The sequence below is a fragment of the Pseudoalteromonas sp. NZS100_1 genome, assembly GCF_015864285.1.
Classification (GTDB): Bacteria; Pseudomonadota; Gammaproteobacteria; order Enterobacterales; family Alteromonadaceae; genus Pseudoalteromonas; species Pseudoalteromonas arctica.
Genome location: NZ_JADYXN010000020.1, coordinates 1 through 89595, shown reverse-complemented (window position 1 = coordinate 89595; position 89595 = coordinate 1). Strand labels below are relative to the sequence as shown.

Here is an 89595-nt window from a genome sequence, read left to right as displayed (position 1 = left end):
GCCGAATAATTACCGAAATAACTATTCTGTTGGTCACTCAGTTTTCAATTGAGACTCTAATTTGTTTGCCTCGCTACCTAAGTAGGTTGGCTGTTAGAACTCAATCTGTACGAGTGCCCACACAGATGATTGCTTTATATTGTTAAAGAACGTTTTGAGTCGCTTTAGCGTCTCAAGGGATGCGAATAATACACCCTTTATTTTTCGAGTCAACACTTAGTTTTAAACTTTCTTTCGACAATTTAAAACCGAAGTTTTATTTAACTCTCTGAGTAGTTCGTGCCTCGCTATGCTTCGGCGTTTCCCGTCTCAGTGGGGTCGCATTATAGGGAGATCCGAAAACAGATCAACCCTTTTTTGAAGAAAACTTGAAATAAAGTGCTGTTCGCTGAGTATTTGAGCTAAACGCTCAAAAACACAACTAAACCACCTGTATCAAGAAGTTTATAGGGCTATTTAAAATCAAAATTATGATAACTAGCTATCAGTAGAGACGTATTTGGATCAACAATCCTGAAAAAGCCAACCAATAAGTTAAGAGTCGTGTTGCTAAAATCATTTGAAATAGTCAAAAGCTGAGATTTGAATTCATTGGGCTATGTTTTATTTAAGAAGTGAGTTTACTTAGGCCGCAATGATTAGCTTTACTATGAGGTTCTTAGTACCGGTATATAGATTAAGAGAGCGAACGCTATATCTTCTGATAAGCTCTAATAAATAAAAACTTAATCAGGGATTGCTTAATGGTAGTTAAATTCGAAGTGCTATCATTAATAACTGTAAATCACTATATAATGAAAATGATCTTTAACTAGAACCTGATAGGCTATTTTCAATCAATGGTAAGTAAAGAGTCACTAGGTAGCTATTAAAATAGCTGTCAAAACAACCTATCGATTCAGAATCTATGAGTCGATACACATAATAGAAGGTAATTACTCGTTCATATAGTTTGACAAATTTTAGGCAAGAAAAAGCCGAGCATAAGCTCGGCTTTTAGGTTTCTTTAAGACTTACTCTGCAGACTGTGCGTCTTCTTGAACTGCTTCGCTAGTCGCTGGGCGACCAACTAGTTCAATATAAGCCATTGGTGCATTATCACCAGTACGGAAGCCACACTTAAGAATACGAGTGTAACCACCTGGACGATCCGCGTTACGTGGACCGATTTCACTGAATAATTTACCAACAACTTCATTATCACGCGTGCGAGCAAACGCTAAACGGCGATTTGCTACACTGTCAGTCTTAGCCAGTGTGATTAAAGGTTCAATTACACGACGTAACTCTTTCGCTTTAGGCAAAGTAGTTTTGATGATTTCATGTTTCACCAAAGAACCTGCCATATTGCTAAACATCGCTTTACGATGGCTACTGTTACGGTTTAATTGACGACCACTCTTACGATGGCGCATGACCCTATCCTTCTAACTAAACTAATATAGTGATTTAGATTATTCAGCTAAACTTGCAGGTGGCCAATTTTCTAGGCGCATGCCTAGAGAAAGTCCACGTGAAGCTAGCACGTCTTTAATTTCAGTTAGAGACTTCTTACCTAAATTAGGCGTTTTAAGAAGCTCAACTTCAGTGCGCTGAACTAAATCACCGATATATTGAATTTGCTCGGCTTTCAAACAATTTGCTGAGCGTACTGTTAATTCAAGGTCATCAACTGGACGAAGTAGAATAGGATCGAATTCTGGCTTCTCTTCTTTCTCTTCTGGCTCAGTTACATCACGTAAATCTACGAATGCATCTAATTGCTCAGCTAAGATAGTAGACGCACGGCGGATCGCTTCTTCTGGATCTAAAGTGCCGTTTGTTTCCATATCAATGATTAACTTGTCTAAATCTGTACGTTGCTCAACTCGAGCTGATTCAACCGAGTACGCAATACGTTCAACTGGGCTAAATGATGCATCAAGCAACAATCTACCAATTGGACGCTCATCGTCATCAGAGGATAAACGACTAGATGCCGGCACATAACCACGACCACGTTCAACACGAATACGCATGCTGATCTCGCTGTTATTTGTAGTTAAATTACAAATAACGTGATCTGGATTAGCAATTGTTACATCGCCATCGTGCTGAATATCAGCCGCAGTAACAGGGCCTACACCAGATTTAGTCAGGGTCAGAAAAACTTCATCTTTGCCTTCTAACGTTACTGCTAAACCTTTAAGGTTTAATAGTATTTCAATGATGTCTTCTTGAACGCCTTCTTTCGCGCTGTACTCATGTAATACACCGTCGATTTCAACTTCAGTTACTGCACATCCAGGCATAGATGAAAGTAATATACGGCGTAAAGCATTACCCAGAGTATGGCCAAAGCCACGCTCTAATGGTTCTAAAACTATTTTAGAACGCGTTGGGTTGATAGCGTCGATGTCGACTAACCTTGGTTTTAGAAATTCTGTAACAGAACCCTGCATTTTATCCTCTCTTAACTCTTAACTTTACTTAGAGTAAAGTTCGACGATTAGTTGTTCATTAATGTCCGCAGACAGGTCTGAACGCTCAGGTAGACGCTTAAAGCTGCCTTCCAATTTCTTACCGTCAACTTCAACCCAAGTCGGCTTTTCACGTTGCTCAGCCAACTCTAGAGCAGCGATGATACGTGCTTGTGTCTTAGACTTCTCACGGATTACAACAGTATCTTCTGGAGTAATTACGTATGAAGGAATGTTCACAACACGACCATTAACTAAAATCGCTTTATGGCTTACTAACTGACGTGCTTCTGCACGTGTGCTAGCAAAACCCATGCGATATACAACATTGTCTAAACGTTGCTCTAAAAGCTGTAACAAGTTTTCACCTGTATTACCTTTAAGGCGAGCAGCTTCTTTGTAGTAGTTACGGAATTGCTTTTCTAATACACCGTATATACGACGTACTTTTTGCTTTTCACGTAATTGTAAACCGTAATCAGATAAACGACCTTTACGGGCGCCGTGCTGACCAGGTGCAGTCTCAAGTTTACACTTAGAGTCGATAGCTCTTACGCCGCTCTTAAGGAACAGGTCAGTACCTTCACGACGACTCAGCTTGAGCTTAGGGCCCAAATATCTTGCCATGTTATTTCTCCTAACCTATTGTTAAACGCGACGTTTCTTCGGTGGACGACAACCATTATGTGGTATAGGCGTCACGTCAGTAATGTTGGTAATACGGTAACCAGCAGCATTCAAAGCACGTACAGCAGATTCACGACCTGGACCTGGACCTTTGATGAAAACTTCTAGATTTTTTAAACCGTATTCTTGAGCAGCAGTACCTGCACGCTCTGCAGCAACCTGAGCAGCAAATGGTGTAGATTTACGTGAACCACGGAAACCTGAACCACCGGCAGTAGCCCATGATAGTGCATTACCTTGACGGTCGGTAATCGTTACAATAGTGTTGTTGAAAGACGCATGAACATGAGCCATACCATCAGCAACTTGTTTTTTAACCTTTTTACGACGAATTGGTGTCTTAGCCATAATACTATCCCCTTATCGCTTAATAGGCTTACGTGGACCCTTACGGGTGCGCGCGTTAGTCTTAGTTCTTTGACCACGTAGTGGTAAAGAGCGACGGTGACGTAGGCCACGATAACAACCAAGGTCCATAAGGCGCTTGATATTTAAAGTAACTTCACGACGAAGATCACCTTCAACAGTGTACTTGCCAACTGCATCACGCAGTACGTCAAGAATTTCGTCTGAAAGTTCACCGATTTTTGTGGTTTCGGCGATACCAGTCGCTACTAAGATAGCCTTAGAGCGAGTCTTACCTATGCCATAAATAGCTGTTAAACCAATAACTGCATGTTTATGATCAGGGACGTTAATGCCAGCAATACGGGCCACTAACACATCTCCTATATTCGAATTTGGTAATCATCTGTTTGAAAAGCCCGTAAGGATACTCAAACGAAGACCAAATTACTACTAAAAACACAGGCCGAGAAAACTCAGCCTGCACGCTGTTTACTTAGCCTTGCCTTTGCTTATGCTTAGGCTCACTGCAAATTACGCGTACTACACCAGCACGTTTAATAACTTTACAGTTACGGCATATTTTCTTAACGGAAGCACGTACTTTCATTGCTCAACTCCGTAAACTGACCTTATCGACCGTAGCCTTTAAGGTTCGCTTTTTTCAGCACAGAATCATACTGATGAGACATCAGGTGAGTCTGTACTTGTGCCATAAAGTCCATGATTACTACAACGATAATCAAAACTGATGTACCGCCGAAGTAGAATGGCGTTTGCCACGCCATCGTCATGAATTCAGGCACCAGACAGATAAAGGTTATATACAAAGCACCTGCCAATGTCAGGCGTGTCATCACTTTATCAATGTATTTAGATGTCTGCTCACCTGGACGAATACCTGGGATAAATGCGCCAGATTTCTTAAGGTTATCTGCTGTTTCACGAGGGTTAAAAACCAACGCTGTATAGAAAAAGCAGAAGAAGATAATAGCTGCTGCTAGTACAAGTGAGTACAACGGTTGACCTGGGGTCAACGTAGTAGCTACAGCTTGTAATACATCAGCAACTGGACCTTCACCTTGGCCGAACCAGCTAGCAATTGTACCAGGGAACAGAATTATACTACTAGCGAAGATTGGTGGAATAACACCCGCCATATTTACTTTTAGTGGTAAATGCGTGCTTTGAGCAGCAAATACTTGACGACCTTGTTGGCGTTTAGCGTAGTTAACAACAATACGACGTTGTCCACGTTCAAAAAACACTACAAGATAAGTAACAGCGAATACAATTACCGCAACCATCAGTAGTACAAAAACATTCAAATCACCTTGGCGCGCCATTTCGACTGTCGAACCAATAGCAGACGGCAAGTTAGCTACAATACCAACAAATATTAGAACAGAGATACCGTTACCGATACCGCGTTCTGTAATTTGTTCACCCAACCACATAAGGAACATAGTACCAGTCACTAAACTCACCACTGCGGTGAAATAGAAACCCATACCAGGGTTAACAACTAACCCCTCCATCATGCCCGGTAAGCTAGAAGCAATACCGATTGATTGAATAGTAGCTAGCACAAGCGTGCCATAGCGTGTGTACTGGCTAATTTTTTTACGCCCTTGCTCACCTTCTTTCTTAAGCTCTATAAACGGAGGATACATATGCGTTAATAGTTGCGTAATAATCGAAGCCGAGATATACGGCATAATACCCAGTGCTAACACTGAAGCTCGCTCAAGAGCACCACCACTGAACATGTTGAACATTTCAACAATGGTGCCCTTTTGTTGCTCGAAGAAATCGGCAAGTACAGCGGCGTCAATCCCAGGGATCGGCACAAATGAACCTAGACGGTAAATTATGATAGCACCCAATACGAAGAGTAATCGGCGCTTCAATTCCGAAAGTCCACCTTGTGCACTTTTTGTATCTTGACCTGGTTTAGCCATTAGTACTTCCTTAGTCTTCTACCTTGCCTCCGGCAGCTTCAATAGCTTCGCGAGCACCTTTAGAGGCTTTAAGGCCTTTAACGGTAACAGCGCGTGAAACTTCGCCAGATTTAACAACTTTAACGAAAAGAACGTTCTTTTTAACTAGACCAGCTGCTTGTAACGCGCTTAGGTCTACCACATCGCCTTCAACTTTAGCGATTTCAAAAAGGTTTATTTCTGCAGATACTAAAGATTTGCGAGAAGTAAAACCAAATTTAGGTAGACGACGTTGCATAGGCATTTGACCGCCTTCAAAACCAACGCGTACTTTGCCGCCAGAACGTGATTTTTGACCTTTGTGACCACGACCACCAGTCTTACCTAGACCAGAACCGATACCACGACCAACACGTTTTGGAGCAGTTTTTGAACCTGCAGCAGGTGAAAGTGTATTCAAATGCATCGAATTAACCCTCTACCTTAACCATGTAAGAAACCTTGTTTATCATACCACGTACACATGCTGTGTCTTCTAACTCAACAGTGTGGTTGATACGACGTAAACCAAGACCGCGTAATGTAGCTTTATGTTTCGGTAAACGACCGATAGAGCTTTTTACTTGTGTTACTTTTACAGTTTGATTTGCCATGGTTACCCCAGTATTTCGTCTACGCGAAGGCCACGTTTTGCAGCGATTGACTGTGGAGAATTCATATTCTCAAGAGCCGAAATCGTTGCACGTACCACGTTGATTGGGTTAGTAGAACCGTAACATTTAGAAAGTACGTTCTGCACACCAGTCACTTCAAGTACTGCACGCATAGCACCACCTGCAATGATACCAGTACCTTCAGATGCTGGTTTCATGAACACTAGTGAGCCAGCATGACGTCCCTTAACAGGATGCTGTAATGTGTTGCCATTTAGGTCTACGTTGATCATGTTACGACGTGCTTTTTCCATTGCTTTTTGAATAGCAGCTGGAACTTCACGTGCTTTACCATAACCGAAACCTACTTTACCTGCGCCATCACCAACTACAGTTAGTGCAGTAAAGCTAAAGATACGACCACCTTTAACTACTTTAGACACACGGTTCACCGCGATTAGCTTTTCAGCTAGATCAGGCTGTTGTTGCTTTGCTTCTACGTTAGCCATAGTCTACTCCTAGAATTGCAAACCGGCTTCACGCGCAGCATCAGCTAGCGCCTTCACACGGCCGTGATATTTAAAGCCACTGCGATCAAAAGCAATCTTTTCGATGCCTTTGTCAGCCGCACGTTCAGCAACCGCTTTGCCAACTGCTTGCGCAGCTTCAACGTTACCGGTGCCTTTAACTGTTTCGCTAATAGCCTTTTCAACAGTAGAAGCAGCAGCCAGTACATTACCCTCAGCATTTACAACTTGAGCGTAGATGTGACGTGGCGTGCGGTGGATAACAAGACGCGTTGTGCCTTGTTCAATATAATTTCTACGAGTGCGTTTAGCACGACGTAGACGAGCTGTTTTTTTATCCATCGTCTTACCTTACTTCTTCTTAGCCTCTTTACGGCGTACATTCTCATCTGAATAACGAACACCCTTGCCTTTATAAGGCTCAGGTTTACGGTATGCACGAATGTTAGCAGCTGTTTGACCAACTAACTGCTTATCTACGCCCTTAACTAGAACTTCTGTTTGGCTTGGAGTTTCAATCGTAATTCCTTCAGGAACTGCGAAATTAACTGGGTGTGAGAAGCCAAGAGTTAAATCTAATGTTTTACCCTTAGCTGCAGCACGGTAACCCACGCCTACTAACTGAAGTTTCTTCTCGTAACCTTCATGCGTACCAACAACCATGTTGTTGATTAGAGCGCGAGCAGTACCTGCTTGAGCCCATGCATTAGCTACGCCATCACGAGGTAAAGTAGTAATAACGTTGTCATTAACTTGTACTTCAACAGCGTTGTTGATAGTACGAGTAAGTTCACCGTTTTTGCCTTTAACTGTGATTTCCTGGCCTTTTAATGTAACTTCTACACCGGCAGGAACAGTAATTGGTGCCTTTGCTATGCGAGACATAGTTCCCCTCCGATTAAGCTACAAAACCAATGATTTCACCACCAACACCAGCACTACGTGCTGTGCGGTCTGTCATTAGGCCTTTAGAAGTTGATACGATAGCGATACCAAGACCACCCATTACCTTAGGTAATTGGTCACGTTTCTTATAGATACGTAGACCAGGGCGACTTACACGCTGGATATTTTCAATTACAGCTTTGCCTTCGAAGTACTTCAATTCGATAGAAAGCTCAGGTTTAGTTTCACCGTTAACGGCGAAATCTACGATATAACCTTCGTCTTTTAGTACTTTAGCTAATGCTACTTTCAGCTTTGAAGTTGGCATCGTTACAGATACTTTCTTCGCTGATTGACCGTTACGAATTCGTGTGAACAAATCCGCGATAGGATCTTGCAAGCTCATAGTCTTACTCCCATGATTCTATTACCAGCTAGCCTTTTTAAGGCCAGGAATTTCACCGCGCATAGCTGCTTCGCGAACTTTAATACGGCTCATGCCGAATTTGCGAAGGAAACCATGTGGGCGGCCCGTAATGTTACAACGATTACGTTGACGTGCAGGGCTAGAATCACGAGGTAAAGCTTGTAGCTTAAGTACCGCGTCCCAACGATCATCTTCAGATGTATTAACATCACTGATGATAGCTTTTAGTGCCGCGCGCTTTTCAGCGAACTGAGCAACTAGTTTTGTGCGCTTTGCTTCGCGCGCTTTCATAGAATTCTTTGCCATAACCCTACCCTTATTTCTTAAATGGGAAGTTAAACGCTTCTAACAACGCACGGCCTTCCTCATCAGATTTCGCAGAAGTAGTGATAGTAATATCCATACCGCGTACACGGTCTACTTTATCGTAATCGATTTCTGGGAAGATGATTTGTTCACGTACGCCCATGCTGTAGTTGCCACGTCCATCAAAAGACTTAGCACTTACGCCACGGAAGTCACGAATACGTGGGATAGCGATTGATACCAAACGCTCAAAAAAGTCCCACATACGCTCGCCGCGTAGGGTTACTTTACAACCAATCGGGTAACCTTCACGCACTTTGAAGCCAGCAACAGATTTGCGTGCTTTAGTGATTAGAGGTTTCTGACCAGAGATTGCTGCTAGATCCGCTACTGCGTTATCTAAAATCTTCTTGTCAGCTAGGGCTTCGCCCACGCCCATATTCAATGTGATCTTTTCGATCTGAGGGACTTGCATGACAGAGCTGAAACCAAACTTCTCTTGAAGTTCAGCAACTACTTTGTCTTTATATACTTCATGCAGTTTCGCCATCATTCTACTCCAACTATTAGATAGTTTTACCAGTAGATTTAAAGATACGTAATTTCTTACCATCTTCAATCTTGAAACCTACACGATCAGCTTTACTCGTTTCCGAGTTGAAGATCGCAACGTTTGATGCATCCATAGATGCTTCTTTCTCAACAATGCCGCCAGCTTGGTTCAATTGTGGAACCGGCTTTTGGTGTTTCTTGATCAAGTTTATGCCTTCGACAAAGATTCGACCAGATTCAGTAACAACTGAAAGCACTTTTCCGCGCTTACCTTTGTCTTTACCTGCTAGTACGATTACTTCGTCATCACGACGTATTTTTGCTGCCATGATTGGCTCCTTACAGTACTTCTGGGGCTAGTGAAACGATTTTCATGAACTTATCATTACGAAGTTCGCGAGTCACAGGGCCGAAAATACGTGTACCAATTGGCTGCAAGTTATCATTTAAGATAACAGCCGCGTTGCTGTCAAAACGGATCAGAGAACCATCTGGACGGCGAACACCTTTTCTGGTACGCACAACTACCGCGTTTTTAACATCACCTTTCTTCACTTTACCGCGAGGAATAGCTTCTTTTACAGAAACTTTAATGATGTCGCCAATCGCTGCGTAGCGACGGTGTGAACCACCAAGGACTTTTATACACTGCACTTTGCGAGCGCCGCTGTTATCAGCAACTTCCAGCTGAGTTTGCATTTGGATCATGTTAATGACCTCCGGTGTAGTAATTACAACGTGTCTAAAATTCGTTTAAAAATCAGACATTTCGATTAAATCCCAATCAAAAAACAAACGAGTTGTCTCTTAAGGGCGGGCAATTGTACCAGCATTGAGGGGGTAGCGATAGGTTATTTTTTAATTAATTTGGAGTGTATGGTTATTAAAGTTGAGTAATTACGGCTATGTAGCTATTTTACAGATGGTTACAAAACAAACAAGGCACTATATAAGTGCCTTGTTTACGTTAGCTGTAGTTGATTAACCAAATAAACCTTTTAATTTATCTTTAATCTTATCTTTTGCTTTGTCTTTGGCTTTTTCTTTAGCCTCATCGACTTTCTGCTTAGCTTCATCTTTGAGCGCATTGCCTATATCAAGCTTTATACCAACATCATGGAAAGGCCCTTTTATACGTAATGGTATTTTAAAGCCACTACTGTCATCAGTAGTTCCCTGTCCTTCGATTGATCCAACTATGCCCGTAACCAAACGGTAGTTAACCATTGTTTGCGGTAAATCGACGTCCCCTTCACCAGATATTCTAATAAGTGGGCTAATAAGTGATAAATCAGTATTTTTGCCAACACCATTAGTAAAGTTGAAGCTTCCCGTTAGTGCAGAGAAATCCGTTTGCTCAGATTCTTCAAACCCTGTATCTAACCCTTCAGATGCTGCACCAAAGTTTCCTGAAATAAGTTCCTTACCTTTACGTACCATCTCAGCTATATTCGCGCCTTTCACTGCTCCATCCGCAAACTCAAATCCAAGCTTTCCGTTAAGCGCACCAATAAACGACTTTTGACTTTGGCCAGTTGTGTTTAGGTTCCAATTTAAAGACCCCTTACCCATTAGCTTGTCAAAACCTGCCGCATCAGTTAATAAAGGCTGTGCATCTATACCAGCTAAGTCAAAGTTAGTTGATATTTTATAAGGTACTTGTTGTGCGTTTACTTTGATAACGCCTTTACCTGACCCTTCATAAGCAGAAAAGCTATCTAGGCTTAGTTTTGCAATGCTATTTTTTAAAGCAACAGTAAATTGATTTGCGCCCAACTTAATATCGTTAGCTTTTAATCCACTTGAACGAATAACTACATTCGCATCTAGTGAATTTAACGCACTTAGATCAATTTTAGTGTCATCCCATACTATTGGCTCTGCAGGTTTATCATCTTGCTCTACTGGCTCTTCTTGTTTAGCTACTGCTTTAGGTAGGTACGGGTTTAAATCAAGCATACCTAAATCAATATCAGCATTTACAGCTAAACGCTTACCTAGGTTAAGCTCGCTCTTACCTTTTATTTCCAATGCGTCTAACGTCGCAACTAAATCTTCTAAATTAAATTTCTCACCTGCTAGGTGCATTTTACCGTTTACACTAAATGCGTTAAAAGCATTTTCTTTAGCGCTTAACTCTACACCTTGCCATTTCGCAATGTTTTTAACTGACTCACCATTTAATGCTAACTGACCTTTAATATCTTGTCCTTGCCCAGCGATGCTCCCTTCGAACGTTAGATCAACTAAACGAGAATCTAAGGTTTGTTTAACATTAAAAGTGGTGCCTTCAATTGCTTTAGCCGGAGTATCTAGTTTTATATCAAGCTCAAAACGTTCTTGCATATAAGTAATACCGCCTTTTACTTCTAATGTTTTACGAAGTGAAGGAAGTAAAATAGCGAGCTCTAGATCACTAATTTGTTGTTTAGCACCTGTTTGGCCATCTAGGTAAGTAAATGTACCGCCATAAATAGCAACCTCACCTAATTCAATATCAAAGTTATCTGGAAGCTTTATCGCTTCACCTGATTGGCTTTGCTCTTTAGGTTGCTCTGCAACTGCATCAAACAACTGCCAATTAGCTTTACCATTTTTGTCGGTTTCTAATAGAATATTTGGTTCGTTTATAACAAACTTATCTAATTTAAACTCACCACCAAATAATGAAAACCAAGGTATGTGTACAACAAGCTGTTTCATACTCGCCATATCGGCGCGCGAACCTGATTCCATGTTTGCAAAATGCACGTCGTTAAGTTCTAACTTTAATGCAGGGAATACGCTAAGTGTTTTATCACCTTTAATAGTAAGAGTACGCCCAGTTGTTTGTTCTACCTGCTGCGACACTTTATTAAAAATAGTATCAGTAGGGATTAAAAACGGTGCGGCGGCAATGAGTGCTATACATAGTAAAAGTATTACACCTACAATTTTAAGTAAGGTTTTCATGATCGTCCTTTCAAACGTGCAAATAATGTTCTTATCATAGCGAGTGTTAGCCTTAAAATCATTGTAGTTATGATAAAAAAGCACTTTATTGAATTTTACAGTCTCTGTATGAATCGCTCCTGAAACATTTTAATACCTCTAGGTTGCATTGAAGACTCTATAAATAAAGACTTAAATACCGCTGATACAATTATTTATTAAGTACGTGGTCTTCGCTTTATTATGCTGTTCTAGTTTTTGACACTTTTGCTTCTGATATACCACTCTTAATAATAGCTACATTTAATATGGCTATTATATTTTAGGCTCATGGGCTTTCGTTTATTAGGCAATAGCAGAATTTAAGAACAAAATACGCGAAACCAAATAGCAACATTTTTGTAAATTTGCCAGATTGTCGCAATAAGAGCTCGCTGATACGATTAACTTTTCGAGCAAAACAATAAGTACAGTAGAAATATTACGGCTTACGCCGTCGTTCATAGTTGCCCTAAAAACAACTCAACATTTTAGTTGAGAGTCTCTTTGTACTAAATGAAAATGATTAATACATGTTAAAGCGTTAGTCTCATTTTATTAGCAAAAATACCGATTTAGTCATTTCAATTACAACGGATGAAGGACAGCGCTGTTGTTATTAGCGTAATTGCGCTAAAATAGACCAGCAAAAAAATATATATCTAAACCGGAGATTCTACAAGGCATGAAAAAACTGCTAATTTCACCGTCAAAAATGACGCTAGGCGAACAAGAAAACCAAATCTATCAGAACATTCTGAAGCAATCTTCGGAGTTAAGCCTTAACCTTATGGCCGTGAAAGTAGAAAACCACCCTGATGATTTTTTACCTTGGTGTTACGAATTGCTAAATGCTAGCAGAGATCGTATGAACTACGATTTACTAGAGCCACAGCAATTGCCTGTACTTAAAAAGCTACACGACCAGCTTATTTCAGCTATCAGCTTTTTACAGGTTAAAACTTTACGTATTGCTCCTTGGCCTGTTGTAAGTGTATTTGTAGAACAACACAAAGACGTTATTGCACTTGATGAACAGCTTCGTTTAGTAGACTACATTAAAAGCATTCGTGAACAGTCTCTTAAAGATATGATCCCTGAAGATTTACTTGCGTTTAGCGGTAAGCACATGGCATCACTTGATCCAAGCACATACAACTTTGACGTTGAATGGTTTGCATCTACAAAGAGTGCAAAGAGCTTCCATCAAATGCTTGGTGATTTACCAGGTGCTTTTGACGACGCACTAGTAAATATTCCGCTTGAAGGTGATATTACTCAATATGAGTATCAACAATTTGTTGCTGCTTATTCAAAAATATTCACCGACAACAACGAAAAACCAACACTTGCGCCTGCAACTCGTTTGCTTGCAATGCGTCGCCCTGATTTATTTACTCCGATTACAAATAATCGATTAGATGCTTTATGTGGTGCCCTTGGTGTTTCTAAACTTAAAAATAGTGATTTTGAGCGTTACTGGCAAGATATCGTAAAAGGTATTCAAGCTATGTCATGGTACAAAATGGCTAAACCGAGTAATGAGTTAGAAGAACAATTAGTTGCTATTAAAGCGCTAATCCCATGTTTCTTTCACTATGCTGATGCTAAAACACCAGATAACTCTAACTACATTAAACTGCTAAGCAAGCCTAAGCGTACTACAACTACAACAGGTAAAACTCAACGTAGAGGTAAAGAGTCTGCAGAAATTTTAGTAGACCGCGCACTTGCCGCTGACGATATCCCTGAACATATTCGCAGTAAACGTGATTCAATTGTAAGTGAAGTTCAAAAAGGTCGCAGTGTAAACGAAACAATTAGCCTTATGCGCACTATTTTTGGCTAAAAAACCTTTCCTAGCTGTACTTTAATAGTACAGCTAGGTTAGTTTATGCATCAGCAGCGTGCGACAGAAAATCAAAAAACTTCCTTCCAAAAACATCATTTCATCATAAGCAATTGTTTTAATAGCATTAGTTTTACTTAAAAATAATTAAAACGAGACTGGCACATACAGTGCTATTACCTTCCCAGTTAAATAATAAAAATGCACCCAGTTAAAAGGTCAAAGCAATACATAATAAAACCTTGGTATGCAAAAGTCATATAGCGGGAATGAAACATGCTAAAACTACAAAAAACAATACTCTTCGGTGCACTGGCGTTTGCAGGCATAACATCAACAACGACATTTACAGAGGTAACTGCAAATGCAGCAGCAACCTCCAACCACTTATGGCGTGTCAAGAGCAAACAGGAGGCGACGCTGCTATTTCGGGTGGAATTGATTACGCTAACGAGTCCGGCTTTTATGCAGGTACTTGGGCTTCAAATGCATCGTGGGCAGATGAAATGACCTATGAGCTTGACCTATATGCAGGCTTTAGTGGCGCAATCAATGAAAGCGTTAGCTATGATGTTGGTTATATTTACTATGCCTACCCTGATGCTGCTTCAGAAGCTGACGCAGATTTCTCTGAGGTTTACGGGATTATCAGTGTAGAAGGTTTCACTTTTGGTGCTTCGGTATTAGCAACTTCAGCTGCTAGTGGTGATGGTTCCGACTTTGGTGATTCACTTTATTTAACAACAGACTATGGATTCGCTATTGGTAGTAATGGAACTGAAATAGCGCTGCATTTGGGGCATTACTCAGGCGGCTTTATTGGTGATGACAACATCATCGATTACGGCGTTTCAATCTCTAAGGATGGCTTTACTTTTGGCTTATCTGATAATGATATCGATGGCTCAGATTTAAAAGCTTACGTTGTCGACTCTGCAGACTTTAGCCTATAAAAAAATGTGTTACTTGCTGCAACACTAAGGGCCGCAAGGCCCTTTCTCATATTTAAACCACCTAGAAAATAGTTATTTACAAAAAAACAATAAGGTAACATTAAAGTTCGAAATCACGATTAAGGATTATTATGAATTTATCAAAAAAAATTACAGTTATTTTAGCGTTTTTTTAATCACAATGAGTACATTTACCTATGCAACAATGACATGCCGTTGCACCTCAGGTAGCATGACGGTTGTTCATGGTGAGGGTGGTACAGTTAGCTATTCGTGCTCTGGTGGTGGTCAAGTTTCTTGTATGATACGGTTGGAATAAGCATCATTTAGAAAGGCGTATGCCTTTCTCTTCTAAGGATAGTAAAATGAAATACATATTTTTAATTGCACTTGTTTTTGTCGCCATTCTTGGTATTGGTATTTTAAACACTGGGCAGCCTTCAGATCCTCCGCTAACCCACATACAACCAACTGATGAAGCCATTCTTAGTAATGAAAAAGCTAAGCCTCCAATTGAGCCAAACACCCTATTAAGTAAAGCCTCTGAACCATCTGTCAAACAGCACAAAGTTGTAGAGCAAAAAGTGGCAGCGATATCTAAATTGCCTATTTCAAGCCCTAACGCTTTCTCTGAAGAATTTGTTTCAACTGAGGGTGGAAAAGAATTTGTTTCAACAAAAGCATTGGACGACGTATTTAAAAATGATACTTCAATATTACTGCAGCGTATGTCTAATATTGAATACTCTGAAATAGCACAAATACGTAAAGATAAGCTAAACGATTTTATTCTAAATGAATTAAAAGACGTCACTATTTTACAGCAAGATCTAGAGTGTGCAGGGAAGGTTTGCGCACTAGAACTTACTTATACACAAAGTAGTAATCAAGCATCTATTGAGGCTCTTTCAAGTTTTTCTAAAAACTATTCTTTTCAGCAATTTACTGAAACCGAAAGTGGTGATAAAAAATTAAAAGCATTATATATTGAAACTGAAGACCCTAGCCTATTAACTCTTTTAAATAACTAATTCACGCTGACAAGTATAATACTTAAAGCTATTTTCAGTCCTATATTAGAGTCTAGTTTTCCTGCTATAAAGCAGTAAAACTAGACTCCATAAGTATATTAAGTCACGAATAACCGGCATCAATCACTGCCCACTTTTAAAAATACCAAAGAATAGCTCACGTCCACTATTTTATGGTATCAAGCTGGGTTCATTTGTTTTATAACAATCTCTGCAGCTTTAAGGCTAAATAATATTTAAGTATGCGCCGTTTGCCATGCTGAGTGAATTCTCATTACAGAGCAAGCGATTAGCTTTTTACAGGCTAAAGCTTTACGTATTGCTCCTTGGCCTGTTGTAAGTGTATTTGTAGAACAACACAAAGACGTTATTGCACTTGATGAACAACTTCGTTTAGTCGACTACATTAAAAGCATTCGTGAGCAATCTCTTAAAGATATGATCCCTGAAGACTTACTTGCGTTTAGCGGTAAGCACATGGCATCACTTGATCCAAGCACATACAACTTTGACGTTGAATGGTTTGCATCTACAAAGAGTGCAAAGAGCTTCCATCAGATGCTTGGAGATTTACCAGGTGCTTTTGACGACGCACTAGCAAATATTCCACTTGAAGGTGATATAACTCAATATGAGTATCAACAATTTGTTGCTGCTTATTCAAAAATATTCACCGACAACAACGAAAAACCAACACTTGCGCCTGCAACTCGTTTGCTTGCAATGCGTCGTCCTGATTTATTTACTCCGATTACAAATAATCGATTAGATGCTTTATGTGGTGCCCTTGGTGTTTCTAAACTTAAAAATAGTGATTTTGAGCGTTACTGGCAAGATATCGTAAAAGGTATTCAAGCTATGTCATGGTACAAAATGGCTAAACCGAGTAATGAGTTAGAAGAACAATTAGTTGCTATTAAAGCGCTAATCCCATGTTTCTTTCACTATGCTGATGCTAAAACACCAGATAACTCTAACTACATTAAACTGCTAAGCAAGCCTAAACGTACTACAACTACAACAGGTAAAACTCAGCGTAGAGGTAAAGAGTCTGCAGAAATTTTAGTAGACCGTGCCCTTGCTGCTGACGATATTCCTGAACATATTCGCAGTAAACGCGATTCAATTGTGAGTGAAGTTCAAAAAGGTCGCAGTGTAAACGAAACAATTAGCCTTATGCGTACTATATTCGGTTAAACCTTCTAATTTAGCCGTACTTTCATGGTGCGGCTGGGTTAATTTATGCACCACCAACGTGCGCAACATCTTCCTTCATGTTATACCCCTTCCCTATTCATAAAATGCAAGCTCATGTTTTTTAATATATAAAAATAATTTTTAGTAAAAATAATGAAGCTGGCACATACAGTGCAATTATCCCGTTAGTTAAACAATAAAAAGCCGTCAGCCTAAAGGTTCCGATTACATAATAAAAACCTTGGCGAGCAAAAATCATATAACGGGAAATGGACATGCTAAAACTAAAAAAAACCATCGCTATAAGTGCTATAGCATTAATGGGCGCAACATCTTTAACGTCAACAGCCGTACATGCTGAAGTAACTGCTAATGCAGCGGCAACATCAAACTACTTATGGCGTGGTCAAGAGCAAACTGGGGGCGATGCAGCTATTTCAGGCGGTATTGATTATGCCAATGAATCGGGCTTTTATGCAGGTACTTGGGCTTCAAATGCATCGTGGGCAGATGAAATGACCTATGAGCTTGACTTATATGCAGGCTTTGGTGGCGATATTAACGAAAGTGTTAGCTACGATGTTGGTTATATTTATTACGCTTACCCAGACGCAGCTTCTGAAGCAGACGCAGATTTCTCTGAAATTTACGGTAGCATCAGTGTTGAAGGCTTTACCTTTGGTGCTTCTGTATTAGCAACATCAGCTGCAAGTGGTGATGGTACAGACTTTGGTGATTCACTTTACCTGACAGCTGACTACGGTTTTGCTGTTGGCAGTAACGGCACTGAAATGGCACTTCACTTAGGCCATTACTCTGGTGATTTTATTGGCGATGATAATATCTTAGATTACGGTGTATCAATTTCGAAAGACGGTTTTACTTTTGGTTTGTCTGATACAGATATGGATGATTCAGATATTAAAGCTTACGTTGCTTATTCTGTAGACTTTAATTTATAAGAAAGAATGTGTTACTTGCTGCAACACGAAGGGCCTTTTGGCCCTTTTCTCGTTTTATAGCTGTTTTGCCTTAAATGGTACCTTATTACATTGTACTTCTACTGTTTTAGGGTACCAAGCTGGGCCGATTTGATTCACAACCACCTCAGCTAAACCATTAGTAAACGATTTATACGTATGAGCGCTTTGCCATTCACCTTGTGGGCAATGTGTTGTTAAATCTAACGGCTCTGATCCCTCGTACAACGCAAGTGCAAAATTATGATGCCACTGTGAGCTTTTTAGCGTTTTATTGCTTACTTTGCTTTGTGCTCCGTTATCAAAGTAAATATTTGTACATCCCGTTAAAATAATCAGTGTGCAACCGGCTGCAAGTAGCTTGATACTCATAATGTTTCCCCTATTACTTGCTCTTGGCACCACACTTTAATGGTATGGGGCGAGTATATTCCAAGCGTAATTAAACTCAGCGCTCCATCACTAAACGTTTGTTGTGACTGCATTTGAATAACCGGTGTATTTGAACATATTTGTTTTACGTCTACGCGTTGCTCGCCTACCAATCCCCAAAAGTAAAATGAGCGACTATCTTCGTAATTAGCTTGGCTCGTTATTTTTGCTGTTGCCTGTGGCTGAATGGTTACCGCAGAACAAGCACTCAGGCTTAATGCTATCGCCCCTATAATTAATGGTTTCATACTCTTTCTTATAAACTAAATACCAGTAAGGTAACTTTATAAGAGAACATAAAATATTAGCGTAAAAAGCTGTGGGGAATATGTAGAAACGCTATGAAGTTTTATACAGTTTATTACACATAAAGGCCGCATAAATGCGGCCTTTAAATTAGTCAGTTTAAGTGGTTAGTAGATAGACCTTAAAATTTAGCTAGGTTATTTTTACTGTCCTTGTCGACTAGCTTAATGTAAGGATCAACCCCCGCAAATAGTGGCTTTTCTTTTACTTTAAGCTCAATAGTATTAGTACCTGATACTATTTGGTGCTTTTGAGAGTAAATAACAAAATCTTCAGCTAGTAGGTTTTCAGGGTCATCGCTAAACAATGCAATATCAATTAGCTCATCGAGCGGCTGTTCAGTTTCTTCACCTTGGCCATCCGCACGCTGTTTAACGGCTTCTACGCTAAGTGTTACAGTATAAAATCCTTCGCTATCAACGCTATCTGTAACTGACACATCTTTCATCTCAAGCTCATATAAGGTGATATATTTAAACTGATCGTCAATAAAACTTTGCTCTGCTTGTGTTGCGTCTTGTTTTAAATAGCTAAGTAAATCAAGTGTTGTTGGGTATGGTGTTGATTGGTACTGAAACTCATTTAAAAATGCTTTGAGTGCATCATTTAACCGTTTTTCACCTAAACGATCATAAATCGCCATCATTACCACAGATCCTTTATTGTAATGAAGATATTGTTGAGACTGCGTTTTATATAGTGGCATTTCTTCAAAGGCTTCCCCTGTACGCCCTATTAAGTACCTATCAAGCTCATATTTTAAAAACTTACGTAGCTTCTCTGCGCCAAAGCGTTTTTCAAGCACCATAAGCGCACTGTATTGTGAAAGCGTTTCTGACATAACTGCGCTCCCCTCAACATTTGCTCCCGACACTTGATGCCCCCACCACTGGTGCGCTACTTCATGTGCGGTAACATAGTAAGGGTAGTCAACTTTACTCTCATCTCTTAAGTCTGTAATAAACCCCATGCTTTCTGAGTAAGGGACTGTATTGGCAAAACTTTGTGCAAACGAGCGATACTTAGGAAATTCAATTATACGTAGCTGCTTATGCTGATACGGCCCAAATGCTTGTGTAAAGTAATCTATCGAGTCTTGTACCGACTCAATCATGCGGTCAACATTCCATGCATGATTTTTGTGGTAATACACCTCAATATTTACCCCATTATGCTCAACCTTTTTACTTTCAAGTTCAGCCGAAAGCACCGCATAAAAGTTTAAAATAGGCGCATCCATTTCATAAACAAAAGTGCGGCGCCCGTCTTTTACACTTTCACTTTGTAAATACCCTGGGGTAATAGCAAATTGCGACTCGTCGGTTGTTACCGTTGCCTTAAAGTTAATAAACCCATTAGCTGCACCAAAATCACTTTGAGTATAGTACTGACTGTCTTCTAGCTTATGGGCACGTTCAAGTTCTGGTAAATCATGCTTACGGCGTTCAAATTTATCAGCTACCTGTAAACCACGGCTATAACCAAAGCTAGGAAGGAGTTCCAAGTTATTAATAAAAGTGCCATTGGCAACTAATTGTGTATCAGAGTCTTTATCAGTAAAGGCTGTATGATCACGAGTAACCGACAGTTGCCCTTCTCTTATTTCGTTTGGCATAAGCGGCTGCTCAAACTCAAACCATGCTGAATAAAGCGCTGGTAATTTTTCAACTATCTTACCGCCTGCCATAGCTACATCCCAACTTTTAGCGTGTTGAGGTGAGCTTATTAACACTCGCGTAATTGGCTCGTTAGAGGTATTAGTAAATTTAATTTTTGCCACAGCACTTAAAGCACGCTTTTTTGGATAAATATCAACAGTTAAGTCAACATCGGTCACCATAGGTACTGCTAAGTCTTTGTATTGTGCAAACTGCTGTTCATAACTTATTTGCTTGTCTTGAAACTCATCGCTCGTAGTAAACTCATTCAAAACTCGCGTGTTGTTATAAATATTGTAGCCTGCACCAACAAACACTAGTGCACTAATAACCGCAATCGCTTGCCCTTTTAACGACATATTATAACGAAGCATAGACAGGCGTGTGCGCAGCGTTTGTGAAGGACCACGGTGCCATAACGCAAACCCAACAATCGCTAAAACAAGACTTAACGCGCCCCAATATAATGTGTACCAATGCGCAGCTTGTAAGAAATGTCCATAACCATTTATATCAGAATACGGTACGCTACTGCTTTGCGAAAAATGATACATATGATGCTCAAACCCATAAGAACCCATTACTTTTTGCGCTATGTAATACAAAATAAACAAACCCATTCCTACATATTTATTCGGGCTAATAATCTGTAAAAAGAAGGCGAGTACTGTCAGCATAATCAACGGTAAAATCGATAAATAAACAATCCTAAATAAATACTGTCCTAGCTCTAAATTAAATTGACCTTTAAATAACTGAACTGTAATTGTGAGTATCATTCCCACGAGGAACAACCCAGAAACAGCGGCGATTAAAGCCAGTATTTTTGACACCCAAAAAACACTGTTATGTACAGGAAAGCTGTCAACAATATCGCCCATGCCACTTTGTCGCTCTCGCCACACAAGCTCAGCACTATAAAAAGCGATAATAACAAACAAAAATAAACCAGAAATACCGCTAATAATATTGACCATATTCTGAGTTAAAGGCCAGTTAGTAGTGCCATAAGCACCAATAGGCGCAAACAGAGGGATCATAAGCGTTACAATGCTTACACCCGCTAAAATCATAAAAGGAGCACTAAATATAACTTGTTTAAGTTCGAATATACTGCGTATTATTAGCTGAGATTTAGTACTAATCCCCGCTGATTTATAATTTTTAGCACTATTGATAAGTGCAGCTTGTTTATTTTGTACAAAAGCAGAGACTTTAAATTGCTTCTTCTGTTTTTTAGTTACTATGCGGTTGCTTAGCTTTCCAAGGCCAAAAAACATTGCAACACTGATTGCCACCCACAATATACGGTTAACTAAAAGGTCACCTGTGAGCGTTAGCACTTCTGTGTTTTTATCATTTACAGTCCAATAACGTGTTAAATCAATTAACGAACCTGAACCAAATGGGTCGGCGTAAACAACAATATTTCTAAATGCTAAATCATCAAAGTAAACGCCGGCAATTTGATAGGCTATAAAAATCACAACAGCTGCTACATACACCGACATCATGGTTTTAAAATAGACCGCTACACTATTAAAAATAGCCGAAAGCACAAGTAAACTTGGCACTGCTAAATAAAGATAAGGCGCAGCGTAGTACATTAGCTTATTAGGACCAATCAATTCGCCATCGAGCCAGCCAACTAATAAACCAAATTGCGACCCTAAAAACACACCCAATGGCACGCTTAAAAACACAATAAGTACAACTAAGTAAGAACCAAAAAAACGCCCTGCTTGATAAGGCACAGGATTAACAGGCTTACTAAATACCAGCTCATCCATTTTGCTTTCACTGTTGCGAATAGCAGAGCTGGCAACAAAGTTAACCACTAAAAACATAGCGAGTGTACAAAATGTAACGGTTAAAAGCATAATCGAGAACGGCGAGTTCATATGAACATTCGCCCCACCTAGCGGAAACTTACTACTGGAGCTTATAAAAAACGCCATAAAAAAGAAGATTAATGAGGTCACATAAAACGAAGGTTGGCGCATAAAATAGCGCAGCTCAAACGCAAGCATATTAAAAAACATAACGCCTCCTTATGCTACTTCGCTGTTACGATGATTAAGCAGTGTAGAAAAATACACATCTTCTAAATTTGCATTACTTGCTTCAAACCCTTGTGGAGCCTGCTCTGCTATTACATGTAAAATTGTTTTCCCTGCAAATAAGCGCTTAGAAATAACCGGTAATTGCGGCTCAAGTTCTTGCGCTTCTTCTTGGCTCATGGCTTTGCGCCAAATTTGTCCTTGGAGCTTATCGGTAAGCGCTATTGGGTTACCTTCCAGTAAAATCTTACCGCCAGCCAACACCGCCATATTTGGGCAAAGCTCTGCAACATCTTCAACAATATGGGTCGATAATATAACTACTTTTTGCTCGCCTAAGCTTACTAATAAGTTATGGAAACGATTACGCTCTTCAGGATCTAGCCCCGCTGTTGGCTCATCAACGATTAGTAAATCAGGGTCGCCTAGTAAGGCTTGTGCAATACCAAAACGCTGGCGCATACCGCCCGAAAAGCCACTTACCGCTTTTGAGCGATGTTGATATAAATTAGTGTGCGCAAGTAACCCTTCAACCGACTCTTTACGCTCCGCTTTATTATGAATACCCTTTAAAACAGCCATATGGTCCAGTAAGTCGTAAGCACTAACACGCGGGTACACACCAAAATCTTGTGGTAAGTAACCTAAGCGTTGGCGCAGTGCCTGTGGGTCTTTAAATACATCAATGCCATCAAAAGTAATTGAACCTGAATCAGCCGACTGTAGTGTTGCAATGGTACGCATAAGCGATGATTTACCTGCGCCATTTGGCCCAAGCAATCCAAACATCCCTTTACCGATAGATAAATCAACACCTTGTAGTGCATGTACGCCGTTATCGTAGGTTTTAGATAACCCAGTTATTGATAGCATTTTTACTTCCTTGAATATGAGTAATTATTTTTATGATGTTTTATACCACAAGAAAAACAGGAACATAAGTTACTTACTGGTTAAATTTGTAACAACAAATAAACATAATTTAAACTCATAACACTTGCCTACGCTTTATTCACTCGGTATAAAAACCACATATACTTTTTATAAGAAGCGAAAAGCCATGCAAGATCACCAAAGTCAGCCATTAAACGACTTTATAGAATACCCACACGACGAAATGCTAAATCGCGCTAACGAGTTTTTAATCACTAGCCAACGTCGCCATAGCATTCGCAGCTTTAGCGATCGCCCAGTACCAAAAAATATTATTGAAGCATGTATAAAAGCAGCAGGTACAGCACCCAGTGGAGCGAATCATCAGCCTTGGCATTTTGTTGCTATAAATAGTAGCGATGTAAAAAAGCAAATAAGAGAAGCCGCCGAAAAGCTAGAACGTTCTTTTTATGAAGGGCGAGCAGGTGAAGAATGGTTAGATGCGCTAAAACCGTTAGGTACCGACGCCAATAAACCTTATTTAGAGCATGCACCTTGGCTTATAGCTGTATTTAGTCAAAAAAAGGGCGGCGTAAGCACTGATGATAAAAATACGAATTATTATGTGCATGAGTCTGTTGGCTTAGCTACCGGCTTTTTAATTCAAGCTTTGCACCGTTCAGGTTTGGCAACCCTTACTCATACTCCAAAACCAATGAGCTTTTTAACCGACATATGTGGCCGAGATAGGGATAACGAGCGCCCGTATATGTTACTTATTGCAGGCTACCCAAGTGAAGATGCCACAATACCGGCTCATGCACTGGATAAAAAATCTATCGATGAAATAGCTACGTTTATTTGAGATGATCTTTAACCGCAAACTTATCGCTTGGGTTAAACCTTGCGATAATATGCTGTTATGTATTTGTAGTTTCGTCTAAGCATAGTGGCTGTTTTCGTACGAAATCTATTTAAGTACAAATGCTGCAAAAAATTAATAGCACAAAAACAATACAATAGAGCTGAGGTTATTCTAACCTGCTTTCGCTGCGCTACTCACGCCACTAAAAATCGTTAGTCTTTACAAAATAAGTTATATAGCGTGCCAAGTAATTGCACTGCGTTATCGTCAATTATACGATAATAAATAGTTTGGCTTTCACGGCGAGTGGCAACAACATTCGCTTTTCGTAGTGCAGCTAAATGCTGAGAAAGTGCCGATTGTGCTAAAGGTACGGCTTCATTTAGTTGCGATACACTCATTTCTTTATCTTGCAAAGAGCATAAAATCATTAAGCGATTTTTATTCGCTAAAATTTTTAATAACTGCTCTGCCTGCGCCACATTCCCAGCCATTGCAATAAAGTCGATATTCATAGCATGCTCTTATTATAAAAAGTGATTGGAGTATAAATATATGCATTGTTAATGTCTAACATTAGAATTTACTAATATAGAAAAAACGAATATAGTAAATAAAACACTAAATAAAATTGAATAGCTCATTTTTTAATTGCGGGACTCATAATTGCCGTATTTGTATAGCTGCAATATTTTGATCCTAGATGAATATGGCTTACTGTTTTTATTACACTAAACTCAATTCAATCTGCTATTAGTTGTTTGTATTTGATGATCACACAATTACGCAAACGTAACCTTAAGGAATAAAAAAGCATGCTTACATCAATCCCTGATTTACTTAAAATTATCACACCTAACCAGCGCCGTATTGACGCAGCACAAGCAAAGCTCGAGCTTGAACAAAATAAAGGCTTACTTATTGATGTGCGCGAACCAGCAGAACACGCAACAAATGCAGCTGTTGGAGCAATAAATATTCCGCGCGGGTTACTCGAAATGAAGTTGATGGAAATAGAAAAAGATGCAACACGCCCAATTTACTTACACTGTGCCAGTGGTGCACGTGCAACCCTTGGTGCAGAAGCGCTAACACGTGTTGGTTATGAAAACGTTAGTGTTATTACCTGTGATGCAAGCCAAATATGTAGCGTGTTTTAAGCATCTACTTAAGTGCTTGCAGTTATGCACCTAACAAAGGTAGGTGTTTAACGCTGTGATAAGTCAGTGCTAATTTAATACACGCTTTAAGTGGGTACTCTGGTAATGGCTTTTCACTATTTAACACTATTGCTCTATTTCCTTCAAAAGTGAGATTATGAGAATATAATTCTCTAAATGTAATTACGAGCTTTGATTGGCAATGAAAAAACAAATAACATGATGATCCTTTAAAGCCAATGCGAATGGGGCTGCCATTTATTGTGCTATAGCTTGGCTCTCCCCACTTTATTGACTCCTCCACAGCTCCCAAGTTTTGCTCTTGTGCTACGGTATAAATTAGCTCCCGTAATTTTATAAGCGTACTTTTAGTTATCTGAGGATAATTATTAAATATATTTTCAATATCCGTAGTCACAAAAACATCCTTATAAGCAAGATATTGGCTGTATTTAAAAATAAGTTACTTTTGCTGCCTTTCATCAAGTAAAACAAGTAGCATCTGCTCAATATTTTTAACACTATAAGTAAGTGCTCTCAGTAGCTCTTTCTCACTTTGTTCTGTCGCCTGCTGCGAAGTTTTACCTTGATTAGCCAATACATCTTTTTGCTCAAGTATCGCTTCTCTAAACTCACTCGCATTAACTACACCAAGCAAAGACACTAAAGCCCCATTTCCTGACTGCCCTGCCGTTTCAAAGCTTAAACGATATAACCCAAACAGTCGCATTAACGGCCCTTGGCTTAATCCAACATCAGTTATTTTTTCAAGCGGAATAGATTTTTCTTCTTTAAATAATATGCCACGTTTAACTACCAATTTTTGTGGTAATAAGTCAGCCGACATAGCTGCGAGTATTCGCCCGCCCACCAGCCATACGATAAGTAAAATGATAGGTATAAGCGGTATAGTAACAAGAGCCAACATTGCAAATAGCGAGGTAGTAACCATCCAATATTGTTTTACCTTGTAATCGAATGAAGCACTTTTTAAAATATGTTTTGTCATTGTTTTAATCCTTTATCTATATAACTACAAATACACTCTGTAAACTTCAATAATCTCTACTCAATCTTACAAACTAATAACGACTTTTATAGCAAGGGCAATAAACACAACACCCAGTATTTTATCAAGCCATGGGTTTTGCTTAGTAAAACCAAAGCGATTTTTTGAAACCTCAGTAAGTACTGCAACTAGCAAATACCAACCTGTATCAATTATAAACACGGTTAAGCACATAATAATGCCAATGCTTAAAGTGAGATTTTGCGGGTCTATAAACTGCGAAAACAACGCTAAAAAGAAAATGGCTAATTTAGGGTTTAAAAATGCAATGGCGAATCCATCTTGCAGCGCTTTAGTTGCACTTACCTCGCTTTTTTGTACTTGCAGTTCGTCATTATTGGGTTTTGCTAATAGTATTTTTAAACCTAAATAGGCTAAATATCCAGCACCCAAATATACAAGCACTTGGTATACCGTTGGAAATTGAGCCATCAATGTCCCCAAACCAAGTAACGAAGCGGCCGCATAAAGCCCAACACCCACGCCATGGCTAAGTGCAGCAAGCATACCGTTTTTCATTCCGCCACTCATTGTATGCTTTAGTACAACTGCAAGGCTTGGGCCTGGCGACATTGCACCCATCATGCATACAAGTACTAAACTAAACCATGCTGCTAATGTCATTTTTGTCCTTATAGTTCATCGTTTTCTATTAATAATATATAGGCCGTTATTTGGCCTTATTACTTTCCAACCTTCTTGATTTTAGCGGTATATGCTCTCATTTAAATCATTTACATCAATGTCGTTACTAAAAACCACGCTTTTTAAATTCTACTATTTTTTGCATTGTTTGTTATCCACTTTATAAGCTGTATTCAAAATCGTAATAGTGAATGCCCTGCTCAACACGTATTTTCATGCTGCCAGTTAATCCTTCTAGCTCATTAGTGCCTGAGTCGGGGATTACATTTAAAATTAGGCTGTCTTGGCCTTTATCCATAGTGCCAAAATGCTGCAATACAAAACTGCCTTTTTTGCCGTCAAGCTCACCTATCACTTGCTCTATGGCAACATAACCGGCACTACCTTGCGTAGGGGTCATAGCGCTTAGCATTTCGCCTTGGCTGGTAGCATTAAGCGCACCAGTAAAAGTTTTATCAATCGACATGCGTCCTAAGTTAATGCCTTGCTGACCTTTGGTATAACCTTCAATAGGCGCTAAAGCCACTGTAAATTCACCGCTTATTATTTTTGTTGTCATAGCTATTCCTTATTGATGATATTTAATACTATTGATTTTTAATCCGATGATGCCATATCTATACCTTAACCTTTAAAAAGAATCCACTATGTCAAAAAACACATCTACATCCGAAAAAGCCGCCTTTAGCAGCTTATTACCTGTTTTTACTTTTATTAAACCGTATAAATGGATGGTAGTCGCCGCGCTAGCTGCGTTATTAGTTACTGCGGGTGTTAACTTGTCACTGGGCCAAGGTGTTAAATTTGTTATTGATCATGGATTTATTGCAGGCTCCAAAGAGCAATTACAACAAGCTGTACTTGTACTCATTGGTTTAATCAGCTTATTAGCAGTAGGCACTTTTAGCCGTTTTTATTTAATGTCGTGGATTGGTGAACGAGTAAGTAACGATATTCGAAAAGCCGTGTTTAATCGTATTGTTACGCTACACCCTAGCTACTTTGAAGAAAACCGCAGTGGCGAGCTTATGTCGCGTTTAACCACCGACACCACATTACTGCAATCAATTATTGGTTCATCCTTTTCTATGGCGCTGCGCAGTGTACTTATGTTGATTGGTGGACTTGCTATGTTGTTGTTTACTAATTTAAAACTCACTTTAGTGGTTGTAGCCTGTGTACCACTGGTACTTATTCCTATGATGATATTTGGTCGCAAGGTACGTAAACTAGCAAGCTCTAGCCAAGATGCCATTGCCGACATAAGTACCTATGCCGGAGAAATCATACAAAATATTAAAGTAGTGCAAAGCTATAGCCATGAAGAACAAGAGCAGCATGCCTTTGCACTTGAGACCGAAAAAGCCTTTAACGTAGCTAAAAAACGCATTAAACAGCGTTCGTTTTTAATAGCCGTAGTGATTTTTTTAACCTTTAGTGCCATTAGCGCTATGTTATGGGTAGGTGGCAGTGACGTACTTGCAGGTACCATGACCGGCGGCGAGCTAGGCGCATTTGTGTTTTACGCTATTATGGTTGCAATGTCGGTGGCAACCGTTGCTGAAGTATATGGCGAGCTACAACGCGCAGCAGGCGCGGCGGCAAGATTACTTGAGTTACTTGCTGTTAAAAGTGAAATAGAAAACCCGCTAAACCCACAAGATAGTAATTTACTGCAAGAAAGTAGCAGCCCTGCTATTACGCTTGAAAATATAAGCTTTAACTATCCCTCTCGCCCAGACGTAAGCGCACTTAATAAAATAAACCTAAATATAAATCAAGGCCAAACGGTGGCTATTGTTGGCCCTTCTGGCGCAGGTAAAACAACGTTATTTGAATTACTACAACGCTTCTACGATCCAGCTAGCGGAGCCATTAAATTTAAAGATGTAAACATTAAAGATTTATCGCTTAATACTCTGCGCAATAAAATGGGCATGGTAGCGCAAAATCCTATTTTATTTAGCTCCGATGTAATGCATAACATTCGTTATGGCAACCCAAGTGCAACCGACGAGCAAGTATATGCCGCAGCAAAGTATGCGCATGCCGATGAATTTATCAAACAGTTACCGCAAGGTTATAACAGCTTTTTAGGTGAGCAGGGTGTGAGGTTATCGGGTGGGCAGAAGCAGCGTATTGTGCTTGCACGTGCCATATTAAAAGACCCTGAAATACTTCTTCTTGATGAAGCCACCAGCGCGCTGGATGCGCAAAGCGAACACCATGTACAAGCTGCACTTGAGCATTTAATGCAAAACAGAACAACATTAATTATTGCCCATAGGCTGGCAACGGTTAAACATGCCGATGTAATTGTAGTGATGGAAAATGGGGAGGTTATAGCAACGGGTACTCACCAAGAGTTGTTAGTAAGTAACCCGCTGTATCAAAAACTGTGTGAATTACAGTTTAATAAAGACTAATTATTCTTCGGTATTTGGCACTATCTGAATTTCTACGCGACGGTTTTGAGCACGGCCATTTGCACTATCATTAGTTGCAATTGGGCGTGTTTCGCCATAGCCCATAGTGCTAACACGTGTAGCCATAATTTGTTGGTTCACTAAGTAGTTTTTAACGCTTTGAGCGCGTTCACGCGATAGGTTCATGTTGAAGCTATCTTTACCCGTACTGTCAGTATGCCCTTGCACACTAAGGTAGGTTTTTTCGTACTTGTTCATTACTTTAGCAATCGCATCTAACGTATCGTTAAAGCCTGATGAAATATAAGACTGAGCAGTCGCAAACGTAATGTTTGATGGCATTACTAAACGTAAGTTGTCACCTTCACGCACTACTTCAACACCTGAACCCGCTAACTCATCACGAAATGCTTCTTCTTGCTTATCCATGTAGTCGCCAACAGCAGCGCCCGCCAGTGCACCAATAGCTGCACCAATAAAAATACGTTTATCTTTATGATTACCCGTAGCCTTACCTAATACACCTCCGGCTGCGGCGCCTATAGCGGCTCCTTTACCTGTGTTATTCATTTCACAACCAGAAAGTAATACAGCTACTACGGTTACGCTTAAAAGTGATTTAGTTAAAGTCATGGTGATACCCTATTCATTAAGAATTTAGCAAGAGTATGCAAATACATGTATGAACAAACTATGAAGAGAGTGTTAAAAGCAACGCATCTTGCTTGATTGTTAAACAGACCTCAAACTAATGTGTCATTTTAATAAAAATGTCATACTACGCTGTGACAATTTAATGAATTTTACAAAGGATATTGGCGCAATGTTAATTGCTATTTTTAGACAGTTTTTTTTACTAGGGTGTATGAGCTTTGGCGGCCCTGCTGCGCATTTAGGTTATTTTAAACGCCACTTTGTAGACTCGTTAAATTGGTTAACTAACACGCGTTACGCACAACTTATTAGTTTAAGCCAAGCGCTGCCGGGGCCTGGCTCTAGCCAAGTTAGTTTTGCTATTGGTGTTGAGCGTGCTGGAGTACTGGGTGGTATAGCTGCTTTTGTAGGTTTTACTCTGCCTTCGTTTTTAATAATGGTGCTGCTTGCGGTGAGTGCTCATCAGTTTGACGCTGTTTACTTTGCCATTATTGCAGGCTTAAAGTTATTTGCCGTTGTTATAGTTGCTGATGCAACACTTAGTATGGCTAAAAGCTTTTGTACAAGTGCTGCGCTTAAGTTACTTGCTGTAATGAGTACACTTGCTTTGGTGTTATTTCCAATGATGGGAACTCAAATCGCTATTTTAATAACCGCTGCAACAATAGGTGCTATATGGCCTTTATTAAAACTGGGTACAGCCACAGAAAATGTTAGCAGTACAAAAAGTAATATTAATTGGATTGCACTGGGGTTATTTGCGCTCTTACTTGGTGTGAGCTTTATTCCACTAGGACATGAGTTTGCTTTGTTTGCCCCTTTTTACCAGGCAGGTGCAATGGTGTTTGGCGGCGGACACGTAGTACTGCCGGTACTTCAAGCTGGCGTACCAGCATTGAGTGATGATCAGTTTTTAAGTGCTTACGCGAGTGCACAAGCAGTGCCTGGGCCTATGTTTACTATTGCTACTTACTTAGGCGCACAACTTACTACAGAACAACCTTTAGTGGGTGCTCTTATAGCTACACTGCTTATATTTATGCCTGGTTTTTTACTTATACTCGCATTCCAAAAGAGCTGGATTAACTTGGCAAGTAAGCCACGTTTTGCAAGCTCAATAGCGGCGCTTAATGCCGCGGTAGTAGGTTTTTTAGCGGCTGCACTGTATTCGCCAATTTGGACATCAGCGGTGCATAACCTTTGGCAAGTTGCGTTAGTAATAATTACATTTGCATGGCTGCGATTTAAAAAGCCACCTATTTGGTGGCTCTTAGCTTTATTTATTGCTGTGGGTCTTTTACAGCACTATTTGCCATCACTCTAAATGTTGGCTTATCTGTTTGTTGCTCGTTAGGTGGGCTTAATTGCCCACTTACACTTTGATACGCTCTAAGCCCAAACACGGGTAATACCGCAAGTAAATGGTCCATTATTTCGGCTTGTAAATGCTCGTACGAAATCCAGCGTTTGTCTTCACTAAAGCAATAAAACTCAATAGGTAAACCATGGTTTAGTGGTTGTAGCTCTCGTACCATTAACGTAAGCGACGTATTAATTTTACTGTGCTGTTTTAAATAGCCTTCAGCATAGCGACGAAATAACCCTAAATTAGAAACCTGAGCAGGTAATGTCGTCACTCGAATATAGTCGTGCAGCGGAATAGCCGCATCAATTTGTTTTCTAAACTCATCACCCACTAAACAAATACTGTGCATATCAATATTGAGTGAGCGTTTAATACGTCTACCGCCCGACTCTTGCATGCCGCGCCAGTTTTTAAATGAACCCGCTACCAGCATATAAGTTGGAATAGTTGTTATGGTGTTATCCCAGTTACGTACCTTTACAGTGTTTAAACCCAAATCAATTACTTCGCCATCGGCGCCGTAATTTTCTACTTGAATCCAATCACCATAGGTTACTAGGCGATTTGCTGCTATTTGAATACTGGCTACAAAGCCTAAAATAGTGTCTTTAAATACTAATAACGTAACGGCAGCAATAGCACCAAAGCCAGAGAGAATATAAGTAGGTGACTTCTCAAGAAAAATGCTCACAATTAAAATTGCACACACAATAAAGGTTATTAGCTTAACAACCTGAATTAAGCCCTGAATAGGGACTTCGCGTGCAAACTCTAACTGGTTATAAATAGTACCCGCAATGCTCACAATACTACTAAAAATAAAACCCGCATAAATAATAAGCAAAGCTTGTCCTATTGTTTTTAGTATTTCTCCTGCAATTTCATTAACTGGGTATACGCTATCAAACGTAGCTAAAAACAATACGCAGCACAGCATTCCGGCAATACGTTTATTTAGCTTATTAAGCATAGGAGAAAGCGCACCAATTCGCTCAGGAGAAAGCCTCGTCACTATTTTTTGAATGCCAGGTAACATTAATCTACGAGTAAATAAGTAAACAATTAATAAAGAAAATATCCCTATTGAGACTGCGGTAATTGAGCTAAGAAAATCCGCGTCGGGTACTTTTTCAAACCAAGGAGCAATTAATTCCTGAAGATGGGTGTTGGTCATAGTGTTTCAATTTCCTTACTGATTTGTGGTTCAGGTAAATCTTGTTGAGCATAAATGTCGGCAAGCTGCTGATCTTTAGCAACCCATAGCTCATTCACATAATGTTGAAAATTAACTTTAAATACGTCATCGCTTTGATAGCTGCCCTGCATATTGTCATTAATGGGCGTTACGTCTATTGAAACATAAATAGAATCTAGCTCACCTTTTAGCAAGTTACGACAAACGTGATCTGTCTTACCGCTGTATACTAAACTTGTATTAAGCATGGCATCAAATTGATCGGCTAATACTTCAAGCGCAAAAGCAATGCCACCCGCTTTGGGCTTTAATAAATGCTTAAAAGGACTTTGTTGCAGATTATGTTTGGCTGGCGTATAGCGTGTACCTTCAACAAAATTAATGATGGTAGTAGGATGATGACGAAAATTACGACAGCTACGCTTCGTGCGCTCTACATCCAACCCTTTCAACTTTGGATTTTTAGCAAGCTGCGCTTTGCTTACCCGTTTCATAAACGGCATACCCATAGCCCACGCACCAGTGCCAATAAAAGGCATGTACTTTAACCCGTCTTTTAAAAAGAACTTAGGGGCAGGCAATGCATGTAATGAGCTAAGTACAGTTATATCTAACCAACTCGCGTGGTTACAAATAAGTAAATACCAACTTTTTGAGTTTAAGTCGCCACTTATATCAACCACAATGTTAGGGCAACCTAACCAAAGCCCTAAACGGTTGCCGTTACACCAACCTCGGTAAGCGCTGTGTAATATAGAGTTAACCACAGGCAAAGGCAGTAATAACTTAATAAGGCCCAGTACAAATACTAGCGAGCCAAAAAGTATCATGTTAGAAAACAATACGCAGCCTACAATTAAGCCGTTAAGCCAATTTGGTAACCACTTTTTTAGCATAACTGTAAGCTCATATTTTTACCTTTTACTTATGGGTTTTTTCGAGCGATTGTAGTGTTTGCTCTTTGTTTTCCCATAAGCGGTTTAACTCGCTTTGAAAGCGAACTCTAAATTCAGAATCACCGGTGTAGTCACCAATAAGCTCTTCGCTTACCGGCCTTACTTCCACGTGTACGTTGATATTTTTTACCTTACCACCAGCAAAATCCATAAAAGTAGGAATACCATCTGGGTACTGAATGGTAACGTTAACCACTTTAGTAATTTGCTCGCCCATTGCTTGCATTACAAAAGCAATACCGCCCGCTTTTGGTTTTAATAAATGTGGGAACGGGCTATTTTGGCGCTCATGCTTTTGCGTAGTAAAACGAGTGCCTTCTACAAAGTTAACCACACTTACTGGCATCTCTTTAAATTTTTCGCAGGCTTTACGTGTGGTTTCTAAATCTTTGCCACGCAGCTTTGGATTCTTTTTTAATTGGCTTTTACTCGTGCGAGTCATAAACGGAAAATCAAGCGCCCACCAACATAAACCTAAAATAGGCACGTAAATAAGCTCTTTTTTCAAAAAGAAGTTTAAAAATGGAATTTTACGATTAAACACGCGCTGTAATACTAAAATATCGACCCAGCTTTGGTGATTTGCAATTACTAGGTACCAATCTTTTAGTTTAAGGTCTTCAAGGCCAGTTACATTAAGTTTAGTTGGCGTAAATAACGCTTGATTTAAGCTATTAAAGGTAACCCAAATAGTTGCAAATTGCTTAGCTGCCCAGCTCATAAGCTTTTGTAGAGGCTTAATAGGGATAAGCTTTATAAGCCCACAAACAAAAATAGGCACAAACCAAAAAAGTGTGTTTATTGTGTAAAAAATAATACTAAATACACTGCGAATAACTGACATTACTTCCATTCCTTTAAACATTGCGCAGCCACTAATACTGCGCTTTCAGTTGCTTACAAATTAATCTTCAAAATAGGTATAGCCTTCAAGGCCTGCATTAAGCTCAGCTAAATAACCTTCTTTACACTGCGTCGATACATCAAGTTTATTAACTTGGTACGCAAAGTTGTCAGCTAAAATGGCGCTATCATAGTCAACAAACTTTAATACATCCTTAACGCTATCACCTTTTATAGCATTGGTTAACACGTAGCCGTCGTCGTTAAGCTCTACGTGCACCGAATCAGTGTCACCAAATAGGTTATGTAAATCACCTAAAATCTCTTGATACGCGCCTACCATAAACATAGCAATGTGGTATTGCTCGCCATGCTTATATTCTGGTATTGGTAGGCTGGTTTCGATACCAGCGCCTTCAACGTATTCGCGAATTTGCCCGTCAGAATCGCAGGTAATATCTTGAATAATCGCGCGCTGAGTCAGTGGCTGAGTTAAGTTTTCGATTGGCATAACAGGAAACAACTGCTGAATACCCCATACATCAGGCAACGACTGAAATAATGAAAAGTTAACAAAGAGTTTATCAGCAAGCTTTTCGTTTAAATCGTCGAGCACTTCACGGTGCGCGCGCGCGTTATTACTAAGCGATGCACGTACACGATGTAAAATAGTAAAGTAAAGCTGCTCTATTTTCGCCCACTCTAGCATGCTTACTAAGCCATGCACGTACTGATCGTGCGCTTCGCTAAATAAGTGCATAGCGTCGTGATAAATCTCTAATGCCATACGCGGGTTTAAACGCTGTAAACACTGCCACATTTCATCAAGCACTAATGCGCTATTTTCAAGCGGTGGCTCTGGATTTAAATGATTAGGCGCTTTTTCTACGTCAATTACATCGGTAATTAATACCGCATGGTGAGCAGTTAAAGCACGCCCCGACTCGGTGATAATGGCCGGATGCGTAAGGTTATGCTGATCGCACACTTCTGCAAATGCATTCACTACGTTACGCGCATACTCTTCTACGGTGTAATTCATTGAACACGCACTACGCGAGCCAGAGCCCTCGTAATCAACGCCTAAGCCGCCGCCCACATCAACTGTATTTAACGGTACGTTTAATTGTGTAAGCTCAGCAAAGTGGCGTGCACATTCACGTAAAGCACGGTGAATATCACGAATGTTGGCAATTTGAGAACCAATATGAAAATGCACCATTTGCATTAAGTGCAGCTTATTATGCTTTTTAAGCACTTCAACAGCACTTAGTACTTGGCCTGCCGTTAAACCAAACTTGCCTTTTTCGCCGCCCGTGTTTTGCCACTTGCCTTTGCCTACTGAGTTTAGGCGAATGCGAATACCAATAGCCGGTTCAATGCCTAGGTTGTCTATTTCTTCAAGTAGTGTGGTCAGTTCTGAAAGCTTTTCTACCACAATTTTTACGCTGTGGCCCATTGCTTGACCAATACACGCTAGGCGTAAAAACTCACTGTCTTTATAGCCGTTACACACTATTGTGATTGGCTCTTTTGCTACACCCAAAATAGCCATAAGTTCTGGCTTTGAGCCTGCTTCTAGGCCAACAAGCCCGCTTGGATGCGCTAATAGTTTACTTACTACAGAACGTTGCTGATTTACTTTAATTGGGTAAACACAGGTGTATTTTCCGTTATATTCGCGATTTGCTCGCGCCTGCGTAAACGCGTTAGTAAGTGTGTCTACACGATTTTTTAAAATATCAGTAAAGCGTACTAAAACCGGCAACGTTAAACCTTGTTGCTTAAACTGCTCAGTTAATTGCGTTAAAGAAATGGCCGGTTTTGTTTGGTCGCCATCTGGGTAAGCCACCAGTTCGCCTTGTGCGTTAATATCAAAATAACCATCACTCCAATGAGCAACGTTATAAGTGGCGCGTGCTGTTTCTAAACCCCAGGTCATGGCAACTCTTCTTTAGTCAATTAGGTATAAAGGCGCATTTTAATACGTCACTATCCACTAGGCTAACAAAAATTGAACTTTCACTCACTCCTAACTAACTTTATTCGTCAAATCAGTTAAAATGTCATTGAGCAAAACGCCAAGCACTGGCAGAATTGCCCCTTTTTCATACTCAACCTAAAAAGTGTAATAGTAACTATGGCAAATTTAGATCAAAGTAAGTGGTTTACTGAAATTAGCGACCGCGATGGCAGCGCATTTTCATTACGTATTAATAAAAAGTTAGATGAAAAACAGTCTCCTTTTCAAAAGGTAGAAATGTTTGAAACCACAGACTTTGGTAATTTAATGATCATCGACGGGTGTACTATGGTAACAACCCGCGAAAACTTCTTTTATCATGAGATGATCAGCCACCCTGCACTTTTAGCGCATCCAAACCCTAAAAACGTCGTTATTATTGGCGGCGGCGACTGCGGTACTTTACGCGAAGTATTAAAACACCCAGGCGTAGAAACTGTAACGCAAATAGATATCGACGAAGTAGTAACGCAAATGTCGTTAAAATACTTCCCAGAGCTTTGTGAATCTAATAACGACGCCCGTGCAACTGTTATGTTTGACGACGGTATTAAATACATGCGCGAAGCCGCTGGCGAATCTATCGACGTAGTGATTGTTGATGGCACAGATCCGGTAGGTCCAGGTGAGGGTTTATTTAACCATGCGTTTTACACAAGTTGTTTAGATGCACTGCGCCCAGGTGGTATTTTAGTACAACAAAGTGAATCACCACTTATGCACATGCCACTATTAGTTGAAATGCGCGAAGCAATGTTAAGCGTAGGCTTTAACGATTTACAAACATTACCATTTCCACAACCAATTTACCCAAGCGGTTTATGGTCAGTAACACTTGCACGTAAATCACAAGCATTTGACGGTTTTAGAGAAGATGCAGCTGCAAATATTGCACAGCACAGCGAGTACTATAACAACGGTATTCACCATGGTGCACTCGCTACACCTAACTACATGAAACGCGCATTCGATAAAAAATAATCTATACCAATTTTATTAAACTAAAAAGGGAGCATTTAAATGCTCCCTTTTTTATACTTTTAAAAACGCCATTGCGCATTTAGCATTATTTGCTGCTGCGAGATTCGTTCATTAAATCCAATTGGCTCTCTATTTTTTGCAACACTTTTAAGTGCAGAACCTTCAACCCCTATTTGTAGTTTATTAGTGAGCTGGTAGCGCCATGTTGCGGTTAAGCCTTCCCCATTACTTGCATTAGGGTCAAACGCGGTTGTGTCGTTGTCAGTAACTTTAAAATAATCATAACGTACTGAAACTCGATGTTTGCCTTCTTTATGGCTCAGCATTAAATAATGACTATAAAAAGCATTATCAATTAATGCGTTACTGCCCATTTCAGTTTTACCATTAAGTACCTGTGCTATTAAACGTGTTTTACTATTAAACTTATAAAGCCAAGCAGCGCTTGTAAAGCGAGTATCCCAAGCATACTGCCCTGTACTAATATTGAGTGTGGTTGGGTCACCGTTATTGTTGTAATAATAAATTCGAAATTGTGATTTTTTTAAGTAATCCCAATGTACGCCAGCGTAATAGCCAAAACGCCCGTCTACCTCTTCAAACGGCAAAACCTGATTAGCCTGCCAACGTAATTCGTATGCATTTAATGCCGCTATAGGCGCAAATTTAATACTTTCGTTAAATGTAGTTTGTCTATCGTGTAATGCAAAACCACGCCACGCAAGTAAAGTCCCTGCGGGGTCGTTGCCTTTAAATGTCGCACCTACAAAGCTAAAGTTATGCCTGCTGTTAAAACGTTTTGCTGGGCGCTTAATAGTTACCTCTGCGCCAACAGTGCGTACTTCCTCGCCTATCCAGCTATTAATAGCTGAGTTTGTATAGTTATAAGGAGAAGTCCACCCTATATCAGGATTTTCAAGCGACATAAGTGGGTAAAAACCCCCCACGCGCATGTGCCATTTATAGTTGCTGTTAGATAGCGGCTGATACTTTATATAAGCCTGCGTAAAACCAAGGCCAACGTCAGGATCTTGATTCGCATTTAACACCCCATGAGCCGACCAACTAGATGCTAAATCAACATTAAAATCTAAAATACCTTGGGATAAAATAAGTTCGTCGCTTTTAGTATCGTGCCGATATAGCCCAAGACCGCCCTCTTGGAAGCTACGTATATCGTCCCCCTGCACGGCTCTAATTTGTATCAAGCCTTTTACTTGTGCATACAATGCATTACTAAAACATAAAGCACCGGCTACAAATGCCAGCCTTATTAAGCGATTAATAGTCATCAAATTCATCCGTAGCAAAATCAATTTGCTCCGCAATTTCCTGCTTTACTTTATAAGTGATAGGGTTAGTAGCCACAGTAATAGTTTGAGATTCAACCTTACTAATATCACTAAACCCAGAATGCCAAACACTTAACGTGTATTCGCCTGAATTGGCATTTAAATCAACATTCCCGCTTTCATCAGTGATTGCAAAAATAGTGCTATCTACCACTACAATATAACCTAACATCCAATCATGAATATTACAGCCAAGCTCAACAACACCCGTTTGATCAAAAGTAATGGGCGCTTTTGGATGCTCCTTATATAGCTTTAATTCAAATGTTTTAGCTTTAGAAAATGAATAAACATGATGCATGATTGAGTCCGCATTCGGAAACTCTACCTTTGCATTTTGTGGGACAACTAAAATACGCGGCTTAAATTCTCGATTTTGCTGGGTCATCGCATAAGGTGCTTCTGGAGGAATAACGCTAGAGGGGCCTCCTGCAGTTAGCCATACAACAGCATTAGGTAATGGGTCATTATTAGCATTTTTAATTGTAATATTTGCTGCAAAAACTCCAGTACTAACACTTAGTAAAAATACATAAAGTAAGCTTTTTATCATTTTCTTGTCGCTATTATCAATTTGTTTACATTATAGACCGATTAAGCCACCAAATTCTTTCTATTTTTTAAAACATTGAATACGTATGTAAGCAGTCGTATTAATCATCAACAGTCATTATCCTTAGATGTCACCACCGACTCATCTAAGGACATACCATGAGAATACCAGCACTTGTGCTTTTAGCCTTTGCTAGTAATAGCTACGGACAAACCGTAGAGCTAAAATCGCCAGACACACAAATAACAGTAAGCATCTCTGACGAAAACAACACGCCAAGCTACGCTATAAAATTTAAAAACAAAGCGGTTATAAACAAATCTTTACTGGGGTTTGAATTTAAAACACAAGCAGCTTTTAGCGACGGCTTTAAAATTAAAAGCATTGAACAACAAAGCGTTAACTCGCAGTGGCAACAACCCTGGGGCGAACGCCAAAACGTTATTGACGAATATAACGAAGTAGCCGTTACCTTTACAAAAAACGAGCCAAATAAAGGTACCTACACTATTCGATTTAAAGCATTTGATAGTGGCGTAGGTTTTAGATACGAAGTGCCACAACAAGCAGGTTTTGAGCACACTGAAATAACCAAAGAGTTGACTGAATTTGCAATAAACAATAGTCAAGATGCTACCGCCTGGTGGATACCTGCTCGAGGCTGGAACCGCTACGAATATGTTTACAACACTACTCCACTTAACGAAGCTCCACTAGCTCACACACCATTTACGTTTAAAACAAGTGACGGTACTCATATTAGTATTCATGAAGCCGCACTTGTTGATTACGCAGGCATGGTGCTTAATCAACGCCGCTCTGGTACGTTCACTGCCGATTTAACACCGTGGTCAGATGGTGTTGCAGTTAAAAAACAAGGTGCTTTTAAAACACCATGGCGCACCATTCAAATAGCCGACAGCGCTGTTGGCTTAGTTAATTCAGATATAATACTAAACCTAAACGAGCCTAATAAACTCGGTGACGTGTCGTGGGCTAAGCCTGGCAAATACGTGGGTATTTGGTGGGGTATGCATATAAACACGCAAACTTGGGGTAGCGGTAAAAAACACGGCGCCACTACGCAAACCACAAAATACTATATGGATTTTGCAGCGCAGTATGGTTTTGATGGCGTACTCGTTGAAGGCTGGAATATTGGTTGGGATGGCGATTGGTATTTTAATGGCGATGTATTTAACTTTACCAAACCGTACGACGACTTTGATATAGCAGCACTGACTCAATACGGCAAAGAAAAAGGCGTACAGCTCATTGGCCACCATGAAACATCAGGCAATGTAAGCAACTACCGTGACCAAATGGAAGATGCTTTTGCCCTTTACGAAAAATCAAACGTAAGCCAAGTAAAAACAGGTTATGTAGCCGATGGCGGAAATATAAAACGTATAGACAAAAACGGTATTGCTCGCCACGAATGGCATGACGGCCAGTTTATGGTTAACGAATACCTTTATAACGTAAAACTTGCGGCTAAGCATAAAATTAGCATTAATACTCACGAGCCAATTAAAGATACAGGCCTGCGCCGTACTTATCCAAACTGGATTGCGCGCGAAGGCGCACGCGGACAAGAGTATAATGCATGGGGTTCACCACCTAACCCACCAGAGCATGTACCAATGCTTGCTTTTACCCGCATGCTTGCAGGACCAATGGACTTTACGCCAGGTATTTTTGATATGAGCTTTAATGGTTTAGGAGGCGATACAAACCGCCCACAAACCACACTCGCCAAACAACTCGCACTTTATGTTGTTTTGTATAGCCCAATTCAAATGGCTGCCGACTTACCTAAAAACTATTTGGCTAAGCCCGATGCGTTTCAATTCATTCAAGACGTACCAACAGATTGGCAGCAAAGTATTGCTATTGATGGTGAAGTAGGCGACTTTATTGTATTCGCTCGTAAAGAACGTAAAAGCACTAAATACTCAGGAAATGATTGGTACCTAGGTGCTGTTACTGACGAAAAAGCCAGAACTGTTGAGGTAAAACTCGACTTTTTAGAGCAAGGCAAAAAGTTTGAAGCACAAATTTATAAAGATGGTAAAAGCGCAGAGTGGAAAAACAATCCGTACGATCTAGCTATCGAAAAACGTGTTGTAACTGCAAGCGATAAACTAATGCTTAAATTAGCCACTAGTGGCGGTACAGCTATTCGTTTTAAAGCACTTTAATATAATGGGCCCCCTGAATTTACTATGCAGGGGTTGATACCTTTATTGGCAAGTATACTTGTGCACTTAAACCGCCTTCTGGGCGGTTTTCTAGCTTTACTTTACCGTCGTGCATATCAACAATGCGTTTAATAATAGCAAGGCCTAGGCCACTGCCTTCACTTCCTCGTGCAGCATCGCCTTGTTTAAAAGGCTCAAAAACAGACTCTAATTCGTTTTCAGGAATGCCGGGGCCACTATCGTTTACAGCGATAACTACATATTTTTTGTTTGAATTAAAGTAGCTAAGTACTTCAATATCGCCCTCAGAATAACGCAGCGCATTACCAATCATGTTGGTAATTACACGTTTAATAGCCACAGAGCTTAACGGTATATTGCCTATATTTGGATTACTTTTAAACGTAATAGTACGTTGATGCTGAAGCTCAGAATTGACAACCTCGGCAACTAAAGCATTGATATCTTCGCAACTTAGTTCTTCACGTTTATGGTGGCGTAGATACTCAATAAACTGATCAATAATCCCGTTCATGTCTTCTATATCGTAAATAATACCTTCACGGAGATAGTCGTCTTCATCAACCATCATTTCGGTGGCTAAACGGATACGCGTAAGCGGCGTACGTAAATCATGAGATACACCGGCCATTAGTAAACGGCGGTCGTTTTCAAGTGCAGCAATTCCGCGCGACATTTGGTTAAACGCGCGCGTTACTTCTATTACTTCTGTTGAGCCTTGTTCTTCTAACTTGGTAGAAAAGTCGCCTTTACCCACTTTCACTGCAGCCTGTTGCAGTGCTTTTAATGGTCTATTAAGGTGCCTTGCAAACAACCACCCACCCAGCACACTTAAAAAGCCAATACTTGATAAGTAAAAAGTTAAAAACTCTAAGTTGTTCTCTTTAAAGCCTTTAAGCGGTACTTTTACCCAATAACCAGGCGCTTGCGGTGCTTCAACCCAATAAATCAACGGATCAGTTTGGCTAATACGTACACGAGAATAACCACCAAGTTGCTCAGTCATGCTGCGCGATAGCATAGAATATTCGCGGCTTTGCCCAAGCCCTTGACGCATCGCTTCTCGCTGAGTCATGACTTCAATGCCGGTAATTTCAAAAAACTTTGCAGATACTTCGTCGTTTATTTCAACGCCATCTTCCCAGTCAATAAATACTGTTTTAATTTGCTTAGCAAGCATCAAGTTAACTTGCTCAATGGTTGGTTTTACAACATAAAAACTAACCGTAACATAAGACACTATTTGATTTATGAGCAGCAGAGCCGCCACTAAAAAAACAGTTTGTCCAAAAGCACTGCGCGGAAACATGCCCATAAATATTACTTTTCACCGTCGGGAACAAACACATACCCCAAACCCCAAACGGTTTGAATATATCGTGGATTGGCAGCATCTACTTCGATCATGCGGCGAAGTCTCGACACTTGCACATCAATGCTTCGCTCAAGCGCACTGTAATCGCGGCCACGCGCTAAGTTCATTAGCTTATCGCGACTAAGTGGCTCACGTGGATGCGAAACAAGCGCTTTAAGCACTGCAAACTCACCACTGGTAAGCGATATTGTTTTATCCCCTTCACTCATTTCGCGCGTTGCCAAATTAAGCGTAAATTTACCAAAAGCGATTAAGTTTTCTTCAGCAGCAGGTGCGCCTGGTACTTCTTTTGCTCGGCGACGTAAAATGGCTTTTATGCGAGCAAGTAGCTCTCGTGGATTAAATGGTTTTGGAATGTAATCGTCAGCGCCAAGTTCAAGGCCAATAATGCGATCTACTTCGTCGCCCTTTGCAGTAAGCATAACAATAGGAATTTCATTTTCTTTTTGGCGTAGACGGCGGCAAATAGATAAGCCATCCTCGCCTGGGAGCATTAAATCGAGAACCATTAAGTGAAAGTTTTCTCGCTCTAGGAGTCTATCCATTTGCTCCGAGTTTCCTGCGGTTCTAACAATAAAGCCTTGCTCTACTAAATAACGTTCAAGCAAACTGCGTAAGCGCATATCGTCATCAACAACTAATACTTTTGTGGTTTCGTGTCCCATAATCTCTTTCTTATTTTTATATCCAATTACTAGTTAATATAAATGAAAAACTTAATAATCAAAAACTAATTACTTGCTTAGATTGTTACTGAACATTTCAAAGCTTACTTACTCGTACTTTATTACATTTTACGCTCGACAAGTTTTGGCAAATTTAATAACGTGCACACCATTAGAGTTAATAAAGAATTCACCATGAAAACAAATTTAGTTACCCGTGAAGGTTACTTACAATTACAACAAGAACACGACCAACTATGGAACGTTAAACGCCCAGAAGTAACAAAAATAGTTAGTTGGGCAGCCAGCCTCGGAGATCGCTCTGAGAACGCAGACTATCAATACAACAAGCGTTTGCTACGCCAAATTGACCGTCGTGTACGCTATTTACGCAAACGCATACCTGATTTAAAAATCATCGACTACTCTCCCGTTCAAGATGGAAAAGTGTTTTTTGGTGCATGGGTCGAAATTGAAAACGAAGAAGGTGAAACTAAAAAATTCAGAATTGTCGGACCTGATGAAATTTACGACCGAAAAGACTACATATCGATAGACTCACCTATGGCGCGGGCGCTGATTAAAAAACAAGTAGATGAAGATTTTGAGGTACCTACTCCTCAGGGTAAAAAACAGTGGTATGTAAACAGTATCGATTACCAAAAAAAGAAATAAAAAGTTTTGATTCAGATCATGTTAACTTTTGATTGTGTAAATTAAACCAATAAGCTATAACTGAATTATTCAAGTTGATTTGTTTAATTTGAAAGCAGTTAATTAAGGTCGTGGTTATGTCAAACATAGTACAGCGCATATTAAATAATGCCGTATTGTTTGCACTTTTAATGAGTGTAAGTTTGACGCTGCATGCCAGTAACACTGAAGTAAACCTTGATAACGCTAAACTATCTAATCACTTTATTGCTTGTGACATTCCTGACCAAGCAAACCTCGATTTTGACGTAGACTCTCACGTTAATACTATTACCTTTAGGTCGCCTCAACCACTTCCTAATGTCGTAGATTCTTTTTATAAGAGCACCAACCTAAACAGACCTTTTAGCACTGCGTACCAACGCGGACCACCTAGCTATTTAATTTAATTCATTATTTTACAACTTAATTAAATTTTATAACTACTAAGGTGACTACTATGTCTAACTTTAAAGAATTACGTACTCAAAATGTTTCTCACGGCGTTATTGCAAGCACATTTGCAGATGACCAACCTTTGATTGATTTATCATCTCCAGCACTAAAAATGGTAAATAACTTTACTCAAAAAACGCCCATTCGCGCAGAGCATACAACAACGATTACAGATGCACTTAAACAAGTTAGTGCACAACAATCTGATTTTGTTTTAGTAACCGACGAGAACCAAAAATTGATTGGTCTTGTTTCTAGCGCCGATTTACAAAGCTCTAAAATTACTATTATTGCAGAGCGTTTAAATACCCCACGAAGTGAAGTAAGCTTGCGCGATATTATGACGCCAATTAGCCGACTTACAGGTGTAAGCATGCAAAGTTTAAGCTATGCATGTATTGGTGATGCGCTGCAAACAATGGAGCATCAAGGTGTAATGTTTTTATTAGTAACAACAGCAAGTAGCGAAATTTGTGGTTTAATTTCAGCTCGCCAAATAGCTAAAACATTACATATTCCACTACATATTAGCCCTATTGCTCACTCTTTCAGTGAAGTATTAGAAAACATTGAGCATCCTCACTAGGGCGCTCTTTTAGTTGAATTGATTTACTCCCCTCCCAACCATCTTAAAGCAAGTGAAATAGCTTGCTTTAAGAGCTTTTTATTACTACCTCCTGTGATATTATTCAAGCAATTAACGGCGCCAGTAACACGCTTCTGGTCTTATTTTATTGTATAAAAAGGTTTTTGCATGAGCGATATCTCTGCACGTTTAGCCGGTGAGTTAAACGCACAGCAGCAACAGGTTGTTGCAGCTACAAAATTACTTGATGAAGGCGCAACTGTTCCTTTTATTGCCCGCTACAGAAAAGAAGTTACCGGCGGCCTAGACGACACCCAATTACGCCTTTTAGAGCAGCGTTTATCGTATTTACGTGAACTAGAAGAGCGCCGTAGTTTTATTTTATCGACCATCGAATCGCAAAATAAATTAACGCCAGAGCTAAGTGCCGATATAACTAATGCACAAAGTAAAACTGAACTTGAAGATTTATACCTACCTTACAAAGCTAAGCGCCGTACTAAAGGCCAAATAGCAATTGAAGCAGGTTTAGAGCCACTTGCAGATGCACTATTTAAAGATGCTAACCTTGACCCAGAGCAACAAGCAGATCAATTTGTAAGTGCTGAAAAAGGCTTTGCAGATACAAAAGCTGTACTCGAAGGCGCTAAATTTATCTTGATGGAGCGCTTTGCTGAAGACGCAAAATTACTTGCTAAATTTAGAAGTCACATAAGCCAAAACGGCGCAATTGAAAGCACTGTAATTAAAGGCCAAGAGCAAGCGGGTGCAAAATACCGTGACTACTTTGAGCATCAAGAACTTCTCAAAAAAGTACCTTCTCACCGCGCGCTTGCTATGCTTAGAGCCCGAAATGAAGGTGTACTTCAGTTAAATGTTAATCCAGAGCCTAGCGCTGAAAATTCAGCGCAACTATGTGCCAACATGATTGCTGACCATTACCGTTTAGATATTAAATATAAAGCGGCAAGTCCTTGGTTATTAAACGTTGTGCAATGGGCGTGGAAAATTAAGTTAGGATTACACCTAGAGAATGAATTTTTTGCAGCAATGCGCGAAAAAGCAGAAGCTGGTGCAATCGACGTATTTGCTAAAAACTTAAAAGATTTATTAATGGCAGCACCTGCAGGCCCCCGTACTACTTTAGGTCTTGATCCAGGCCTTCGTACTGGCTGTAAGATTGCCGTTGTTGATAGCACAGGTAAATTACTAGCTACACAAACTATTTTCCCTCATGCACCACAAAATCATTGGGATAAATCAGTGCGTACGTTAGAGCAACTTTGTCGTCAGCATAAAGTTGAGCTAATTGCGATTGGTAACGGTACTGCATCACGCGAATCAGATAAGTTGGTTGCTGAGCTTATGAAAGCAAACAGCGAACTTAAGCTTAGTAAAATTATGGTTAGCGAAGCGGGTGCATCGGTTTACTCAGCTTCTGAATTTGCAGCTAATGAATTCCCAGATTTAGATGTTTCTATACGAGGGGCTGTCTCTATTGCGCGCCGCCTTCAAGATCCTCTTGCTGAACTTGTTAAAATTGAGCCAAAATCAATTGGTGTTGGCCAATACCAACACGATGTATCGCAAAGCCAATTAGGCCAAAGCCTTATTTCAGTAGTTGAAGACTGTGTAAACTCAGTAGGCGTAGATTTAAACATGGCATCGGTACCGCTACTTACACGCGTATCTGGTTTAAACAAAACATTAGCGCAAAATATCGTTAATTATCGCGATGCTAACGGCACATTTACTAAACGTAGTGAGCTTAAAAAGGTTGAGCGTTTAGGGCCAAAAGCATTTGAACAAGCGGCTGGTTTTTTACGTATTAACAATGGTAGCGATCCTCTAGATAACTCATCAGTTCACCCTGAAGCTTATCCTGTTGTTAAACGTATTTGTGAACGCAATAGCGTCGATGTCAGTAACCTAATTGGTAACAGCGACTTTTTAACTAAACTTGCTGCTAACGATTACACTGACGAAAAGTTTGGCTTACCAACCGTTACCGACATTATTACTGAGCTTGATAAACCAGGTCGAGATCCTCGCCCTGAATTTAAAACAGCTGAGTTTAAAGCCGGTGTTGAAAAAATTAGTGACCTAAAACCAGGTATGATTTTAGAAGGCGTGGTTTCAAACGTTGCTAATTTTGGTGCGTTTGTTGATGTAGGTGTACACCAAGATGGCTTAGTGCATATTTCAGCAATCACGAATAAATTTATATCAGATCCGCGTGAAGTTGTTAAAGCTGGTGATATTGTAAAGGTTAAAGTTGTTGAAGTAGACGCTGCACGTAAACGTATAAGCTTTACTATGCGCTTAGATGACGACATTGACACAAGTAATAAGTCAGCAGCGCCAGCTACGCAAAAACCACAAGCACGTGCTAATAATTCGCAACTTCGCGCTGCAAAGCCTAAACGTGACAACGGTAATGCGTTAATGGGTAATGCATTTGCCGATGCGTTCGCTAATGCTAAAGTGAAAAAATAATAGTTGTACAGCTAAGCTAAAACGAAAAAAACCGCGTAAGCGGTTTTTTTGTGGTTATGTTTTGCTAAATTATTAACTTAACGCTGAAAAACTACTTTGGCTCGCTGGCGATGTAGCCATTTGATAAAAGTTAGCAATACGCCCCGCCCGTGCCTCAACATCGGCATCACGTGTTTGCTCATCACTTTTAGCTGTTTTTGTATCGTTGCTTTCATCGCTAGAGAATGAAGCTTCAAGCTTACTTTTTGCGTCTTCGTCGTCTTCTTTTTCAGGTTGTGCAAGCTCAGCCTGAGCCGCTGCTAGCTTTTGCGTAGCATCTGCAGCAATAGAGCGATCAGCTCCCGAAGGCTCTGCAGGCGCTAATGCGGCAGCGCGTACCGTTTGCATTTTGTCTATAGTCGCTTGCGGATCACCCGGAACTTCAGATACATCTATTTGTACTTCTCCGCCAACTGCGTAGTTAGTACCATCTGGGCCACGTTGATACTCATAGCTTGGCGAGCCAGCATGTTGCCCACCTACAGAAGCGTGCGCTTGCTCGTGTATTCGTACTTCAGTATCTCGTGCTTTTAGCTCTGTAATTTGTTGTTGTTCTTGTTCTAATTGCAGCTCTTCTTGCTCAGATTCTTTTTTCTCAATTGCTTCACTTTCTTCCTCAGAGCCCTCAGGGTTTTCTGAGTTTCCATCGCGCTGCTGAACTGACTTTTCGTCTGCTATTTTTCCCGTTGCGTTATACGTCGCACCATCGCTACTGCCTGGTAATTTTGCTTTTTCAGAATCACTTTGCGCTTTGGTTTCTGTATTGCTTGCGCTACTAGATGCGGGAGCAGGAATAACTTCGCGTAGTTGGTTGTCACGCCGTGCAGTTTCCGTATAAACATTTGCAGTGTTTATATTGATAGACGGAAATGGCGTGACAATATTCATAATACTAAACTTTAATATCGATTAACGTGCCAAGTACATCATCGGCCGTTTGAATTGATTGCGTATTTGCCTTGGCATTAAACTCTTCAACTTTTAAGTTAACAAGCGCTTCATCAACACGAGCTGGCTGTGCTACAGGTGCAGTAATAGCTTCTTCAGGGCGTGCTGCTGTAAGCTGACGTTGCTGCGCTAATTGTGCGTCATCTTGCTGTTCTATACTGGCACGGTTAATCTCAGCACTGGCCTTTTCAATACCTTGGCTAGCTCGATTAAACCCTTCTACACCACTATTAAATACAGATCCGATTGGCATATTAAAACCTCCACCAAATAAACATTGTTTAATTATCGCTCAGGTTCTGATCAAAATAAAGCTTTAAACAGCGCTATTATTAGCTCTATTTTAAAGCATTGATTTAACGACAGATAAAAACTCACTTTTATGAGAAATAAATGGCGCGTGCGACGCTTTATCTAGCACCTCGTATTCAAACTCAGTATTTAGTACTGACATTTCACTAATTGCTTTATAAGGCACTAAGGCATCAAGTCGGCCAAATACTCCTTTGATAGGTACTGGGCAATGAGCAAATAAATCACGTAAATCGTCGTTTTGTAAAATATCTAAACCAGCACTCAGGGCGTCGCTTTGTGGTGCGCTGTACTGATTTAGTAATTGTTTAAGCAGCTTTATATCATCACGCGCCGACTCGCTACCCATCGCTTGAATAGCTAAAAAGCGCTCTATTGTTTTTTCTCGATGATTAACTAACTGCTCTTTAAACTGCGCCAATACATTCGCTTTTATTCCGGGCCAATTATCTGCCTCCGCAAAGAAAGGAGTCGATGCAATTAAAATAACTTTTGATACTTTTTCAGGCCAATGCTTAGCAATATAAAGTGCAAACAATCCACCTAACGACCACCCCATTAAAATGCTCTTCGGCTTTAATTGCTTACTTAAAGTTTCTGCTGCATCATGCAAAGTATAAGGGCTTGGGCAAACATGGCTATTACCAAACCCAGGTAGGTCAAGGCTACGTACACTTCCTGAATATAAAAACTCAAGTTCTGGCTGTACTAACTGCCATACGCCCTGATTCATTCCCCAACCATGTAATAACACTAACTCATTTTGCATATTTGCCTAACCTTTACCAAACTTAGGCTCATCATAACGTTTAAAAAGGCGATTGCAATGCAAGGAGCGAGTCAGTGAAGCAAGCCATTTTAAATTGGTTATTTCCCTCTTATTGCGTGCAATGTCAAAATACGATTACGACCTCTTTAGGGCTTTGTGATTATTGCCTTGAAGATTTACCATTGTTTGATTTTAGTAAGCATAAGAATTTACTGCATCGACCCGATATTGTTGAGATGTTTCCTAATTGCGAGTTTGATAAATTATTTGCCTGTGCTTTTTATCAACCTCCCTTTGAACATTGGCTTAAAAGGCTAAAATTTAATAATCAAATTCATTATAAAAAGGCATTGCAGCAAGTTATACAAAAACAATTAACGCAGTTTTTTGAGCAAAGCCCTACTTTGCCAGATACCTTTATTATTTTACCTCTTCATAAAAGCCGATTCATTACTCGCGGGTTTAATCAGGTAAGCCAAGTTTGGCAACCATGTTTAGCTAATTACGCATCAGTGAGTAACGTACTTATTCGCAATAAAAAAACACAAGCTCAGTCGGAGCTATCTAAAGCAAAGCGTATTAAAAACTTAAAAAATGCCTTTATTTGTACAGAGGATATGGGCGGTAAAACAGTCGCTATTGTTGATGATGTGATGACGACAGGGGCAACATTAAACGCAGCTACTAGTGCACTAAAACAAGCAGGCGCTAAACAAGTGTGGGCTTTTACAACTTGCTTAACGCCTATTTAATTATTAAAAAGTATTATACCAATCCGCAATAATACTTAATCATTTTACGGGGCTAAACGTGTCGCTACCTGAGTTAAAAAATTCTCATTTACGACTGCATGGATGCAGAAGGTAGAGCAATGCAGGAGCAATTGCCGAGAACAACTAAATAGCGAATTTTTTGCCTAGCTATCAACACGTTTTTCCATCCTCAAAATAGATCACTTAATTTAAGCGAATTAGTATTATTCGCCATTTGCACGAAACGTATGGCCAAAAAATAAAGCGTTGCTTAGTAGTCGACTAGTCCCATACCAGTAACCTCTAAATACAGGGTCATCGGTCATGCCTATTACTGTACCTCGTCCGTATGAGTGAGCAATTAAGCCTGCGCCGCCAGCAACTTGCTCAACATTAACGGCATCGGTAAAGCCTGCCAATAATGGATTTTTAGTGTAGGTAAGTACATTTACGAACGGAGCATCGGAAGCTTCTAGCAACCAAGTACTGTTTTTGAATACGGGCAATGTATTACGCTTAAGTGAAAATGTAAGCGGATGAGTTAAATCTACATTAGTATTAAAAATAGCACCTGCAATGCGTTGACGTCCTGCTAAATGATCTTTATCGCCATAACTTAAATCTGTCGTTTTAAATGCACTTGCTACATCTTGTCGTGATAGATAGCTTGCTTTGAGTAATTGCTGATCAGCTAAAAATTTAGCGCCGCCTTTGTGACCCCAAATAACGCCGCCTTTTCTTACCCAGCTTTTAATAGCCACTTTGTCGGCATCAGATAAGCTATTGTAATTGCCATGAGCAAGCACAATATGACTGTAGTCACTTAACTCGAGTGAACTAAAGCGATTCATTTCAACAATTGTTGGTGCAACACCTACAAAGCGATCTAGGTAATACCACACTTCGCCGACTTCGTACTGGCTTGCGCCTTGCCCGCCAATAAGCAGTGCTTTTGGAGCACTAACAACCGCCATTGATCGCGACCCTAAATCGGCTCCTTTGCTTGTTAAACCTGATGTAATAGGTTTGATTGCAATACCAAACTCATTTTGTGCTTTATTTAGCAAGGTAATCCAATCTGTATTTGTTTGTAGTCCAGCCGGTATAATAATACTTCCAGGTTTAAAATTAATTTCTCCTGATGTTGATTTAGCCGTTAATGCTTTTAGCGCTACACGTGCTTTTATACCTTGCTGTAATAAGCTATTTAACATTTTAGGTGCTAAATAATCATCCCACGAAAAACCAAATGCGTAACCTTCGGTGAGTGAAGAAAATGATGGGGTTGCTACTTTTTCCCATGCTTTATCAGCAACCTTTAATCCCCAACTACTTTTAACTTTAGAAAATGGCAAATTAAACGCATGCGCTAATGTCCAGCCAGATACATCGTAAAAAGTATTATCGGCAAAGTTTTTTTGCTCACTAAAAATCGCTTTTACCAAACGATATTGTGGTTGTGCTAATGGTACAAAATAGCTATGTGTACTGAAATTCTTACCATCTGCTTTTAATGATTTAGTAAGTGGGTAAGCGTTAATTTGATGCTGCTTTAACAATTCTAAAAAGTGCATAATACGGGTGTTGTCGCTTGCACCTTCAACAACATAACCTTCAAAGCTTTCATCGCTGGCTAAATCAGTAGCTTGATTGTAAAACTTAGCCTGGTAATCAAGTAATGCTTGGCGGTTATCAACTGCTGCCTTAAAGGTAGATAAACTCGTTAACAGTTGATTTTTAATAGTGAAAGGAAAGCTCAAAGGTCCATTTATGGTGTCTTGAATATGTCCGCGAGAACTTGCTTGTTCAAATAAAATGCCTATGCCGCCATTTACATCTGGGTAAGTTGAGCCTTTTCCATAGTAAAAATCGTCAAAGCTTTCTTCTGTAAAATAAAGTGCATTGTTTTCATCTAAGGTTTTTGCATGATAGTTGGCAATTGTCTTTGTTAAGGTAACATTTTCATCAGGTGTTATAGGGTGCTTACGACTTGGAATACCTGGTTGAAAAAAGTAACTGCTGTTTGGACCCATCTCATGAAAGTCAGTTAAAATATTTGGTTTCCACTGATGAAATTTGGCAATACGCGCACGCGATTCAGGATGCTGTAGTAATAACCAGTCACGATTTAAATCAAACCAGTAATGATTGGTACGACTACTTGGCCAGTTTTCAACATGTTCACGGGTTTTAGGGTCACTTGATAAGTTCATGCCTCGATTACTGTTGGCCCAATTAGCAAAACGCGCTAAGCCATCTGGGTTAAGTGAAGGATCGAGTAAAATAACCGTGTTATTTAATAGCTCATCTATTTCAGTACCTTGTGCAGCAGCTAAGTAATATGCCACCAGCAAAGATGAGTTACTACCTGATGACTCATTACCATGAACACTGTACCCCATCCATACAACGGCAGGATCGTCTTGTGCTTTACTACTGTTATTACTTAAGCGTGCTAAGTGAGCTTGGCGTGTCTGCTCTATGCTTGATAACTTATCAGCAGCAGTAATTGTTAGCATTACTAACGGGCGTTGTTCATGCGTGCGGCCAATCACCTCAAAATTTATACGGTCGCTTTTATCAGCAAGTATTTCCATATAACGTACGAGCTGATCGTGTCTCACGTGCCACTCTCCTACTTCGTAACCGAGTACTTGCTCAGGAGTAGGAATTGAAGGGTCAAATTTTACATCTTGTTCAAAATAATACGAAAGTGGCTTAGCTACACTTGAAAAGCTAAGCAACACCACCATTAATGTTAATACCAAACGCATATAAATCACTCAAAAAATGTTCGTTGTTTGCACGCTACCATTGCTTAAAATAGATGCCAACTTTTTACGCTCAACACTAGCCGCAACACGATGAGCGGAGTATGATACGCAGTATCCGAGTAATTTAGTCAAGTATAGATGGTTTTATGATTTCTATTTCCGAAACAGCGCAAGCGCATTTTGCTAAACTATTAGCAGATCAATCACAACAAACCAATATTCGTGTGTTTGTTGTAAACCCTGGTTCATCACAAGCGGAATGTGGTGTGTCTTATTGTCCAGAAGACGCTGTAGAAGCGAGCGATATTCGCCTAAACTTTAACGGTTTTGATGCCGTTGTAGATGCAGAAAGTGCTCCATTTTTAGAAGAAGCTGAAATCGATTTTGTTACCGACAAAATGGGTACTCAGTTAACGCTAAAAGCACCAAATGCAAAGGCGCGTAAAATAGGTAACGATGCATCGTTAAACGAACGTGTACAGCACATGCTAGAAACCGAAGTAAATCCACAACTTGCTAACCACGGTGGCCAAGTAAGCCTTGTTGAAATTACAGCTGCAGGTATTGCTATACTTCAGTTTGGTGGTGGTTGTAACGGTTGTTCTATGATCGATGTAACGCTAAAAGAAGGCATTGAAAAAGAAATGATAGCTAAGTTTGAAGAAATCACCGGTGTTGCTGATATAACAGAGCACGAAGCGGGCGATCACTCTTACTATTAGGCCTTCTAAATGCTAAAGCAGCTTATTTATCGCTTAGGGAGCAACCCTAAGCTGAGCTTAAAGCGCTTTTTTCGCGGCTTAGCACTGTTTGTGCTAGCCGTGATATTCATATCTATTGGGTATTACACTCACTACAGCTTACAAATAATTGGCGTTATAATTTTACTCCCCGCATTATTTTTTGCCGGTTGGGGCTACTGCGGTATTTTTGCTAATCGTTTTTCACAAGTTTTAAAAGATATGGGCCCTAAACACCACGACCCCGATCTCTGGAAATAAACCATTTATTTATACCAACCTCCATATATATTTGGGCAATTTATCGAATTAAATCACTCTATAACGTTGTTAAAAATTTTTTATTTAGAACAACTAGATACAAAAATTTTTGCCTAGTTCTAGCGCAATTTCCTTATCGTTAAATAGACCCCATATATAAGCAGATTAGTATTAGTTTAATCCAGTAGCTGATTATTTATTTTTAAGTGGTGATATTTAATTATTAATGTAACCCCGCGCATTAACATAAAACAGCTCATAGCCAGCCATAACCCGTTATTTTGCAAGTCTATAAACACCCAAAACACACCAAAAAAGCCAACTCCAGCTGAAAGTATCATACTGTTACGCATGTTCTTTGCTCGCGTAAGCCCTACAAAAACACCATCAAACAAAAAGCAACTCATGGCCAAAATAGGCAACACTATTAGCCATGGTAAATAGTGTGTTGCCTCTTGAATAACCTCTGGCACATTGGTTAAAAGCTTGATTATACCGCTGCCGAATAATGCAAAAAAAGCGCTATATAAGACGCCAAAAAGCATGCCCCAAAATACACTTATTTTAACCCAAAGCTCTATATTTTTAACGCTTCCTTGGCCTTTAGCTTGCCCTACTTTTGCCTCAGACGCGTAAGCAACGCCATCAAGAGCAAAACTCACCAACATTAGAAAGTTAAGTAAAACAGCATTAGCAGCTAATGTGGTTTCGCCTATACGCGCTGCGTAAAACGTCATAAAACTAAAGCATAATTGCAGTATTAAAGAGCGAATAAATATATCTCTATTCAAACTCAATAATTCAGCCATTTTGCTAATACTCAACCAATTCGGTACATTTAGATTAATGTCTTGTTTTTTAGCTAGTTTAACCACTAAAAACAGTGCAAATACTAAAGCCGTATAATCAGCAATAAGTGAAGCCCACGCAGCGCCTGCAACTGCCCAATCTAAATAAACAACAAAATAAATATCGAGTACTATATTAACGATATTAGTGACGAGTAATAAATAAAATGGGCCTCGACCATAATGCACACCAAGCATCCAACCCAGTAACACTAAATTACACAATGCTGCTGGAGCACTAAAAATACGAATGCTAAAATACTGATACGCTTGGATAAGTACATCGCTATTGGCGGCGGAGAGGTAAGCAATAGCGTGCTTTATTAATGGGGATAACACAATTAATAGCACAGCCACTGCGCTTGCAAGCAATAAGCTTCGTTTAAGTAAAGCGGCAAGTTGGGTTAAATCGTTTTTTCCATATGCTTGTGCCACGAGCCCCGTGGTACTCATTCTTAAAAAACCAGCAAGCCAAAATAAAATAGATATAACTGCAGAGCCAAGGGCAATACCCGCTAAGTAATGAGCGCTTCCTAAGTGCCCAATTACAGCGGTATCAACAATTCCTAACAACGGCACTGTGATATTTGATAGTATCATCGGACCCGCTAACAACAGCAAGCTTTTATGGTGTGCCTTATTATGTATAAGAAATTGTTTCATTTAGTATTATTTATCCTCATTAGTGTATCTGTGCGGGCTCAAGCAGCCGTTATTTTACAGTATCATCATGTTAGTGAAACCCTACCCGCTGTAACGAGCGTTAGCGCCAATACATTCACTAAACATTTGAGCTATTTAAAAGAGCACAACTTTAACGTTATTCCTCTTAATGAGTTAATAAGCGCACTTCAGCAAGGTGAAACCTTACCTGATAAAACTGTCGCCATCACCTTTGATGATGGTTATAACAATAACTATGAACAAGCCGCGCCTATTTTAGAAAAGTTTGGCTACCCGTACACTATCTTTGTAAATCCTAAATTAATAGACGAGAGCATGAGCTACGTAATGGGGTGGGATAAGCTCAAAGAATTATCTAAAAAAGGGGCATTAATAGCCAATCATAGCGGACAACATGATTACTTACACCTTAAGCTTGAAAACGAAACCGATGCACAATGGCAATCACGTATTAAGCAAGATATTATTAGCTCTCAAAAGCGTATAAAAGAAGAAATAGGCCACGACTATAAATACTTAGCATACCCGTATGGTGAGTTTAATAACGAGCTGCAAGCACTTGTGACAGAGCTTGGTTTTGTGGGTATTGGTCAGCACTCCGGCGCTGTAAATAAAGACTCTAATTTTAGCCGCTTACCGCGTTTTCCTGCATCAGGCTTTTACAGCAAACTAGAAACTCTTATTACTAAGCTTAACTCACGCGCATTTAATATCACCAATTTAACTTATCAAGATAGCGTTACACAACAAAATCCACCCACGCTCACAATTGAATTTAAAATGGGTGACTTTCATAAAAGCCAATTTGCCTGTTACGTATCAAGCGTAGGCCAAGCAGATTTAAAATGGGTAAATAAAAATACAGTCGAAATAACCTCACCAAAGGTGCTTAATAAAGGGCGATCTCGTTTTAATTGTACGGCCCCTTCTATTTCTAGCCCTGGTGATTATTTTTGGTTTTCGCAGCCTTGGGTAATTGAAGCGCCTAAACCTTAACTGCCTGATGTAATAGTCGCTGGGTTATTTTATCCAGCGCAACTATCTCGTCCGTTGCATTTAACTCAGCGGCAGCCTTAGGCATACCCCATACCACCGATGAGTACTCATCTTGAGCCAAGGTATACGCACCGTTTTGTTTTAGTGCAAGTAATCCTTTTGCGCCATCACTCCCCATCCCTGTTAGTATGGCTGCAACTACGTTTTTAGCTCCTGTCTCAACTAATGAGTTAAACAGCACATCTACCGCAGGTTTATGTCTGTTAACCGGCTCGCCATCATCAAGCTGGCAATACAAGCTAACACCTCGCTTTTTAATACTTAAATGAAAACCACCTGGTGCTATATAAGCCCAGCCAGTGCTAAGCTTATCGCCATGTTCAGCCTCTTTCACATTTATCGTGCATGTACGATTCATTCGCTCAGCAAATGAGGCGCTAAACACAGGAGGAATATGCTGAGTAATTACAATGGGCGGGCAATTTTGTGGCATTTTAATAAGTACTTCTTTGATAGCCTCAGTACCACCCGTTGAAGCACCTATCGCAATTACTTTATTAAGTAAAAATTGAGAATGGGTATTAATAGGCTCATTTGTGACGACCGTTTTTTTATAGCTTCTTACTCTTGCTCCAGCAGCTATTCGCACCTTTTGTTGAACAAGTGATGCATATTGGCTCAATTGCTCTCTTACGTTATTAGTAGGCTTAGCTATAAAATCAACAGCCCCTAATTCGAGTGCCTCGAGTGTAATAGGAGAGCCTTTTTGGGTCAGTGTTGAAATCATCACTACTGGCATTGGTCTTAATCGCATTAAGTTTTTTAAAAAACTAATGCCATCCATTTTTGGCATTTCTACGTCGAGCGTTAATACATCAGGATTTAACTTTTTTATCATTTCGCGAGCTTCGTAGGGATCCTCAGCGCTCCCCACTACCGTAATATCTTTAGCTTGCTGTAATATTTCAGTGAGTAAACGCCTAATTAAGGGGGAGTCGTCAATTATTAATACTTTAATCATGCATACTCCTAAAACAGCTCTATATCAGTTACTACTTCTTGCTTTTTAAGGTTTTGTAAGTAACGGACTTCGCGTTTTTCAATCGTATTATTATGTAGGTTTTTAAGTTTTTTCATATGAACTTTACCGGTGTTCGGATGAAAAAATATTTTTCGTGGCCATGGTCCACCCATATCGTGGGCAACTAGATTTAATGCCTCTTCTTTAATATACGCCGCTGCAAAACTAATATTACCCAGCCCTATATCAGTCATCGCACTAATAATTTTACCCCCACCAAAAAGTTTTACTTTTAGGTTACGGCGAGATGCACCATTTTTTAAAACTTCGTTTATAAGATACTCCATAGCCCAATTGCCATACCGACAACTTAAACTATGCGCATTCTTAAGTTCTACTCCCTTTTGAATTGGTAACATAAAGTGATTCATGCCCCCAATCCCTAGTACTTCATCGTAAACACAAGCCGCAATACACGAACCCAGAACTGTAGAGATCAGCTCATTATTTTTAGAAACATAAAACTCACCCGGAAGCACTTTAGCAACAACGCTACCTCGGCCCGAGTCCCAATATCGTTTAATATGTTCAAAGTTAGGTAATACCGGCCTAAACTCTGCGTGCATTTTGTCCCTTTTGGTACATAGTTTTCCCTAAATTTTTAAATTGCGTATGCTCTTTTCCCATACTTTCTGAGTGACCTAAAAACAAATAACCTTGTTCATTTAATATATTGGCGTAACGCTTAAAAAGCTGATCTTTTGTTTCTTTATCAAAGTAAATAACAACATTACGACATAAAATAAGATCAAATGATCCTTTCATTGGCCAATCTTGCAATAAGTTTAAACGCTTGAATGAAATAGACTCTTTTAGCCTATCTTTAACTTTATAGTTTTCACCGTCTTTACTTTTTAAAAACCAACGCTTAAGTTGCACGTCATCTAAGCCGTTAACATTCGCTGCGGTGTAAATACCCTTTTGTGCTTTTGCCAATACATTAGAATCTAAATCGGTTGCTAGTATTTTTACATCCCAATTGCTCGGAAATGCATTATTTAAAGTCATCGCCAAACTGTAGGGCTCTTCTCCTGTTGAGCAACCTGCAGACCAGATTCTTACTCGCTTACTATTTTTATTTGCCTTTAAGAGAGCAGGTACAAGCTCAGATTCTATAAATTCAAAGTGGTGTATTTCACGAAAAAAAGACGTTAAGTTAGTTGTTATTGCATTAATAAAGGCATCAAACTCCTGATCTTTATGGCTATTTAAATACTCTAAATAGGCTTTAAAGTCAGTTAGTTTTCGCTCTCTAATACGTCTTGCTAAGCGTGAATAAACCATCTCTCGCTTATGCTCACCTAATACAATTCCACATGCGCTATAAACTAAACTGGCAATTTCTTTAAAGTCGCGGTCGGTACACAAAAACTCTTTCATTGTTCGCTCTCAATTTAGCCTGCCAAATAATACCTCGCTGTGATTATGTATTCAGCGAGGTATATAAGAAGATTGGTTGTTAAAATTCTTCCCATTCATCAGCAGAGTCTACAAAGTTATCGCCTTTGGGTTTATTACTTACAAAACTGCTTTGCGACTTATGAGATAATTTAGGTGTGCGCATAGTCGGCGAAATCATCGCCATCTCTTGCTGACCTATTGAGAAAAAGTTGAGTAGTTGGCGCATCTCATTAGCTTGCTCAGCCATAGACTCGCCAGCGGCAGAGGCTTGCTCTACTAAGGCGGCATTTTGTTGCGTCATTTCGTCCATCTGTGAGATGGCGGTATTAACTTGTTCAATACCCGCACTTTGTTCCTCAGATGCCTCTGTAATATCAGAAATCATTTGCGTCACTCTTTGTACCGATACAACAATCTCTTTAAGTGTAGCGCCCGACTCATTAACTAATTGAGAGCCATCAGCTACTTTGCCTACACTATCTCTTATTAACTCTTTAATTTCTTTCGCTGCGCCTGCAGAGCGCTGTGCTAAATTACGAACTTCACCTGCAACAACCGCAAAGCCTCGACCTTGTTCACCAGCCCTTGCAGCCTCTACTGCAGCATTAAGCGCTAATAAGTTAGTTTGAAATGCTATTTCGTCAATGACACCAATAATATCTGCAATTTTCTTGCTCGACTCATTAATTGCCGACATGCTCGTAACTGCTCTATTTACAACCTCACCACCTTGAATCGCCTTTTCGCATGTTTCTTCTGCTAAATCGTTTGCCACTTTTGCGTTATCAGCATTTTGGCGAACGGTGCTAGTCATCTCTTCCATGCTCGACGCTGTTTCTTCAAGTGACGAGGCTTGCTCTTCTGTACGTTGGCTTAAATCAGCATTACCTTGAGAGATTTCCTCTGCACCACTGGCTACAAGCGTTGCCGATGAATTAATGCGATTAATCACTTCCGTTAACTTATCTGCCGTAGCATTAGCATCGCGTTTGAGTTTATCAAATGAGCCTTTATATTCTTTTTCAACTCGTTTTGATAAATCACCATTTGCCATCGCATCGAGCATACTGCCCGTGTCAGCAACTGCATCATCAACTATTTTAACTAATCTATTTAGCCCTTGAGCCAAACGTAAAAAGAATCCTTCCTTGCCTTCTTCCGCGACTCTTGTATCTAATTCGCCATTACCTGCAGCGCTAATAAGTTCGGCTATTTCTTTTTCAAGCGCAACCTCATTGGTCCTATCTTCCCACTCAACAATGGTGCCTAAATGCTTTCCATCTTGGCTAATCCAAGGTGAAGCAATCAAGGTGAAAGTGACACCCGCTAAAAGTAATTCGGCTTTATGAGGCTTATCGAGATTTTTTAATAAATCGCGCTGATGATTAGGGTGCTTATGAAAATCATCAACACAGGTGCCAATTAAATTATCAACAGAAAAGCTTGGTAATACAGTTTGTAATTCTTTTTCGCGGACTTTTAGCATTTGCTGAACACGATCGTTCACGAATACTATATTAAGGTCTTCATCAGCAATCATTACGTTCGCTTGGCAAACTTTAAGCGCATTTGCTAAATCGGCTGCTTTGCGAGATGCTTTTTCAAGCTCTTTTTGTTCAGTAATATCAGATGCGTATTTAATCACTTTAAACGGCTTGCCGTTCATATCATAAATTGGGTTATAAGATGCTTGAATCCAAACCTCCTGACCCTGCTTCCCTATTCTTAAATATTCCCCTGAATCAAATTCACCACGACCTAGTTTGGCCCAAAATTCTTTATATTCGATACTATTTGCATGTTCGGGTTCAATAAAAAGCCTATGGTGCTGACCTTTAATCTCGCTAAGTTGATAACCAAGTGCATTTAAAAAGTTATCATTGGCATCAATAATAGTGCCATCTAAATTAAACTCGATAACCGCTTGAGATTTACTTATAGCACTAATTTGCCCTGAGGCTTCTGCTGCTATTAACTTTTGCTCGGTCACGTCGGTGGCAAATTTAACTACTTTTAATACTTGCCCTTGCTCATCAACAATTGGGTTATAAGTTGCTTGGATCCATACCTCAGCTCCACCTTTTGCATTACGCTTAAACTCATCTGAGATAAACTCGCCATTACGCAGGCGTTGCCAAAAGTTCTTATAATCGTTGCCCTGAGCCTCATCAGAGTCAACAAACATAGAGTGATGCTGGCCTTGAACCTCTTCAAGGCGATAGCCCATCGCGTTTAGAAAATTCATATTTGCAGTAATTATTTTTCCGTTAGGTTCAAACTCAATCACCGCTAATGATTTATTCAATGCGTCTACAATTAAATCATTACTTGATTTTGACTGCTTTGGATTACTAAACCATCCCATGCTCATCACCACCTTTAAGTTTATTATTCATTTAGTTTCTATTTGCTAAATATTCATTGTTTTTTGCAGGTCAATTAGCGCTACCATTTTTTCACCAACATTCACCAACCCAGCTACATATTCACAATTATTCGACTCAGATAAACTAGGAACAGCTTTCGCATCTTGCTCCGCAATACTGTAAACATCAGAAACGGCATCAACAGCAACACCTATAATTTTACTACCTAGTTCAAATTCTATTTTAACAACGATAACCACCGTTAATGGCCCATAGTCGACACTTGGTAATCCAAAGCGCAACCGTAAATCAATAATTGGCACTATTGTTCCACGTAAATTAATAACGCCTTTTACAAATTCAGGCGCATTGGGCAGTACTGTAATTTCTTCCCAACTGCGAATTTCTTGTACTGTTAAAATATCAACGCCGTATTCTTCATCAGCCATAATAAAAGTTAAAAACTGTTTTACACCTTGCCGTTGCTGAAGGTTTAATTGATTACTTAACTGGCTTTGCTCTGAGCTCATAACGCCTCCAAAGTGGCTTGCGTTTCAATCGTTAATTCTTGGCTACCTGGTTTTTTTAAACCTGAGAGCTTTATTAAGCCGCTAATGTCCACAATCAGCGATACACGCCCATCGCCTAAAATAGTGGCTCCCGATACGCCATCAACTTTATGATAGTTAGCCTCTAAACTTTTAATAACAACCTGTTGTTGAGACAGTAAATCATCAACTAATAAACCCACCTTTTGGTTATCTGTTTCTACAACAACAAGCAGCGTTTTATCGAGTGATTCAATGGCATTTTTATGATTAAAAATATCGTAGAGCCTTAAAATAGGAATGTATTCGTCCCGAAGCCTCAATACATCAAGGTTTTTACCCACTCGACTCACTTTAGCAATATCAATTTGCAGAGATTCCACAATAGAAATGAGCGGGATAATATAAGTATGCTGAGCCACCTTAACTAATTGCCCATCTAAAATAGCGAGAGTAAGTGGTAATCTAATAGTAAACGTAGAACCAACACCGGGCGCTGAGGTTACCTCTACTGAGCCATTTAATGATTGAATATTTCGCTTAACTACATCCATCCCAACTCCACGACCAGATAAGTCACTTACCTCATCCACTGTCGAAAAGCCGGGCATAAAAATAAGCTCATTTATTTCATCGTCACTGAGATGGTTATCAGCTGAGATTAATTCGTTAGCGATGGCTTTTTCTTTTATTTTTTTTGTATTTAACCCCTGCCCATCATCCATTATTTCAATAACAATGTTTCCACCCTGATGAAACGCATTTAAGGTTACTGTGCCAACGGGATCTTTACCTGCCGCCAGTCTTTGCTCAACAGTCTCTAATCCATGATCAAGTGAGTTCCTCACTAAATGCACCATAGGATCGGATATTTTTTCCATTACTGTTTTATCAAGCTCGGTTTGCTCTCCAATCAACTTTAGCTCAACTTGCTTATTTAGTTTTTGCGCTATATCTCGCACTAATCGAGGAAAACGACTAAATACAAAGTTTATTGGCAGCATACGAATGCGCATCACATTTTCTTGTAAATCACGCGTATTATGGGCAAGTTGCGCTAGACCTTCTTGTAGTAAAGTGATTGTGGCTGGTGTGATTTCTTGTTCGCTAAGCTGATTGAGCATCGCTTGTGTAATAACAAGTTCACCTACCATATTTATTAACGAATCAACTTTATCAATACCAACTCGAATGGAGGTAGACTCTGGTGTACTTGCAGGTTTTTTATCTTTATTAGCAGCGGGTTGCTTTGGCTTACTAGGTAGCTCAGCTACTTTTATTAAATCGGATGTTTCAAGCTCAACAGCTTTAGATATCTCACCTTGATTAGGTTGTATTTGCTCATCATTGCCAAATAAGCCTCCGCATAATTCAATTTTTATGTCGGCATCGTCTTCTACCCATTCAAATACTTCTTTTATGGCTTTTTCATCATGGCTAGTATCTAAAAAAAAGCGCCAATGTAAAAAGCATTCATCACTACTTAAATCGGTGATTTCTGGAACTTCATCGTAAAATACTGTGGTTTCTAACTCACCTAGCTCTTCAAGCTCACTGATCATATACAGTGGCTCGTTTCCTGTTTTAAATAAATGATGATGGGGTTTAAAGTCTATTTGATAGGTGTTACTACTTGTTTGCTCTTCACAGCTTTGAGGTTTATTCTCTTGTGTTTCGTTTTTCATTCCAAGTACATGTTCAAATTGTACTTTTAACAAATCTGCCTCAGTTAAATCTGGCTCTTGCTCACCTTGAAGTGCAGCAAGTAAAGCGCGCAAGCAATCCACAGCTTTGAGTAATAAATTGACATGCTCGGTACTAAGCTCTCGTTCACCTTGGCGAATTTGATCCAGTAGTGTTTCAAGTACATGAGTAAAGTCAGCAACGGAGCTAAAGCCAAAAGTGCCACTGCCTCCTTTTATTGAGTGAGCAGCTCTAAAAATAGTGTTGATAGTTTCTAAATCTTCCTCACCTGGCACTAAGTTTAATAGCTCAGCCTCCATGGTATCTAGGCCTTCAAAACTCTCTTCAAAGAAAACTTCAAAAAATTGACTTAAATCTATACTCACACTGCGCTCCTTAGCGAATAACTTTTTTAATTACCGCTAGTAGCTGATCGGGATTAAATGGTTTTACAATCCAACCTGTTGCACCAGCAGCTTTACCCTCTATCTTTTTTTCTAAGCCCGACTCTGTAGTAAGCATCAGTAGTGGTGTAAATTTATAACTAGGTAAAGTACGCAGCTCTCGTATTAATGTAATTCCATCCATTATTGGCATGTTTACATCTGAGATCACGGCATCAAAGTCTTGTTGCTTGGCAATAGCGAGAGCTTCACTGCCATCCTTAGCTTCGGTTACATCAAACCCGGCAGTTTTTAATGTAAAGCTCACCATTTGACGCATCGATGCTGAATCATCAACCGCTAAAATTCTTTTCATATATACCCCTAACTTTTACTTTCGGTTGTTAAGTATTGGCTTAAGCCAAGTTTATTAATTGTATGCGTTAAGGCCTCGCTACTGCCTATCCATATTATTTTGTGCTGTATAGTAAGTAGGTGTTTTTGTAAGGCGCATAAAAGTTGAATTGAGGCAGTATCAGCAGAAATCACATCGTTAATATCAAGACAGATATCATCGTTGCTATTGAGTTCGTGTAGTAAGTCTTGATGTAGTGTTTCAACTTGCGTAATAGCAAGTTCGCTCGGAAGTTTTAGCATTTAGTAAGTGCATTCCCTGTCAATTCAATTCATAACAAAAGCTTAGCCCTAGTTATTAAAATTGCCATAAAATGCTTAATTAAATTTAACCTGTCGTTAAAATACAAAAAAAGGAGCCTAAAGCTCCTTTAAAATTGGTAAAAAGTAAAAAACTAGTTTTTATAGTAATCAGCTATTTTTTTAAACTCTTGCGTTAAAGTCGTCGCATTAATTAATGGCACACTACCTTGTTTAAATTCTGGTTTAAAAATAGCTCTAACGGCTCCATTTTGATCAACCATAGCGACCGAGGCACTATGATCAACAGCATATTCTGATTCACTACTATCGCTAATGGCGTAAATTAAACCAAGCTCTCGAACAACAGGAAAAAGGTGTTTATGTTCCCCTGATACAGCTAAAAAGTCTGGGTTAAAGTAATCTATATATTGCTTTCGTTTAGCTGGTGTATCGCGTTTTGGATCAACCGATAAAAACCAAATTTGCAGCGGATAATCTGCTTGTAAGTTTTTATAAACAGCATTTAACTTAGCAAGTGTTAATGGACAAATATCTGGACAGCTTGTATAGCCTAAAAATACTAAATTCCACTGTCCTACAAATTGTTGCTTAGTCACTAATTCACCGCGCTGATCGTTTAGCGTAAAATCAGACAGTGGCTTTGCATTTTCGTAAACTAATGCATCGACATCTGGCGGACTATTTTCGTTTGAACATGCCGATAAAAACAAAACTAAAACAACGATTAATCCAAGCCATAACTGCTTCATAAAGGGAGCCATTTATCTATAAATAAGATTACGAAGAGTACCATTAAATGAATAATCGAAAAACGAAATAAGTCCATTGCAGTCTCATCATTTCCAGCAATTTTTAATTTGACGGCTTTATATATAAACACTGCATTTAATACACATGCACCTATCAAATAGATTAATCCAGACATACCAATTAAATAAGGCAATACGCAAACTACAGCGAGTAAAACAGAGTAAGCAACGACGCACGTTTTACAAAAGTCGATTCCATGGGTTACTGGTAACATAGGGATTTTAGCGCGTTCGTAATCACTTTTTCGTGCTATAGCCAGCGCCCAAAAGTGTGGCGGAGTCCAGGTAAATATTATCATTACAAGTAACCAAGGGGCTGCTGCCATTTGGTTTGTTTCTGACACCCAACCTAATAATGGAGGCATTGCGCCAGCCAACCCACCTATAACAATATTTTGCGGTGTAGCACGCTTTAAAAATGATGTATAAACAAATGCATAACCTACCAATGCAAATAACGTTAATATAGCGGTTAAGGTATTAGCCCACACCATTAGCATAATAAAACCAGCAACCCCAATAACAGCTGCAAAACTAAGCGCATGTGTTTTACTTAAACGCCCTTTAGCCACAGGGCGATGACGAGTCCGTGCCATTTTTGAGTCTATCTCGCTATCAACTACATGATTAATAACCGCTGCAGCAGCAGAAAGTAGCCCTATACCTAACAAGCTAATAAACTGTACGACCATACCGCGCCCTACATCGGGAGCCAGCGCTAAACCAACCCAAGCTGTTAGCACCAACATAGCTACCACTTTAAATTTACTAATTGCTAAGTAGTCTTGCAGCAAACTATGAGTACGCGAAATTAGCGATTGAGTATTAACGGGTAGCAGTATTTTTTTATCTATTATAAGTGCCATCATATTTCCCCTTTATGTGCGTGATTTTAGGTAATAACACAACCTAACTATGCTTAATAACAGTATGGCTGCCATCAAGTTATGCGCCAGTGCAACTCCCAACGGGATATGCCAATGTACTAAAATAAGCCCTAAGCTAATTTGGCAAAGCAAAACAAGTAATACACTCACAACGCAATTTTTAATTTTTTTAGAGTGCGCTTGGCTGTATATTTTCCACATAATTAACGCCAGAACAATGCAAGTAACGAGTGCCCAAATGCGATGTAATAAATGAATAGACATACGCGCTTGCTGCGATAACACACCAAACTCATAATTACTGTGCTCAAGTGGTAATTGAAATACGCTACTCAATGAAAACGGTTGTGCGTAATTACACAATGGCAAACCACTACAATGTGGAGCGGCGTAATTTGCAGCCAGCCAACCACCAAGTGCAATTTGGATAATTAATACACTGAGCGCTACTAAACTTAAACCGAAATAGCGTTTTGCGCCGCTATCGCCACCCATAATAGGTTTTGCGGTTAGCCGTAAATATAAAAGCGTTATAAGTGACAAAATACTAAAGCCACCTAATAAGTGGCCCATTACAATAAGCGGCTGAAGGTTCATGGTTACTGTCCACATACCAAGAGCAGCCTGAAACACCACTAGTAGAAGTAAAGCCAAAGGCAATTTAACTGGCGTAGTTGGATATTGGCGTTTTAAAAAAGCCAACACAAATAAACCTAAAATAAGTAAGCCTAAAGCACCTGCAAAGTAGCGATGAATCATTTCTTTCCACGCTTTTGCGGTTTCGAACATCATATCGGGGTAGCTTTGAGTTGCTAAGGCTATGTCAGCCTCATGCTTAGGTACCGTTAAAAAACCATAACAACCAGGCCAATCGGGGCACCCTAAACCTGCATCACTTAAGCGGGTGTACGCACCTAAAGCAACTACAATCAAAGCGAGTAATCCTGTTATTAATACTAAGTTTTTATAATTTTTATACATCAGATACTCCAACTTAAGCTCAACTTAGTTAGCTAGAACGAGAATAGTTAAGTAATTTTTTTAGATCTTTTAATAACCCTTTTTGTACTAAACGGTTTTCTTGTGGCTCGACCTTAAAGGGATATTCAAGTACCACTAACCCCATATGATCAATCAAATACAAACTTGCAGGATTTAAACTCTGTTGCTCGGTAATAATTTTCCATGGTAGGTTTTTATTGTAGGGACTTCCCATTACAGCCATATCAACCTTGCCTTGGTTTTTACCAAGTGCCACATATAAATTATTAAGTGCATTGAGTTGTTCGCTGCATGGGGTGTTACATTCGTTTGAATAATTAAGTGCGATAGTCCATTGCTTGGGATTATTTTGCGGCCAATTTTTAAGTTTTATTTCTTGCCTTAAAAACTCGCCATTATTAGTAATTGCAGTAGGCAACCAATCAAACTTTAATGCGCCATATGCCAAAATTAATGGGATAGCGCAGCAGCCCACAAACAACACAAGGGGGTTATTTTTCATTATGTGTCCTTTTTTTACTCGCAAAAATAGCCACAACAGCACATGCAATAGCAATTAAAAACCATTGCACAGCGTAGGCATTATGCTTTTGAGGGCTCATAACAACTGCCTCATAATGAGGTGTTGCAATCTCATCACCAGTACCTTGTCTGTAAGCCATAAAATTAATTAATGATTGCTGGCTTTGAGTGTTCAGCATATTCAAGTCGATAGATTGGATTCTTGTAGGCAAGTCGTTATTTATAGTTTTATCTTCAAGCGTAAAGCTACTTAGGTTATTTTCTTTTATTTGCGCTTTAAGAATAAAAACACCTGTAGGCAGAGTAACCTTTGGCAGTGTATCTCTAGATATAGGAGCTTTTACCCATCCTAAATTAACTAAAATCACTTTTTCTTCGCTGGCTGGCTTTAGTAAAGCAAGTAGGTCGTACCCTACTTGTCCGTTATAAACTTGATTATCTAAAAGCCAATATTGGTTTTGTACAAACCGCCCTTTTAACTCAACCAATACACCTGTTTTGTTCCAGCTATCAGGCAGGTTATGTAATTGAGACCAACTCATCACACCACGAGTATGTTGCTTAGCAATAGCGGTTAGTTGCTGCTGTTTTTGCTCACCCCGCTCCAACTGCCAAAATCCTAGTCGCACACACACAAGTACAACAACCACAACCATACAAAGTGTGATTAGTGAACTAAGCTTTTGTTTGTACCATAAAACTAACTGCATAAAGGGTCAACTCAGTGATTATTAAAATTATTATCGTACTGTTGTTAATATTTATACTTTTTAACTTATTTAGAGCATTGTTTATTATGGTGTCAGGGAAAACTGGGGGACGACCTATGTCTCACTTTTTAGGTCGTCGCGTATTGTTTTCGGTCGTTGTTTTAGTTGTTGTTATTGCAGCGCTTAAACTTGGTTTTATTAAAGCAAATAATTCGCCAATAAACGCTACAGCACATATACAAATACAAACAAACACAGCCACACCACATCAACAAAGTGCCAATACCAAGCAGCTGCTTGAAAAGCAAAATGCTTATCTTTAGTAAAGTGCCCTTTTAATATCCGTAAAAATATTACAAATAAAAGTACGGTTCCTAACGTTACATGCATGCCATGAAAACCAGTCAATAAAAAGAACGTATTACCGTAAATGCCCGCATCTAGCGTTAGGTTAAGGTCATTATATGCATGCATGTACTCCTCAACTTGCAGCCCTAAAAAGCAAACGCCCAATAAAATAGTAGCGCCTAAAAAAACTTTAAGTGGAGTGCGTTTATTGTTTTCCATCGCTACGTGGGCAAAATGTAAAGTAACTGAGGAAGTAAGCAGTATTAAGGTATTTATAAGCGGTAAGCCTTGCCAGCCCATAGCTTGAGTAGTTTCACCAGCAGGTGTTGAAACTAGCGGCCAAACAGCTTCGAAAGTTGGCCATAAAACCTCGTTAGTCATTGCATTATTGCCTGCGCCTCCAAGCCAAGGTACCGACAATACGCGTGCATAAAAAAGCGCACCAAAAAAGGCCATAAAAAACATAACTTCAGAAAAAATAAACCAGCTCATACCTTGTCTAAAAGAGCGATCCATTTGTGCTGAGTACAAACCTTGGTCCGATTCATTAATTACATTTTTAAACCAGCTAAACAACATATACACAAGTACAGCAATACCGGCATAAAGCAGATAAACCCCGCTACCACCTTCTTTACCTACACTCATAACAGTCAAGCCTGCCCCTACTGCAATAAAAAACAATGCAACAGCACCTACAATAGGCCATGGGCTTTGCTCAGGTACGTAATAATGCTCATATTCTTGATTCATTTTATTTACTCCTAGTTTCACACTAGTTTAAAAAGCTAGTTGTTACTTGCCACCAGCTGTTCACTAATATCAAATACGGTATAAGATAAAGTTAATTCTTCAATATCGCTCGGCAGTGCGGTATCAACATAAAAAAGTAATTTAAATTCAAGTTCTTCCCCTGCTTTTAGAGGTTGCTGATCAAAGCAAAAACAGGCTATTTTGTGTAAATACTTTGCCGCTTTACCTGGCGAGACTGATGGTACAGCCTGCATTACTTTATCTAGGTTGCTGTTATTTTTAGCACTAAACATTACTTCACGCATTGCACCGGGTTTTACCACTACACTGTATTCTTTTGATTTAACTTCAAACGGTGCACCACTTTGTGCGTGAGTAGTAAAGCTAACGCCGACTTCTCGGTTTTGTACTATTTGTGTACTTTGCTCTGCTTGCTCAAGCGAAGGTTTTCCATTAAGCCCTGTTACATCACAAAACACGTCATACAAAGGTACTAAAGCAAAGGCAAAGGCAAACATGCCTATGCAAATAAGTACCAAACGTTTGAGTAGCGGTGCGTGTGTCATTACTTAATTACCGGCGGCGTAGAAAAAGTATGATATGGCGCTGGAGAGTCAACTTCCCACTCAAGCCCTTCTGCCCCTTCCCATACTTTTGCAGGCACTTTATCACCGCCACGCGCGCATTTAATTACCACAGCTACAAACAACAATTGCGATAAACCAAAGGCAAATCCACCAATACTTATGATTGCGTTAAAGTCGGCAAATTGAAGTGCATAATCGGGAATTCGACGCGGCATACCGGCAAGCCCTACAAAATGCATAGGAAAAAACAGTACGTTCACACTCACCAGCGATAGCCAAAAATGCCATTTAGCTAGCGTGATATTAAACATGTTGCCTGTCCATTTGGGTAGCCAATAATAAGCACCTGCCATTATCGAAAACACAGCCCCTGTTACTAATACATAATGAAAATGCGCCACTACAAAATAAGTATCGTGGTACTGAAAGTCAGCAGGTGTAATTGCCAGCATCAAACCCGAAAAGCCACCTAAGGTAAACAGCACAATAAACGTAATACTAAAAAGCATTGGCACTTCAAAAGTTATTGAGCCTTTCCACATTGTGGCAACCCAATTAAATACTTTTACTCCTGTAGGTACCGATATAAGCATGGTCGCGTACATAAAAAACAACTCGCCAGCGACCGGCATCCCAGTGGTAAACATATGATGAGCCCATACAATAAAGCTCAATAGTGCTATGGAGGATGTGGCGTATACCATTGAGGCATAGCCAAAAAGTTTTTTACGAGAAAAGGTAGGTACTATTGTAGATATAATGCCAAAGGCAGGAAGAATCATTATGTATACTTCGGGATGACCAAAAAACCAAAAAATGTGTTGGAACATCACCGGGTCGCCACCGCCTGCGGCATCAAAAAAGCTGGTCGCAAAATACTTATCGGTAAGTACCATAGTGACAGCTCCTGCAAGCACTGGCATTACCGCTATTAATAAAAAGGCAGTAATTAACCACGTCCATACAAATAAGGGCAACTTCATCCATGTCATGCCTGGGGCACGTAAGTTCACTATGGTTACAATCACATTGATTGCGCCCATTATTGAACTAATCCCCATAATATGTACGGCAAATACAAACAATGCAGTATTATCATTACTGTATGTTGTAGACAGTGGTGCATAAAAAGTCCAACCAAATGCAGGACCCCCACCAGGCATAAATAACGATGCCAATAGGATTAAAAACGCAAACGGTAAAATCCAAAAGCTCCAGTTATTCATTCTTGGCAATGCCATATCTGGCGCGCCAATCATGAGTGGTATCATCCAGTTAGCAAGGCCTGTAAAGGCCGGCATAACCGCACCAAACACCATAATTAAACCATGCACTGTGGTCATTTGATTAAAAAAGTGAGGATCGACCAACTGTAAACCTGGTTGAAATAATTCAGCTCTGATCACCATGGCCATTCCACCACCAATTAAGAACATGGTCAGCGAAAAAATTAAATATAAACTACCTATATCTTTATGATTAGTTGTGTAAAGCCAGCGTTTAAAACCTTTAGCTGGGTGATGAGCATGATGAGCTTCATTGGCGTTAGATTGTTCTACTATGCTACTCATTAGTTCGCCTCCACTTTGGCATCAAGTGCTGCCTGTATTTGACTCGGTTGAATAACATCACCCGTATCATTACCCCACGCATTACGTTTATAAGTAATAACCGCTGCTAATTGCTTTATAGATAACTGTTTGGCAAATGCTTGCATTGCCGTACCGGGTCGCCCATGGATAACTACATCAATGTGATCTTTTATATCGCCAAGCACTATAGGGCTGCCTTTAAGTGCAGGAAATACACCCGGTAACCCCATGCCAGTAGGCTGATGACATGCAGCACAATTGGCCATATATACTTGTTCGCCTAAAGTCATTAATTCTTCTTTTGGGAGGGTTTTATCAAGTAATGCGGCATCTGCTAATGCTGCTTTTTGTTTAGCTTGCTTTGCATCTGCAAGCCACGTTTTAAAATCAGCCTCAGATTTAGCGACCACCACAACGGGCATAAAGCCATGATCTTTACCACACAACTCAGCACATTGGCCTCGGTAAGTACCTTCTTCGTTTATGTTCGTCCATGTTTCGTTTATAAAGCCGGGATTCGCATCTTTTTTAACTGCAAAATCAGGTACCCACCAAGAGTGAATAACATCGTCAGAAGTCATTAAAAATCGTACTTTTTGATTTATTGGCAGTACGAGAGGTTTATCAACCTCAAGTAAGTAGTTAGGATTTTTATCTGCAAGATTCGCTATTTCATCTTGCGGGGTAGATAAAATAGAGTAGAACTCTACATCTTCACCCATATATTCATAATGCCATTTCCATTGCGAGCCTGTAATTTTAATAGTGAGATCAGCTTTGCTGGCATCTTCCATTGCAATTAGGGTTTTAGTGGCTGGTACTGCCATAGCAATTAAAATAACAAACGGGATTGCAGTCCAAAGTATTTCTACTTTAGTGCTTTCGTGAAATTGGGCAGGTACAGCCCCTTTAGATTTACGGTGATGAATAAGTGCCCAAAACATAATTGCGAACACTATCACCCCAATCACACAACATATTATAAATATGGTCATGTGCAGCTGATATACATTATTGCTTATATCGGTTACGCCTTTGCGCATATTGTATTGGCTGTTAGCCAAAACTGGGTGCGAAAAAACACATAATATAAGCCACAAGGTAGAGGTCAGTTTACCCATGTGACGGCTCCTTTGATGCTATTGCGAATGCAAAGCGAAGAGGCATACGGCTTAAACGCCAATTCGTTATTTTTATTTTTTTAGTCAATCTCATTTAATATTGATTGGTTTTGCTGCGCCAACAACGGGTTTGTGTATATTGTGTGTTCTCAAAACTAAAAAGCTGTGAGTTATTATTAGCTCAGCACATTAATAATTAGCTAAAAAATGAACAACAAGCAAGTTTTAGTATAAAAAACAATCAGGTGATATTGAGTAATTAATAAAAAATCAGTAACCAACTAGGTAACAGGAAGTTCAAAAGATGAGCAAAACAAAGGGGTTTAACGCATTCGGAGGGGGAAAATATAAGTGCAAAAAAGTTTACAGCTTAAATTGTCAGTGAGCTATTTATGCCCTATTTTTAGTGCGAATTTAAAACAGAAAATGCGTACTAATTAGTACGCATTTATAAAACTGCTTGTTTAAAAGCTATTTTTAAAGTCACATCCAATCAGCGTTTCTTATAACGCCAACGGCTAAGCCTTCAATATTAAAAGACTCATTCTCAAGATCTACTTCAATAGATTCAAAATCGTCGTTTTCAGCATGAAGTAATACTTTACAACCCGCTTTCTCAAGACGTTTTACAGTTACGTCTTCGTCTAGGCGGGCAACAACAACTTGCCCGTTTTCAGCGGTTTGAGTACGATGTACAGCAAGTAAATCACCATCCATAATACCAATATCTTTCATGCTCATACCGTTAACGCGTAGTAAAAAATCTGCAGCCGGTTTAAACATTAATGGATCGATTTTGCAGTGACTTTCAACGTGCTCTTGCGCCAAAATAGGTGAACCAGCAGCAACACGCCCTATAAGCGGTAAACCTAATTGTTCTGGCTCTTCTTCTTCAATTAACTGAATACCACGGCTTGCACCTGGTTTCATTTTAATTGCGCCTTTTTTAGCAAGTGCTTTTAAATGTTCTTCAGCAGCATTGGCACTTTTAAAACCTAATGTTTGCGCTATTTCAGCACGTGTAGGAGGCATACCAGTGTCTTTAATAAAAACTTTAATTAGTTCGAGTATTTGAGCTTGGCGGTTCGTTAATGGTCGCATACAACTGGTTTTCCATACAGTACATTTAACTGTGAGTATATACAGTTAAATAAAAATCGCAAATTTAAATTAAGCCTTAAAATAGCCAAAGTAATTTCACTTGTGTACATTTTAGGGATATAACTAACGCTAGGTTTATAAATGATTAAAAAAGCAAAGGAGTCATTATGAGTATTTGGTACCAGCCCATCACTTTAGAGCTGTGCAAGCAGTTAGAACAAGGCATTGATGGCCAAGGAACATTAATGAAAACCATGGGAATAGAAGTCACTGAAATTGGTGATGATTACTTAGTAGCCACTATGCCGGCAATTCCTGAGCATCATAACCCAATGGGAATGGTTCACGGCGGTGCTAACGTTGTACTTGCCGAAACAGTTGCCAGCTATGCAGCTAACTTTGTTGTCGATTTTACAAAATTTTACTGCGTGGGGCAGGAAATTAGCGCAAGTCATTTAAAAGCATCTCGCAACGGCACTTTAACAGCAACGGCAAGAGCGTTTCATATTGGCAAACGTAGTTCAGTGTGGGAAATAAAAATTACAAATAGCCGCAATGAGCTGTGCTGCGTATCAAAAATGACCGCAGCAGTCGTAGAGCGAAGATAGTTACTTTTCGATTGGGTAAATTGTAATTTCCATACCCGCACCAATCGCAGATATACGTAGTAATGTATCTGCATCTAAGGCTTGATTAAAGCACTTAGGGGAAGTGCCTGATTCAAAACCAATATCAAACGTTCTACGTGAACAGCTTAACCATTGCTTTAGCGCGTTACGCGAACACGATTCAATAAGCTCACATATATGGTTTATTGCTTTGTCAGGCGTGTTTACTACACCTGTTGCTTCAATACGCGCTAATTGACGGTATTCGTCTTTGTCATAATGTAAAATCGTCGCGACTTTTTTCAAGTCTGCCACTAGCAAACTAATATCTTGCTTTGATTCAAGCTCAAGATCTACATTTAAAAATTGAATTTCCGACATCGTTTCGTATTTATCCTCTAATAATTTCATTGCAAACTTTAACGCAGTTTTACCGTTATACCAAATCAACTATGCTCTATTAACCACTTTATATAGATATTTCGCAGCTTTTAAGTATTTTTTAGCGTTTAAAGCTAGCTGGATATCAAACACTCAGCTCAATTAAACAAATAAGTCATGTTAGCAATTTAAGTGTAATCTTTTTTATTTTTAAATGATTACAGTAAGCTATAGTTTAAACTGCGACAAAATGTCGCAGTAACTAATCCCATTAATGTAATAAACTAGCCTCTAAAAATAATAAGACTAAAACATGAATAAAAAAATATTTAAGTATGCTCGCAAGTTACATAAATGGCTCGGTTATTTGCTCACATTACAAATTTTAGCTTGGCTATTAGGCGGTTTAGTCATGAGCGCTATTCCTCTTGATAAAGTTCATGGGGAGCATCTTGCAACACGTACTCTTAATAACCCATTTACGCAGGCTGATTATGTTGCCTCCCTTAACGATATTGCATCTCAGGTGGTTAATCCAACACAAATAATTTTTGAGAACTTTTTAACCACACCTATAATTACAGTAATAAATAAAGATGAACAGCAAAGCTTTAACGGTATAACAGGCCGGCCTTTTGAGCCGCCAACTAAAATACAAATTACCGCAAATGCTAAAGCACACCTACTTATTGATGCTCAAGTGACAAGCGCTGTACTGCTAAAGCAAGGTATGCGAGAAGTTGGATATAAAACCAATGTTTGGCAGGTACAATTTGACGACACATTTAACACAACACTGTACTTGTCAGAAAATAACGGCAGAGTTGTCACCGTTCGCAGCACACTATGGCGAATTTTCGACTTTTTTTGGATGTTACATATTATGGATTACGATGAGCGAGAGGATTTTAATAATCCGCTGCTTATTAGTTTTGCAGCAACCAGCGTACTTTTTTGCCTAAGTGGAATATTACTACTTATGCAAAACATACGACTAAAACGATTTATCCGAATTAAAAGTAAGAATAAATCAAAGTAGTCATATTGATTTTTAAGAACTAGCGCACTCTCACCAAAGAGTAAATAAGCCCTAGGAAGTACCCAAGGGCAGATTTTATTCCAAGTGTTTAAATCGACTCAAATGTCGCTTTAACATTTCGTTTTCGAAAATCAACTCATCACGCTCATCCAGCAATTGTAAAACTAAAGCTATTGCCGACCAATCTAACGAAAAGTCATGTTGAATACGGGCCGCTTTTTTAACTAAGGTCACTGCAGATACCGTAAATTGCCACTGCGTAACATGCTTCCCCTCAATTGGAACCGCAATATTGTGCTCAACTAGCTCATATAAAATTGCTTCGCTAATATCACTACTCAAACATAGCTCTTTGCTAGTAAGTAAATCATCTTTTTGTGTCACGATAATTTGCATTATGGCTTGCTCCAGTTATTACGGGGATCAAAGTGAGCTTTTTCGGCTAATTCTTCCCACAGTTTTTTACTGGTATCATCAACAGATGTTGGATTAACAATTTTAAGCACAGCAAATAAATCACCTTTGGCTTTTTTACTCATTAATCCCTTGCCTTTAATACGCAAGCGTTGGCCAGACTGACTATTAGATGGAATAGTTAATTGGATTTTGCCTGCCAACGTAGGTAAATTTATTTTTGTACCAAGAGCCGCTTCCCATGGTGCAAGAGGGACGACTATATTTAGGTTATGACCTTCAACATCAAATAATGGGTGGGGCACTAAACTAATTTGTAAGTACAAGTCGCCATTTTGCCCGTTCGCTGACCCTAATCCGCCTTGCCCTTTTAGTCGAATTCGTTCGCCATTTACTGAGCCTGCGGGAATTTTCACTTTAAGTGATTTTTTAATTTCAGAGACACGACCACTACTATCTCGCTGCGGTAACATAAACTCAACAGGCTTAACGGTATCAACTAAAGTCTCTTCAAGAAAAATCGGGAACTCTATTTCCACATCTTGTCCTTTTTGCGCGCGAGCGGCGTTACTTCTGCTCTGCCCGGAACGATTGAATCCACCGGCGCCGCCAAACATTGAATTAACAAAATCAGAAAACTCTTGATCGGTTTGAGGATCGCTTTGCTGATAATTACTTTGCGATGAGGCATTGTTACCACCATAATTACCTTGCTGTTGACGAGCACGATTTTGTTGATGACGACGTAACTCGTCGTATTTAGTGCGTTCTTCTTTGTTATGAATGACTTCGTAAGCTTCTGCTATTTCTTTAAACTTATCTTCTGCTTGAGGCTCTTTGCTTACATCTGGGTGATATTTTCTGGCTAATTTTTTATAAGCTACTTTAACCGCTTTATCGTCTGCATCAGGCGATATTCCGAGCACTGCATAATAATCAACAAATTTCATTTGCAATCCAAATCCCCATATTGAGTAAGCTTTAAGCATACTCCTTAACGTATAATCTTGTGTGGTTAAAATACGATAAATAGTAAGAAATAAATGAATAGTGAAAATAACTTTGAATAAAAAATTAATCGGACACTTTTTAGTAATATAAGTGCAGGCCTTAAGTTAACTTTATCTTTTATCTTCAAGGCTTTAAACTGCCTGTTCCTGTAGTTCACATTTGTGATGGATATGACTCGATTTATTCTGGCCTTACTGGCTTGTTGTGTGTGTTTTTCGGTATCTGCCGAACAATTTACCCGTTTTTCAACGGCTAAAAGACATTTAATTAAAACCCTCCCTGACAACGCCAAAAGTATTTACTGCGGTTGTGATATTAAAAAAGAAGGCAAAAAACTCATTCCTGATCCTTCTAACTGTGGTTACATTCCTCGAAATACACTTACCCGCTCAGGCAAAGTAAATGTACGAGCACTACGTATTGAATGGGAACATATTGTTCCGGCGTGGGAATTTGGTCATCAGCTACAATGTTGGCAAGATGGCGGACGTAAAAACTGCCGTAAAGTAAGTGCTAAATTTAGAAAAATGGAAGCTGATATAAATAACTTAGCGCCAGCTATTGGCGAAATTAATGCCGATCGCTCTAATTATCGTTTTGGCATGCTTAGCGAAAACGCCACACAGTATGGTCGCTGCGAAGTAAAAGTAAACTTTAAGCAACGTGTAGTTGAACCGCCTGTCTATGCACGTAAACGTATAGCCGACACTTACGCTTACATGCAGAAAACATACGGTTTAAAAATCTCTGATAAACAGCAAAAGTTATTTAATGCGTGGAAAAAGCAAGCATTTGCAGATACAAGTAGTGCGAGCAAGCTCTAAGCTTTAACACTCATTTACATAAATCAAAGTTATAAATGTTGAATAAACGAGCGAGTGTTGTAATATTTTAAACAACTTATTTACAGAAAGTCCTTAACTATGTTTAAAAATAATAAAACCTCGCTTGCCATTTTTGCAGCACTTTCGGGCTTTGCTTTAACGGGTTGTGGCGGCGGAGGCGGTATCGACTCTGCTCCTGTAGTTACAACACCTGTTAGTAGCAGCCCAACATGGACAGCGGCGGTATTTGAGCCCTCTAACGATTTAAAAAACTTTTGCGAAACCCCTCGTACGGATAACGATCCCTTTAATAACAACAACCCCTACCCAGATCAAGCGGGTTCTGCCCTTTATGAAAAGCTCTGGCTTCGCTCTTGGAGCGACGAAACCTACCTTTGGTATGATGAGATTGCCGATAACGACCCTGAAAGCTTTACAACAGTAGCCGATTACTTCGCTCAATTAAAAACAGAGCAGCTTACCGACTCAGGGGCAAAAAAAGATAACTTTCATTTTTCAGAACCTACTGAAGATTACTTTCAAGAAGCGCAATCGGGCGTTACTTCTGGTTACGGTATAAATTGGGCGTTTATTGGCGATACAGCCGACCGTATTTTACGCGTCGCTTATCTTGAAGATGATTCACCTGCAAGCCAAATAGGCTTTCAACGTGGTGATACTGTACTTTCAGTTGACGGTGTTAGCATTAATACCAATACAGAGTCGGGTGTAGATACGCTTAACGAAGGTTTATTTAGTCCTACTAACGGCGACTCACATACTATTGTTGTACGCAGTAACGATGGTGCCGAAAAAACATTTAATGTAACCGCTGGTAATATTGAACAAACACCTGTTCAAAATGTTAAAACGATTACAACCGCAAATGGTTCAAGCGTGGGTTACATGCAATTTAATAGCCATATAAGCATTGCCCAAGAAGGACTTATTGATGCGGTAAATAAGTTTAAAACCGATGGTATTGATGAGCTTGTAATCGACTTTAGATATAACGGTGGTGGTTTATTAGCACTGTCGGCACAATTAGCTTATATGGTTGCCGGTAATGCCAACGTTAACAACCGCTTTTATTATCAAACTCAACAAAACGATAAACAACCTGTTGATTCGCCTTTTCCATTTATTGATGAAGAAATAGATTACTCTACTTTTTTTAGCACAGGTGAAAACCTACCTGATTTAAACCTATCAAAGGTTTATGTATTAAGCACATCAGGCACCTGTTCGGCATCAGAAGCTTTTATTAATGGTTTAAAAGGTATAGACGCAGAAGTTATTTTAATTGGCGACACAACCTGCGGTAAGCCCTATGGCTTTACCCCAACTCATAACTGCGCAACAACCTATTACACTATTCAGTTTAGTGGCGTAAATAGCAAAGGATTTGGCGAATACGCTGCGGGTTTTACACCAACCCCTACTCCACAATTTGATGCTGATGTTCAAGGTTGTGAAATTGAGGACGACTTTGATCATCAGTTAGGCGACAGTGACGAGGCCGTTTTAGCCACCGCATTATTTCATGTTGAAAATGGCAGTTGTCCAGTTAGAACGGCTGCTGCAAAAGCAGAACCAGCTAATTTTTCAAGCTCTCGTGAATCTCTCATTCCTTTAAATATGCCGGTACAATTTACCCAGCGTAATATGGACTTAACTTGGCCAACGCTGGGTGAGGAAAGGTAATGGCTAAATTATTACTCCCATTAGCCACCTTGCTCGCTTTAGGCGGATGCCAAAGTGTAGATAGTGAGCCTGCTAAACCCGCTATATTAACGAGCGTTAATCCCAGCGTTATTACAACACTACAACAGGCAATTCAACAAGCTAAGGGAGGCACATTAGTAACACTTGCCGATTCGGTATTTACTAAACGTAGCGAACTGCTAATTGATCATGCAATGAGTAAAGGGTCTGATGGCAGAGTAATTATGGGCGCGCATAATATAAAATCTGAGAAGTTTATTTTGCAACTACGTAATAACCAATGCGAGCTTTACTATCCTAAAAAAGAGCTTACTACAGTACTTGAAGGTGTTACCTGTAAAGAGTTATAAGGCACTTTATTAATGTTTATAAATTAATAAAAAAGGCGCGCAGCATATCGCTGCGCGCCTTTTTCTATTTTAAAGCGTTATTACAAGTCTTGATGCGGACCAAACACTTCATAATGAATCTGCTCGTTTTTAACACCTAATTCAAGTAACTGGTTTTTTATAAATGCCATAAAACCGGCAGGACCACATAAGTAAAAGTCACCATTACTCAATGGTAGCTGTGCTTGTACTGCGTTTAGGTTCATTAACCCAGTAAAGTCAGCGCCCTCTGTCGCTTGGTTAAACCACGTCATTGTTTGTAAACGGTTATAAACTGCATTTAACTCATTTAAATATTTTGAAAACGAATGCTGCTGAGTATTTTCGCAGGCATGTAAATACATAATCTCTTGATTAGAGTTGTCACTTAATAACGTTTCAAGCATAGCCAGCATTGGCGTTTGCCCAACACCTGCTGAAATGAGTACCGCTGGGTTTGTGTTATTGCGTAAAAAGAAGTCTCCTGCCGGCGGGTATAACTCAACAATAGTGCCTTGCTCTAATGAGTGTAAATAATTAGACACCATGCCAGGCTTTGGCTGTAGCTCTTTTTTAACACTAATACGGTAGTTTTTAGCGTTACTTTTTTGCGAAATAGAATACTGGCGAATTTCTTCATATTCAGCGCCCTCTGGCTTAACTTTAATACCTAAATACTGCCCTGGTTTATGTGTAATAACAGCTTCGCCATCAACTGGCGTAAGTGTAAAGCTCGTTACTAGTTCTGATTCAGCCTGTTTGTTGGTTATTTCAAATTGGCGAGTTCCCGCCCAACCACCGTGTTTATTTTTACTGTGCTCATACAAAGCAGCTTCTTCGGTTATACAAATATCAGCAAGTACGCCGTAAGCTTCGCGCCAAGCGTATTCAACATCGGGAGTAAATTGCTCAGGAATAAGCTCTTTTAAAGTACCAATTAAATGCGCACCTACAATAGGGTAATGCTCAGGTAAAATATTCAAGCTTGTATGCTTATGATTAATACGTGTTAGCGCTTCTTTTAATACGGCTAAATTATCAATATTTTGTGCATACGCAGCCAATGCATTAAAAAGTGCAAATTGCTGACGACCTGTATCTTGATTCGCCATATTAAAAATATTTTTAAGCTCAGGATTATGGCTAAATAAACGCTTATAAAAATGATCGGTAACAACCGTACCCGCCTGCGCTAATAACGGAACTGTGCTTTTTACAATCTCAATGGTTTTATCAGATAACATATGTGTTTCCTATGGATGAACTAACCACGACGCCCATCAACACGACGCCGCGTTAATATAGGTGTGCAGTGAATTAAAAATAATGAAAAAGCCACTAACCACAGCAAAGCACTTATTTGCCAAGCAAGGTGAGGCCCAATAATAAAAGGGAGTAATGAACGAGTAATAGCGGCCACAAGCAAAAACGCAAAAGCAACAGCCATGTAATGAGGAATAGCGAGTGTCCGCCCTGTATGACCATGTGATACACGCGTCATCATTGCTAAAATCATCATACCTATTGTGCCAATAGTGATTAAGTGCAGCGCATCTTTAAATTGTATTGCACTGCTATAAAAGCTAAATGCAACCATCATTAACCCTACGCCTAACGCTAAGTAGGAAAAATGTAAAGACCATAACAACGGCACTCTCAATACCTTGCTATCCCACCAAAAACCTGCCCTGACCAGGTGAAGCGCAGCAACAGTTGCAACAACTAACGCAGGATTAATCGTGTTCAAAAACAACTTGTTGATGAAAAATAAAGTGATAGCCAAAATAGATAAATACATCACCGCTTTATCTATTTTAGGAGTGCGAACTTGTGCGGTTAAACCTAGACCTTTAGCGGTAAAAAATGGTAAAACGCGACCCGCAACAATGCCAACTAGTAAAGTAATGACCAGTACTGCGGTATCAACCACACCAAGTGCAAGCTGCATGTTTTGTTTTAAAACAAGTATTAAATACAATACATTGAGCCCACAAAGCACAGCTAAAATAGCTAAAAACGGATAGTTACTTTTGCTATTGGCTTTTAATAACATATTAGCCAGTACTGCTATGGCGCCTAGCCACCAAATAACTTGTAATGTAAGTGCAGCATATAAATTAAAATGAGCAATATCAGGCAATATCACAAAAAAGGCTAAGCGCGCTGCAAGCCATATAAACGTAAGCCACATAAGGGCTTTCCCACTTATGCTCGGTACGCCTGTCCATGTTTGTGCAGCGGTAAGTAAAAAGCCAACAGCTACAACTCCTGCAAAGCCAAACAGCATTTCGTGCGCGTGCCATAATGTCGCAGGTATCGATGAGTGCCAACTTGCATGGCCTGTTAAAATAAGTAGCCAATACCCCACCGAAAAAAATGCCAATAAGCCACCGCCTAAAAAGAAAGGTCTAAAAGCGAGCATCCATAATGGCCATTGAGATACTTGATGAATAGCAACGCGGGCTGGCATTGGCTCAGTTAAGTTTATAGGGCGCATTATCGTACCTCTTGCCCTAAACCATGTTGTGCAACACAGCGCAGTACGTAACTTACTTTTAAAATAGCAGCAATAACAATAGTGCCAATATGAGCTGATACTTGCACCGCCATGGAAAAGTACTCAGCAAACGGGTAGCTAATTAAAATACTTGCCGTAATACACACTAAACTCACAGCTAATGCAGTATTGGCAGCAAATAATACTGTTTCGTATAGTGAACTAAACTGTGTTTGATTATTTAAATTATTCAGCATTAGTGTGTTCATGGCGATCTCTGTAACTAACTACGTTACTTAGCTATTACACATACTGTGCCAATAATTTTATTCATTTAAATTCAATAAGTTAAATTAAATCACTTTACACTATGAGTCTTTATGACCTACTATAAATTAACTCACAAAAACACAAACAGGTCATTTTGACATGAACCAGCAATTCAACCTTACCCAAGTTGCTCTAGAGCTTGCTCAAAGTACACTGCACGAGCATAGTTTTGATCAATTACTAGCAACGGTTGAGCGGGTGATTCCTAGTGATGCAAGTGCGTTATTAGTGCTTCAGGGCGAGCAATTAAAACCACTGGCAATTAAAGGGTTAATGTCCGACAGCCTTGGCAGACGATTTAAAATAGTAGAGCACCCTCGCCTAGAAGCTATTTGCAAAAGCACACTCGCGCTACAATTTGCGCACGACTGCCCACTACCCGATCCATACGACGGATTGCTATTAGCTAAAACCGGCGACATACCGGTACATGCATGTTTAGGTTTACCCCTTTATGATAAAAACGCACTACTTGGCGTACTTACGTTTGATAGCCTTAACGCCAATGCATTTAACAGCATAAGCGCTGATACACTCAATACCTTACAAACGCTGTGTAGTGCGCACTTTAAAACAGCTTTAGAGCTTGCCCATTACAAACAGCATGCACAGCACTCAAGTGCATTAGTGCAAGAACTAAATCGTGAAGCGTTAACACGGGACGGCGGTGAAATTATTGGTCAAAGTCCGCTAATGCAAACACTTAAAAACGAAATTAAACTCGTTGCAGCATCTAACTTTAGCGTGCTTATATTAGGTGAAACAGGGGTAGGGAAAGAGCTTGTAGCGCGTAATATTCACTTAAATTCAGCTCGAAAAGATCAACCGCTTATTCACTTAAATTGTGCATCACTTCCTGAGAACCTTGCTGAAAGTGAATTTTTTGGTCATGCGAAAGGGGCTTTTACAGGCGCACAAAATTCGCGCCAGGGTAAATTTCAATTAGCTGATGGCGGCACGTTATTTTTAGATGAAATAGGCGAACTGCCCCTGGCCATGCAAAGTAAACTATTACGAGTGCTACAAAGTGGCGAAATACAAACGGTAGGGGAAGACACGCCAAAGTACGTAGATGTACGCGTCGTTGCTGCAACCAACAGAAACTTAAAAGAAGAAGTAGCTCAAGGTCGCTTTAGAGCCGATTTATACCATCGCCTCAGTGTCTACCCTATTACTGTGCCACCACTTAGTAAACGCGAGCACGACATAACACTCTTAGCTGGTTATTTTATTGAGCAAACAGCCCGTAAATTAGGGATAAAACAATTAAAACTAAGCCCTGAAGCGCAAGTACTGCTTAATCAGTACAACTGGCCAGGTAACGTTCGCGAGCTTGAACATGTCATTAGCCGCAGCGCCCTAAAAGCAAAACAAAGCCAATGGCAAAATCCAATAATAACCATTACAAGCGAGCACTGTGATTTAACCCCAAGTGCGCCACAAAACTCTCTAGTAGCAAGCCAAAGTACAACCAACACCTTGATCAACCAACCTTTAAAGCAAGCTGTAGAATCGTTGCAATACAACGTAATTACCGAGCAATTAAAGAAGCATAACTACAACTGGTCAGCAGCAGCAAGAGTACTTGAATTAGATAGAGCTAACTTAGTACGCTTGGCTAAACGCCTAGGCATAGAAGTAAAAAAAACACTATAATCATTTAAAACACAGCTAAAATGCTGCTAAAACTATTGATTAGCAGCTAACTTACTAAAGTGTGTTTTTAACAACCCTGCAAAAGCTTGTACTTTAGCAGTGCGATGTACTAGGTGATGCGTGACTAACCATACATCGGTAGGCCAGCTTAACTCACTGTGTAATATAGGTACTAAATCAGAATATTGCGCCGCTACGTCATGCTGTAATCCGCCAATGCCTAGCCCTTTAATTATTGCACGAGTCGCTTCTGCGGTTTCAGATACTCGCAGCTTAATTTGCGATGCAGGAATATGTTCATCAGCCCATGCAAAATAAGGCACGCGGGCATTAAAACCCGCTACACCCGATACAAAATTATGTTGCTGTAAATCACTTAATAATTTAGGCATGCCGTACTTATTAATGTAACGCTTATTAGCATACAAGCCAGACGAAAGCTGCGCCAAATGCTGAGCAATATAATCGCCCTCATCAGGTCTTGGGCCTGCACGCACTGCAATATGCGCTTGTCCGTGATCGAGCCTTAACCTTTTTTGTTCTAAAATAACTTCTAACTGCACTTGCGGATGTAGCGCCTGAAATTGCTCACATACATCACCAAGTACATCCATAAAACCACTTACCGTCGTTAGTAATAAACTCCCTCTAAGGGTGCTATCGGCTGCTGCTATATCGTTATGTAACTGCTCTAAGGAGCTATGAATAGTTTGCGCCGTTGCAAATAACTTGGTGCCAATTTCAGTAACCTTGTAACCACGGGCATGGCGATGAAAAAGCCGTGCATTTAAGTTTTTTTCAAGATTATTAATTCGTCTAAGCACTGTGCTGTGGTGCACATTAAGCTCTTCTGCGGCCGCCGTTAACGTACCTAAACGCGCCACTTCAAACGCCACTTTAACGTCTTGCCAATCTTCAAATTTAATCGCCATTCTGCTTACCTTATACTTATGTGCATTTACGCACACAAGTGTTGCGTTTATTGGGGTTTTCTACAAGCAAAATTTTGCTACATTAGCGTTGTAAGTTTAAACACTAAAAGGTCACTAGCATGTCAGCACCAAAAATTATCGCCCTAGCAGGAAGTCTTCGACAAGAAAGCTTTAATCAAAAAATTATTAATGAGGCAGCACGTTTTGCTCTACAAACAGGTGCTGAAGTAGAAGTAATAAAACTAAACGAATTAAACATCCCACTATTTAACGAAGATATTGAAGCGCAAGGTACACCAAGCGATGTACAGCTTTTAAAAGATAAACTACGTGCAGCTGATGGTATTTTACTAGCAAGTCCTGAGTACAACGGTTCCATTACCGCTGCACTTAAAAATGCTATTGATTGGGCCTCACGTACAGAGCAAGGTGCGGTTCCAGCTTTTCGCAATAAAGTAGTCGCTTTATTTTCAGCATCCCCAGGCGGGCTTGGCGGGTTACGCGGTTTAAATCATGTACGTGATATATTAAGTGGTATTGGGTCGTTAGTACTTGCAGATCAACTTGCAATACCCGCTGTACACACGTTGCTTGATGAAAATGGCCAAATTAATGAACCTGTTACAGCTGAAAAAGTATCAGCACTTGCTCATCAGTTAGTAAGCGTAGCAAGTAAATTAAAATAATTTAGTACGCCTTACCAAATAACTAATTACTTTGTCGCCGCTATTTTTGCGGCGATAAAGTCTGTATGCGTTACATATAAAAGCCCAGCTACTTTACGTATTACATAGTCTTCTTGCGGATCTATTTCGCCATCAGCATAGGCCAAGCGCCATAGTAGTTCTATTATTTCAATGCGCTGAACTGCACTACAATGCTCATTAATTTGTTTTGAAAACTGAAAGTAGTCAATAGCGCCTTCTAAACTACTTGCTGCGTTAGTGGTTAGCTCTTCAACTTCTGAATCTGTTAAATTAAAGTATTTTTTTAAGGTTACAGTCAGGGTTTGTTGTTCATTATGGTCAAGCTTAGTATCAGCACGCATAACCTCTATAAGCAATGCCGCAACTGCTGTTTTTAAATCATGCTGCTTTATACTAGGTTCCTGATCATCGAATACAGCAAAAAGCTGCTTTATTTGTTTGAACATCACATTATCCCTTTTTGGGTGTTAGACTAAAGATAAAGAAATCGAACTTGTATGAGTAGTTAATGGGTATTAAGTTCGCAAATTAAAGGATACATTTTTATGAAAGGATTAAATACACCACGCTTAGTTATTGGCAGCGCATTGGTGGCCCTTTCGAGCGTCGGCACTGTATTTGCCGAAACTGTCGAAAAAGAAAAATCATACGACTTTGATAATAAAGTACATTACTACCAAACTAAAATTGGCGAAGACAACTATAAAATAGAAATACAGTCAGACGATTACAAACACTTCGCTAATCAAAGTATGTTTTTACTGCGCCATGCAGATAGGTTATGTCGTGGCAGAACCTTTATGTTAAAGGTCCTAGAAGGCGTGCAAGAATACGAACGCTTTCCAACTAAACCACGAGCCTACCAACCAGCCTTAAATGTTTTACTACAATGCGAAACTAAAGAAGATACAAACAAGGGTAAGTAACCTTAGTCTTTATAACCCCAAGGTGCTGATGGTGGAGTAATCGGTTTCGTTAAATCAAAATCCACCTTAAACTCACGTCCTTGGCGAATTAATCGATAAGTAAATACTTCTGGGTAAATATACATTTGCCATGTATTACCTACAGACTGTGCAATGCCTTGTTTTACAAATAACTCTTTAGAGTATTGGTCTGCTGGAAACGACTGTATTTGCGCAGACCCTGCATCAAGCGTATGGCCACCATACATGGTTGATGCGTCGTCAGTTCCATCTTTATGACGATGATCGTGCTTTAAACTTAAGCCACTCCCCGTTTTAGTTATGATCCACGTACGTGATGCATCGTCTCCTACATGAAACGGCACTTGTAACTCAGTCTCGCTACATTTACGTACATGCATAACCAGCTTTTTATCTGTAAATGAGCTTGGCCCTTTCGCGTTATCTACCGCTACTTCACCTTCAAAAGCTTTACCGCAATGCGCTGCAATACTATTAAAAAAGGCATTATGAGTAGGAATAGACACTAACGGTGCAGGGCGTGCAAAAGCTGTCGATGAAGCAACTATTAAGGTTGCTGCAGTTAATAATTTCATATGTTTCTCGTTATAGTTATTTTAAAACACCTGTAATAGTACAGTTTTCTTAAGTACTTTATTAGAAGTATCTATATAAAATTTAGAACAAGACAACTAGGTAAAACTACTAAATAGCGATTAACGACTAAATATCTCAGCCTTCATTAACAATCCTACTTTTATAAATATTAATTACACACCTCAACTAGCCACTGGCCAATTATTTAATCACCATTTGTGATGCCTGCTTAATTGGCCCGAAAGTTCAGCTTTTAGCTGTGTCACATGCTACTAATCCAGCAAAAAGGCTTAGTAAGAAAACTTTGCAGCGCCTATCGCGTTAGCCAATAACGCATGGGTTGGCACAGGTGTAATTATTTTAGAGGGTGTGAGTATTGGTGAAAACAGTATTGTGGGTGCGGGTGCTGTCGTTACTAAAAATGTAATGCCTAATACCCCAGTAGCGGATAATCCAGATCGTGAAATAAGAACACTGTAGTTATTCTCGATGTGATTTTAACGTTGGGAGTCGCTACGCTCGCATCAGCGAGCACTTTAACTCGTTAAATTAAGTGAATTATTCACTAAGAGACACTCCGCTATAGAGGAATACCTGAATCACTTTTTCTACAAGCATAAAAAAGCCCGAATCGTTAGATTCGGGCTTTCTACAATGTGAAGCTTGTGTAATGTCATAGTGCCCACAGCAGTAGAAAGTCACGTAGCAAATGCTAATTTATTGGCCGACTGGGGTATTGAGGATTCTTGTTGTGATTTTAACGTCGGGAGTCGCTATGCTTGCCCGCCCTGCGGGCTAGGTGTTGATGTGAGTGCGCATTAATTGCACGCATTTTACTTTTCTTCAGACGTAAAAAAGCCCGAATCGTTAGATTCGGGCTTTCTACAATTTGAAGCCTGGTAATGTCCTACTTTCACATAGCAAATGCTACACTATCATCGGCGCTGTTTCGTTTCACTACTGAGTTCGGCATGGAGTCAGGTGGGTCCAAAACGCTATTGTCACCAAGCAAATTTGGGCGTTAATCCGTATCGCTACGCACTAACTGAATTTGGAAAATATCTGATAATATTTTTTAAGTCTTTCTAAGTAATATCTACTTTAGTTATATTAACTTCTTCGCGTGTTTCACTATCACATAAAACGCGTTTGGCGTTGTATGGTTAAGCCTCACGGGTAATTAGTACAAGTTAGCTTAATGGCTCACACCACTT

General features: G+C 39.7%; 94 protein-coding genes, 1 rRNA gene and 4 pseudogenes. 30 read left to right on the top strand and 69 right to left on the bottom strand.

The window, feature by feature from the left end:
* Positions 1-1013 precede the first annotated feature (1013 nt).
* The 18 genes from rplQ to I6F66_RS13920 all read right to left on the bottom strand — a co-directional run bounded on the left by rplQ (position 1014) and on the right by I6F66_RS13920 (position 11733).
* Entirely contained in the window at positions 1014-1415 is a 402-nt protein-coding gene (gene rplQ / locus I6F66_RS14005) for a 50S ribosomal protein L17 (RefSeq protein ID WP_002959450.1), read from the bottom strand.
* A 39-nt stretch (positions 1416-1454) separates the two neighbouring features.
* Complete coding sequence (rpoA, locus tag I6F66_RS14000; RefSeq protein WP_002959452.1) at positions 1455-2441, bottom strand: DNA-directed RNA polymerase subunit alpha; 987 nt, start codon at positions 2439-2441, stop codon at positions 1455-1457.
* A gap of 24 nt (positions 2442-2465) precedes the next feature.
* Positions 2466-3086, bottom strand: a complete 621-nt coding sequence (rpsD, locus tag I6F66_RS13995; RefSeq protein WP_002959461.1) for a 30S ribosomal protein S4 — start codon at positions 3084-3086, stop codon at positions 2466-2468.
* Between the two features lie 21 nt (positions 3087-3107).
* Positions 3108-3494, bottom strand: coding sequence for a 30S ribosomal protein S11 (gene rpsK, locus I6F66_RS13990; protein WP_002959471.1), 387 nt, complete (start codon positions 3492-3494; stop codon positions 3108-3110).
* A gap of 12 nt (positions 3495-3506) precedes the next feature.
* Complete coding sequence (gene rpsM, locus I6F66_RS13985) at positions 3507-3863, bottom strand: 30S ribosomal protein S13 (protein ID WP_007584664.1); 357 nt, start codon at positions 3861-3863, stop codon at positions 3507-3509.
* A 124-nt stretch (positions 3864-3987) separates the two neighbouring features.
* Positions 3988-4101, bottom strand: coding sequence for a 50S ribosomal protein L36 (gene rpmJ / locus I6F66_RS13980; protein ID WP_002959476.1), 114 nt, complete (start codon positions 4099-4101; stop codon positions 3988-3990).
* Positions 4102-4123: 22 nt separating this feature from the next.
* Positions 4124-5452, bottom strand: a complete 1329-nt coding sequence (gene secY / locus I6F66_RS13975; protein WP_007584663.1) for a preprotein translocase subunit SecY — start codon at positions 5450-5452, stop codon at positions 4124-4126.
* 10 nt (positions 5453-5462) lie between these two features.
* Positions 5463-5897, bottom strand: a complete 435-nt coding sequence (gene rplO / locus I6F66_RS13970; protein ID WP_002959480.1) for a 50S ribosomal protein L15 — start codon at positions 5895-5897, stop codon at positions 5463-5465.
* 4 nt (positions 5898-5901) lie between these two features.
* Positions 5902-6084 (bottom strand): 50S ribosomal protein L30, encoded by a 183-nt coding sequence (gene rpmD, locus I6F66_RS13965; protein WP_002959482.1) that lies wholly within the window; start codon positions 6082-6084, stop codon positions 5902-5904.
* A 2-nt stretch (positions 6085-6086) separates the two neighbouring features.
* Entirely contained in the window at positions 6087-6593 is a 507-nt protein-coding gene (rpsE, locus tag I6F66_RS13960; RefSeq protein ID WP_002959485.1) for a 30S ribosomal protein S5, read from the bottom strand.
* Positions 6594-6602: 9 nt separating this feature from the next.
* Positions 6603-6953, bottom strand: coding sequence for a 50S ribosomal protein L18 (gene rplR, locus I6F66_RS13955; RefSeq protein WP_002959486.1), 351 nt, complete (start codon positions 6951-6953; stop codon positions 6603-6605).
* Positions 6954-6962: 9 nt separating this feature from the next.
* Positions 6963-7496, bottom strand: a complete 534-nt coding sequence (gene rplF, locus I6F66_RS13950; protein ID WP_002959488.1) for a 50S ribosomal protein L6 — start codon at positions 7494-7496, stop codon at positions 6963-6965.
* A gap of 13 nt (positions 7497-7509) precedes the next feature.
* Positions 7510-7902, bottom strand: a complete 393-nt coding sequence (gene rpsH, locus I6F66_RS13945; RefSeq protein ID WP_007584660.1) for a 30S ribosomal protein S8 — start codon at positions 7900-7902, stop codon at positions 7510-7512.
* A 21-nt stretch (positions 7903-7923) separates the two neighbouring features.
* The gene (rpsN, locus tag I6F66_RS13940; RefSeq protein ID WP_010554914.1) at positions 7924-8229 is read right to left on the bottom strand and encodes a 30S ribosomal protein S14; all 306 of its coding nucleotides are present in this window, start codon (positions 8227-8229) and stop codon (positions 7924-7926) included.
* A 10-nt stretch (positions 8230-8239) separates the two neighbouring features.
* Positions 8240-8779, bottom strand: coding sequence for a 50S ribosomal protein L5 (gene rplE / locus I6F66_RS13935; protein ID WP_010554915.1), 540 nt, complete (start codon positions 8777-8779; stop codon positions 8240-8242).
* 16 nt (positions 8780-8795) lie between these two features.
* Positions 8796-9110 (bottom strand): 50S ribosomal protein L24, encoded by a 315-nt coding sequence (rplX, locus tag I6F66_RS13930; RefSeq protein ID WP_002959496.1) that lies wholly within the window; start codon positions 9108-9110, stop codon positions 8796-8798.
* 10 nt (positions 9111-9120) lie between these two features.
* A complete protein-coding gene (gene rplN, locus I6F66_RS13925) occupies positions 9121-9489 on the bottom strand; it encodes a 50S ribosomal protein L14 (protein WP_002959498.1) in 369 nt (122 codons plus the stop codon).
* 273 nt (positions 9490-9762) lie between these two features.
* Complete coding sequence (locus I6F66_RS13920; protein WP_197209378.1) at positions 9763-11733, bottom strand: AsmA family protein; 1971 nt, start codon at positions 11731-11733, stop codon at positions 9763-9765.
* Positions 11734-12127: 394 nt separating this feature from the next.
* Between I6F66_RS13920 and I6F66_RS22565 the strand changes: the two are divergent.
* The 6 genes and pseudogenes from I6F66_RS22565 (at position 12128) to I6F66_RS13895 (ending at position 17743) form a co-directional block, all read left to right on the top strand.
* Positions 12128-12281: pseudogene (locus I6F66_RS22565) on the top strand (transcriptional regulator).
* Between the two features lie 155 nt (positions 12282-12436).
* The gene (locus tag I6F66_RS13915; protein WP_165729097.1) at positions 12437-13600 is read left to right on the top strand and encodes a hypothetical protein; all 1164 of its coding nucleotides are present in this window, start codon (positions 12437-12439) and stop codon (positions 13598-13600) included.
* Positions 13601-13876: 276 nt separating this feature from the next.
* A pseudogene (locus I6F66_RS13910) lies at positions 13877-14553 on the top strand (TorF family putative porin).
* Positions 14554-14918: 365 nt separating this feature from the next.
* Positions 14919-15584: a hypothetical protein gene (locus I6F66_RS13905; RefSeq protein WP_165729095.1), complete on the top strand. Its 666-nt coding sequence runs from the start codon at positions 14919-14921 to the stop codon at positions 15582-15584.
* Between the two features lie 285 nt (positions 15585-15869).
* Positions 15870-16781 (top strand): annotated as a pseudogene (locus I6F66_RS13900) (hypothetical protein); the annotation flags it as partial.
* Between the two features lie 275 nt (positions 16782-17056).
* Positions 17057-17743 carry a TorF family putative porin gene (locus I6F66_RS13895; RefSeq protein WP_024591363.1) on the top strand — a complete coding sequence of 229 codons (687 nt, stop codon included), beginning with the start codon at positions 17057-17059 and terminating at the stop codon, positions 17741-17743.
* Positions 17744-17797: 54 nt separating this feature from the next.
* Here the strand turns inward: I6F66_RS13895 and I6F66_RS13890 are convergent, their stop codons facing one another.
* From I6F66_RS13890 to I6F66_RS13875, 4 genes are all read right to left on the bottom strand, one after another.
* On the bottom strand, positions 17798-18133 hold the full coding sequence (locus I6F66_RS13890) for a hypothetical protein (protein WP_165729094.1): 336 nt from the start codon (positions 18131-18133) through the stop codon (positions 17798-17800).
* A complete protein-coding gene (locus I6F66_RS13885) occupies positions 18130-18441 on the bottom strand; it encodes a Bor family protein (RefSeq protein ID WP_165729093.1) in 312 nt (103 codons plus the stop codon). The genes I6F66_RS13890 and I6F66_RS13885 overlap by 4 nt, the downstream gene beginning before the upstream one ends.
* 179 nt (positions 18442-18620) lie before the next feature.
* On the bottom strand, positions 18621-22199 hold the full coding sequence (locus tag I6F66_RS13880; protein WP_197209377.1) for a M1 family aminopeptidase: 3579 nt from the start codon (positions 22197-22199) through the stop codon (positions 18621-18623).
* Between the two features lie 9 nt (positions 22200-22208).
* On the bottom strand, positions 22209-23090 hold the full coding sequence (locus I6F66_RS13875) for an ABC transporter ATP-binding protein (RefSeq protein ID WP_165729091.1): 882 nt from the start codon (positions 23088-23090) through the stop codon (positions 22209-22211).
* Positions 23091-23277: 187 nt separating this feature from the next.
* Between I6F66_RS13875 and I6F66_RS13870 the strand changes: the two genes are divergently transcribed.
* Entirely contained in the window at positions 23278-23955 is a 678-nt protein-coding gene (locus tag I6F66_RS13870; RefSeq protein ID WP_165729090.1) for a nitroreductase family protein, read from the top strand.
* 212 nt (positions 23956-24167) lie between these two features.
* Here I6F66_RS13870 and I6F66_RS13865 read toward each other — a convergent pair whose 3' ends face one another.
* Entirely contained in the window at positions 24168-24470 is a 303-nt protein-coding gene (locus I6F66_RS13865) for a metalloregulator ArsR/SmtB family transcription factor (protein ID WP_165729089.1), read from the bottom strand.
* A 300-nt stretch (positions 24471-24770) separates the two neighbouring features.
* On the opposite strand from I6F66_RS13865, the gene I6F66_RS13860 reads away from it, so the two are divergent.
* Complete coding sequence (locus I6F66_RS13860) at positions 24771-25115, top strand: rhodanese-like domain-containing protein (RefSeq protein ID WP_165729088.1); 345 nt, start codon at positions 24771-24773, stop codon at positions 25113-25115.
* Between the two features lie 22 nt (positions 25116-25137).
* On the opposite strand, the gene I6F66_RS13855 is transcribed toward I6F66_RS13860, so the two are convergent.
* The 4 genes from I6F66_RS13855 to I6F66_RS13840 form a co-directional block, all read right to left on the bottom strand.
* Complete coding sequence (locus tag I6F66_RS13855) at positions 25138-25533, bottom strand: DUF1801 domain-containing protein (protein WP_165729087.1); 396 nt, start codon at positions 25531-25533, stop codon at positions 25138-25140.
* Between the two features lie 45 nt (positions 25534-25578).
* On the bottom strand, positions 25579-26124 hold the full coding sequence (locus I6F66_RS13850) for a PH domain-containing protein (RefSeq protein ID WP_165729086.1): 546 nt from the start codon (positions 26122-26124) through the stop codon (positions 25579-25581).
* Between the two features lie 66 nt (positions 26125-26190).
* Positions 26191-26808, bottom strand: a complete 618-nt coding sequence (locus I6F66_RS13845) for a LysE family translocator (protein ID WP_165729085.1) — start codon at positions 26806-26808, stop codon at positions 26191-26193.
* Between the two features lie 181 nt (positions 26809-26989).
* Positions 26990-27388 carry a DUF3224 domain-containing protein gene (locus I6F66_RS13840; RefSeq protein WP_165729084.1) on the bottom strand — a complete coding sequence of 133 codons (399 nt, stop codon included), beginning with the start codon at positions 27386-27388 and terminating at the stop codon, positions 26990-26992.
* 88 nt (positions 27389-27476) lie between these two features.
* Here I6F66_RS13840 and I6F66_RS13835 point away from each other — a divergent pair, with 88 nt between their 5' ends.
* Positions 27477-29255: an ABC transporter transmembrane domain-containing protein gene (locus I6F66_RS13835; protein ID WP_197209376.1), complete on the top strand. Its 1779-nt coding sequence runs from the start codon at positions 27477-27479 to the stop codon at positions 29253-29255.
* On the opposite strand, the gene I6F66_RS13830 is transcribed toward I6F66_RS13835, so the two are convergent.
* Positions 29256-29888 (bottom strand): OmpA family protein, encoded by a 633-nt coding sequence (locus tag I6F66_RS13830; RefSeq protein WP_197209375.1) that lies wholly within the window; start codon positions 29886-29888, stop codon positions 29256-29258.
* 190 nt (positions 29889-30078) lie between these two features.
* On the opposite strand from I6F66_RS13830, the gene chrA reads away from it, so the two are divergent.
* Positions 30079-31233: a chromate efflux transporter gene (gene chrA, locus I6F66_RS13825; RefSeq protein WP_010554934.1), complete on the top strand. Its 1155-nt coding sequence runs from the start codon at positions 30079-30081 to the stop codon at positions 31231-31233.
* Here the strand turns inward: chrA and I6F66_RS13820 are convergent.
* From I6F66_RS13820 to speA, 4 genes are read right to left on the bottom strand one after another with little or no spacing between them, the layout of a single operon-like run.
* The gene (locus I6F66_RS13820; protein ID WP_024594278.1) at positions 31190-32449 is read right to left on the bottom strand and encodes a mechanosensitive ion channel family protein; all 1260 of its coding nucleotides are present in this window, start codon (positions 32447-32449) and stop codon (positions 31190-31192) included. The genes chrA and I6F66_RS13820 overlap by 44 nt on opposite strands.
* On the bottom strand, positions 32446-33366 hold the full coding sequence (locus I6F66_RS13815) for an acetyltransferase (RefSeq protein ID WP_024591377.1): 921 nt from the start codon (positions 33364-33366) through the stop codon (positions 32446-32448). The genes I6F66_RS13820 and I6F66_RS13815 overlap by 4 nt, the downstream gene beginning before the upstream one ends.
* Positions 33367-33391: 25 nt before the next feature.
* The gene (locus I6F66_RS13810; protein ID WP_024594279.1) at positions 33392-34270 is read right to left on the bottom strand and encodes an acyltransferase; all 879 of its coding nucleotides are present in this window, start codon (positions 34268-34270) and stop codon (positions 33392-33394) included.
* A 60-nt stretch (positions 34271-34330) separates the two neighbouring features.
* A complete protein-coding gene (gene speA / locus I6F66_RS13805) occupies positions 34331-36211 on the bottom strand; it encodes a biosynthetic arginine decarboxylase (RefSeq protein ID WP_007584591.1) in 1881 nt (626 codons plus the stop codon).
* A 198-nt stretch (positions 36212-36409) separates the two neighbouring features.
* On the opposite strand from speA, the gene speE reads away from it, so the two are divergent.
* Positions 36410-37273, top strand: coding sequence for a polyamine aminopropyltransferase (gene speE / locus I6F66_RS13800; protein ID WP_007584590.1), 864 nt, complete (start codon positions 36410-36412; stop codon positions 37271-37273).
* A gap of 59 nt (positions 37274-37332) precedes the next feature.
* On the opposite strand, the gene I6F66_RS13795 is transcribed toward speE, so the two are convergent.
* Together I6F66_RS13795 and I6F66_RS13790 are read right to left on the bottom strand one after the other, a co-directional pair.
* Complete coding sequence (locus I6F66_RS13795) at positions 37333-38565, bottom strand: hypothetical protein (protein ID WP_197209374.1); 1233 nt, start codon at positions 38563-38565, stop codon at positions 37333-37335.
* Positions 38555-39178 carry a plastocyanin gene (locus tag I6F66_RS13790; protein WP_024594281.1) on the bottom strand — a complete coding sequence of 208 codons (624 nt, stop codon included), beginning with the start codon at positions 39176-39178 and terminating at the stop codon, positions 38555-38557. The genes I6F66_RS13795 and I6F66_RS13790 overlap by 11 nt, the downstream gene beginning before the upstream one ends.
* A 158-nt stretch (positions 39179-39336) precedes the next feature.
* Here I6F66_RS13790 and I6F66_RS13785 point away from each other — a divergent pair, with 158 nt between their 5' ends.
* Entirely contained in the window at positions 39337-41379 is a 2043-nt protein-coding gene (locus I6F66_RS13785) for a glycoside hydrolase family 97 protein (protein WP_197209373.1), read from the top strand.
* Between the two features lie 22 nt (positions 41380-41401).
* Here I6F66_RS13785 and envZ read toward each other — a convergent pair whose 3' ends face one another.
* Both envZ and ompR read right to left on the bottom strand, forming a co-directional pair.
* Positions 41402-42715 carry a two-component system sensor histidine kinase EnvZ gene (gene envZ, locus I6F66_RS13780; protein WP_024607434.1) on the bottom strand — a complete coding sequence of 438 codons (1314 nt, stop codon included), beginning with the start codon at positions 42713-42715 and terminating at the stop codon, positions 41402-41404.
* A 5-nt stretch (positions 42716-42720) separates the two neighbouring features.
* Positions 42721-43440, bottom strand: coding sequence for a two-component system response regulator OmpR (ompR, locus tag I6F66_RS13775; protein WP_002959552.1), 720 nt, complete (start codon positions 43438-43440; stop codon positions 42721-42723).
* Positions 43441-43635: 195 nt separating this feature from the next.
* Between ompR and greB the strand changes: the two genes are divergently transcribed.
* The 4 genes from greB (at position 43636) to I6F66_RS13755 (ending at position 47671) form a co-directional block, all read left to right on the top strand.
* On the top strand, positions 43636-44115 hold the full coding sequence (greB, locus tag I6F66_RS13770; RefSeq protein WP_165739371.1) for a transcription elongation factor GreB: 480 nt from the start codon (positions 43636-43638) through the stop codon (positions 44113-44115).
* Between the two features lie 116 nt (positions 44116-44231).
* Positions 44232-44543, top strand: coding sequence for a hypothetical protein (locus I6F66_RS13765; protein ID WP_007584977.1), 312 nt, complete (start codon positions 44232-44234; stop codon positions 44541-44543).
* Between the two features lie 50 nt (positions 44544-44593).
* On the top strand, positions 44594-45175 hold the full coding sequence (locus tag I6F66_RS13760) for a CBS domain-containing protein (RefSeq protein WP_024594284.1): 582 nt from the start codon (positions 44594-44596) through the stop codon (positions 45173-45175).
* 168 nt (positions 45176-45343) lie between these two features.
* Entirely contained in the window at positions 45344-47671 is a 2328-nt protein-coding gene (locus I6F66_RS13755) for a Tex family protein (RefSeq protein WP_165729077.1), read from the top strand.
* A gap of 72 nt (positions 47672-47743) precedes the next feature.
* Here I6F66_RS13755 and I6F66_RS13750 read toward each other — a convergent pair whose 3' ends face one another.
* The 3 genes from I6F66_RS13750 to bioH all read right to left on the bottom strand — a co-directional run bounded on the left by I6F66_RS13750 (position 47744) and on the right by bioH (position 49739).
* Complete coding sequence (locus tag I6F66_RS13750) at positions 47744-48598, bottom strand: putative metalloprotease CJM1_0395 family protein (protein WP_197209372.1); 855 nt, start codon at positions 48596-48598, stop codon at positions 47744-47746.
* Positions 48599-48602: 4 nt separating this feature from the next.
* Entirely contained in the window at positions 48603-48911 is a 309-nt protein-coding gene (locus tag I6F66_RS13745) for a hypothetical protein (RefSeq protein ID WP_007584971.1), read from the bottom strand.
* Between the two features lie 90 nt (positions 48912-49001).
* Positions 49002-49739: a pimeloyl-ACP methyl ester esterase BioH gene (gene bioH, locus I6F66_RS13740; RefSeq protein ID WP_024594288.1), complete on the bottom strand. Its 738-nt coding sequence runs from the start codon at positions 49737-49739 to the stop codon at positions 49002-49004.
* Between the two features lie 74 nt (positions 49740-49813).
* Between bioH and I6F66_RS13735 the strand changes: the two genes are divergently transcribed.
* The gene (locus I6F66_RS13735) at positions 49814-50491 is read left to right on the top strand and encodes a ComF family protein (protein ID WP_010554946.1); all 678 of its coding nucleotides are present in this window, start codon (positions 49814-49816) and stop codon (positions 50489-50491) included.
* 224 nt (positions 50492-50715) lie between these two features.
* Here the strand turns inward: I6F66_RS13735 and I6F66_RS13730 are convergent, their stop codons facing one another.
* Complete coding sequence (locus tag I6F66_RS13730) at positions 50716-53265, bottom strand: M14 family zinc carboxypeptidase (protein ID WP_165729075.1); 2550 nt, start codon at positions 53263-53265, stop codon at positions 50716-50718.
* 146 nt (positions 53266-53411) lie between these two features.
* Between I6F66_RS13730 and nfuA the strand changes: the two genes are divergently transcribed.
* Positions 53412-53987, top strand: coding sequence for a Fe-S biogenesis protein NfuA (gene nfuA / locus I6F66_RS13725; protein ID WP_007584966.1), 576 nt, complete (start codon positions 53412-53414; stop codon positions 53985-53987).
* 9 nt (positions 53988-53996) lie between these two features.
* A complete protein-coding gene (locus I6F66_RS13720) occupies positions 53997-54266 on the top strand; it encodes a hypothetical protein (protein ID WP_002959572.1) in 270 nt (89 codons plus the stop codon).
* A 176-nt stretch (positions 54267-54442) separates the two neighbouring features.
* On the opposite strand, the gene I6F66_RS13715 is transcribed toward I6F66_RS13720, so the two are convergent.
* Entirely contained in the window at positions 54443-55714 is a 1272-nt protein-coding gene (locus I6F66_RS13715; protein ID WP_197209371.1) for an MATE family efflux transporter, read from the bottom strand.
* Positions 55715-55756: 42 nt separating this feature from the next.
* On the opposite strand from I6F66_RS13715, the gene I6F66_RS13710 reads away from it, so the two are divergent.
* Positions 55757-56794, top strand: coding sequence for a polysaccharide deacetylase family protein (locus I6F66_RS13710; RefSeq protein ID WP_165729074.1), 1038 nt, complete (start codon positions 55757-55759; stop codon positions 56792-56794).
* Here the strand turns inward: I6F66_RS13710 and I6F66_RS13705 are convergent.
* From I6F66_RS13705 to I6F66_RS13645, 13 genes are all read right to left on the bottom strand, one after another.
* Positions 56784-57815, bottom strand: coding sequence for a chemotaxis response regulator protein-glutamate methylesterase (locus I6F66_RS13705; protein WP_165740891.1), 1032 nt, complete (start codon positions 57813-57815; stop codon positions 56784-56786). The two genes, I6F66_RS13710 and I6F66_RS13705, sit on opposite strands and share 11 nt — an antisense overlap.
* An 8-nt stretch (positions 57816-57823) precedes the next feature.
* Positions 57824-58441 carry a chemoreceptor glutamine deamidase CheD gene (gene cheD, locus I6F66_RS13700; RefSeq protein ID WP_007584962.1) on the bottom strand — a complete coding sequence of 206 codons (618 nt, stop codon included), beginning with the start codon at positions 58439-58441 and terminating at the stop codon, positions 57824-57826.
* Positions 58425-59255: a protein-glutamate O-methyltransferase CheR gene (locus I6F66_RS13695; RefSeq protein ID WP_165740890.1), complete on the bottom strand. Its 831-nt coding sequence runs from the start codon at positions 59253-59255 to the stop codon at positions 58425-58427. Before I6F66_RS13695 ends, cheD begins: the two co-directional genes overlap by 17 nt.
* Positions 59256-59334: 79 nt before the next feature.
* Positions 59335-61641 (bottom strand): methyl-accepting chemotaxis protein, encoded by a 2307-nt coding sequence (locus I6F66_RS13690; protein WP_197209370.1) that lies wholly within the window; start codon positions 61639-61641, stop codon positions 59335-59337.
* 45 nt (positions 61642-61686) lie between these two features.
* Complete coding sequence (locus tag I6F66_RS13685; RefSeq protein ID WP_197209369.1) at positions 61687-62172, bottom strand: chemotaxis protein CheW; 486 nt, start codon at positions 62170-62172, stop codon at positions 61687-61689.
* Positions 62169-64259 carry a chemotaxis protein CheA gene (locus I6F66_RS13680; RefSeq protein WP_007584958.1) on the bottom strand — a complete coding sequence of 697 codons (2091 nt, stop codon included), beginning with the start codon at positions 64257-64259 and terminating at the stop codon, positions 62169-62171. Before I6F66_RS13680 ends, I6F66_RS13685 begins: the two co-directional genes overlap by 4 nt.
* A 10-nt stretch (positions 64260-64269) precedes the next feature.
* Complete coding sequence (locus I6F66_RS13675) at positions 64270-64632, bottom strand: response regulator (RefSeq protein ID WP_007584956.1); 363 nt, start codon at positions 64630-64632, stop codon at positions 64270-64272.
* An 8-nt stretch (positions 64633-64640) separates the two neighbouring features.
* Entirely contained in the window at positions 64641-64913 is a 273-nt protein-coding gene (locus I6F66_RS13670; RefSeq protein ID WP_197209368.1) for an STAS domain-containing protein, read from the bottom strand.
* A gap of 152 nt (positions 64914-65065) precedes the next feature.
* The gene (locus I6F66_RS13665; RefSeq protein WP_197161252.1) at positions 65066-65683 is read right to left on the bottom strand and encodes an SCO family protein; all 618 of its coding nucleotides are present in this window, start codon (positions 65681-65683) and stop codon (positions 65066-65068) included.
* Complete coding sequence (cyoE, locus tag I6F66_RS13660) at positions 65680-66609, bottom strand: heme o synthase (protein WP_024594295.1); 930 nt, start codon at positions 66607-66609, stop codon at positions 65680-65682. The genes I6F66_RS13665 and cyoE overlap by 4 nt, the downstream gene beginning before the upstream one ends.
* Positions 66610-66621: 12 nt before the next feature.
* Complete coding sequence (locus I6F66_RS13655) at positions 66622-67611, bottom strand: heme A synthase (RefSeq protein WP_197119880.1); 990 nt, start codon at positions 67609-67611, stop codon at positions 66622-66624.
* A gap of 28 nt (positions 67612-67639) precedes the next feature.
* A complete protein-coding gene (locus I6F66_RS13650; protein ID WP_197161254.1) occupies positions 67640-68134 on the bottom strand; it encodes a transmembrane cytochrome oxidase associated protein in 495 nt (164 codons plus the stop codon).
* Positions 68124-68864, bottom strand: a complete 741-nt coding sequence (locus I6F66_RS13645; RefSeq protein ID WP_197119879.1) for an SURF1 family protein — start codon at positions 68862-68864, stop codon at positions 68124-68126. Before I6F66_RS13645 ends, I6F66_RS13650 begins: the two co-directional genes overlap by 11 nt.
* 14 nt (positions 68865-68878) lie before the next feature.
* Here I6F66_RS13645 and I6F66_RS22810 point away from each other — a divergent pair, with 14 nt between their 5' ends.
* The gene (locus I6F66_RS22810; RefSeq protein ID WP_076916441.1) at positions 68879-69187 is read left to right on the top strand and encodes a DUF2909 family protein; all 309 of its coding nucleotides are present in this window, start codon (positions 68879-68881) and stop codon (positions 69185-69187) included.
* Here the strand turns inward: I6F66_RS22810 and I6F66_RS13635 are convergent.
* From I6F66_RS13635 to lexA, 5 genes are all read right to left on the bottom strand, one after another.
* A complete protein-coding gene (locus tag I6F66_RS13635; protein ID WP_024594298.1) occupies positions 69090-69965 on the bottom strand; it encodes a cytochrome c oxidase subunit 3 in 876 nt (291 codons plus the stop codon). The genes I6F66_RS22810 and I6F66_RS13635 overlap by 98 nt on opposite strands.
* A 35-nt stretch (positions 69966-70000) precedes the next feature.
* Entirely contained in the window at positions 70001-70531 is a 531-nt protein-coding gene (locus tag I6F66_RS13630; RefSeq protein WP_002959612.1) for a cytochrome c oxidase assembly protein, read from the bottom strand.
* A complete protein-coding gene (ctaD, locus tag I6F66_RS13625) occupies positions 70531-72123 on the bottom strand; it encodes a cytochrome c oxidase subunit I (RefSeq protein WP_197209367.1) in 1593 nt (530 codons plus the stop codon). Before ctaD ends, I6F66_RS13630 begins: the two co-directional genes overlap by 1 nt.
* A complete protein-coding gene (gene coxB / locus I6F66_RS13620) occupies positions 72123-73265 on the bottom strand; it encodes a cytochrome c oxidase subunit II (RefSeq protein WP_024594300.1) in 1143 nt (380 codons plus the stop codon). Before coxB ends, ctaD begins: the two co-directional genes overlap by 1 nt.
* Positions 73266-73748: 483 nt before the next feature.
* Positions 73749-74366, bottom strand: coding sequence for a transcriptional repressor LexA (gene lexA, locus I6F66_RS13615; protein WP_197209366.1), 618 nt, complete (start codon positions 74364-74366; stop codon positions 73749-73751).
* A gap of 167 nt (positions 74367-74533) precedes the next feature.
* Here lexA and I6F66_RS13610 point away from each other — a divergent pair, with 167 nt between their 5' ends.
* Positions 74534-74974 carry a PaaI family thioesterase gene (locus tag I6F66_RS13610; RefSeq protein ID WP_007584940.1) on the top strand — a complete coding sequence of 147 codons (441 nt, stop codon included), beginning with the start codon at positions 74534-74536 and terminating at the stop codon, positions 74972-74974.
* On the opposite strand, the gene I6F66_RS13605 is transcribed toward I6F66_RS13610, so the two are convergent.
* A complete protein-coding gene (locus tag I6F66_RS13605; RefSeq protein WP_008138697.1) occupies positions 74975-75355 on the bottom strand; it encodes a hypothetical protein in 381 nt (126 codons plus the stop codon). It lies immediately after the preceding gene.
* 313 nt (positions 75356-75668) lie between these two features.
* On the opposite strand from I6F66_RS13605, the gene I6F66_RS13600 reads away from it, so the two are divergent.
* Positions 75669-76394 (top strand): membrane protein, encoded by a 726-nt coding sequence (locus tag I6F66_RS13600; RefSeq protein WP_024591693.1) that lies wholly within the window; start codon positions 75669-75671, stop codon positions 76392-76394.
* A gap of 75 nt (positions 76395-76469) precedes the next feature.
* On the opposite strand, the gene I6F66_RS13595 is transcribed toward I6F66_RS13600, so the two are convergent.
* Together I6F66_RS13595 and I6F66_RS13590 are read right to left on the bottom strand one after the other, a co-directional pair.
* The gene (locus tag I6F66_RS13595) at positions 76470-76790 is read right to left on the bottom strand and encodes a chaperone modulator CbpM (protein ID WP_007584937.1); all 321 of its coding nucleotides are present in this window, start codon (positions 76788-76790) and stop codon (positions 76470-76472) included.
* Positions 76790-77758, bottom strand: a complete 969-nt coding sequence (locus I6F66_RS13590) for a DnaJ C-terminal domain-containing protein (protein ID WP_007584935.1) — start codon at positions 77756-77758, stop codon at positions 76790-76792. The genes I6F66_RS13595 and I6F66_RS13590 overlap by 1 nt, the downstream gene beginning before the upstream one ends.
* 231 nt (positions 77759-77989) lie before the next feature.
* Here I6F66_RS13590 and I6F66_RS13585 point away from each other — a divergent pair, with 231 nt between their 5' ends.
* The 3 genes from I6F66_RS13585 (at position 77990) to I6F66_RS13575 (ending at position 80718) form a co-directional block, all read left to right on the top strand.
* Positions 77990-78643, top strand: a complete 654-nt coding sequence (locus I6F66_RS13585; protein WP_029751433.1) for an endonuclease — start codon at positions 77990-77992, stop codon at positions 78641-78643.
* A gap of 99 nt (positions 78644-78742) precedes the next feature.
* Positions 78743-80347 carry a S41 family peptidase gene (locus tag I6F66_RS13580; protein WP_165741424.1) on the top strand — a complete coding sequence of 535 codons (1605 nt, stop codon included), beginning with the start codon at positions 78743-78745 and terminating at the stop codon, positions 80345-80347.
* Positions 80347-80718, top strand: a complete 372-nt coding sequence (locus I6F66_RS13575; protein WP_002959634.1) for a hypothetical protein — start codon at positions 80347-80349, stop codon at positions 80716-80718. Before I6F66_RS13580 ends, I6F66_RS13575 begins: the two co-directional genes overlap by 1 nt.
* An 80-nt stretch (positions 80719-80798) precedes the next feature.
* Here the strand turns inward: I6F66_RS13575 and hmpA are convergent, their stop codons facing one another.
* The 3 genes from hmpA to I6F66_RS13560 are packed head-to-tail and all read right to left on the bottom strand — an operon-like array spanning position 80799 to position 83502.
* The gene (gene hmpA, locus I6F66_RS13570; protein ID WP_165729063.1) at positions 80799-81980 is read right to left on the bottom strand and encodes an NO-inducible flavohemoprotein; all 1182 of its coding nucleotides are present in this window, start codon (positions 81978-81980) and stop codon (positions 80799-80801) included.
* A 20-nt stretch (positions 81981-82000) separates the two neighbouring features.
* On the bottom strand, positions 82001-83233 hold the full coding sequence (locus I6F66_RS13565) for an NnrS family protein (RefSeq protein WP_165741126.1): 1233 nt from the start codon (positions 83231-83233) through the stop codon (positions 82001-82003).
* Positions 83233-83502: a hypothetical protein gene (locus I6F66_RS13560; RefSeq protein ID WP_007584928.1), complete on the bottom strand. Its 270-nt coding sequence runs from the start codon at positions 83500-83502 to the stop codon at positions 83233-83235. The genes I6F66_RS13565 and I6F66_RS13560 overlap by 1 nt, the downstream gene beginning before the upstream one ends.
* Before the next feature lie 160 nt (positions 83503-83662).
* Here I6F66_RS13560 and norR point away from each other — a divergent pair, with 160 nt between their 5' ends.
* Complete coding sequence (norR, locus tag I6F66_RS13555) at positions 83663-85219, top strand: nitric oxide reductase transcriptional regulator NorR (RefSeq protein ID WP_008138686.1); 1557 nt, start codon at positions 83663-83665, stop codon at positions 85217-85219.
* A 32-nt stretch (positions 85220-85251) separates the two neighbouring features.
* Here norR and I6F66_RS13550 read toward each other — a convergent pair whose 3' ends face one another.
* Positions 85252-86151 (bottom strand): LysR family transcriptional regulator, encoded by a 900-nt coding sequence (locus tag I6F66_RS13550; RefSeq protein WP_165741125.1) that lies wholly within the window; start codon positions 86149-86151, stop codon positions 85252-85254.
* Positions 86152-86270: 119 nt separating this feature from the next.
* On the opposite strand from I6F66_RS13550, the gene I6F66_RS13545 reads away from it, so the two are divergent.
* The gene (locus I6F66_RS13545; protein ID WP_165741124.1) at positions 86271-86837 is read left to right on the top strand and encodes an NADPH-dependent FMN reductase; all 567 of its coding nucleotides are present in this window, start codon (positions 86271-86273) and stop codon (positions 86835-86837) included.
* 26 nt (positions 86838-86863) lie between these two features.
* On the opposite strand, the gene I6F66_RS13540 is transcribed toward I6F66_RS13545, so the two are convergent.
* Positions 86864-87304: a TerB family tellurite resistance protein gene (locus I6F66_RS13540; protein WP_165741123.1), complete on the bottom strand. Its 441-nt coding sequence runs from the start codon at positions 87302-87304 to the stop codon at positions 86864-86866.
* A 99-nt stretch (positions 87305-87403) separates the two neighbouring features.
* On the opposite strand from I6F66_RS13540, the gene I6F66_RS13535 reads away from it, so the two are divergent.
* On the top strand, positions 87404-87784 hold the full coding sequence (locus I6F66_RS13535) for a hypothetical protein (protein ID WP_165741122.1): 381 nt from the start codon (positions 87404-87406) through the stop codon (positions 87782-87784).
* 2 nt (positions 87785-87786) lie between these two features.
* On the opposite strand, the gene I6F66_RS13530 is transcribed toward I6F66_RS13535, so the two are convergent.
* A complete protein-coding gene (locus tag I6F66_RS13530; protein WP_197142722.1) occupies positions 87787-88380 on the bottom strand; it encodes a hypothetical protein in 594 nt (197 codons plus the stop codon).
* Between the two features lie 145 nt (positions 88381-88525).
* On the opposite strand from I6F66_RS13530, the pseudogene I6F66_RS13525 reads away from it, so the two are divergent.
* A pseudogene (locus I6F66_RS13525) lies at positions 88526-88861 on the top strand (sugar O-acetyltransferase); the annotation flags it as partial.
* 414 nt (positions 88862-89275) lie between these two features.
* Here I6F66_RS13525 and rrf read toward each other — a convergent pair.
* Positions 89276-89390: ribosomal RNA gene (rrf, locus tag I6F66_RS13520) — 5S ribosomal RNA — on the bottom strand.
* Positions 89391-89595 lie beyond the last annotated feature (205 nt).

What these genes read in the sequence shown, in the direction of transcription:
- rplQ (WP_002959450.1), bottom strand. Translation starts at nt 1,415, where the DNA reads ATGCGCCATCGTAAGAGTGGTCGTCAATTAAACCGTAACAGTAGCCAT.
- rpoA (WP_002959452.1), bottom strand. Translation starts at nt 2,441, where the DNA reads ATGCAGGGTTCTGTTACAGAATTTCTAAAACCAAGGTTAGTCGACATC.
- rpsD (WP_002959461.1), bottom strand. Translation starts at nt 3,086, where the DNA reads ATGGCAAGATATTTGGGCCCTAAGCTCAAGCTGAGTCGTCGTGAAGGT.
- rpsK (WP_002959471.1), bottom strand. Translation starts at nt 3,494, where the DNA reads ATGGCTAAGACACCAATTCGTCGTAAAAAGGTTAAAAAACAAGTTGCT.
- rpmJ (WP_002959476.1), bottom strand. Translation starts at nt 4,101, where the DNA reads ATGAAAGTACGTGCTTCCGTTAAGAAAATATGCCGTAACTGTAAAGTT.
- secY (WP_007584663.1), bottom strand. Translation starts at nt 5,452, where the DNA reads ATGGCTAAACCAGGTCAAGATACAAAAAGTGCACAAGGTGGACTTTCG.
- rplO (WP_002959480.1), bottom strand. Translation starts at nt 5,897, where the DNA reads ATGCATTTGAATACACTTTCACCTGCTGCAGGTTCAAAAACTGCTCCA.
- rpmD (WP_002959482.1), bottom strand. Translation starts at nt 6,084, where the DNA reads ATGGCAAATCAAACTGTAAAAGTAACACAAGTAAAAAGCTCTATCGGT.
- rpsE (WP_002959485.1), bottom strand. Translation starts at nt 6,593, where the DNA reads ATGGCTAACGTAGAAGCAAAGCAACAACAGCCTGATCTAGCTGAAAAG.
- rplR (WP_002959486.1), bottom strand. Translation starts at nt 6,953, where the DNA reads ATGGATAAAAAAACAGCTCGTCTACGTCGTGCTAAACGCACTCGTAGA.
- rplF (WP_002959488.1), bottom strand. Translation starts at nt 7,496, where the DNA reads ATGTCTCGCATAGCAAAGGCACCAATTACTGTTCCTGCCGGTGTAGAA.
- rpsH (WP_007584660.1), bottom strand. Translation starts at nt 7,902, where the DNA reads ATGAGCTTGCAAGATCCTATCGCGGATTTGTTCACACGAATTCGTAAC.
- rpsN (WP_010554914.1), bottom strand. Translation starts at nt 8,229, where the DNA reads ATGGCAAAGAATTCTATGAAAGCGCGCGAAGCAAAGCGCACAAAACTA.
- rplE (WP_010554915.1), bottom strand. Translation starts at nt 8,779, where the DNA reads ATGGCGAAACTGCATGAAGTATATAAAGACAAAGTAGTTGCTGAACTT.
- rplX (WP_002959496.1), bottom strand. Translation starts at nt 9,110, where the DNA reads ATGGCAGCAAAAATACGTCGTGATGACGAAGTAATCGTACTAGCAGGT.
- rplN (WP_002959498.1), bottom strand. Translation starts at nt 9,489, where the DNA reads ATGATCCAAATGCAAACTCAGCTGGAAGTTGCTGATAACAGCGGCGCT.
- I6F66_RS13920 (WP_197209378.1), bottom strand. Translation starts at nt 11,733, where the DNA reads ATGAAAACCTTACTTAAAATTGTAGGTGTAATACTTTTACTATGTATA.
- I6F66_RS13915 (WP_165729097.1), top strand. Translation starts at nt 12,437, where the DNA reads ATGAAAAAACTGCTAATTTCACCGTCAAAAATGACGCTAGGCGAACAA.
- I6F66_RS13905 (WP_165729095.1), top strand. Translation starts at nt 14,919, where the DNA reads ATGAAATACATATTTTTAATTGCACTTGTTTTTGTCGCCATTCTTGGT.
- I6F66_RS13895 (WP_024591363.1), top strand. Translation starts at nt 17,057, where the DNA reads ATGCTAAAACTAAAAAAAACCATCGCTATAAGTGCTATAGCATTAATG.
- I6F66_RS13890 (WP_165729094.1), bottom strand. Translation starts at nt 18,133, where the DNA reads ATGAGTATCAAGCTACTTGCAGCCGGTTGCACACTGATTATTTTAACG.
- I6F66_RS13885 (WP_165729093.1), bottom strand. Translation starts at nt 18,441, where the DNA reads ATGAAACCATTAATTATAGGGGCGATAGCATTAAGCCTGAGTGCTTGT.
- I6F66_RS13880 (WP_197209377.1), bottom strand. Translation starts at nt 22,199, where the DNA reads ATGTTTTTTAATATGCTTGCGTTTGAGCTGCGCTATTTTATGCGCCAA.
- I6F66_RS13875 (WP_165729091.1), bottom strand. Translation starts at nt 23,090, where the DNA reads ATGCTATCAATAACTGGGTTATCTAAAACCTACGATAACGGCGTACAT.
- I6F66_RS13870 (WP_165729090.1), top strand. Translation starts at nt 23,278, where the DNA reads ATGCAAGATCACCAAAGTCAGCCATTAAACGACTTTATAGAATACCCA.
- I6F66_RS13865 (WP_165729089.1), bottom strand. Translation starts at nt 24,470, where the DNA reads ATGAATATCGACTTTATTGCAATGGCTGGGAATGTGGCGCAGGCAGAG.
- I6F66_RS13860 (WP_165729088.1), top strand. Translation starts at nt 24,771, where the DNA reads ATGCTTACATCAATCCCTGATTTACTTAAAATTATCACACCTAACCAG.
- I6F66_RS13850 (WP_165729086.1), bottom strand. Translation starts at nt 26,124, where the DNA reads ATGACAAAACATATTTTAAAAAGTGCTTCATTCGATTACAAGGTAAAA.
- I6F66_RS13845 (WP_165729085.1), bottom strand. Translation starts at nt 26,808, where the DNA reads ATGACATTAGCAGCATGGTTTAGTTTAGTACTTGTATGCATGATGGGT.
- I6F66_RS13840 (WP_165729084.1), bottom strand. Translation starts at nt 27,388, where the DNA reads ATGACAACAAAAATAATAAGCGGTGAATTTACAGTGGCTTTAGCGCCT.
- I6F66_RS13835 (WP_197209376.1), top strand. Translation starts at nt 27,477, where the DNA reads ATGTCAAAAAACACATCTACATCCGAAAAAGCCGCCTTTAGCAGCTTA.
- I6F66_RS13830 (WP_197209375.1), bottom strand. Translation starts at nt 29,888, where the DNA reads ATGACTTTAACTAAATCACTTTTAAGCGTAACCGTAGTAGCTGTATTA.
- chrA (WP_010554934.1), top strand. Translation starts at nt 30,079, where the DNA reads ATGTTAATTGCTATTTTTAGACAGTTTTTTTTACTAGGGTGTATGAGC.
- I6F66_RS13820 (WP_024594278.1), bottom strand. Translation starts at nt 32,449, where the DNA reads ATGACCAACACCCATCTTCAGGAATTAATTGCTCCTTGGTTTGAAAAA.
- I6F66_RS13815 (WP_024591377.1), bottom strand. Translation starts at nt 33,366, where the DNA reads ATGCTAAAAAAGTGGTTACCAAATTGGCTTAACGGCTTAATTGTAGGC.
- I6F66_RS13810 (WP_024594279.1), bottom strand. Translation starts at nt 34,270, where the DNA reads ATGTCAGTTATTCGCAGTGTATTTAGTATTATTTTTTACACAATAAAC.
- speA (WP_007584591.1), bottom strand. Translation starts at nt 36,211, where the DNA reads ATGACCTGGGGTTTAGAAACAGCACGCGCCACTTATAACGTTGCTCAT.
- speE (WP_007584590.1), top strand. Translation starts at nt 36,410, where the DNA reads ATGGCAAATTTAGATCAAAGTAAGTGGTTTACTGAAATTAGCGACCGC.
- I6F66_RS13795 (WP_197209374.1), bottom strand. Translation starts at nt 38,565, where the DNA reads ATGACTATTAATCGCTTAATAAGGCTGGCATTTGTAGCCGGTGCTTTA.
- I6F66_RS13790 (WP_024594281.1), bottom strand. Translation starts at nt 39,178, where the DNA reads ATGATAAAAAGCTTACTTTATGTATTTTTACTAAGTGTTAGTACTGGA.
- I6F66_RS13785 (WP_197209373.1), top strand. Translation starts at nt 39,337, where the DNA reads ATGAGAATACCAGCACTTGTGCTTTTAGCCTTTGCTAGTAATAGCTAC.
- envZ (WP_024607434.1), bottom strand. Translation starts at nt 42,715, where the DNA reads ATGGGCATGTTTCCGCGCAGTGCTTTTGGACAAACTGTTTTTTTAGTG.
- ompR (WP_002959552.1), bottom strand. Translation starts at nt 43,440, where the DNA reads ATGGGACACGAAACCACAAAAGTATTAGTTGTTGATGACGATATGCGC.
- greB (WP_165739371.1), top strand. Translation starts at nt 43,636, where the DNA reads ATGAAAACAAATTTAGTTACCCGTGAAGGTTACTTACAATTACAACAA.
- I6F66_RS13765 (WP_007584977.1), top strand. Translation starts at nt 44,232, where the DNA reads ATGTCAAACATAGTACAGCGCATATTAAATAATGCCGTATTGTTTGCA.
- I6F66_RS13760 (WP_024594284.1), top strand. Translation starts at nt 44,594, where the DNA reads ATGTCTAACTTTAAAGAATTACGTACTCAAAATGTTTCTCACGGCGTT.
- I6F66_RS13755 (WP_165729077.1), top strand. Translation starts at nt 45,344, where the DNA reads ATGAGCGATATCTCTGCACGTTTAGCCGGTGAGTTAAACGCACAGCAG.
- I6F66_RS13750 (WP_197209372.1), bottom strand. Translation starts at nt 48,598, where the DNA reads ATGAATATTGTCACGCCATTTCCGTCTATCAATATAAACACTGCAAAT.
- I6F66_RS13745 (WP_007584971.1), bottom strand. Translation starts at nt 48,911, where the DNA reads ATGCCAATCGGATCTGTATTTAATAGTGGTGTAGAAGGGTTTAATCGA.
- bioH (WP_024594288.1), bottom strand. Translation starts at nt 49,739, where the DNA reads ATGCAAAATGAGTTAGTGTTATTACATGGTTGGGGAATGAATCAGGGC.
- I6F66_RS13730 (WP_165729075.1), bottom strand. Translation starts at nt 53,265, where the DNA reads ATGCGTTTGGTATTAACATTAATGGTGGTGTTGCTTAGCTTTTCAAGT.
- nfuA (WP_007584966.1), top strand. Translation starts at nt 53,412, where the DNA reads ATGATTTCTATTTCCGAAACAGCGCAAGCGCATTTTGCTAAACTATTA.
- I6F66_RS13720 (WP_002959572.1), top strand. Translation starts at nt 53,997, where the DNA reads ATGCTAAAGCAGCTTATTTATCGCTTAGGGAGCAACCCTAAGCTGAGC.
- I6F66_RS13715 (WP_197209371.1), bottom strand. Translation starts at nt 55,714, where the DNA reads ATGATACTATCAAATATCACAGTGCCGTTGTTAGGAATTGTTGATACC.
- I6F66_RS13710 (WP_165729074.1), top strand. Translation starts at nt 55,757, where the DNA reads ATGTATAAGAAATTGTTTCATTTAGTATTATTTATCCTCATTAGTGTA.
- I6F66_RS13705 (WP_165740891.1), bottom strand. Translation starts at nt 57,815, where the DNA reads ATGATTAAAGTATTAATAATTGACGACTCCCCCTTAATTAGGCGTTTA.
- cheD (WP_007584962.1), bottom strand. Translation starts at nt 58,441, where the DNA reads ATGCACGCAGAGTTTAGGCCGGTATTACCTAACTTTGAACATATTAAA.
- I6F66_RS13695 (WP_165740890.1), bottom strand. Translation starts at nt 59,255, where the DNA reads ATGAAAGAGTTTTTGTGTACCGACCGCGACTTTAAAGAAATTGCCAGT.
- I6F66_RS13690 (WP_197209370.1), bottom strand. Translation starts at nt 61,641, where the DNA reads ATGGGATGGTTTAGTAATCCAAAGCAGTCAAAATCAAGTAATGATTTA.
- I6F66_RS13685 (WP_197209369.1), bottom strand. Translation starts at nt 62,172, where the DNA reads ATGAGCTCAGAGCAAAGCCAGTTAAGTAATCAATTAAACCTTCAGCAA.
- I6F66_RS13675 (WP_007584956.1), bottom strand. Translation starts at nt 64,632, where the DNA reads ATGAAAAGAATTTTAGCGGTTGATGATTCAGCATCGATGCGTCAAATG.
- I6F66_RS13670 (WP_197209368.1), bottom strand. Translation starts at nt 64,913, where the DNA reads ATGCTAAAACTTCCGAGCGAACTTGCTATTACGCAAGTTGAAACACTA.
- I6F66_RS13665 (WP_197161252.1), bottom strand. Translation starts at nt 65,683, where the DNA reads ATGAAGCAGTTATGGCTTGGATTAATCGTTGTTTTAGTTTTGTTTTTA.
- cyoE (WP_024594295.1), bottom strand. Translation starts at nt 66,609, where the DNA reads ATGGCACTTATAATAGATAAAAAAATACTGCTACCCGTTAATACTCAA.
- I6F66_RS13655 (WP_197119880.1), bottom strand. Translation starts at nt 67,611, where the DNA reads ATGTATAAAAATTATAAAAACTTAGTATTAATAACAGGATTACTCGCT.
- I6F66_RS13650 (WP_197161254.1), bottom strand. Translation starts at nt 68,134, where the DNA reads ATGAAAAATAACCCCCTTGTGTTGTTTGTGGGCTGCTGCGCTATCCCA.
- I6F66_RS13645 (WP_197119879.1), bottom strand. Translation starts at nt 68,864, where the DNA reads ATGCAGTTAGTTTTATGGTACAAACAAAAGCTTAGTTCACTAATCACA.
- I6F66_RS13635 (WP_024594298.1), bottom strand. Translation starts at nt 69,965, where the DNA reads ATGAATCAAGAATATGAGCATTATTACGTACCTGAGCAAAGCCCATGG.
- I6F66_RS13630 (WP_002959612.1), bottom strand. Translation starts at nt 70,531, where the DNA reads ATGACACACGCACCGCTACTCAAACGTTTGGTACTTATTTGCATAGGC.
- ctaD (WP_197209367.1), bottom strand. Translation starts at nt 72,123, where the DNA reads ATGAGTAGCATAGTAGAACAATCTAACGCCAATGAAGCTCATCATGCT.
- coxB (WP_024594300.1), bottom strand. Translation starts at nt 73,265, where the DNA reads ATGGGTAAACTGACCTCTACCTTGTGGCTTATATTATGTGTTTTTTCG.
- lexA (WP_197209366.1), bottom strand. Translation starts at nt 74,366, where the DNA reads ATGCGACCATTAACGAACCGCCAAGCTCAAATACTCGAACTAATTAAA.
- I6F66_RS13610 (WP_007584940.1), top strand. Translation starts at nt 74,534, where the DNA reads ATGAGTATTTGGTACCAGCCCATCACTTTAGAGCTGTGCAAGCAGTTA.
- I6F66_RS13605 (WP_008138697.1), bottom strand. Translation starts at nt 75,355, where the DNA reads ATGTCGGAAATTCAATTTTTAAATGTAGATCTTGAGCTTGAATCAAAG.
- I6F66_RS13600 (WP_024591693.1), top strand. Translation starts at nt 75,669, where the DNA reads ATGAATAAAAAAATATTTAAGTATGCTCGCAAGTTACATAAATGGCTC.
- I6F66_RS13595 (WP_007584937.1), bottom strand. Translation starts at nt 76,790, where the DNA reads ATGCAAATTATCGTGACACAAAAAGATGATTTACTTACTAGCAAAGAG.
- I6F66_RS13590 (WP_007584935.1), bottom strand. Translation starts at nt 77,758, where the DNA reads ATGAAATTTGTTGATTATTATGCAGTGCTCGGAATATCGCCTGATGCA.
- I6F66_RS13585 (WP_029751433.1), top strand. Translation starts at nt 77,990, where the DNA reads ATGACTCGATTTATTCTGGCCTTACTGGCTTGTTGTGTGTGTTTTTCG.
- I6F66_RS13580 (WP_165741424.1), top strand. Translation starts at nt 78,743, where the DNA reads ATGTTTAAAAATAATAAAACCTCGCTTGCCATTTTTGCAGCACTTTCG.
- I6F66_RS13575 (WP_002959634.1), top strand. Translation starts at nt 80,347, where the DNA reads ATGGCTAAATTATTACTCCCATTAGCCACCTTGCTCGCTTTAGGCGGA.
- hmpA (WP_165729063.1), bottom strand. Translation starts at nt 81,980, where the DNA reads ATGTTATCTGATAAAACCATTGAGATTGTAAAAAGCACAGTTCCGTTA.
- I6F66_RS13565 (WP_165741126.1), bottom strand. Translation starts at nt 83,233, where the DNA reads ATGCGCCCTATAAACTTAACTGAGCCAATGCCAGCCCGCGTTGCTATT.
- I6F66_RS13560 (WP_007584928.1), bottom strand. Translation starts at nt 83,502, where the DNA reads ATGAACACACTAATGCTGAATAATTTAAATAATCAAACACAGTTTAGT.
- norR (WP_008138686.1), top strand. Translation starts at nt 83,663, where the DNA reads ATGAACCAGCAATTCAACCTTACCCAAGTTGCTCTAGAGCTTGCTCAA.
- I6F66_RS13550 (WP_165741125.1), bottom strand. Translation starts at nt 86,151, where the DNA reads ATGGCGATTAAATTTGAAGATTGGCAAGACGTTAAAGTGGCGTTTGAA.
- I6F66_RS13545 (WP_165741124.1), top strand. Translation starts at nt 86,271, where the DNA reads ATGTCAGCACCAAAAATTATCGCCCTAGCAGGAAGTCTTCGACAAGAA.
- I6F66_RS13540 (WP_165741123.1), bottom strand. Translation starts at nt 87,304, where the DNA reads ATGTTCAAACAAATAAAGCAGCTTTTTGCTGTATTCGATGATCAGGAA.
- I6F66_RS13535 (WP_165741122.1), top strand. Translation starts at nt 87,404, where the DNA reads ATGAAAGGATTAAATACACCACGCTTAGTTATTGGCAGCGCATTGGTG.
- I6F66_RS13530 (WP_197142722.1), bottom strand. Translation starts at nt 88,380, where the DNA reads ATGAAATTATTAACTGCAGCAACCTTAATAGTTGCTTCATCGACAGCT.